Source organism: Micromonospora cabrerizensis (assembly GCF_022230955.1).
Classification (GTDB): domain Bacteria; phylum Actinomycetota; class Actinomycetes; order Mycobacteriales; family Micromonosporaceae; genus Micromonospora; species Micromonospora cabrerizensis.
Genome location: NZ_JAKKFI010000049.1, coordinates 57,672 through 171,224, shown reverse-complemented (window position 1 = coordinate 171,224; position 113,553 = coordinate 57,672). Strand labels below are relative to the sequence as shown.

General features: G+C 71.9%; 106 protein-coding genes, 1 tRNA gene and 1 other RNA gene (2 of these 108 running past the window's edge). 27 read left to right on the top strand and 81 right to left on the bottom strand.

What is annotated here, in order from left to right:
• The 7 genes from LADH09A_RS08390 to LADH09A_RS08360 form a co-directional block, all read right to left on the bottom strand.
• On the bottom strand, nt 1-1,181 hold the 5' portion of the coding sequence (locus tag LADH09A_RS08390; RefSeq protein WP_238644296.1) for a putative bifunctional diguanylate cyclase/phosphodiesterase. Its footprint begins 1,075 nt before the window's first position; 1,181 of the gene's 2,256 nt are visible here — the first part of the coding sequence; it begins with the start codon at nt 1,179-1,181; its stop codon lies off the left edge, out of view.
• Between the two features lie 338 nt (nt 1,182-1,519).
• On the bottom strand, nt 1,520-1,696 hold the full coding sequence (locus LADH09A_RS08385) for a hypothetical protein (protein WP_238644295.1): 177 nt from the start codon (nt 1,694-1,696) through the stop codon (nt 1,520-1,522).
• 7 nt (nt 1,697-1,703) lie between these two features.
• The gene (locus LADH09A_RS08380) at nt 1,704-1,937 is read right to left on the bottom strand and encodes a zinc-ribbon domain-containing protein (RefSeq protein ID WP_238644294.1); all 234 of its coding nucleotides are present in this window, start codon (nt 1,935-1,937) and stop codon (nt 1,704-1,706) included.
• Nucleotides 1,938-2,117: 180 nt separating this feature from the next.
• Nucleotides 2,118-2,987, bottom strand: coding sequence for an SRPBCC family protein (locus LADH09A_RS08375; protein WP_238644293.1), 870 nt, complete (start codon nt 2,985-2,987; stop codon nt 2,118-2,120).
• A complete protein-coding gene (locus LADH09A_RS08370; protein ID WP_238644292.1) occupies nt 2,980-3,537 on the bottom strand; it encodes a winged helix-turn-helix domain-containing protein in 558 nt (185 codons plus the stop codon). The genes LADH09A_RS08375 and LADH09A_RS08370 overlap by 8 nt, the downstream gene beginning before the upstream one ends.
• Nucleotides 3,538-3,637: 100 nt before the next feature.
• On the bottom strand, nt 3,638-4,981 hold the full coding sequence (locus tag LADH09A_RS08365; protein WP_238644291.1) for a class I SAM-dependent methyltransferase: 1,344 nt from the start codon (nt 4,979-4,981) through the stop codon (nt 3,638-3,640).
• Nucleotides 4,978-6,375, bottom strand: a complete 1,398-nt coding sequence (locus tag LADH09A_RS08360) for an FAD-binding oxidoreductase (RefSeq protein ID WP_238644290.1) — start codon at nt 6,373-6,375, stop codon at nt 4,978-4,980. Before LADH09A_RS08360 ends, LADH09A_RS08365 begins: the two co-directional genes overlap by 4 nt.
• 93 nt (nt 6,376-6,468) lie before the next feature.
• Here LADH09A_RS08360 and LADH09A_RS08355 point away from each other — a divergent pair, with 93 nt between their 5' ends.
• The 3 genes from LADH09A_RS08355 to LADH09A_RS08345 are packed head-to-tail and all read left to right on the top strand — an operon-like array spanning nt 6,469 to nt 8,014.
• Complete coding sequence (locus tag LADH09A_RS08355) at nt 6,469-6,939, top strand: aminoacyl-tRNA deacylase (RefSeq protein WP_238644289.1); 471 nt, start codon at nt 6,469-6,471, stop codon at nt 6,937-6,939.
• A 39-nt stretch (nt 6,940-6,978) separates the two neighbouring features.
• The gene (locus LADH09A_RS08350) at nt 6,979-7,263 is read left to right on the top strand and encodes a DUF427 domain-containing protein (protein WP_074317101.1); all 285 of its coding nucleotides are present in this window, start codon (nt 6,979-6,981) and stop codon (nt 7,261-7,263) included.
• Nucleotides 7,264-7,309: 46 nt separating this feature from the next.
• A complete protein-coding gene (locus LADH09A_RS08345; RefSeq protein WP_238644288.1) occupies nt 7,310-8,014 on the top strand; it encodes an RICIN domain-containing protein in 705 nt (234 codons plus the stop codon).
• 22 nt (nt 8,015-8,036) lie between these two features.
• Here LADH09A_RS08345 and LADH09A_RS08340 read toward each other — a convergent pair whose 3' ends face one another.
• A complete protein-coding gene (locus LADH09A_RS08340) occupies nt 8,037-9,392 on the bottom strand; it encodes an MFS transporter (RefSeq protein ID WP_274529172.1) in 1,356 nt (451 codons plus the stop codon).
• 1 nt (nt 9,393) lies between these two features.
• Between LADH09A_RS08340 and LADH09A_RS08335 the strand changes: the two genes are divergently transcribed.
• Entirely contained in the window at nt 9,394-10,401 is a 1,008-nt protein-coding gene (locus LADH09A_RS08335) for a GlxA family transcriptional regulator (protein WP_238644286.1), read from the top strand.
• Nucleotides 10,402-10,570: 169 nt separating this feature from the next.
• On the opposite strand, the gene LADH09A_RS08330 is transcribed toward LADH09A_RS08335, so the two are convergent.
• The 8 genes from LADH09A_RS08330 to LADH09A_RS08295 all read right to left on the bottom strand — a co-directional run bounded on the left by LADH09A_RS08330 (nt 10,571) and on the right by LADH09A_RS08295 (nt 19,117).
• The gene (locus LADH09A_RS08330) at nt 10,571-11,035 is read right to left on the bottom strand and encodes a hypothetical protein (RefSeq protein ID WP_238644285.1); all 465 of its coding nucleotides are present in this window, start codon (nt 11,033-11,035) and stop codon (nt 10,571-10,573) included.
• 28 nt (nt 11,036-11,063) lie between these two features.
• Nucleotides 11,064-13,016, bottom strand: a complete 1,953-nt coding sequence (locus LADH09A_RS08325; RefSeq protein ID WP_238644284.1) for a VWA domain-containing protein — start codon at nt 13,014-13,016, stop codon at nt 11,064-11,066.
• Nucleotides 13,017-13,018: 2 nt separating this feature from the next.
• Nucleotides 13,019-14,479, bottom strand: a complete 1,461-nt coding sequence (locus LADH09A_RS08320; RefSeq protein ID WP_238644283.1) for a magnesium chelatase ATPase subunit I — start codon at nt 14,477-14,479, stop codon at nt 13,019-13,021.
• A gap of 54 nt (nt 14,480-14,533) precedes the next feature.
• Nucleotides 14,534-15,610, bottom strand: a complete 1,077-nt coding sequence (locus LADH09A_RS08315; RefSeq protein ID WP_238644282.1) for a hypothetical protein — start codon at nt 15,608-15,610, stop codon at nt 14,534-14,536.
• Nucleotides 15,611-15,686: 76 nt separating this feature from the next.
• Nucleotides 15,687-16,337 carry a response regulator transcription factor gene (locus LADH09A_RS08310; RefSeq protein ID WP_238644281.1) on the bottom strand — a complete coding sequence of 217 codons (651 nt, stop codon included), beginning with the start codon at nt 16,335-16,337 and terminating at the stop codon, nt 15,687-15,689.
• Complete coding sequence (locus LADH09A_RS08305; RefSeq protein ID WP_238644280.1) at nt 16,334-17,578, bottom strand: sensor histidine kinase; 1,245 nt, start codon at nt 17,576-17,578, stop codon at nt 16,334-16,336. Before LADH09A_RS08305 ends, LADH09A_RS08310 begins: the two co-directional genes overlap by 4 nt.
• A gap of 55 nt (nt 17,579-17,633) precedes the next feature.
• Entirely contained in the window at nt 17,634-18,131 is a 498-nt protein-coding gene (locus LADH09A_RS08300; protein WP_238644279.1) for a hemerythrin domain-containing protein, read from the bottom strand.
• 5 nt (nt 18,132-18,136) lie between these two features.
• Nucleotides 18,137-19,117 carry an aldo/keto reductase gene (locus tag LADH09A_RS08295; protein WP_238644278.1) on the bottom strand — a complete coding sequence of 327 codons (981 nt, stop codon included), beginning with the start codon at nt 19,115-19,117 and terminating at the stop codon, nt 18,137-18,139.
• A 70-nt stretch (nt 19,118-19,187) separates the two neighbouring features.
• On the opposite strand from LADH09A_RS08295, the gene mgrA reads away from it, so the two are divergent.
• Nucleotides 19,188-20,183 carry an L-glyceraldehyde 3-phosphate reductase gene (gene mgrA, locus LADH09A_RS08290; RefSeq protein WP_238644277.1) on the top strand — a complete coding sequence of 332 codons (996 nt, stop codon included), beginning with the start codon at nt 19,188-19,190 and terminating at the stop codon, nt 20,181-20,183.
• A 27-nt stretch (nt 20,184-20,210) separates the two neighbouring features.
• Here the strand turns inward: mgrA and LADH09A_RS08285 are convergent, their stop codons facing one another.
• Nucleotides 20,211-21,119 (bottom strand): lytic polysaccharide monooxygenase, encoded by a 909-nt coding sequence (locus LADH09A_RS08285; protein WP_238644276.1) that lies wholly within the window; start codon nt 21,117-21,119, stop codon nt 20,211-20,213.
• Nucleotides 21,120-21,243: 124 nt separating this feature from the next.
• On the opposite strand from LADH09A_RS08285, the gene LADH09A_RS08280 reads away from it, so the two are divergent.
• Nucleotides 21,244-21,366 carry a 50S ribosomal protein L36 gene (locus tag LADH09A_RS08280; RefSeq protein ID WP_030490864.1) on the top strand — a complete coding sequence of 41 codons (123 nt, stop codon included), beginning with the start codon at nt 21,244-21,246 and terminating at the stop codon, nt 21,364-21,366.
• A gap of 161 nt (nt 21,367-21,527) precedes the next feature.
• Here the strand turns inward: LADH09A_RS08280 and LADH09A_RS08275 are convergent, their stop codons facing one another.
• The 3 genes from LADH09A_RS08275 to LADH09A_RS08265 all read right to left on the bottom strand — a co-directional run bounded on the left by LADH09A_RS08275 (nt 21,528) and on the right by LADH09A_RS08265 (nt 22,776).
• Nucleotides 21,528-21,908, bottom strand: a complete 381-nt coding sequence (locus LADH09A_RS08275) for an SdpI family protein (RefSeq protein ID WP_238644275.1) — start codon at nt 21,906-21,908, stop codon at nt 21,528-21,530.
• A gap of 116 nt (nt 21,909-22,024) precedes the next feature.
• Nucleotides 22,025-22,097, bottom strand: a tRNA-Ala gene (locus LADH09A_RS08270).
• A gap of 88 nt (nt 22,098-22,185) precedes the next feature.
• Nucleotides 22,186-22,776 carry a YqgE/AlgH family protein gene (locus LADH09A_RS08265; RefSeq protein WP_088946335.1) on the bottom strand — a complete coding sequence of 197 codons (591 nt, stop codon included), beginning with the start codon at nt 22,774-22,776 and terminating at the stop codon, nt 22,186-22,188.
• A gap of 322 nt (nt 22,777-23,098) precedes the next feature.
• Here LADH09A_RS08265 and mdlC point away from each other — a divergent pair, with 322 nt between their 5' ends.
• Complete coding sequence (gene mdlC, locus LADH09A_RS08260) at nt 23,099-24,694, top strand: benzoylformate decarboxylase (protein WP_238644274.1); 1,596 nt, start codon at nt 23,099-23,101, stop codon at nt 24,692-24,694.
• 37 nt (nt 24,695-24,731) lie between these two features.
• Here the strand turns inward: mdlC and LADH09A_RS08255 are convergent, their stop codons facing one another.
• From LADH09A_RS08255 to pruA, 10 genes are all read right to left on the bottom strand, one after another.
• Nucleotides 24,732-25,688 (bottom strand): hypothetical protein, encoded by a 957-nt coding sequence (locus LADH09A_RS08255; RefSeq protein WP_238644273.1) that lies wholly within the window; start codon nt 25,686-25,688, stop codon nt 24,732-24,734.
• A 39-nt stretch (nt 25,689-25,727) separates the two neighbouring features.
• On the bottom strand, nt 25,728-26,279 hold the full coding sequence (locus tag LADH09A_RS08250) for a hypothetical protein (RefSeq protein ID WP_238644272.1): 552 nt from the start codon (nt 26,277-26,279) through the stop codon (nt 25,728-25,730).
• A 153-nt stretch (nt 26,280-26,432) separates the two neighbouring features.
• Nucleotides 26,433-27,110 (bottom strand): hypothetical protein, encoded by a 678-nt coding sequence (locus LADH09A_RS08245; RefSeq protein ID WP_238644271.1) that lies wholly within the window; start codon nt 27,108-27,110, stop codon nt 26,433-26,435.
• A 72-nt stretch (nt 27,111-27,182) separates the two neighbouring features.
• Nucleotides 27,183-27,558: a transfer-messenger RNA gene (ssrA, locus tag LADH09A_RS08240) on the bottom strand.
• 104 nt (nt 27,559-27,662) lie between these two features.
• On the bottom strand, nt 27,663-28,142 hold the full coding sequence (gene smpB / locus LADH09A_RS08235; RefSeq protein ID WP_007455863.1) for an SsrA-binding protein SmpB: 480 nt from the start codon (nt 28,140-28,142) through the stop codon (nt 27,663-27,665).
• Between the two features lie 151 nt (nt 28,143-28,293).
• On the bottom strand, nt 28,294-29,169 hold the full coding sequence (gene ftsX, locus LADH09A_RS08230; protein WP_238644270.1) for a permease-like cell division protein FtsX: 876 nt from the start codon (nt 29,167-29,169) through the stop codon (nt 28,294-28,296).
• Nucleotides 29,170-29,236: 67 nt separating this feature from the next.
• Nucleotides 29,237-29,917 (bottom strand): cell division ATP-binding protein FtsE, encoded by a 681-nt coding sequence (ftsE, locus tag LADH09A_RS08225; RefSeq protein WP_030331491.1) that lies wholly within the window; start codon nt 29,915-29,917, stop codon nt 29,237-29,239.
• 118 nt (nt 29,918-30,035) lie between these two features.
• A complete protein-coding gene (prfB, locus tag LADH09A_RS08220) occupies nt 30,036-31,157 on the bottom strand; it encodes a peptide chain release factor 2 (RefSeq protein ID WP_238644269.1) in 1,122 nt (373 codons plus the stop codon).
• A gap of 121 nt (nt 31,158-31,278) precedes the next feature.
• On the bottom strand, nt 31,279-31,794 hold the full coding sequence (locus LADH09A_RS08215; RefSeq protein ID WP_099850731.1) for a PadR family transcriptional regulator: 516 nt from the start codon (nt 31,792-31,794) through the stop codon (nt 31,279-31,281).
• Nucleotides 31,795-31,971: 177 nt separating this feature from the next.
• Nucleotides 31,972-33,600 (bottom strand): L-glutamate gamma-semialdehyde dehydrogenase, encoded by a 1,629-nt coding sequence (gene pruA, locus LADH09A_RS08210; RefSeq protein ID WP_238644268.1) that lies wholly within the window; start codon nt 33,598-33,600, stop codon nt 31,972-31,974.
• 360 nt (nt 33,601-33,960) lie between these two features.
• On the opposite strand from pruA, the gene LADH09A_RS08205 reads away from it, so the two are divergent.
• Complete coding sequence (locus LADH09A_RS08205; RefSeq protein WP_238644267.1) at nt 33,961-35,052, top strand: hypothetical protein; 1,092 nt, start codon at nt 33,961-33,963, stop codon at nt 35,050-35,052.
• A gap of 123 nt (nt 35,053-35,175) precedes the next feature.
• Here the strand turns inward: LADH09A_RS08205 and LADH09A_RS08200 are convergent, their stop codons facing one another.
• A complete protein-coding gene (locus tag LADH09A_RS08200; RefSeq protein WP_238644266.1) occupies nt 35,176-35,685 on the bottom strand; it encodes a DUF6912 family protein in 510 nt (169 codons plus the stop codon).
• Nucleotides 35,686-35,902: 217 nt separating this feature from the next.
• Between LADH09A_RS08200 and LADH09A_RS08195 the strand changes: the two genes are divergently transcribed.
• Both LADH09A_RS08195 and LADH09A_RS08190 read left to right on the top strand, forming a co-directional pair.
• Entirely contained in the window at nt 35,903-36,130 is a 228-nt protein-coding gene (locus LADH09A_RS08195; RefSeq protein WP_099850727.1) for a helix-turn-helix domain-containing protein, read from the top strand.
• 235 nt (nt 36,131-36,365) lie between these two features.
• Entirely contained in the window at nt 36,366-36,956 is a 591-nt protein-coding gene (locus tag LADH09A_RS08190) for an Rv3235 family protein (RefSeq protein WP_238644265.1), read from the top strand.
• Nucleotides 36,957-37,850: 894 nt separating this feature from the next.
• Here the strand turns inward: LADH09A_RS08190 and secA are convergent.
• On the bottom strand, nt 37,851-40,778 hold the full coding sequence (gene secA, locus LADH09A_RS08185; RefSeq protein ID WP_238644264.1) for a preprotein translocase subunit SecA: 2,928 nt from the start codon (nt 40,776-40,778) through the stop codon (nt 37,851-37,853).
• Between the two features lie 168 nt (nt 40,779-40,946).
• On the opposite strand from secA, the gene LADH09A_RS08180 reads away from it, so the two are divergent.
• Together LADH09A_RS08180 and LADH09A_RS08175 are read left to right on the top strand one after the other, a co-directional pair.
• Nucleotides 40,947-42,098, top strand: a complete 1,152-nt coding sequence (locus LADH09A_RS08180) for a GNAT family N-acetyltransferase (protein WP_238644263.1) — start codon at nt 40,947-40,949, stop codon at nt 42,096-42,098.
• On the top strand, nt 42,095-43,207 hold the full coding sequence (locus LADH09A_RS08175) for a GNAT family N-acetyltransferase (protein ID WP_238644262.1): 1,113 nt from the start codon (nt 42,095-42,097) through the stop codon (nt 43,205-43,207). Before LADH09A_RS08180 ends, LADH09A_RS08175 begins: the two co-directional genes overlap by 4 nt.
• Nucleotides 43,208-43,265: 58 nt before the next feature.
• Here LADH09A_RS08175 and hpf read toward each other — a convergent pair whose 3' ends face one another.
• The 8 genes from hpf to efeU all read right to left on the bottom strand — a co-directional run bounded on the left by hpf (nt 43,266) and on the right by efeU (nt 52,726).
• Complete coding sequence (gene hpf, locus LADH09A_RS08170; protein WP_238644261.1) at nt 43,266-43,910, bottom strand: ribosome hibernation-promoting factor, HPF/YfiA family; 645 nt, start codon at nt 43,908-43,910, stop codon at nt 43,266-43,268.
• A gap of 245 nt (nt 43,911-44,155) precedes the next feature.
• Entirely contained in the window at nt 44,156-44,863 is a 708-nt protein-coding gene (locus LADH09A_RS08165) for a ComF family protein (protein ID WP_238644260.1), read from the bottom strand.
• Between the two features lie 4 nt (nt 44,864-44,867).
• Nucleotides 44,868-46,685: an LpqB family beta-propeller domain-containing protein gene (locus tag LADH09A_RS08160; RefSeq protein ID WP_238644259.1), complete on the bottom strand. Its 1,818-nt coding sequence runs from the start codon at nt 46,683-46,685 to the stop codon at nt 44,868-44,870.
• Nucleotides 46,682-48,436 (bottom strand): MtrAB system histidine kinase MtrB, encoded by a 1,755-nt coding sequence (gene mtrB, locus LADH09A_RS08155; protein ID WP_238644258.1) that lies wholly within the window; start codon nt 48,434-48,436, stop codon nt 46,682-46,684. Before mtrB ends, LADH09A_RS08160 begins: the two co-directional genes overlap by 4 nt.
• Before the next feature lie 12 nt (nt 48,437-48,448).
• Nucleotides 48,449-49,138, bottom strand: coding sequence for an MtrAB system response regulator MtrA (gene mtrA / locus LADH09A_RS08150; RefSeq protein ID WP_030331519.1), 690 nt, complete (start codon nt 49,136-49,138; stop codon nt 48,449-48,451).
• Nucleotides 49,139-49,363: 225 nt separating this feature from the next.
• A complete protein-coding gene (gene efeB / locus LADH09A_RS08145; protein WP_238644257.1) occupies nt 49,364-50,641 on the bottom strand; it encodes an iron uptake transporter deferrochelatase/peroxidase subunit in 1,278 nt (425 codons plus the stop codon).
• A 25-nt stretch (nt 50,642-50,666) separates the two neighbouring features.
• A complete protein-coding gene (gene efeO / locus LADH09A_RS08140) occupies nt 50,667-51,800 on the bottom strand; it encodes an iron uptake system protein EfeO (protein ID WP_238644256.1) in 1,134 nt (377 codons plus the stop codon).
• 23 nt (nt 51,801-51,823) lie between these two features.
• Nucleotides 51,824-52,726: an iron uptake transporter permease EfeU gene (gene efeU / locus LADH09A_RS08135; RefSeq protein ID WP_238644255.1), complete on the bottom strand. Its 903-nt coding sequence runs from the start codon at nt 52,724-52,726 to the stop codon at nt 51,824-51,826.
• 214 nt (nt 52,727-52,940) lie between these two features.
• Here efeU and LADH09A_RS08130 point away from each other — a divergent pair, with 214 nt between their 5' ends.
• Nucleotides 52,941-53,099: a hypothetical protein gene (locus LADH09A_RS08130; RefSeq protein WP_238644254.1), complete on the top strand. Its 159-nt coding sequence runs from the start codon at nt 52,941-52,943 to the stop codon at nt 53,097-53,099.
• Nucleotides 53,100-53,268: 169 nt separating this feature from the next.
• Here LADH09A_RS08130 and ahcY read toward each other — a convergent pair whose 3' ends face one another.
• The 13 genes from ahcY to LADH09A_RS08065 form a co-directional block, all read right to left on the bottom strand.
• Nucleotides 53,269-54,768 carry an adenosylhomocysteinase gene (gene ahcY, locus LADH09A_RS08125; RefSeq protein WP_238644253.1) on the bottom strand — a complete coding sequence of 500 codons (1,500 nt, stop codon included), beginning with the start codon at nt 54,766-54,768 and terminating at the stop codon, nt 53,269-53,271.
• 279 nt (nt 54,769-55,047) lie between these two features.
• Nucleotides 55,048-56,211, bottom strand: a complete 1,164-nt coding sequence (gene manA / locus LADH09A_RS08120) for a mannose-6-phosphate isomerase, class I (RefSeq protein WP_238644252.1) — start codon at nt 56,209-56,211, stop codon at nt 55,048-55,050.
• Between the two features lie 3 nt (nt 56,212-56,214).
• Nucleotides 56,215-57,222, bottom strand: coding sequence for a cation diffusion facilitator family transporter (locus LADH09A_RS08115; protein ID WP_238644251.1), 1,008 nt, complete (start codon nt 57,220-57,222; stop codon nt 56,215-56,217).
• A gap of 67 nt (nt 57,223-57,289) precedes the next feature.
• Nucleotides 57,290-58,486 (bottom strand): SIS domain-containing protein, encoded by a 1,197-nt coding sequence (locus tag LADH09A_RS08110; protein WP_238644250.1) that lies wholly within the window; start codon nt 58,484-58,486, stop codon nt 57,290-57,292.
• Nucleotides 58,483-58,668 carry a Trm112 family protein gene (locus tag LADH09A_RS08105; RefSeq protein ID WP_030490836.1) on the bottom strand — a complete coding sequence of 62 codons (186 nt, stop codon included), beginning with the start codon at nt 58,666-58,668 and terminating at the stop codon, nt 58,483-58,485. Before LADH09A_RS08105 ends, LADH09A_RS08110 begins: the two co-directional genes overlap by 4 nt.
• Before the next feature lie 61 nt (nt 58,669-58,729).
• Nucleotides 58,730-60,115: a phosphomannomutase/phosphoglucomutase gene (locus LADH09A_RS08100; protein WP_238644249.1), complete on the bottom strand. Its 1,386-nt coding sequence runs from the start codon at nt 60,113-60,115 to the stop codon at nt 58,730-58,732.
• A 70-nt stretch (nt 60,116-60,185) separates the two neighbouring features.
• Entirely contained in the window at nt 60,186-61,244 is a 1,059-nt protein-coding gene (locus LADH09A_RS08095; RefSeq protein WP_238644248.1) for a hypothetical protein, read from the bottom strand.
• Between the two features lie 386 nt (nt 61,245-61,630).
• Nucleotides 61,631-62,296: an endonuclease V gene (locus LADH09A_RS08090; RefSeq protein ID WP_372492249.1), complete on the bottom strand. Its 666-nt coding sequence runs from the start codon at nt 62,294-62,296 to the stop codon at nt 61,631-61,633.
• 676 nt (nt 62,297-62,972) lie between these two features.
• Complete coding sequence (locus LADH09A_RS08085; protein ID WP_238644246.1) at nt 62,973-63,263, bottom strand: hypothetical protein; 291 nt, start codon at nt 63,261-63,263, stop codon at nt 62,973-62,975.
• Between the two features lie 62 nt (nt 63,264-63,325).
• Nucleotides 63,326-63,760, bottom strand: coding sequence for a hypothetical protein (locus LADH09A_RS08080; protein WP_238644245.1), 435 nt, complete (start codon nt 63,758-63,760; stop codon nt 63,326-63,328).
• Entirely contained in the window at nt 63,760-68,181 is a 4,422-nt protein-coding gene (locus LADH09A_RS08075; RefSeq protein WP_238644244.1) for a toxin glutamine deamidase domain-containing protein, read from the bottom strand. The genes LADH09A_RS08080 and LADH09A_RS08075 overlap by 1 nt, the downstream gene beginning before the upstream one ends.
• A 15-nt stretch (nt 68,182-68,196) precedes the next feature.
• Entirely contained in the window at nt 68,197-68,529 is a 333-nt protein-coding gene (locus LADH09A_RS08070) for a hypothetical protein (protein WP_238644243.1), read from the bottom strand.
• On the bottom strand, nt 68,526-68,948 hold the full coding sequence (locus LADH09A_RS08065) for a YbaB/EbfC family nucleoid-associated protein (RefSeq protein ID WP_238644242.1): 423 nt from the start codon (nt 68,946-68,948) through the stop codon (nt 68,526-68,528). Before LADH09A_RS08065 ends, LADH09A_RS08070 begins: the two co-directional genes overlap by 4 nt.
• Before the next feature lie 79 nt (nt 68,949-69,027).
• Here LADH09A_RS08065 and LADH09A_RS08060 point away from each other — a divergent pair, with 79 nt between their 5' ends.
• On the top strand, nt 69,028-70,269 hold the full coding sequence (locus tag LADH09A_RS08060) for an SUKH-3 domain-containing protein (protein WP_238644241.1): 1,242 nt from the start codon (nt 69,028-69,030) through the stop codon (nt 70,267-70,269).
• A gap of 10 nt (nt 70,270-70,279) precedes the next feature.
• On the opposite strand, the gene LADH09A_RS08055 is transcribed toward LADH09A_RS08060, so the two are convergent.
• The 14 genes from LADH09A_RS08055 to LADH09A_RS07990 form a co-directional block, all read right to left on the bottom strand.
• Nucleotides 70,280-70,951 (bottom strand): RlpA-like double-psi beta-barrel domain-containing protein, encoded by a 672-nt coding sequence (locus tag LADH09A_RS08055; RefSeq protein WP_238644240.1) that lies wholly within the window; start codon nt 70,949-70,951, stop codon nt 70,280-70,282.
• Between the two features lie 57 nt (nt 70,952-71,008).
• On the bottom strand, nt 71,009-71,686 hold the full coding sequence (locus LADH09A_RS08050) for a M15 family metallopeptidase (RefSeq protein ID WP_238644239.1): 678 nt from the start codon (nt 71,684-71,686) through the stop codon (nt 71,009-71,011).
• Nucleotides 71,683-72,813, bottom strand: a complete 1,131-nt coding sequence (locus LADH09A_RS08045) for a D-alanine--D-alanine ligase family protein (protein ID WP_238644238.1) — start codon at nt 72,811-72,813, stop codon at nt 71,683-71,685. Before LADH09A_RS08045 ends, LADH09A_RS08050 begins: the two co-directional genes overlap by 4 nt.
• A complete protein-coding gene (locus LADH09A_RS08040; protein WP_238644237.1) occupies nt 72,810-73,835 on the bottom strand; it encodes a threonine ammonia-lyase in 1,026 nt (341 codons plus the stop codon). Before LADH09A_RS08040 ends, LADH09A_RS08045 begins: the two co-directional genes overlap by 4 nt.
• Nucleotides 73,836-73,907: 72 nt before the next feature.
• A complete protein-coding gene (locus tag LADH09A_RS08035) occupies nt 73,908-74,972 on the bottom strand; it encodes a sensor histidine kinase (RefSeq protein ID WP_238644236.1) in 1,065 nt (354 codons plus the stop codon).
• On the bottom strand, nt 74,969-75,634 hold the full coding sequence (locus tag LADH09A_RS08030) for a response regulator transcription factor (protein ID WP_238644235.1): 666 nt from the start codon (nt 75,632-75,634) through the stop codon (nt 74,969-74,971). The genes LADH09A_RS08035 and LADH09A_RS08030 overlap by 4 nt, the downstream gene beginning before the upstream one ends.
• A 445-nt stretch (nt 75,635-76,079) precedes the next feature.
• Complete coding sequence (locus LADH09A_RS08025) at nt 76,080-76,865, bottom strand: G5 domain-containing protein (RefSeq protein ID WP_238644329.1); 786 nt, start codon at nt 76,863-76,865, stop codon at nt 76,080-76,082.
• A 255-nt stretch (nt 76,866-77,120) separates the two neighbouring features.
• A complete protein-coding gene (locus tag LADH09A_RS08020; protein WP_238644234.1) occupies nt 77,121-77,963 on the bottom strand; it encodes an ABC transporter permease in 843 nt (280 codons plus the stop codon).
• Entirely contained in the window at nt 77,960-78,868 is a 909-nt protein-coding gene (locus LADH09A_RS08015; RefSeq protein WP_238644233.1) for an ABC transporter permease, read from the bottom strand. Before LADH09A_RS08015 ends, LADH09A_RS08020 begins: the two co-directional genes overlap by 4 nt.
• Nucleotides 78,865-80,016, bottom strand: a complete 1,152-nt coding sequence (locus LADH09A_RS08010; protein ID WP_238644232.1) for an ABC transporter ATP-binding protein — start codon at nt 80,014-80,016, stop codon at nt 78,865-78,867. Before LADH09A_RS08010 ends, LADH09A_RS08015 begins: the two co-directional genes overlap by 4 nt.
• Before the next feature lie 5 nt (nt 80,017-80,021).
• The gene (locus LADH09A_RS08005; RefSeq protein ID WP_238644231.1) at nt 80,022-81,206 is read right to left on the bottom strand and encodes a polyamine ABC transporter substrate-binding protein; all 1,185 of its coding nucleotides are present in this window, start codon (nt 81,204-81,206) and stop codon (nt 80,022-80,024) included.
• A 299-nt stretch (nt 81,207-81,505) separates the two neighbouring features.
• Nucleotides 81,506-81,700, bottom strand: coding sequence for a DUF397 domain-containing protein (locus LADH09A_RS08000; protein WP_238644230.1), 195 nt, complete (start codon nt 81,698-81,700; stop codon nt 81,506-81,508).
• Nucleotides 81,691-82,434: a Scr1 family TA system antitoxin-like transcriptional regulator gene (locus LADH09A_RS07995; RefSeq protein ID WP_238644328.1), complete on the bottom strand. Its 744-nt coding sequence runs from the start codon at nt 82,432-82,434 to the stop codon at nt 81,691-81,693. Before LADH09A_RS07995 ends, LADH09A_RS08000 begins: the two co-directional genes overlap by 10 nt.
• Nucleotides 82,435-82,744: 310 nt before the next feature.
• On the bottom strand, nt 82,745-83,116 hold the full coding sequence (locus LADH09A_RS07990) for a DUF3499 domain-containing protein (protein WP_238644229.1): 372 nt from the start codon (nt 83,114-83,116) through the stop codon (nt 82,745-82,747).
• A 153-nt stretch (nt 83,117-83,269) separates the two neighbouring features.
• Here LADH09A_RS07990 and LADH09A_RS07985 point away from each other — a divergent pair, with 153 nt between their 5' ends.
• Complete coding sequence (locus LADH09A_RS07985) at nt 83,270-83,719, top strand: metallopeptidase family protein (RefSeq protein WP_074316962.1); 450 nt, start codon at nt 83,270-83,272, stop codon at nt 83,717-83,719.
• A 133-nt stretch (nt 83,720-83,852) separates the two neighbouring features.
• Here the strand turns inward: LADH09A_RS07985 and LADH09A_RS07980 are convergent, their stop codons facing one another.
• From LADH09A_RS07980 to LADH09A_RS07955, 6 genes are all read right to left on the bottom strand, one after another.
• Nucleotides 83,853-84,110, bottom strand: a complete 258-nt coding sequence (locus LADH09A_RS07980) for a WhiB family transcriptional regulator (protein ID WP_007455784.1) — start codon at nt 84,108-84,110, stop codon at nt 83,853-83,855.
• A gap of 458 nt (nt 84,111-84,568) precedes the next feature.
• Entirely contained in the window at nt 84,569-84,898 is a 330-nt protein-coding gene (locus LADH09A_RS07975) for a phospholipase (RefSeq protein ID WP_238644228.1), read from the bottom strand.
• 20 nt (nt 84,899-84,918) lie between these two features.
• Nucleotides 84,919-86,316, bottom strand: coding sequence for a DUF4331 domain-containing protein (locus tag LADH09A_RS07970; protein WP_238644227.1), 1,398 nt, complete (start codon nt 86,314-86,316; stop codon nt 84,919-84,921).
• A gap of 51 nt (nt 86,317-86,367) precedes the next feature.
• Nucleotides 86,368-86,646 (bottom strand): hypothetical protein, encoded by a 279-nt coding sequence (locus tag LADH09A_RS07965; RefSeq protein ID WP_088946293.1) that lies wholly within the window; start codon nt 86,644-86,646, stop codon nt 86,368-86,370.
• 158 nt (nt 86,647-86,804) lie between these two features.
• Nucleotides 86,805-89,348: a bifunctional FO biosynthesis protein CofGH gene (locus LADH09A_RS07960; RefSeq protein ID WP_238644226.1), complete on the bottom strand. Its 2,544-nt coding sequence runs from the start codon at nt 89,346-89,348 to the stop codon at nt 86,805-86,807.
• 375 nt (nt 89,349-89,723) lie between these two features.
• Nucleotides 89,724-90,767 (bottom strand): hypothetical protein, encoded by a 1,044-nt coding sequence (locus tag LADH09A_RS07955; RefSeq protein ID WP_238644225.1) that lies wholly within the window; start codon nt 90,765-90,767, stop codon nt 89,724-89,726.
• 98 nt (nt 90,768-90,865) lie between these two features.
• Between LADH09A_RS07955 and cofD the strand changes: the two genes are divergently transcribed.
• Entirely contained in the window at nt 90,866-91,813 is a 948-nt protein-coding gene (gene cofD / locus LADH09A_RS07950; protein ID WP_238644224.1) for a 2-phospho-L-lactate transferase, read from the top strand.
• Entirely contained in the window at nt 91,810-92,895 is a 1,086-nt protein-coding gene (locus LADH09A_RS07945; protein WP_238644223.1) for a coenzyme F420-0:L-glutamate ligase, read from the top strand. Before cofD ends, LADH09A_RS07945 begins: the two co-directional genes overlap by 4 nt.
• A 56-nt stretch (nt 92,896-92,951) precedes the next feature.
• Here the strand turns inward: LADH09A_RS07945 and LADH09A_RS07940 are convergent, their stop codons facing one another.
• Nucleotides 92,952-93,950: a winged helix-turn-helix domain-containing protein gene (locus LADH09A_RS07940; protein ID WP_238644222.1), complete on the bottom strand. Its 999-nt coding sequence runs from the start codon at nt 93,948-93,950 to the stop codon at nt 92,952-92,954.
• Between the two features lie 286 nt (nt 93,951-94,236).
• Nucleotides 94,237-95,283: a DUF4185 domain-containing protein gene (locus LADH09A_RS07935; RefSeq protein ID WP_238644221.1), complete on the bottom strand. Its 1,047-nt coding sequence runs from the start codon at nt 95,281-95,283 to the stop codon at nt 94,237-94,239.
• 54 nt (nt 95,284-95,337) lie between these two features.
• Here LADH09A_RS07935 and LADH09A_RS07930 point away from each other — a divergent pair, with 54 nt between their 5' ends.
• Complete coding sequence (locus tag LADH09A_RS07930) at nt 95,338-95,940, top strand: NUDIX hydrolase (RefSeq protein WP_238644327.1); 603 nt, start codon at nt 95,338-95,340, stop codon at nt 95,938-95,940.
• Here the strand turns inward: LADH09A_RS07930 and LADH09A_RS07925 are convergent.
• Together LADH09A_RS07925 and LADH09A_RS07920 are read right to left on the bottom strand one after the other, a co-directional pair.
• Nucleotides 95,909-97,000: a mannose-1-phosphate guanylyltransferase gene (locus tag LADH09A_RS07925; RefSeq protein ID WP_238644220.1), complete on the bottom strand. Its 1,092-nt coding sequence runs from the start codon at nt 96,998-97,000 to the stop codon at nt 95,909-95,911. The genes LADH09A_RS07930 and LADH09A_RS07925 overlap by 32 nt on opposite strands.
• Before the next feature lie 63 nt (nt 97,001-97,063).
• Nucleotides 97,064-98,209, bottom strand: coding sequence for a glycosyltransferase family 4 protein (locus tag LADH09A_RS07920; RefSeq protein ID WP_238644219.1), 1,146 nt, complete (start codon nt 98,207-98,209; stop codon nt 97,064-97,066).
• Nucleotides 98,210-98,361: 152 nt separating this feature from the next.
• Between LADH09A_RS07920 and LADH09A_RS07915 the strand changes: the two genes are divergently transcribed.
• The gene (locus LADH09A_RS07915) at nt 98,362-99,051 is read left to right on the top strand and encodes a TIGR03089 family protein (protein WP_238644218.1); all 690 of its coding nucleotides are present in this window, start codon (nt 98,362-98,364) and stop codon (nt 99,049-99,051) included.
• Between the two features lie 197 nt (nt 99,052-99,248).
• On the opposite strand, the gene LADH09A_RS07910 is transcribed toward LADH09A_RS07915, so the two are convergent.
• Nucleotides 99,249-101,258, bottom strand: a complete 2,010-nt coding sequence (locus LADH09A_RS07910) for an acetoacetate--CoA ligase (protein WP_238644217.1) — start codon at nt 101,256-101,258, stop codon at nt 99,249-99,251.
• Nucleotides 101,259-101,400: 142 nt separating this feature from the next.
• Nucleotides 101,401-101,919, bottom strand: a complete 519-nt coding sequence (locus LADH09A_RS07905) for an acyl-CoA thioesterase (protein WP_238644216.1) — start codon at nt 101,917-101,919, stop codon at nt 101,401-101,403.
• Between the two features lie 23 nt (nt 101,920-101,942).
• Here LADH09A_RS07905 and LADH09A_RS07900 point away from each other — a divergent pair, with 23 nt between their 5' ends.
• Nucleotides 101,943-102,614: a hypothetical protein gene (locus tag LADH09A_RS07900; RefSeq protein ID WP_238644215.1), complete on the top strand. Its 672-nt coding sequence runs from the start codon at nt 101,943-101,945 to the stop codon at nt 102,612-102,614.
• A 174-nt stretch (nt 102,615-102,788) separates the two neighbouring features.
• On the opposite strand, the gene LADH09A_RS07895 is transcribed toward LADH09A_RS07900, so the two are convergent.
• Nucleotides 102,789-104,090: a multidrug effflux MFS transporter gene (locus LADH09A_RS07895; RefSeq protein WP_372492244.1), complete on the bottom strand. Its 1,302-nt coding sequence runs from the start codon at nt 104,088-104,090 to the stop codon at nt 102,789-102,791.
• Between the two features lie 319 nt (nt 104,091-104,409).
• Here LADH09A_RS07895 and LADH09A_RS07890 point away from each other — a divergent pair, with 319 nt between their 5' ends.
• From LADH09A_RS07890 to LADH09A_RS07870, 5 genes are read left to right on the top strand one after another with little or no spacing between them, the layout of a single operon-like run.
• Complete coding sequence (locus LADH09A_RS07890) at nt 104,410-104,964, top strand: RNA polymerase sigma factor (RefSeq protein ID WP_238644214.1); 555 nt, start codon at nt 104,410-104,412, stop codon at nt 104,962-104,964.
• Nucleotides 104,961-105,758 (top strand): cupin domain-containing protein, encoded by a 798-nt coding sequence (locus LADH09A_RS07885; RefSeq protein ID WP_238644213.1) that lies wholly within the window; start codon nt 104,961-104,963, stop codon nt 105,756-105,758. The genes LADH09A_RS07890 and LADH09A_RS07885 overlap by 4 nt, the downstream gene beginning before the upstream one ends.
• A gap of 34 nt (nt 105,759-105,792) precedes the next feature.
• Nucleotides 105,793-106,593: an ABC transporter ATP-binding protein gene (locus LADH09A_RS07880; protein ID WP_238644325.1), complete on the top strand. Its 801-nt coding sequence runs from the start codon at nt 105,793-105,795 to the stop codon at nt 106,591-106,593.
• Entirely contained in the window at nt 106,590-107,975 is a 1,386-nt protein-coding gene (locus LADH09A_RS07875) for a hypothetical protein (RefSeq protein ID WP_238644212.1), read from the top strand. Before LADH09A_RS07880 ends, LADH09A_RS07875 begins: the two co-directional genes overlap by 4 nt.
• A complete protein-coding gene (locus tag LADH09A_RS07870) occupies nt 107,972-108,586 on the top strand; it encodes a hypothetical protein (protein WP_238644211.1) in 615 nt (204 codons plus the stop codon). Before LADH09A_RS07875 ends, LADH09A_RS07870 begins: the two co-directional genes overlap by 4 nt.
• A gap of 64 nt (nt 108,587-108,650) precedes the next feature.
• Here the strand turns inward: LADH09A_RS07870 and LADH09A_RS07865 are convergent, their stop codons facing one another.
• On the bottom strand, nt 108,651-109,820 hold the full coding sequence (locus LADH09A_RS07865) for an acyl-CoA dehydrogenase family protein (protein ID WP_238644210.1): 1,170 nt from the start codon (nt 109,818-109,820) through the stop codon (nt 108,651-108,653).
• A 251-nt stretch (nt 109,821-110,071) separates the two neighbouring features.
• Here LADH09A_RS07865 and LADH09A_RS07860 point away from each other — a divergent pair, with 251 nt between their 5' ends.
• Nucleotides 110,072-111,499 (top strand): UDP-glucose dehydrogenase family protein, encoded by a 1,428-nt coding sequence (locus tag LADH09A_RS07860; protein WP_238644209.1) that lies wholly within the window; start codon nt 110,072-110,074, stop codon nt 111,497-111,499.
• A 148-nt stretch (nt 111,500-111,647) separates the two neighbouring features.
• Nucleotides 111,648-113,553, top strand: the beginning of a protein-coding gene (locus LADH09A_RS07855) for an SCO7613 C-terminal domain-containing membrane protein (RefSeq protein WP_238644208.1). 2,996 nt of this gene lie beyond the right edge of the window; the window shows 1,906 of its 4,902 coding nt (coding positions 1-1,906); its start codon is at nt 111,648-111,650; its stop codon lies beyond the right edge, outside the window.

The window sequence follows — 113,553 nt, the reverse complement described above, 5'->3', positions numbered from 1 at the left end:
CGCGCCGCCAGCCCGGTCAGCAGGGTGTCGCCGGTGGCGTGCCCGAACCGGTCGTTGACCTGCTTGAACCCGTCCAGGTCGAGCAGCAGCACCGCCACCGGTCGCCCGTCGCGCAGGGCCAGGCGCAGCCGCCGGTTGAACAACAGCCGGTTGGGCAGCCCGGTGAGCTGGTCGCCGTACGCGAGCCGGCGCAGCCGGGCCACCAGCCGCAGGTTCTCGTTGGCGGCCAACCCCTGCCGTACGGCGAGGGCCGCCAGCAACGCCATCATGGTGATGAAGACCAGCTGCGGGGTCTGCCCGGTGGGCCGACGGGCCAGCACCACCGCGATGATCGCCCCACCCACCGGCAGGTACGGCAGCGCCACCCGCCACCAGGGCGGCAGCGGCGACTCGGCGGTGTCGTCGGTGCCGTCGCAGTCCGGTGGCGGCGGGTTCCGGGCGGCCAGGCCGATCAGCAGGTAGCTCAGCGGCCAGCACAGGTCGATCAGGTGACCGGCGGCGTAGTCGGCACGGGCGACCAGCGACACGTAGACGACGTCGGCGACGACCCGCAGGGTGAGGCTCGCCGCGAGCATGCTCATCGGCCGCCACATCGGCCGCACCGGGCCGGCGACCGCAACCAGGATGGTGAGCTGCATCAGGTCGAACATCGGGTAGAGCAGCCCCAGCGTGCGTGCCGGGTCGGCCAGCTCGGCGGCGGCCACCCCGCGGAAGACCAGCACCCAGCCGATCGGCACCAGGGCCAGGGCGACGATGACCCCGTCCAGCAACGTACGGGCCCGCCCCACCCCCGATCGGGGCGCCGACGGCGAGCTGAGCAGCGCCGCCGTGCCGGTGAGGATGCCGGCGGTGAACACCACCCCGACCAGCGGTGTGTGCGGCAGGTCCCCGCCGACGAGCCGCTGCGTCGTCCAGATCGCCCGGCCGAGCGCGGCGAGCGCCATGGTGACGGCGAGCAGCGACCAGAACCGGCGCAGCGGTGCCGGATGCCGGCGGGCCACCCCGACGCACGCGAGCGTCGCCCAAGCGGCCACCAGCATCCCGCCGAGGTCACTGACCAGCGCGGCACCGGGCAGTGCGGCGACCAGCCACAACGCCTCCAGCAGGATGACCGCGGCCGCGACGGCAGCGCCGACGGGGCTGAGCTGCCCCGCAGCCTGCTTTCCGTCCTGTCGGGACACGGTCGCTCCGGCTCTGCGTCGTACGTGCACCCTCGGATGACCGGTCCACGGCAAACCCCGAAAGCCTAACCAGCGCTCAAGTACGCCGCCAGGGCCGAACGTGCGCGTCGGTCCAATCAGGATCGGCCGTCCAGTGTCGGTAAAGGCCCCTGGTGAGGGCCCTGTAGACCTGCCCCGGGAGTGGGGCGGACGTGCCCCGGGCCACAGTGCCCACATTCCGACTCTGCGTGCCCGCCCGCTCGCGGTGACCCACGGTGTGGTCGTGGCGGAGCAGGCGATCGGCCGACGGTGGCAACGAACTCCGGCAGGCGGGCCGCCCACCCGAGCACCGGGAGGGGTCAGCGGCCGGCGGAGCGGTTCCAGGGAGAGCGGGGCAGGGCGGTGCCGGCCAGTGGGCGGCGTGCGCGGCGGCGTCTGCGCCGGCCGGGAGTGCAGGGCGGGCGGGCAACGGTGTGCACCGCCACGTCGACCGGCCGCGTCGGTCGGCCGATCAGCCAGCAGAGGAAACGTTCCATCGGGAGATCAGCCGACCGGGAGGCGCTCAGCGTCGGACCTGGAGATGTCGTACTGCGCCCCGCAGAACGTGCACTGCTGCGCGTAGCGGGTGCGGATCGGAATGAGGGGTATGAAGAACAGGGTGAATTTGGTCGAGCGGCGGGTGATCACCTGGGCGGCCTGGTTGCCGCAGTGACGGCAGACCTGCTGCACGACGCCGGACCGGTTGACCTTGGTACGCAGACCAAAGATGAAGAACATCGCCCGCCAGTACCCACTTCACCCCAAGAAGTCACCAGATCCGACCAGCGAATCACGACAACCACCACGTGCGGGGCCACAAGATCTGCGCACTTTCAGGGAAACTGCTGCCTCCGAGTGGCCTGAGGCAGCAGTTTCCCTGATGTTGCTCGGATCTTGGAGTAAGACGAGGCGAGACGGTCAGTTGGCCGGTTGGGGCTCCAGGCCGGGGATCTCCTCGGAGAGCCAGATCGGCTGCCAGGCCGGCACCTCGTGGAAGCGGCGCAGCTCGGCCAGCCCGGCAACCGACCCGCTCCAGGCCGCGTACGGCGGGTTGGCCTCGTCGAAGCCGCTCTGCACGAACGTCAGCGTGGTCCGGCCACCGGACTCGGCCAGCTCCCAGCTGGTGACGCCGACCGGGCCCCAGTCGACGGACATCCTGCGGCCCGGCTCCAGGTCGACCACCTTGGCCGCGTAACCGGCGTCGAACCCGCCCATCGCGTACCGGCCACCGACCCAGGGCTCGATGCCGATCGGGTAGCCGAACCAGGCGCTGGCCTGGTCGGAATCGGTCAGCGACTCCCACACCTTGTCGGCCGGGGCCGCGATGACCAGCTCACCGCGCAGGTCGGCGGAGGTGAAGTCGGTGCGGGGCAGCAACGGCCGGCCCTCCAGGTGGGCGGCCAGGTTGGCGATGGCCAGCGACCAGTACGTCTGGAGCACGCCCCGGATGCTGGAACCGCTCATCGCCTCGGCGAAGTCGAAGTGGCTCTGGGTCAGCGTCAGCACGGTGCTGTCGGTGCCCTCGGCGGTCAACTGGAACTCGGAGGTGGTCTCCACCCCGTCGAGCAGCCAGCTGAAGCGCAGCGTGTCGTCGTCGGCGTGCAGCAGCCGCTGGTGCGGGGCGTCACCCTCGGGCGTGTGGCGGCCCCAGAACTCGTACCGCTGGGGCAGCTCGACCTCGGCGTGCTCGGCGAGCCAGAGACGCAGCTCGGCCGGGTCGGTCAGGGCTTCGCGGACGCGCCCGACGGGCGCGGAGAGACGGGCCCGGACCTTCATGGGTTCACTCATTGTCGTTTCCTTTCGGATAGCAGGCGACGGCGAGCTTGAAGGCGTCTCCTTCACTGCCGCCGTAGCGGGCGAACAGGTCCTGAAGTGCGGTTTGCAGGTCGTGCAGGAACTGCGAGCGAAGCTCTGCCGGCACCCGGATCTCGCCGGAGACGCCGATGGAGGGCAGCTCGGGCGCGGCCCGGTCCAGGGCCGCGACGTCGGCCTGGACCTCTTCCATCAGGTCGAGCAGGTAGCCCAGGCTCAGCTCGTCACGGGCCCGGCGCAGCCCGATGCGGCCGACGAGCCGGGGCGACAGCCAGTAGGACCGGGCGGCGGCCTGGTAGATGCCCTCGGTGATCCCGCGGACCTTGCGCTCGTTGACCAGCTCGACCAGGCCGGCCGCGACGAGTTGCTTGACGTGGTAGTAGACGCGCTGGGGCGTCTGGTCGAGTCGGGCCGCGACCTCGGTGCAGGTGCGCGGTTCGGCCAGTTGCCGCAGCACCTCGACGCGCTGCGGCTTGAGCAGGACTTCGGCCTGCTCGATCTGCTCCAGGTACAGGACGTCTCTCATGGCAAAATCAGTTTGTACGTACAAAACTTGTTTGTCAATCGGTTCGCGAGAAGCCGCGCCGACATTTTCGACGCGGCTTCAGGCGGCGGTCAGCAGGTGATCAGGGCAACCAGTCCGGTCGCAGCGGGTAGCCGTTCACACCCTCCGGGCCGTTGTGCGTGGCCAGCACCTGGTGCAACTGGATGCCGTTGCGCTCGAACGCCATCCGCGACCCGGCCATGTACAGCCCCCACACCCGGGCGGTGCCCGCACCCACCTCGGACACGCAGAAGTCCCAGTGCTCGACCAGATTGCGACACCAGGCGGCCAACGTCAGCGCGTAGTGCTGACGAAGGTTCTCCTCGTGGTGCACCTCGAACCCGGCGTCGTGCACCTCGCTGATCAGCCGACCCGGACCGGCCAACTCGCCATCCGGGAAGACGTACCGGTCGATGAACGCGCCGGAGCGGTGCGGCGCCCGATTGTCCGCGCGGGTGATGCAGTGGTTGAGCAGACGCCCGCCCTGCCGCAACCGACTGCGCAACGCCCCGAAGTAGGCCGGGTAGTTGCGCACCCCGATGTGCTCGGTCAGCCCGATCGAGGAGATGGCGTCGAACTGCTCCGCCGGCGCGTCCCGGTAGTCCAGGTAGCGCACCTCGGCCAACCCGGTCAGCCCCTCCCGCTCGATCGCGGCCTGCGCCCACTGTGCCTGCGCCTGCGACAGGGTCACCCCGAGCGCCTTGACGCCGTACTCACGCGCGGCGTGCCGCACCATGCCACCCCAGCCGCAGCCCACATCCAGCAGCCGCATGCCCTTCCTGAGCGCCAGCTTGCCGGCGACCAGGTCGTACTTCGCGGCCTGGGCCTGCTCCAGCGTGTCGTCCGGAGACCGGTAGACCGCGCAGGTGTACGTCATCGACGGGCCGAGCACCTTCTCGTAGAAGGCGTTGGAGACGTCGTAGTGGTGCGAGATCGCCGTGCTGTCCCGCACCCGGGAGTGCCGCAGCCCGTTCACCACCCGCTTCCACCGCGGCAACGCCTCCTGCGGTGGTGCCGGCGGCGGCATCAGCCGCTCCCAGCCCAGCCCACGGACCAGCGCCAACCCCTCGGCCAGCGACGGTGGGCGCAACCGCAGCTCGTCCTTGAGCACCCGCAACGCCTCGTACGGGTCACCCGGGTGCACCCCCTGCAACGCCAGGTCGCCACTGACGTAGGCCCGGGCCATGCCCAGGTCACCGGGAGCGGTGAGCAGATAGGACAAACCCCGCTCGGATTGGATCGCCAGGGTGATGCCCGCGTCGGAGGGGCCGACGGAGCTGCCGTCGTACCCGGTGATCCGCACCGGCAACGGCCCCGTGGTGACCGCGCGGATGACATCCGCCACGGTCGGACCCGTGGGCCGGCCCCCCGCCGGTGGGGTGGCGGGGACGCTCGCCGCCCCCTGATCTCTGTCGGTCAGGCTCATGCTCGTGCTACCGCCTTTTCGTACAGTCCCGTCAGCCGGTGGTCCGGGTCGTAGCGGTCTTTCACCGCGCGCCACGTGTCGCCGCCGTAGAGGCGATCGAAGGCGTCCCGGTCGTAGTACGCGTCGGAGTAGAGCGACTTGTGCCCGCCCGACTCCGACACCCTGCGTTCGATCGTGCGGTTGACGTCGCCGTCGGCGGCGCCCGGCGCGATCGGCACGCTCCCCCAGAACCCGATGTTGACGTAGTCCTGCCCCGGCCGGAGTGGATACAGCGGCCAGGACCGCGCCGAGCCGGGCCCCGCCGGCTCACGCAGTCGCAACGGACACAGCCACACCGGGTTCATCCCCACCGCGCTGGCGAACCAGCGCAGGAAGTCAGCCGTCTCGTCCAGCGGAATCTCCACGTCCTGCACGACCCGCTCCCGGGCCGGCTGCCCGCGCAGCCGGTCGATCCGGGCCGCCACCTGGTGCCGGTGCTCGAGACGGACCAGCCGGTGGTAGAAGTCGCTGCGCCGGTAACGCGCCGGCCAGAACCTGCGCATGACCGGGTGCTGCGCACCGAACGCCGCCGAGCACCAGAACCAGTCGGTGTCCCAGCGCCAGAGATAGTCGTACGCGGTGAGCACGTCGCGGGTGCGCTGGCGCAGCGACCGGTAGTAGATCGCCTGGCCGGTGTAGTCGCTGGGCGGGTCGGCCGCGTCGGTGAACGTGGCGAGGACCAGGTACGCCTCACCGGGGCTGAACATCACCCCGTCCATCGCGTCGACCGGCTCGCCGGCCCAGGAGCGGGTCGCGGTCACCTCCGCGATCGCGTCGGTGAGCGCCTCCAGCTGCGTGAACCGGACGTTGCGCAACGCCACGTACCGGCCGACCGGTTGCAGCTCGATGCGCAGCCGGGTGGCGTAACCGAGGCTGCCCAGCGAGTTGGGGAACGCGGCGAACAGGTCGGCGTGCTCCCCGTCGGGCCGGGCGGTGACGATCTCGCCGGAGCCGGTGAGCACGTCCAGCTCCCGGACCGACTCGTGCGGCAGGCCGTTGCGGAACGAGGTCGACTCGATCCCGAGGCCGGTCACCGCACCGCCCAACGTGATGGTGCGCAACTGCGGCACCACCAGCGGCATCAGCCCGTGCGGCAGGGTCGCGTCGACCAGGTCCTCGTAGGTGCACATGCCCTGCACGTCGGCCGTGCGGCCGGTTGGGTCGACCGACAGCACACCGTTGAGGCCGCTCACGTCGAGCCCCGGAGTCCGGGGAGCGGACCGGGGACGGAACAGGTTGGAGGTGCGTTTGGCCAGCCGGACAGGCTCGCCCGTGGGCACCGCGGCGTACGACCGTCGCAGCGTGTCCACCGCTTGATCATGGTCAATGGGGTGATCCACACGCTCAGCGCGCATGTGATCACCTTACGCTCGCGTTCCAGAAACCGTGGGATGTCGACGATGGCAGTTTCCCGTCCGCCGACCGGCTCGGCGGTTACCGTGGCGGGCATGCCATCGCCCGCGATCGCCGCCCTGGACGCCGCCGGACTGCCATATCGGCTGGTCAGCCGCGGTGAGGTGGGCAGCCTCGCGGAGGCCGCCGCAGCCCAGGGCATGGCCGTCGCCGATGTGGTCAAGACGATCGTGGTCCGCCGGAGCGCGGACGATCACCTGTTCGTGCTGACCCCCGGCGACCGGGTCGTCTCCTGGCCCAAGTTACGCGCCCTGCTCGGGGTGCAGCGGCTGTCCATGCCCGACGCGGCGGCCGCACGGGCCGCCACCGGCTACGAGCGCGGGACCATCACCCCGTTCGGCGCGAGCACGGCCTGGCCGGTGATCGCCGACGAGCGACTGCGCGGCCGGGAGATCAGCCTGGGCGCCGGTGAACGCGGCCTTGCCATCGCCGCCGACGCCGATGCCGTGATCGCGGCCCTCGACGCCACCGTGGCCGACGTCACCGACCCGCAGCCCACCCGCTGAGCGCTGCCGGCGTCGCTGCCACGGCCTAGTGTGGAAAACATGCCGAAAGCCGTGTGGAACGACCTGGTCGTCGCCGAGAGCGACGACACCGTGCTGGTGGAGGGCAACCACTACTTCCCCCGCTCCGCCCTGCGCGACGATCTGATCCGGGAGTCCGCGACGCACACCGTCTGCCCGTGGAAGGGCACCGCCTCGTACTACACCCTTGAGCACGAGGGCAGCACCAGCGCGGACGCCGTGTGGTACTACCCGGAGCCCAAACCGGACGCCGAGATGGTGCGTGACCGGGTGGCGTTCTGGAAGGACGTCCGGGTCGTCGACTGACCGCCGGGCTGGCTCCGGCGCGCCACCGTGGGCGAGGATGGCGCCTATGTCCGCGCCCCACGAACGCCCCGACCCCGCCGGCACCGTCTACGGCGGTCGACAGGCACCCCGCCCCGGGCCGCTGGCCGACCCGCTGCTGCGGGTCGCGGTCGCGGTCGGGGTCGTCGGCGCGCTCCTCGGGGTGGTCTTCGCCACCGGGCTGCTCGACGGGCAGGACGAGCAGCCCGTCCCGGCGACGGTCGGGGCGTCCTCCGGCGGCGCGACGCCGACCGACCCGGCGGCCGAGCCGAGCGCACCGGCCGAGCCGTCACCGACCCCGTCGGCGACCCCGGCCGGGCCGCCCACCGGGCCCCGGGTGCTGCGCAGCGCCGCCGGGCTCTGCCTCGGGCTCGACGGCGACGGCGAGAAGGCCGGCGCCCGGTTGGCCGCGTGCAGCGGCGGCCCCGAGCAGCAGTGGGTGGTCAACCCGGCCGGCGCGGACGTGCTGACGGTGACCAACGCGGCCCACGGGCAGTGCCTCGACGTCGAGGGCGCCAGTCGGGACGACGGCGCACGGGTGATGCAGTACCCCTGCCACGGCCAGGTCAACCAGCAGTGGCGGCTCGCCGCCACCGGCACCGGCCCGGTGCTGCTGGTCGCGGCGCACAGCGGCAAGTGCGCGCAGGCCGACGACGACGGCGACGAGCCGGGCGACAAGGTCCGGCAGCGGCCCTGCGACGGCCGGCCGGCCCAGCAGTGGACGCTGAGCTGACCGACCAGCCGCCGGCCCGGCGTCAGCCCCGGAAACTCCACGCCCGGGGCGCGGTCGCGGCGGCCAGAACGGCCTCCGGCACCGGCCGGCCCGGTCGCCGACGCAGCAGCATCGACAGCCCGGCCGCGCCGATCGACAGCGCGCCCGCCGCGTACCAGGCCATCGCGTAGTCGCCGAGCTGGTCCCGGACCAGACCCGCACCGGTCGCGGCGATGGCGGCTCCGAACTGGTGCGCGGCGAACACCCAGCCGAACACGACCGCTCCGGCCGCGCCGAAGTACTCCCGGCACAACGCCACGGTCGGCGGCACGGTGGCCACCCAGTCCAGGCCGTAGAAGATGATGAACACCAACATGCTCGGCTCGGCGGTGCCGGAGAACAGGCTCGGCAGCACCAGCAGGGACAGACCCCGCAGCGCGTAGTACATGCCGAGCAGCAACCGACTGTCGACCCGGTCGGTGAGCCAGCCGGAGGCGATCGTGCCGACGATGTCGAAGAGCCCGACCAGGGCGAGCAGCCCGGCCGCCGTGGTCTCGGCCATGCCGTGGTCGTGTGCCGCCGGCACGAAGTGCGTACCGACCAGGCCGTTGGTCGTCGCCCCGCAGATCGCGAACCCGCCGGCCAGCAGCCAGAACGGGCGGGTCCGGGCCGCGGTCGCCAGGGCTCCCAGCGCGCGGGTCGCCGCGCCGCCGGTGGCCGGCGGCGGCGCGACGACCTCGGCCGCCCCGTAGGCGGGCAGACCGAGATCCGCCGGGTGCTCGCGCAGGAACCACACCACCAGGGGTACGACCGCCAGCGCGGCTCCGGCCACGACGAGTGCCGCCGTACGCCAGCCGTGGTCGCGGACCAGGATGGCGATCAGCGGCAGGAACACCAGTTGTCCGGCCGCCCCGCCGGCGGTGAGCACCCCGGTGACCAGGCCCCGTCGTTGGACGAACCAGCGCCCGGTGATGGTGGCCACGAACGCCAGCGCCATCGAGCCGGTGCCCAGCCCGACCAGGACGCCCCAGCAGAGCAGGAGCTGCCAGCTGGCGCTCATGAAGACCGTCAACCCGCTGCCCGCGGCGACGAGCAGCAGCGCCACCGAGACCACCCGGCGGATGCCGAACCGGTCCATCAGGGCGGCGGCGAACGGTGCGGTCAGCCCGTAGAGCAGCAGGTTGACCGAGACGGCCGCGGAGATCGTGGCCAGTGGCCAGCCGAACTCCTCGTGCAGCGGGTGCAGCAGCACCGACGGGGTGGCGCGGAAGCCGGCCGCGCCGACCAGCGCCACGAAGGCGACGGCGGCGACCAGCCAGGCGGGATGCAGGCGGCGGTTCTTGGTCACGGCACCAGTCTGGGTGGGGCCGATCGACGCGACGAGTGGCCGGAAAGCCATCATGCGCAATAATCGGGCCATGACCGTTCGCCCGCACCGGATCGCCGTCCTCGCCCTGGACCACGTCGTCGGCCTGGACCTCGGCACCCCGTCCCAGGTCTTCAGCACCGCCCGGGCCGCCGACCAGACGCTGTTCTATGACGTCCGGGTCTGCACGCCGGGCGGACGACCGGTGCGCAGCACCGCCGGTTTCCAGGTGGTCCCCGACCACGGTCTGGAACTCCTCGACACGGCCGACACGGTGATCGTCCCGGGCATCCACGACGGCACCCCGTTGACCTCGGGCACCGTCGAGCCGCAGGTCGCCGAGGCACTGCGCGGGGCGTACGAGCGGGGTGCCCGGATCATGTCGATCTGCACCGGGGCGTTCGTGTTGGCCGCCGCAGGGCTGCTCGACGGGCGTCGGGCAACGACCCACTGGGCGTACGCCGAGCGGTTCCGCAGCCTGCACCCCCGGGTGGACCTCGACCCGGGCGTGCTCTTCATCGCCGACGACCAGGTGCTCACCTCGGCCGGGGTCGCCGCCGGCATCGACCTCTGCCTGCACGTCATCCGTCTCGACCACGGCAGTGAGGTGGCCAACCGGGCGGCCCGGCGCTGTGTGATGCCGCCCTGGCGCGACGGTGGCCAGGCGCAGTACATCGAGCAGCCGGTGCCGAAGGCCACCGACACCAGCACCGCGAGCGCCCGGGAGTGGGCGCGGCAGCGGCTGCACGAGCCGATCGCCCTGCGTGACCTGGCCGAGCAGGCGCGGATGAGCGTGCGCACCTTCACCCGGCGCTTCCGGTCGGAGACCGGCCTCAGCCCGGCCCAGTGGTTGCTGCAACAGCGCACCGACCACGCGCGACTGCTGCTGGAGACGACCGACCTCACCGTCGACCAGATCGCCCACCGCTCGGGTTTCGGCACCACCGCCGCCCTGCGCCAGCAACTCCACCAGCGCATCGGCGTGGCGCCCTCGACCTACCGCCGCACCTTCCACCCGCGAAGCGAGCTGGTCAGCGGCTGATCCCGCCGCCGGGGGTCCTGCCGCCGGGGCCTGAGGTCACCGCCCAGGGCATCACTACTTTGAGCGCGATGACTGTGAGGCATATTTATGACTCACAGGTATAACGCTCGACAGAGCGCCATGCCCGACGCCCGCACCCGTCGACCGGCCAACGCGTGCTCGCGCCGCCTCAGGAGCGGAGCAGGTGCAGTTGGGCCTGGTGTTTGGGCAGGTGGACCCGGGTGTGCAGGTCGAGGGTGCGAGACCAGGGCAGCGGCTCGTCGACGACGAGGTCGAAGCCCTCACGCAGGTGAGTCTCGACCGGGGTGTCCGCCGCCAGGCCGAGCCGGTCGACCAGCCCGCACAACCGCTCGCTGGTGCCGTGCAGCAGAGCGGCCAGACCCCGCAGACCGCCCTGCTCGGCGGCCAGCGCGTCGAGCTGCGGACGGTGGATGTCCTCCTCCACCTCGTAGTACGCGAACGGCGACCCGGCCAGCAGCGCCTCGGTGGCCTGGATCATCAGCTCGTCGTTGGCGACCAGATGCGCGACGATCTGCTCGGCGCTGAGCTGCCCCTCCGGAGCCGGGCCGAACCCGCCGGCGTCGACCTCCACGAACACGGCGTCGTAGGCCCGCCGCAATCCCCCGCTCTCCATTCCCCCAGTCAACCCGCCCCGCCGGTTGTTAGCGGCGGGATTGGCGGGAGCGGAGGTAGTCGGAGACCACGTACTCGCCGAGGTCGTCGGTGTCCGGCGTGAACATCCGGCCCCGGCTGCGGCGGGCCACCGCGTCCACGAAACGCCGCAGACCCGGGTCGTCGCCGAGCATGAACAGGTTGAGCGTGGCACCGTAACGACTCAGCCGGTCCACCTCGCGGACCGTCGCCTCGATCGTCTCCGGCAGCGGCGGCCAGTGGAACAGCGCCTCCCCGTCGTCCGGGTCGAGGTGGGCGGTCGGCTCGCCGTCGGTGACCACCAGGACCACCGGCTCGGCGTCCGGGTGTCGGCGCAGGTGCCGACCGGCCAACCGCAGCGCGTGCTGGAGGTTGGTGCCCTGTTCGCCGTCCGGCTCCACGGCGGCCAGCTCCTGCTGGGTCAGCGTCGTCGCCTCCCGGCCGAAGCCCACGATCTGCAGGGCGTCCTGCGGGAAACGCGTCTCCATGAGGTGCGCCAGCGCCAGCGCCGTCTGCTTCATCGGCCCCCAACGACCCTGGGAGATCATCGAGTACGACAGGTCGACGCAGAGCACCACCGCAGCCGAGGCCCGCTTCTCGGTCTCCACCACCTCGAAGTCGTCCACCGAGAGCTGCACCGGCACCGTCGGCCCGGCCCGGCTGACCGCCCTGGTCAACGTCCGGACCACGTCCAACGGCTGCTCGTCGCCGTACTCCCAGGGGCGAGACGCACCGCTGACCTCGCCGGCCGCACCCGCCGAGCGCAGGTCGTGCTGGCCGCGCGGCCCGGCGGTCAGGTCGGAGAAGACCCGTCGCAGCGCGGTCCCGCCGAGCCGGCGCAGCGCCTTCGGGCTCAGCGTGAGCCCTTCGGCGTCCCGGCTCACCCAGCCCTGCCGGCGAAGCTCCCGCTCCAGGTCGCGCAGCCGGCGGACGTCGTCGGCGGCGTCGCGCCCCAACGCCCGGGCCACCGCGTCGACGTCCACGTCGTCCAGGGTCGCCCCGGGGTGTTCCTGGTCGAGCTGGTCCAGCAGGTCGTCCAGCTCACCGATCTCACCCAACGCGCCCGCCGCGTCGGCGTAGTCCAGTGGCTGGTCGCCCCGGACCCGTTCGCCACGCCCCCAGCGCAGGTCGGGGCGCAGTGCCCGCAGGTTCGCGTCGAGCGCCGACAACTCCCCGGCGAGGCGGTCGCCGAGCGACTGCTGCATCAGACCGGCCAGCTCGGCGCGCTGCCGGTCGGAGAGCGAGTTCATCAGCCGCTCACCGGCCGCCGAGCGGCGCGCCAACACGTCGATCAGCTCGTCGACGGTCTCCGGCTTCTCCGGGAAGAAGTCGCCGTGCCTGCGCATGAACTCGGCGAACGCGTCGGTGGTGTCCTCCGCGCGACCGTGCCGGGCCAGCAGGTCGTTCAGGTCGCCCATCATCTCGGCGAGCCGCTGCTGGGCGGCCGGGTCGGCGGACGCGCGTACGGCGTCGCGCAGCCCGGCGAACCGCTGACCGAGCACGTCGTCACGAAGTTGGTCGAGGATCTGCTGGTACGAGCGGCGGGCGTCGTCGCTGGCCCACTGGTAGCCGGACAGCTCCTCCACCGCCCGCGCGGTGGAGCGGGGCAGGTTATCCAGCACCGACTCGGCGAACCGCGCCGCGTCGTCGTCGCGGCCCCGCAACTCGTCCCGCTCGGCGGCGAGAGCCTGGTCGAGCAGAGCCTGCGCCCGGGTGACCGCGCCGTCCAGGTCACCGCGACGCAGCGCCTCCCGGCGCAGCCGCCGAGCCCGGGCGGCGAGGTCGTCCAGGCCGCCCCGCCCCTGGGGGCCACGGCGCAGCAGGTCGCGCAACGCCTCCCGCAGGCTTCCGCCGGCCAGCACCTCGGCGCCGACCGCGTCCACCGCCTCACGCACGTCGTACGGGGGTGCGAGCGGGTCGGGCCCGCCGTTCCACTGCCCGTACCGGAACCGGTTGCCGGCCACGGTCAGCCCCGGCCGCCGTAGACGGTGCGCCCGGAGTCGGTGACGTCCTTGCCGAGCCGGCGGGTCAGGTGCAGCCCCTCCAGCACGAACTCGACGGCAGCCGCCGCTTCCTCCGGGGTGGGCGCGTCGCCCAGGTCGAGCCGGTCGAGGACCTTCGCCAGGCCGGGCACGGTGCCGACCTGACGCAGCAGCTCGGAGGCGCTGACCAGCTCGCCGGTCTCGATCGCCGCGCCGTCCTCGACGAGAGCTGTGAAACCGGACAGGTCCAGCCCGGCCAGGTGCGCCCGGAACGTCTCGGCGGTCGCGGTGCGCAGCAGGTGCGCCAGGACCTCGATCTCCCGCCCCTCCTCGCCGCTCTCGAACTCCACCTTGCCGCGCAGCGTGCTGGTCACCGACACGGCGTCGCCGACCCGGGCAACGGCCGCCTCGGGCCGCCCCTCCGGGGTGGCGGTGGCGGCGAGCAGGCCGGCGCGGCGCAGCGCGGCACCGGCGACCGTCTCGGCGGCGGCGATGGCGAACCGGGCGGAGACGCCGGAGCGCGGGTCCACCGACGGCGACTCCCGCACCGCGCGGGCGAAGCGGGCCAGCACCTCCAGGACGTGCTCCGGCACGGCGGCGACCAGGTCGGCCTCCTGCCGGATGAGGTCCAGTTCCAGGTGCAGATCCACCGGGTAGTGGGTGCGGATCTCCGCGCCGAACCGGTCCTTGAGCGGCGTGATGATCCGGCCCCGGTTGGTGTAGTCCTCCGGGTTGGCGCTGGCGACCAGGAGCAGGTCCAGCGGAAGCCGCAACTGGTAGCCGCGGACCTGGATGTCCCGCTCCTCCAGCACGTTGAGCAGCGCCACCTGGATCCGCTCGGCCAGGTCGGGCAGCTCGTTGACGGCGAAGATGCCGCGGTTGGTGCGCGGCACCAACCCGAAGTGGATGGTCTCCGGGTCGCCGAGGGTGCGGCCCTGCGCGATGCGGATCGGGTCGACGTCACCGATCAGGTCGCCGACGCTGGTGTCCGGGGTGGCGAGCTTCTCGCCGTAGCGCATCGAGCGGTGCAGCCAGCCGACCGGCTGCTCGTCGCCGGCCTCGGCGACCTGGGCGCGGGACGCCGGGGTGAGCGGGTGCAGGGGGTGCTCGTTGAGCACCGAACCAGGGATGACCGGGGTCCACTCGTCGAGCAGCGCGCCGAGTGAGCGGATCAGTCGGGTCTTGCCCTGGCCGCGCTCGCCGAGCAGCACCATGTCGTGCCCGGCCAGCAGCGCCCGCTCGACCTCGGGCAGCACGCTGTCGTCGTAGCCGACGATGCCGGGGAAACGGGGCTCGCCGGAGCGCATCCGGGCGAGGAGGTTGTCACGGAGTTCCTGCTTGACGGTGCGGTACTGGTGACCGGCCGCCCGAAGCGCGCCGAGCGTGCCGGGCAGGTCGGCCGGTGGAACCGGGATTACCGGGGTAGGCGCAGTCACCCGACCCACGCTAGCTCACATCCGCAGGGGTGCCCCGGCATCAGGGAGCACCCCCACTCCCGCTCAGCCCCGATCGCAGCGCCGGCAGGCTCCGCGGCGGCGCAGGTGGTACGCGTACGCGGCGACGCCGAGCGCCACGCCCCACAGCGGCCAGAGCAGCATCGGCGCCCCGGTCAGGCTGAGCCCGCCGGTGAGTTCCCAGAACTTCGGGTTGCTGAGCAGCCCGAACGACGCCGCGGTCACCGCGATGGCGACCAGGGTGGCCGGCACCACGGCCAGCTTCACCGGCACCCGGCGACCGGCGAGGCCGACCATCCAGCGCGGGAACCGCTCGCCCCAGCGCTGCACCAGCCCGAGGGTGAGGATCGCGCCAACGGTGGCGAACGCGCCCAGCCCGAACCCGGCCCACACCAGCCCGCTGTCCTGCATCTCGGTGAGGAACTCCCGGGAGATGCCGAGCGGGATGCCGGCCGCCCAGGCGAACCGGGTCAGGGCGTATGTGAACGGGATGACGGCGGCGATGCCGGCGGCCCACCGGCCCCAGCGCGCGGCGGCGGCCGGGGTGGTCCACCCTCGGTCGGTGTGGTCGCGGCCGCAGCCCACGCAGGCCGCGGCGGTGCGGCGCTGCCAGGCGAGCACCGCCCCGGCCAGCAGCAGCCCACCGGCCAGCGCGGCGAACCGACCGAACAGCGCCCAGTTGAAGATGTCGGCGTAGTCGACCGGCGGCCAGCCGAACGGCGCGCCGACGATCAGTATCGGCAGGTAGCCGAGGACGAGCAGCACCCGGACATCCGGCACGACCACGGCGAGGACGAACGCCACCGCCCAGCCGTAGCCGGCGAGCAGTGCCCGCAGCGGGCCGGCGGGGCGTACGGCGGGGCGGCTCATGGCCAGGGCGGCCACCGCGGCGGTGAGCAGTACGCCGGCGAAGAGCGGGGTGGCCACCTCCTCCGGCACCAGGCGCAGCAGGCTGACGTCGCCGCCGTTGGTGTCGTTCGGGCCGAACGGGTAGCCGGCGCCGGTGAGTGAGCCGACCAGGGCGAGCACGCCCCACAGGCCCAACCAGCCGGCGGCCAGTGGGGCGAGCCGGTCCGGCCAGCGGGAGTCGGAACGAGGCGGGGAGACAGTGATCGTCGTCATACTCACAGCCTCGACGGACGACCCCCGGATTCCCTCCCGGCCGGCGGTGAACCCGCTCCCCCGGCGGAGGGACCGTTCAGCCGGACGGGGTGACGAAGCCGGACTCGTAGGCGGCGATGACCGCCTGCGTGCGGTCCCGGACGCCCAGCTTGGCCAGCACGTTGCCGACGTGCGTCTTGACCGTCTCCACGCCGACCACCAGGTGCGCGGCGATCTCCGGGTTGGACCGGCCGGTGGTCATCAACCGCAGCACCTCGGCCTCCCGGTCGGTGAGCCGGGCGGCGCGCAGCTGGTCCCCGCCGGTCGGCCCGTACGCCCCGACGAGCTGGCGGATGGCGGCCGGGAAGAGCAGCGACTCCCCCGCCGCGACCACCCGGACGGCCTCCACCACCTCGGCGGGCCGGGCCCGTTTGAGCAGGAAGCCGGAGGCGCCCGCGCGCAGCGCCTCGTAGACGTACTCGTCGTTGGCGAAGGTGGTGACCACCAGCACCCGCGGCGGGTCGGCGGAGGTGGCCAGCAGGTGCCGGGTGGCCTGGATGCCGTCGATGCCGGGCATCCGCACGTCCATCAGCACCACGTCGGGTCGGTGCCGGGCGACCAGCGGTGGCACCTCGGCGCCGTCGGCGGCCTCGGCGAGCACGCACAGGTCGGGTTGGGCGTCGATGATGGCCCGCAGCCCGATCCGGATCAGCTCGTCATCGTCGACGATGAGCACGCCGGTGGTCATCTCGTCTCCTCGTAGGGCAGGCGGGCCCGGATCAGCCACCGGTCACCGTCCGGCCCGACGGTGATCCCACCGCCGAGCAGCAGCACCCGCTCCCGAATGCCGTCCAGGCCTCGACCGCCGCGCCCCGGATTGGCCCGGCCGGGCCGACGCACCCCGTTGACCAGTTCCAACTCCAGTGCTCCCGGGTGCAGATCCAGCCGCAGCGTCACCGGCCCCTCACCGTAGCGGGCGGCGTTGGTCAGGCCTTCCTGGACGATCCGGTAGCCCTCCCGGGAGACCGCCGCGGGCACCCGCGCCGGGTCGCCGACGCGGTGCGCGTGCACCGCCAGCCCGGCCGCGCGGGCGTCGGTGACCAACCGGTCCAGGTCGGCGAGGGTACGCTGCGGCGCCACCACGGGCCGGCCGCCGCCGCCCTCCCGGAGCAGCCCGAGCACGTGGTCCAGCTCGTCCATCGCGGTCCGCCCGGTCTCCTCGATGGCGGTGAGCGCCCGCCGGACGAACTCCGGGTCGGTGTCGAGGACCTCGCGGGCGGCCCCGGCCTGGAGGGTGGCCACGGTCAGCGCGTGACCTATCGAGTCGTGCAGCTCCCGGGCCAGTCGGTTGCGCTCGGCGAGCCGGACGCCCTGCGCCTCCAGGGCGGCGATCCGCTCCGCCTGCGCGGGGCCGAGCAGCACCGGCGCCATCAGGCTGGCGAGCGCGCCGAGCCCGGCGACGGCGTAACCGAGGCCGACCAGCAGGGCCACCCCGCTCAGGGTCAGCCAGCCGCTGTCGCGCCCGTCCAGCGGCCCGAACTGCTCTCCGCTGAGCAGTTCGTTGCCGACGCCGAACTGCTGGGCGATGAAGGCCAACGCCATCGGCAGGGCGGCGAACAGCGCGACCATCACCAGCGCACCGACGATGAGGTGGGTGGCGATCCAGAGCGCGCTGCGCAGCCGGGTCTCCCGGTCGGCGGTGTGCCCGACCGCGGGTTCGGGCAGGTCGACGCCGAGCAACGCCCGCACGGCGGCGATCTCCAGGGCCCGGCTGCCGTCCAGCAGCAGCGGCACCACACCGATCAGCACCGCGATGACCAGGAGGGCGTAGACCAGTGGGCGGGGGATCGCCGAGTCGGCGAACAGTTGGGCGAAGGTCACCACGAGGACCCCGTACGGCAGGGCCAGCACGCCGCCGAGCAGCAGGAACACGCCGCGTCGCCAGGTGGTGCCGGCGACCAGCGGGGTCAGCGCCGCTCGGAGGGTCACCTCGTCATTCTCGTGCCCGAACCCGGCTCGGCGACTCCCCCGTGCCGGGGAGATCTCAGCGGTGGTCGGCCACGTACTGCTGGGGGTCCTTGTCGCGGAACGGCAGGTTGCGGCCATTCTTGTGCTCGCCGTAGAAGGTCAGCCAGCGTTGGCCCAGCTCGGCGCGGAGTTCGGTGCTGGCGTGCCGGCGGAAGTCGGGCAGCGCCTCGTCCTCCTCCTCGGCGAGGTGCTCGCTGTTCTCCCGGCGGGCGGTGCCGACCGCCTCCCACCACTGTTCCGAACCGACCGGGTGCAGCTTCGCCTCGGCGATGGCGTCCCGGATCTTGTTGTGGTCGCCGATCGCGTCGGCGGTCTCGTCCTCGCCGTCGTCGCCGTGCTTGACCAGGTGCGGGTAGAGGATCGCCTCCTCCGCCTCGGCGTGGATGTCCAGGTGCAGGGCTAGGGCGTCCCAGATGGCGAGCATCTCGTGCTCGTCGCGGGCGTCGTCGAGGCGGGCGAAGCCGCGCCGGAAGGCGGCGTGGTCGTCCAGGATCAGCGCGGTGATGTCGTCCACTGTGCTCACTTCTCCGTTGGGCTGGCGAACCGGGCGCGCACCATCGCCGGCATCGCGGCGAGGCCGGTGACCGGGCGGAAGCGTTTCGCGGTCTCGGCCAGGGCGGCGTACTCGTCGTCGGCGAGGTCGATGTCCGCGGCGGCGGCGTTGCGTTCCATCTGTTCCACCCCGGAGGCCCCGGGGATGGCGAGCACGTTCGGGTGGCGCAGCAGGTAGGCCAGCGCGATCTGGCTGGGGGTGGCGTCGTGTGCGTCGGCCACCTGGCGCAGGGTGTCGATCAGGACCGCGCCGCGTTCCAGGTTTTCCGGCAGGAAGTACGGGTTGGCCCGCCGGACCGCGCCGCTCGGCGGGTTCTTCGCGTCGTAGCGGCCGGAGAGGAAGCCCTGCGCCAGCGGGCTGTAGGCGATGACCACCCGACCGGTCTGGCGCGCGTACGGCAGCAGGTCCTGCTCGGGTGCCCGGTCCAGCATGTTGTACCGGACCTGGTTGCTGAGCACCCGCCGGCCGAGCGCCGCCTCGGCGACCTGCCAGCGGCGCAGCCCGTAGTTGCTGACCCCGACCTCGCCGACCAGCCCGACGTCCTGCAGGGTCCGCATTCCGCGCATGGTGGTGTGGTCGGCGACCAGCGGGTTGGGCTGGTGCACCTGGTAGAGGTCGATGCTGGTGACGCCGAGCCGGGCCGCGGAGGCGACCGCCCGCTGCTGCACCACCGCGGCCACCGGCAGGACCGGCAGGATCTTGGTGGCGACCACCACCTTGGGCCGGTCGTCGCCGAGGGCTGCGCCGAGGATCCGTTCGCTGCGCCCGAAGCCGTAGATCTCCGCGCTGTCGAACACGGTCACGCCCAGTTCCACGGCCCGCCGGACGATCTGCGCCGCCTGCTTCTCGAAGGCCGGGCCGTAGCCCCACTCCCGGGAGCCGAACTGCCAGGTGCCCAGCCCGATCTTGGACAGCGGTTTGGGGGTGTCGAGCGCAATGAAACGCATGGCGTCGAAACTACCCCGATGTCCTGGTTCACACGCCCGATCCCCGCCAGCACGGGCCGGAGCTAGGCTCATGATCGTGACCTACCTCGCCGCGGATGACCGCTACGACTCCATGACCTACCGGCGCAGCGGGCGCAGTGGCCTGCGGCTGCCCGCCGTCTCCCTCGGGCTCTGGCACAACTTCGGTCCGGACCGCCCCTTCGAACGGCAGCGCGACATCGTCCGGCGTGCCTTCGACCTGGGTGTCACCCACTTCGACCTGGCCAACAACTACGGCCCACCGCCCGGTTCGGCGGAGGAGAACTTCGGCCGGATGCTCGCCACCGACCTGAGGGCGTACCGGGACGAGCTGGTCATCTCCAGCAAGGCCGGCTACCTCATGTGGCCCGGCCCGTACGGCGAGTGGGGTTCGCGCAAGAACCTGATCTCGTCGCTGGACCAGTCGCTGGCCCGGATGGGGCTGGACTACGTCGACATCTTCTACTCGCACCGGTTCGACCCGGACACCCCGCTGGAGGAGACGATGGGCGCGCTCGACGCGGCCGTCCGTTCCGGCAAGGCGCTCTACGTCGGCATCTCGAACTACAACTCCGAGCAGACCGCCCGTGCCGCCGCGATCCTGCGCGACCTGGGCACGCCGCTGCTGATCAACCAGCCGTCGTACTCGATGCTCAACCGCTGGACCGAGTCCGACGGCCTGCTCGACACGCTGGAGCAGGTCGGCGCGGGGTGCATCGCGTACAGCCCGCTGGCTCAGGGGCTGCTGACCGACCGCTACCTGGGTGGCATCCCGGCCGACTCCCGGGTGCGCACCAGCGTCTTCCTCAACGAGAGCGACCTCAGCGACGAGAAGATGGCCACCATCCGGGGTCTCGGCGCGGTCGCCGAGCGGCGCGGGCAGTCCCTCGCCCAGCTGGCGCTGGCCTGGGCGCTGCGCGACCCGCGGATGACCAGTCTGATCATCGGGGCGAGCAGCGTCGAGCAGTTGGAGACCAACATCGCCGCGCTCGACAACCTCGACTTCACCGCCGACGAGCTGGCCGAGATCGAGCAGCACCTGGGCTGAACACCGCCGGGCCTCGGGCGGGTCGGGTCACCAGATCCGACGCCGCCCGGCCCGGTGGTTGCGTACCTCGCACTGCCGCCCGACGGGTGCGGCGGCGCCCCGACGTCGCCGGCTCGCGCCGACCAGCAACAGCAGCAGCACCAGCGCGCCGGCGACGCCGGCCAGCATCGGCCACCGGCCGCGGAGGTCGGTCACCGACGCCACCGGCACGCCCGGGTCGGCCGCCGCCGCCACCGCCGACCCGGAGGCAGCCGGTGCACCAGCGGGGGTACGCGGCGCGCTCTTCGACGCGGTGGCCTTCGACGCGGTGGCCTTCGCGCCCCGGAACACCACGTCCGAGCAGGAGTAGTAGGTGTCCGGGGTGTTGGAGTTCTGCCAGATCGTGTAGATCAGGTGCCGACCGTCGCGACCCGCCGGCAGCCGACCCGCCAACTGGTACGCCCCGGCCCGCACCGGCGGGTCCTTGACCGTCAGAAACGGGCGCGCTTCCAGATCCGCCCAGGTCAACGGCTCACGGGGGTCGTAATCGGGCGTGGTGACGTAGAGCCGGAAGGTGCCCCGGTGCTCGATCGTGGTCCGGTACGTGAAGGTGAATTTCGCGCCGGTGGTCAGCTCGGTGCTCGGCCAGTCCGTGCGGGGCAGATCCAGCCCCCGGTACGCGGACAGCCCACCGCTGCACAACTCACCGTTCGGGATCCGTTCCCGGTCCCGACCGTTGATCGCCGCGACGCGCACGTTGTCCCATTCGCGTACCGCCGCGCCCGCCTGGACCGCCGCCTGGCAGGCGCTGGTGGCCGCGTACCGGCCCTCGGGCCCGCAGGCCGCCGCCCGACTGACCGGGTTGGTCGGTGCGCCGTGGGCGGCGGCGGGCGTGGCTGCCAGCGGCACGGTCGCGGCAGCGACCAGCACCATGGCGAAGAGCCGGCGTACGGACATGAGGATGACCTCCGCCCACTGGTACGGCCGGCGGGCGGCAAAGGTTCGACGGTTGGCTGGCGGGAATCCGGCGGGTGGGTGCAGCGTTTCGATACTCGGAACCGCTTGCACCGAGGAGGCAGAGATGAAGGTACGTAGCTCGTTGCGTGCGCTGAAGCAGAAGCCGGGTTCGGTGGTGGTCCGCCGTCGCGGCCGGGTGGTCGTGGTGAACCGCGCCAACCCGCAGTGGAAGAGCCGCCAGGGCTGATCCAGCCCGCACCGGACATACAGTCGACAAACGCCCTGACCGGGTCATCCGGTCAGGGCGTTTCGCGTGCGGCGGAACTGCCCGTCGGAGCGGCGGCGGTGGCGCGGCGCTTCGAAGGAGGAACCGGTGCGCCAGGCGCCCACTCACTGTGGGCACCCCGGTCAGGACCCGTCGTCCACGGCGAGGGCAGCCCGGTCGCCGACGTAGCCCAGGTAGAGCAGGTAGGGCACGACCAGCACGGCGAGCACCAGGACCGCCGCGATCACCGGCGGGTCGCCGAAGGCGGTGCCGAGGACGACCGGCAGCGGAGACACGACGGCCAACAGGATCCCGGTCCGGTACAACGGCCGCTCGACCCGGCGGTGCGCCGCGTACCAGTGCTCGGTCGATCTCATGGTCGCGGCGGTGCGCACCCCCGGGCTGCGATACCTGTCCACCGACGGCCGCAGCGAGGCTCTGGCGGTGAATGCGACGAGCCACCCGAGGAATGCGTAGACCACCGAGATGAACGCTCCGGCCAGCACGGCCACCTCCTGACGCATCGGCTGACGTCAGTCTAGATACCGGCCGAACGGGGGGCTGCTCGTGCGCGCGGCGGGCCCGGCCGCAACGGAAAACGCCCTGACCGGATCTTGCCGGTCAGGGCGTTTCACAAGGGTGGAGCCGAGGGGACTCGAACCCCTGACCCCCACACTGCCAGTGTGGTGCGCTACCAGCTGCGCCACGGCCCCTTGCTGTTGTCCCGGTCGCCCGGGCACTGGGAAACTATACACAGACCGGCCCGCATGGTCATCTCGCGGGGTCCCCCGCCGAGCCGGGTCAGTTGAGCGCCACGTCCGGCGGGAAGTGCGCGACCGCGGCCATCATCCCGCCCTGCCGGCGCAGCACCATCGGCCACAGGTCGTCGGGCCGGTCGACGAAGGCGTCACCGGGCAACGCGTCCAGCAGGAACCAGGAGCCGTCGGCGATCTCCTGCTCCAACTGGCCGCTGCCCCAGCCGGAGTAGCCGGCGAAGACACGGATGCCACCGATGCTCTCCCGCAGCCGCTCCGGGTCGACCGACAGGTCGATCGTGCCGACCGCCCCGGAGACCTGGTGGAAGCCCTTCAGCCGGCGCATCGGGTGCCGCATACGGGCCAGGCAGATGGCCGAGTCGGGCTGCACCGGGCCACCCTCGAAGAGCACCGCCGGGTGCCGGGCCAGGTCACTCCAGTCGCCGAGCACCTCGGCCACCGGCACCTCCGTGGCGCGGTTCAGCACCACGCCGAGCGCACCGCCCGGCTCGTGGGCGACCAGCAGCACCACCGTACGGTCGAAGTTCGGGTCCTTGAGCGCCGGAGTCGCGACCAGCAGCCGCCCGGTCATCGACTCCATGGCTCGTCCGCCGATCGCCTGGCCCTCTCCCTGCATCCCACACACCCGTCAACCGTGAGCCCGCGCCGGGGATCGGTCATCTGCCGGATCCGCCCGGTGCGCCGGGATCAGCCGCGCTGTCAACGCCATGCCTGGCACCATAGCCTGCGTCCCGGGTGCTGGCTAAGGTCTGAACGGCAGGTGATCGGACAGTTGAGACGGAGGGTCGACGACCCCGACCGCGAACCTCCTGGTGATCGAACGATCCGGACCACCGACGGCGGTGAAAAGCCCGAAAGGTCCGTCACATCCCGATAGATTCGGCTGATCGGGAGGACGACCGCGATCGTCCCTGCCCGCGACACGGAGGCGGGTGGCGATGACAACGGTCCGGGACGCGACATACGACGTGCTCCGCACCCTCGGCATGACCACTGTCTTCGGCAACCCCGGCTCCACCGAGGAGCCGTTCCTGCGGGACTTCCCCGCCGACTTCCACTACGTCCACGCGCTGCACGAGGCGACCGCCGTGGCGATGGCCGACGGGTACGCCCAGGCGACCGGACGACCCGCCCACGTCAACCTGCACACCGCCCCGGGCACCGGCAACGGCATGGGCAACCTGGTCACCGCCTGGCACAACAAGACCCCGCTGATCGTCAGCGCCGGCCAGCAGACCCGGGAGATGCTGCTGCTCGAACCCCGGTTGGCCAACCGCCGACCCACCGAGCTGCCCCAGCCGTACGTCAAGTGGGCCTACGAGCCGGCCCGGGCGCAGGACATCCCCGCGGCGGTGCTGCGGGCGTACGCGACGGCGGTGCAGCCACCCGCCGGGCCGGTCTACCTCTCCCTGCCGATGGACGACTGGGCCCAGACCGCCGACCCGCCGCCCGCGACGCGCTCGGTGGCCACCCGGTTCGCGCCGGACCCCGAGCGGTTGGACGAGTTCGCCCGGATCCTCGCCGGCAGTCAGAATCCCGTTCTGGTGTACGGGCCGGGGGTGGACCGCTCCGGGAGTTGGCCGACGGCGGTCGCACTGGCCGAACTGCTGGCCGCACCGGTCTGGTCGGCCCCGGCCACCGAGCGGGCCGTGTTCCCCGAGGACCACCCCCACTTTCGCGGGGTGCTGCCGTACGCGATCGGTCCCCTGGCCGAGGCGCTGCGCGGGCACGACACCGTGCTGGTCGTCGGCGCCCCGGTGTTCCGCTACTACCCGTACGTGCCGGGCGGGCACCTGCCCGACGGCACCCGGCTGCTGCACGTCACGGACGACGCCGACGAGGCCGCCCGCGCCCCGGTCGGGGACAGCCTGCTCGGCGACCCGGGGCTGACCCTGGCCGCGCTGGTCGAACGCGTGCCGACGGCCGGCCGGCAGCCGCCCACCCGGCGGGACGCACCGGCACCACCCGAGGTCACCACCCCACTGAGCGCCGACGCCCTGTTCGCCGCGCTGGCCGCGCACTGGCCGGAGGACGCCGTGCTGGTCCAGGAGTCACCATCCAATCTGGCCGCGCTGCGCCGTCAGCTCAAGATCAGACGCCCGGCGTCGTACTTCACGATGGCCAGCGGAGGCCTCGGCTACGGCCTGCCGGCCGCGATCGGGGTGGCACTCGCCGAGCGGGACACCGGGCGCGACCGACCGGTGGTGGCGGTGATCGGCGACGGCTCGTTCCACTACTCGGTGCAGGCGCTGTGGACCGCCGCGCGCCTCGCCCTGCCGGTGGTGGTCGTCGTCCCAGTCAACCAGCAGTACGCGATCCTCAAGGCGTTCGCGGAGCTGAAGGACACCCCCGGGGTGCCCGGCCTGGACCTGCCGGGGTTGGACATCGTCGCGATCGCGGCCGGCTACGGCTGCGCCACCGAGGTCGTGGAGACCCCGGACCAGCTCGGCGCGGCACTCGCCACCGGGCTGCGCGCCGACGGACCCACCGTGCTGCCCGTGCCGATCAGCACCGACGTGCCCAGCATCCTCTGAGCCGTGCTGGCCCTGCTGCCGTCCGGCGAGCGGCCGGTCAGCGCGAGGCGATCGACAGCGCGCCGCCGGTGGACACGTCCAGCACCGGCCGGGCGCCCAGCGGCGCCGCGAGGGTGACGGTGACCGGTTCCATCTTGAGGATGGCGGGGCAGACGTCGGCGCTCCGGGTGACGCTGCCGCCGACCACCACGACGTCCGGCCGTTCCCACACCAGCGGCGTGATCGCGCTGTCGCAGGCGCCGACGCCGAGCCGCACGGTCAACCGGGCACCGTCGACCGCCGCGAGGTCCTGAGCGGACACCAACCCGTCCGGCATCGGCCCGGCCGGCGCGGTGGGCTCGGGCACCCGGTTGACCGCCGTGGGTGCGACGGCGAGCCGGGCCACCGGCGTGGCCAGCTCCTCGACGGTGAACAGCCAGGCCGGGACCTGCGCCTCACCCCGGCTCGTCCGCACCGGCACGGTGCCCAGGGTGACCCCGGTGACGGTGAGCGGGAGGCAGGCGGTCTGGGCGGCCGTGCTGGTGGTCCAACCATCCGGCCCCGGCTCGACGGTGGGGCCGCCGGGGGTGGGCAGGCCGGGCCGCTTCGGTCGACCCGGGCAGGGCAGCGGGTCACCCTGGTCGAGCTGCCGGTACGCCTCGGCGGCGCTGACCAACGGCAGCGTCAGCCGGCCGTCCGGGAACCGGATCTCACCGCCGACCCGCATCGGCGGAATCGGGACCTTCGCGCGGTACCACCCGGCTCGGAAGGCCGTCTCGGTGTCCGGGGTGAAGCGCGGGTCACCGGTGAGCACGGTCGGCCCCTCCAGGGGGACGTACCCGGAGCGCCAGTCGGGGCCGGGCTGCCACGCCTCGGCGACCCGGGCGGCCCGCTGGTCGAAGGCCTCGGCACGGCGCGTCGGGTCACCGGGCCCGTCAGCGGGGCCGACGCTGGTCCGGGCGCAGCCCGCCGCCAGCAACAACGGGAGTACGAGCAGCAGGGTCGGTCGACGCATACCCGGTTCGACGCGTCCGTGGACCCTCCGGTTCCCGGCTCAGGTCTCGCCACCCAGATCCGTCTGGTACGCCTCCCACAGCAGATTGGTGCCCCGTCGCCGGTGCCGGGCCAGCCTCCGCAGCAGGTGCCCGGCCCAGTGCCGCAGCTCGTCCGGGTGCGTCTCGGGCTGTTCGGCGCTGCGCTGGACCGCCAGGATCGCGGCGACGATCGCCGCGTGTTCCCGGGTCAGCAGCCGTACCCCGTGGTGAAGCCGCGGCGACTGGGTGAGCAACTCCCGGTACAGCCCCGCCGGGCCTTCGGTGATCCGGACGTGCTCGGCGAAACCCTGCCCCACCGGACGCAGCCGCAGCAGGACCTCGTCGCGCCAGCGCGGCGCGGTGGTCACGGCGGCAAGGGCTCGACCGAGCGCGTGCACGTCTCCGGCGAGCCCGGCCGGGCGCGGCTCACCGGGCAACCCGACGGGAGGTGGCTCGGCGGGCTGACCGACGGGGTCCGGCTGGGCGGGATGACCGGCGGGATCCGGCTCGGCGGGGTGACCGGCGCGCGGCCGGACGACGAGTGACGGCTGCTGGACCGGACCGGTGACCATGGCACCTCCCGCGCGGCGCGCTGCTATCCCATACCGCGATGGTGAGCCTGCCCGGCCCACCGTGTCCAGGGCCGCACAACGGCTCATCTGCCCCTTTCGCCGCAGGCGCCTCATGGGCACCACTGATGAGGGCTCCAGGACGCCACAGAGGTCCTAGTCGGCCGGTGGGTGCGCGGCCAGGCGGCGCAGTTGGTCGGCGACGGCGTACGCGTCGTCGCGCCCGTCGACCGGTCGGCCCGTCGTGATCGCGTCCGCCAACGCCCGCAGCTCGGCCGGGGGCAGGCTGCCCAGGCCCATGCCGCGCAGCGGGATGGCGACCCGCCGCGTGCTCGCCCGGTCGGTGGCGATGACGGCCCGCAGCCGCTGCCCGACCATCGGGGCGTCGTCCCCCGTCCCGCGATACGACAGCTTCGCGGTGTCGATCCTTGCGGTGGCGAGGTCGACGGTGCGGGTGGTGAACGCCCCCCGCACCCGGGCCCGGCTGCCGTCCAGCCAGGCGGCCGTGCGGAGCACCCGCAGCACGAGGTAGACACCGAGCAGCAGGAACGGCAGGCCGCACAACCCGATGACCGGTACGGGGTTGGACTGGTCCGCGCCGGCACCGGAATCCCGCAACGCGGGTGGCAGCATTCCCGGCGGGAGATCGCGGGCCTCCTCGTAGGACGCGAACGCGTCCCCCGGGCCGGCCAGCCGACGCAGCAGCCCGCCCGCGATCAGGGGCAACGCCACGAAGGCCGCACCGACCGTCGCGACGAAGACGCCGGACAGCACCGCCACGGTGCGCTGACCGGGTGACGCGCCGACCGACAGGCGCAACTCCTGGTTGGTCACAGGAGGCAGCGTAGGACCACCTCGACACAACGAAGCGCCCCGGCCGGTGGGCCGGGGCGCTTCGCTTCGAGGTGGTGGAGGTGCCGGGAATCGAACCCGGGTCCTTCGCCGGTTTGTCAGGGCTTCTCCGAGCGCAGCTCGCTGTGCCTCTACTCGGCCCCACCGCTCACGCGAGCAAGTTGGTGTGACGGGCCCAGTCGCTGATTAATCTCGCCGCACGGACCCCGCGACCGGGTCCGATTGGCCAGCCTCCTAGCTGATGCCGGCTACTGGGACGAAGGCGTTCCCAGACCGACAGACTTAGCTACTCGCCTCAGGCGGCGAGAGCGAAGTCAGCGCGTTGGTTCTTGGCGCTTATAAGTTTCCGACGACCGATTCTCGAGACGACGTCGGCTTCCTCGGCTCGCTTCCCCTGTCGCTGCGTACGAAGTCGAAACCAGTCACCCCCTCGACAGGCCGCCGATGTGGCGGCACTGACAAGACTAACGCCTGCCGCAACCGCTTTCATCCCGAGCCCCGGGCCAACGCGCCAGCCCGGACAAACAGGATGAATCAGTCGTCCATGCCCTTGCCGCGCCGGCCGGACACCCGGGCGATCTCCCGGTCCGCGTCCCGCTTGGCGAGGTCCTGCCGCTTGTCGTACGACTTCTTGCCCTTGGCCAGCGCGATCTCGACCTTGGCCCAGCCGTCGGAGAAGTAGACCTGCAACGGGACGATCGTCAGACCGCCCTCGCGGGTCTTGCCGAGAAGCTTGTCGAGCTCGCCCCGGTTGAGCAGCAGCTTGCGCGTACGCCGGGGCTCGTGGTTGGTCCACGTGCCCTGGGTGTACTCCGGGATGTGCATGGAGTGCAGGAACAACTCGTTGTCGCGCTCCTGGGCGAAGGCGTCGACCAGCGACGCGCGCCCGGCCCGCAGCGACTTGACCTCGGTGCCGGTCAGCGCCATGCCCGCCTCGTACGTGTCGAGGATCGCGTAGTCGTGGCGCGCCTTCTTGTTGGAGGCGACCACCTTGCGCCCCTTCTCCCGTGGCATCGGTGCCACCCCCTCTCCTGGATCGCCCGTGGCCGGGCTCACCCCGGCCGGACAACCGATCATGCTACCCGAATCACAAGGACCCCCCCGCGCCGTTTATTTCCGGCTGCGGGAGGGTCCTCGCAAGACGACGGGACGACCCGTCCGGTGCCTAGACCCGCAGGTAGAAGCGCAGGGTGATCCAGGCGGTGCCCGCGCTGACCAGACCACCGACGCCGGCCATCAGCGGGAAGATGAACAGGATGTCACCCCAGCTGATCGGCGAGAGCAGACCCTGCAACGCGCTCAACGACCCGTCGAAGAGCAGATACTTCGCCGCGACCAGGGCGACCAGACCCAGCAGCGAGCCGATCAGGCCGGCCACCACCGCCTCCAGCACGAACGGCGCCTGGATGAACCAGTTGGACGCACCCACCAGTTTCATGACCGCGACCTCACGTCGCTTGCTGTACGCGGCCACCTGAATGGTGTTCGCGACGAGCAGCAGGGCGGCGATCGCCATCACGATGGCGGCGGCCAGCGCGATGTTCTGGATCGAGGTGAGGATGTTGAAGATCTTGTCGAGGAGTTTGCTCTGGTCGACGATCTCGTCGACGCCGTCGGTCTCCTTGTACTGGTCGTAGATGTTGCGGTATTCCTCCGGGTTGTTCAGCGTGATCCGGAAGGACTCGGGCAGCTGGTCCGGCTTGACGGCGTTGACCAGGTCCGGCGCGTCCTGGTACATCGTCTTGAAGCGCTCGTACGCCTGGGCCTTGTCGACGTAGATGACCTCCTTGACCAGGGGGTCACTCTCCAACTTGCCCTTCAGCTCGGTGCGCTGCGGCTCGCTCACCTCCTGGTTCAGGAAGATCGCGACCTGGATGTTCTTGAAGTAGAGGTCCTTCATGTCGTCGACCTGGCGGTACATCAGACCGCTGGCGCCGAGCATGGTCAGCGAGACCGCCATCGTGATGATCATCGCGATGGACATGGTCACGTTGCGCCACAGTCCGACCAATACCTCGGACAGGACGTATTTCACGCGCATCGGGATTTCCTCCGGGTCTCCGGCATGAGGTGTTCGTCGTCAGGCTGCGCAGGGGTGGAGCGCCGGCTCACCCGTAAACGCCGCGGGCCTGGTCACGCACGATGCGACCGCTCTCGATCTCAACGACGCGGCGGCGCATCTGGTTCACGATGTTGGAGTCGTGGGTGACCATCACGACGGTCGTGCCGGTGCGGTTGATCCGGTCCAGCAGACGCATGATCTCGATCGAGGTGTCCGGGTCCAGGTTTCCGGTGGGCTCGTCCGCCAGCAGGATCAGCGGACGGTTCACGAACGCCCGGGCGACGGCGACCCGCTGCTGCTCACCACCGGAGAGCTCGTGCGGGTAGCGGTGCTCCTTGCCACCCAGCCCGACCAGCTCCAGCACCTCCGGCACGACCCGGCGGGCAACCGCCTTGGTCTTGCCGATCACCTCGAGGGCGAACGCCACGTTCTCGTACGCGGTGCGGTTCGGCAGCAGCCGGAAGTCCTGGAAGACACAGCCGATCGAGCGCCGGAAGTGGGGTCGCTTCCACGAACGCATCGACGTGACGTCCTTGCCGTTGACCACGACGCGGCCCTTGTTGGGGGCCACCTCGTGCAGCAGCATCTTGATGATTGTGGACTTGCCGGAGCCGGATGGACCGATGAAGAAGACGAACTCGCCCTTCTCGATCGAGACGGACACGTTGTCGAGCGAAGGCCGGGACGCCTTCGGGTACGTCTTCGTCACTTGCTCAAGCTGAATCACGGGTGGTGAGTCTACGCGGTGTAACAACTGAGCCAAGCCCCACGCCCCGCCGATCCGCCACGAGTCGTCGAATCAGGCCTCTACCTGGAGATCGATGACGCGCAGCGCCTGCGCCTCGTTACGCACCGTCGCCGGCAAGCTGCTGCTGCTTGCGCCAGCGGATGCCCGCCTCGATGAAACTGTCCAACTCGCCGTCGAAGACCGCGCTCGGATTGCCGGTCTCCTGCTCAGTTCGGAGATCCTTCACCATCTGATACGGGTGCAGGACGTAGGAACGCATCTGGTCGCCCCACGAGCTGGTGCCGCCGCTCTTGAGGCCGGCCATCTTCTCTTCCTCCTCCTGGCGCTTGCGCTCCAGCAGCCGCGCCTGGAGCACCCGCAACGCGGAGGCCTTGTTCTGCAGCTGGGACTTCTCGTTCTGGCAGGTCACCACGATGCCGGTCGGGATGTGGGTCAGCCGGACCGCCGAGTCGGTGGTGTTGACGCTCTGCCCACCGGGGCCGGAGGAGCGGTAGACGTCGACGCGTACCTCGTTCTCCGGGATGTCGATGTGGTCGGTCTGCTCGGTGACCGGCAGGACCTCGACGCCCGCGAAGCTGGTCTGCCGACGGCCCTGGTTGTCGAACGGGCTGATCCGGACCAGCCGGTGGGTGCCCGACTCGACGCTGAGCGTGCCGTAGGCGTACGGCACCTTGACCGCGAAGGTGGCCGACTTCAGGCCCGCCTCCTCGGCGTACGAGGTCTCGTAGACCTCGGTCGGGTAGCCGTGCCGCTCCGCCCAGCGCAGGTACATCCGCAGCAGCATCTCGGCGAAGTCCGCGGCGTCCACGCCACCGGCGCCGGCCCGGATGGCGACCAGCGCCTCCCGGGAGTCGTACTCACCGGAGAGCAGGGTGCGGACCTCCATCTCCTGGATGGCCTTGGTCAACCCGACGATCTCCGACTCGACCTCGGTCAGCACACCCGGGTCCGCCTCGGCCTCCGCCAGCTCCAGCAGCACCTGGGCGTCGTCGAGGCCGGAACGGAGGCTGCCCAGCTTGCTGATCTCGCCGTTGACGTACGACAGCTGCGAGGTCACCTGCTGAGCCTTGGCCTGGTCGTCCCAGAGGTCGGGGGCGGAAGCCTCCTGCTCAAGGCGGGCCTTGTCCTCGTGGAGTCGGTCGAGGTTGAGGACGGCCTCGATGTTTCGCAGGGTCGCGTCGAGTTCCTTGAGCTGTTCGGCGTAATCGGCAGCGGTCACGACAGATAAGCGTACTGCGCGGACCCGGAGCGAGCTTGCGAGCCCCGCAGGCCGACGCCAAATTGCCGCTGCGCCATCGCCGGCTGCTCAGCTCGTTGCCGGTGCGCGAACTGCCCGGTGGTCACCCGACGGGGGCGGTCTTCAACCACGACAGGGCGGCCCGGTGGTAGGCGACGGCGAACTCCAGCGCGCTGGCATCGTACGTCTCGCCGTCGCGTTTGGCGTTCTTGACCTGTTCGCGAACCTGTGCCAGGGCCTCGGTGTGGTACTCGTTGGCCGAGGCGTACAGGCCCTTGAGCTGGCTGGCCGAGTGCAGGTTGCCGAAGGCCATCCGCAGCGCGATCGGGTTGCGGATGGTGTCCCGCCCCGGGTTCTCCGCCAGCCAGCGGGAGAACGTCCGTTTCCCACTCGCGGTGAGAGCGTACGGCTGGCTCATCCGCGGCCCCGGCTTACCGAGACGCACGAAACCCCGCTCGGCCAGCACCGGCAACTCGCGGTAGACCTGGCTGCGGGTCATCGACCAGTACGGCGCCAGACGGCGCTCAGCGGCGGCCATCAACTGACCGCCTGTCATCGGGCCCTCGTGGAGGAGGCCGAGCAGGGCCGCCGCCGTAGGGTTGACTCCGGAATCCGCCATGCCCACTACGCTGCCACTTTGCGCACCCGGCGTCCAGGATTTGCCAGTTTGCCACCCGACAGGACTTCCTAAGTGCACTGTCGGCGGCAGACTGTCCGTTCAGGACTTTCGATGGATCACGACCCTCGGCCGACCCGCCGGCGGCCTCGCGCACCGCCGGCGGGTCGTCGCCGCAGGTCAGCCCATGTGGGGGTACGTGTGGTCGGTCGGCGGCACGAAGGTCTCCTTGATCGTGCGCGGCGACACCCAGCGCACCAGGTTGAGCCAGGAGCCCGCCTTGTCGTTGGTGCCGCTGGCCCGGGCGCCGCCGAAGGGCTGCTGCCCGACCACCGCGCCGGTCGGCTTGTCGTTGATGTAGAAGTTGCCGGCCGCGTACCGCATCCGCTCGGCGACCGCGTCGACCACCCGACGGTCGGTGGCGAAGACGGAGCCGGTCAGCGCGTACGGGGCGATCGACTCGGCCTGCGCCACCACGTCGTCGAAGCGGGCGTCGTCGAACACGTGCACGCCCAGGATCGGCCCGAAGTACTCGGTGGTGAAGGTCTCGTGGGCGGCGTCGCCGCACTCGAAGAGCGTCGGCCGGACGAAGTAGCCGACCGAGTCGTCGGCGGTGCCACCGGCCAGCACCCGGCAGGAGTCGTCACCGGCGATCAGCTCCAGCGCCGCGGTGTGCCGGGCGAACGCCTTGTCGTCGATCACCGCGCCGCCGAAGTTGCCGAAGTCGGTCACGTCGCCGTAGGTCAGCGAGTCGGCGGTGGCGGCCAGCCGGTCGCGCAGCCCACCCTCCCAGATCGAGCGCGGCACGTACGCCCGCGAGGCCGCCGAGCACTTCTGACCCTGGTACTCGTACGCGCCGCGGATCAGGGCGGTGTGCAGGGCGTCCACGTCGGCGCTGGTGTGCGCGACCACGAAGTCCTTGCCGCCGGTCTCGCCGACGAGGCGCGGGTAGCCGCGGTAACGGGCGATGTTGTCGCCGACGGTCCGCCACAACTGCTGGAAGACCTTGGTCGAGCCGGTGAAGTGGATGCCGGCCAGGTCCGGGTCGGCGAGCACGACGTCGGAGACCTCCTCGCCCCGGCCGGTGACCATGTTGATCACGCCGGGCGGCAGGCCGGCGGCCTCGAACAGCCGCATGGTGAAGTGCGCGGCGAACTGCTGCGTCGGGCCCGGCTTCCAGACCACCGTGTTGCCCAGCAGGGCGGGCGCCGACGGCAGGTTGCCGGCGATGGCGGTGAAGTTGAACGGGGTGACCGCGTAGACGAAGCCCTCCAGCGGGCGGTGGTCGAACCGGTTCCAGACCCCCGGCGAGGACGCCGGCTGCTCTTCCAGCAGGCGACGGGCGAAGTGCACGTTGAACCGCAGGAAGTCGATGAACTCACACGCCGCGTCGATCTCCGCCTGGATCGCGGTCTTCGACTGACCCAGCATGGTGGCGGCGTTGAGAGTGTCGCGCCACGGGCCCGCGAGCAGCTCGGCGGCGCGCAGGAAGATCGCGGCGCGCTCCTCGAACGGCAGTGCCCGCCACATCGGGGCGGCGTCCTTGGCCGCCCTGATCGCGGCGCGGGCGTCGTCGTGGGTGGCGTGCCCGGTCACACCCAGCACGTGCGCGTGCTTGTGCGGCTGCACCACGTCGATCGGGTCACCGGCGGCCATCCGCTGCTCACCGCCGATGGTCATCGGCAGGTCGATGCGCTCGGCGGCGAGCTCGGTCAGCCGCCGCTGGAGCCGGTCCCGGTCGGGGCTGCCCGGCTCGTAGTTGCGAACCGGCTCGTTGCGCGGCTCGGGAACGGAGAACACGGCATCCATCAAGGCTCCTGGCGATCTCGACAGCAGTGGCGAAACCGGACCCGCAGGCACCGACCGGACGGCCGGACACCGGACGCTACCCGGGAGGGCCGAGCAGCGGCGGGACCTCCCGTGATTCTCCCACGAAGGGCTGCACGCCCCACTTCCGCCACCGCCCTCCCCGAAGGACCGACCCACCCCTCCTCCCCTTACCGATCGGGCTCGATCCGCCGACCCTCGCGTACCGCCGGGCAGTCCCTCGCCCGCACGGCGGGGAGTCGGGCCCGGCTCGTACCCCCGCGGTCGTCCCGGGGCGGCGGGTGACCCAGCGGGCCCGCGTACCCTGAATGGTCGGTGACCTGCCGCCTCGAAGGGGAGACGATGACCAAGCAGCCCGGCCGCGTCCCGGCCGCGGAGTCGGACGACCCGGCGGCCGACACGGCCAGCCCCAGCAGCCGACCGCTGCCCGCCCCCGGCGCGGCGATCCTCGCGCTGCTGGCGCTCGGGTGGCTGACCGCCATGCTCTGGTCCACCCGGGAGGCCATCACCTCGGCGGCCGCCGGGATCACCGCGATCAGCCTCTCCGCGTTCGCCCTGCCCGGCGTGATCTCGGCCGCGCTGGTGGCCGGCGCGGGCGTCGCGCTGGCCGCGGGCAACCTGCTGGCCCGCCGGTACGGCGACTGGGCCACCCTGCGCTTCGCCGGAGCCATCGGCGGCGGGATGCTGGTCGGCCTGGGCGCCGCGCTGGCGATCAACCTCACCTACTTCGACACCTCGACCACCAACGTGATCGCCGGCACCACGGCGGCTGCGGCGATCATCGGTGGCGCGGTGGCCGGAGCGCGGACCGCCCCGGCCGTCGGCGCGGTGGTGACCGCCGCGCTGGGCACCCTGATCTTCGTGGTCGCGTTCAGCAACGCCCGCGACCCGCTGTTCGACCTGTTCGGGGCCGGTGACAGCCAGGAGTCGCTGGTCAACGCCGCCAAGTGGGTGTCCCGCACCGAGTCACTCGTCGCCGGGCTGCTTGCCGGGCTGCTCGCCTTCGGCTACCTGACCTGGGCGCGGCGTCGGGCCCTCCGCCGCGATCCCGCGGCCCCGGCGCTGCGCTGGCCGGCGTACCTGCTCGCCGGCGCAGGCCCCGGGCTGCTCCTGCTGCTCGCCGAGCTGATCATCCGGGTCGGTGGGCGGTCGCTGCTCGATCTGGCCAGCGCGCTCAGCGAGGCTGACGCGGTGGCGCAGACCTCGCTGGGCACCTCGCGGGTGGACAACGGCATCTGGGTGCTGTTCGTGGGGGCGCTGACGGCGCTCATCGCGTTCGGCCGCACCCTCGGCCCGGCCCACACCGACGACGACCCTGACGAGAGCCCTGAGCCCGTCGCGGACCGGGTCGACCCCGAGGACGACGAGACCAGCCCGGCCGAGACGTTCGGCGAGTACGACGCGGACCCGGCCAAGGCCGACCCGTCCCGCTGACGTCGGCCGACGTCCGGCTGGTCGGCCGACGTCCGGCTGGTCGGCCGACGTCCGGCTCGTCCGCTGGTCGGCTGACGTCCGGCCCGTCCGCTGGTCGCTGACCGCGCAGCGCTCGTCGGCTGTTCAGCCGACCGCGCGCAGCAGCAGGTCCAACTCCGTCACGTCGTACCACTCCAGCTCATGGTCCTCAGCGCCGTCGACGGCGAACTGAGCATCCGGGTCGCCGGCGTCGGCCTCGGCCACCACGTCGGCCGCCGCCGTGACGTCCTCGACCGCGTCCGCTCCGTCCACGTGGATGGCGGCGATGGCACCAACCGGCACCGCGGCGGCCAACGTCACGATGCTGGAACCCAGCTCACCGTCGCCCCGCCCGACCGCGCCGGCCGGCAGGTCGACCGAGACGACGACGCGGCGGCGGGGCGCGGCCGGGTCCGCCCGGAGCAGGTGCAGTGCGTCCTGGGCGGCCCGGGTGAACGCGACGTACTCCAACTCCTCCTCGTCGCCCTCGGCGTACCACTCGCGCAGCGCCGGGGTCACGGCGTGCGCCTCGTCGGCAGCGAGCCCCTCGTCCCCCAGCCGGGTCAGCATCGGTACGGTCGCCGGCACGTACACCCGGACAAACTCTTCGGTCACCGGTCGTCTCCCCCGCTTCGTCCACCACCGGCGGCCGCCGGCACGGGCGCAGATCATGCCGCACGCCGTGACCGTCATACACCCCGCCTCCGGTCGGTGGAAGTTCCCGGCCGGTGTGTCCTTTAGGGTCGGCCTGACCTCCGTGACGGCCCGGCGTTGGGCGGTGCGGTCTGTCGGTGGCAAACTGAGCCAAACGACATCAACCCCGGGAGTTCCTGTGGAGCCGAGGTTCCTGCTGCTCTCCGACGTGGCCACCGAGCTGAACGTGTCGGACTCGCAGGTCTACCACATGGTGCGCAGCGGTGAACTGCCCGCGATCAAGATCGGTGGACGGGGCCAGTGGCGCGTCGAACGCGCGCGCCTGGAGGAGTACATCGCGCGCAAGTACGACGAGACCGCGGAATGGGTCCAGAGCAATCCTTTGATCGATCGCGACCCGGAGTAGCAGCGGCTGGCGCCCCGTCTTAGCGCCCCGACTCACTCCACGCGCTTGATCCACTCCGTTTCAAGGAAAGCGCGGTGTCCAGGCCGTGCGGATACCGCGACTTCGGCAAACCCGAGTGGATCAAGCTGGGCACTCGGCAGGATCGTCACTCAACCATTGACCGAGGCCTCTTTATCCCTGAGAATTGGCGTAGTCGTAGGCAAACGAATGCAAACGTAAGATCAAGGGGGCCAAGATGAGCCAGGCGCAACCCGGCCCTTACCGACCACCCGTCCGGCTGCGCCCAGTCCCGCCCATCGACCCCCCGTACGCCGACGAGGCCGACGGGTCGTACTGGCCGGCACCCGTCCACGGCCAACTCGCCCTTGACCTGTTCGCCTCGACCCGGCCGGACCCGGTCCGACCACCCGAGCGCCGGGGCGCACTCCGCCCGGTGCCGAGCCGGAACACCACCCACCCGGTAACGCCGCTGCCACCGGCGACCGCCCCGGAAGCCACCGGAGCCGCGCATCGCTTCGTCGGCACCTGCCTGGAGGTCATCAACGGCTACCGGTCCCCGGCGCAGGTGCGGGCACTGCTCGACCCACCCCGCGCGAGTGACCTGCTGACCGAGCTGGCCCGCGCGTCCGGGCGGGCCGGCGCACCTCGCCGTCGCACCAACCGACCGGTCGTCCGACTGCTGCGCCTACGCCTCTGCGAACCCCGGGAAGCCGCAGTGGAGGCGGCTGCCGTCCTGACCGGCGCGGGCGGCCGAAGCTGGGCGATGGCGCTCCGCCTGGAGCATCGTCGGGGCCGCTGGCTCTGCACCGCCCTGCACGTCCTCTGACCACACCCTGCCGGAGTTCGATCAACCCAACCTGGCCCGGCCAGGAGGGCCCGGCCAGGCAGGCCAAGCCAGGCGGCCCGGCCAGGCAGGCCAAGCCAGACGGGCCAAGCCAGACGGGCCAACCCAACCTGACCCGGGCCAGACGGGCCCGGCCAGGCGGGCCAAGCCAGACGGGCCAAGCCAGGCCCGCCGAGCCAGACGGGCCCGGCCAGGCGGACCAAGCCAGGCCCGCCGAGCCAGACGGGCCAAGCCAGACGGGCCAACCCAACCTGACCCGGGCCAGACGGGCCCGGCCGGGCGGGCCAAGCCAGACGGGCCAAGCCAGGCGGGCCGAGCCAGGCAGGCCAAGCCAGGCAGGCCAAGCCAGGCAGGCCAAGCCAGGCGGGCCAAGCCAGGCCCGCCGAGCCAGGCGGGCCAAGCCAGGCCCGCCGAGCCAGGCGGGCCGGACCAGGCCCGCCGAGCCAGGCGGGCCGGACCAGGCCCGCCGGGCCAGGCGGGCCGGACCAGGCGGGCCGGGCCAGGCGGGCCGGGCCAGGCGGGCCGGGCCAGGCGGGCCAAGCCAGGCGGGCCGAGCGGGCAGGCCATGTCGGACCGCGCCGGACACCATCGGACCGCACCCCGCAAAGCCAAACCAGGCCAAGCCGGGCAAAACCAGGCTGGATCGGCTTGATCGACTCGGGTTTCAGGAAACCGGGGCATCAACCTGGCGCTGACACCCCGACTTCCTGAAAACCGAGTCGATCATGGACCTGCGGGGTGCACGGTGACGCCGCCAGCTTTGGTTGGCCCTGCCTGCGACGCCGCAGCGTGCGGTTTGACCGGGGGCATGAGGGCCTGGAGACGACGAACGGGTCCCGGCCTGATGGCCGGGACCCGAACGCCTTGTGCTGTCGGTCAGTTGCCGCCGTTGGGGGCGCCGTGGCAGCGCTTGTACTTGCGGCCCGAGCCACACGGGCACGGCGCGTTGCGGGACGGACCGTTGCTCGCCTCGGCCTGGTTCGGTGCCGGCCGGCGGGAAGCTGCCGACGGAACCGCCGGGCCGCGAAGCCCGGAGGCGGGCCGCTGCGGGGCGGACGGCGCGGTCTGTCCCGGTGCCGCCGGAGCACCCGGGGCCGGTCGGCCCACGCCGAGAGCCGGAGCCTGCTGGTCGGCCTGCTCGACGGCGACCGCGCCGGGGCTGGCCTCACCGTCGATGGTGGGAGCGGAGTATTGCAGGCCCTGCCGCCGCGGCGCCTGGTTGAGGCCCTTGGCCCGGATCTCCACCGGCTTGTCGAGCAGCGCGACCTGTTCGGAGCCCTCGTCCGGCTCCGGTTCGGTCACCTGGACGTCGACGTTGTAGAGGAAACCGACCGTCTCCTCCTTGATGCCTTCCATCATGGTGGCGAACATGTCGAAGCCCTCGCGCTGGTATTCCACCACCGGGTCGCGCTGGGCGTACGCCCGGAGGTTGATGCCCTCCTGGAGGTAGTCCATCTCGTAGAGGTGCTCGCGCCACTTGCGGTCGATGACCTGGAGCAGCACCATCCGCTCGAGCTGGCGCACCCCCTCGGTGCCGACCTGCTCCTCGCGCCGGTCGTACGCGGCGTTCGCGTCTTCCTTGAGGCGGGAGACCAGGAAGTCGGCGTCCATGCCGGCGCGCGAGCCGCCGGCCTCCTCTTCCAGCTCCTCGATCGTCAGGCCGACCGGGTAGAGCTGCTTCAGGCTGGACCAGAGCTGCTCAAGGTCCCAGTCCTCGCCGTAGCCCTCGGAGGTGGCACCCCGCACGTACGCCTCGACGGTGTCGTCGATCATGTTGCGGACCTGGTCGGAGAGGTCTTCACCGTTGAGCACCCGGAGCCGCTCGGCGTAGACGACCTGGCGCTGCTTGTTGAGCACCTCGTCGTACTTGAGCACGTTCTTGCGGATCTCGGCGTTCTGACCCTCGATCTGGGCCTGGGCGCTCTTGATCTGCCGGGTGACCATCTTCGACTCGATGGGCACGTCCTCCGGGATGTTGAAGCGCTCCATCACGGCCTCGACCGCCCCGGCCCGGAAGCGTCGCATCAGCTCGTCCTGAAGGGACAGGTAGAACCGGGACTCGCCCGGGTCACCCTGTCGGCCGGCGCGACCGCGCAGCTGGTTGTCGATCCGCCGGGACTCGTGCCGCTCGGTGCCCAGCACGTAGAGGCCACCGGCGGCGGAGACCTCTTCCGCCTCGGCGTCGCAGGCCTGCTTCCACGTGGGAAGGACCTCCTCCATCGCCTTGGCGTACTCTTCCTCGTTTTCCAGCGGGTCGAGGCCGCGCTGGCGCAGCTCGTTCGCCGCGAGGAACTCGGGGTTGCCGCCGAGGAGGATGTCGGTGCCGCGGCCGGCCATGTTGGTGGCCACGGTGACCGCGCCCTTACGCCCGGCCTGGGCGACGATCTCGGCCTCCCGGGCGTGGAACTTGGCGTTCAGCACGTTGTGCGGGATGCCCCGTCGGCGCAGGAGCTGGGAGAGGATCTCGGAGTTTTCCACCGAGACGGTGCCGACGAGCACCGGCTGGCCCATCTGGTGCCGCTCGGCGATGTCCTCGATGACGGCGTTGAACTTGGCCTTTTCCGTCTTGTAGATGACGTCCGGCCGGTCCTCGCGAACCATCGGGCGGTGGGTCGGGATCGTCACGACGCCGACCTTGTAGACCTTGTTGAACTCGCTCGCCTCGGTCTGCGCCGTACCGGTCATCCCGGACAGCTTCTCGTAGAGGCGGAAGTAGTTCTGGAGGGTGATCGTGGCCAGGGTCTGGTTCTCCTGCTTGATCTCCACCCCCTCCTTGGCCTCGATCGCCTGGTGCATACCCTCGTTGTAGCGACGGCCGTGCAGGATGCGACCGGTGAACTCGTCGACGATCAGGACCTCACCGTCGCTGACGATGTAGTCCTTGTCGCGCTTGTAGAGCTCCTTGGCCTTGATGGCGTTGTTGAGGTAGCCGACCAGCGGGGTGTTCACCGACTCGTACAGGTTGTCGATGCCGAGCCGGTCCTCGACCTTGGCGACGCCCCGCTCGGTCACGGCGATGGTGCGCTTGGAGTGGTCGACCTCGTAGTCACCCTCGCCGTCGGTGCCGGGCTGGAGCCGGGCCACCACGCCGGCGAACTCGCCGTACCAGCGGGCCGAGTGCTCGGCCGGGCCGGAGATGATCAGCGGGGTGCGGGCCTCGTCGATCAGGATGGAGTCGACCTCGTCGACCACGGCGAAGTTGTGGCCGCGCTGGACCAGCTCTTCCTTCGACCAGGCCATGTTGTCGCGCAGGTAGTCGAAGCCGAACTCGTTGTTGGTGCCGTAGGTGATGTCGCACTCGTAGGCGGCCTTGTGCTCGGTGGCCGGCCGGTTGGGCAGCACCACGCCGACGGTCAGCCCGAGGAACTCGTGCACCCGACCCATCCACGCCGCGTCGCGCTGGGCGAGGTAGTCGTTGACCGTGATCACGTGCACGCCCTTGCCGGACAGCGCGTTGAGGTAGACGGCCATGACCGAGGTCAGCGTCTTGCCCTCACCGGTCTTCATCTCGGCGATGTTGCCGAAGTGCAGCGCCGCGCCGCCCATCACCTGGACGTCGTACGGGCGTTGGCCGAGCACCCTGGCGGCCGCCTCGCGGGCCACCGCGAACGCCTCCGGCAGCAGGTCGTCGAGGGTCTCCCCCTCGTCGAGCCGCTCCCGGAACTGTTCGGTCATGCCGGCCAGTTCCTCGTCGGTGAGGTTGACGTAGTCGTCCTCGATCGAGCTGACGGCATTGGCGATGGCCTTGAGCCGCCGCACCATGCGGCCCTCGCCCGCGTTAAGGACCTTTTCCAGAATCGACACGGATCAACGCTCCCCTAGACAGTCTCGAACCATCGTAGGCGCTGCATCGGCCCGATGGTCACTGGTGGCGGTGCTCGACCCCGCCGAACCCGACATAACTCGCGTCCTGCGCACGCTCCAAACGTTATCCGGTTACGCCGTCGGCGAACGCTACGGCAGGATGCACGAGTGGAGCCTGTGGAGATCATCGAGGACGGCGTCCTGCTGCGGCCCTGGCAGGAGGCGGACGCCGAGGCCGTGCACCGAGCCTGTCAGGACCCGGACATTCAGCGTTGGACAACCGTACCCCGCCCATACCGCCCGGAACACGCTCACGGCTTTGTCACCGAGATCAGCGGGCGGGCCTGGGCGGACGGCACCGGCGCCCTCTTCGCGGTGTGCGACCCGGCCACCGGTGACCTGCTCGGCTCGTGCGGGTTGATCTCGATCGACCCGGCCGGCACCGGCGAGGTGGGCTACTGGACCGCCCCCTGGGCGCGCGGCCGGGGAGTGATGGTCCGGGCCACCCGGGCGGTGGCCCGCTGGTCCTTCGACAGCCTCGGGCTACGCCGGTTGATCTGGCAGGCCGAGGTGGGCAACCACGCCTCCCGCCTGGTGGCACTCCGGGCCGGCTTCCGGATCGACGGCCGGCTGCGGCTGGCCCACCGGACGCCGCACGGTGGCGCGGACGGCTGGATCGGCTCGCTGCTGCCCGGGGAGGTCCCTGCGCCCGGGTCGACCGGGCCGGCCGGCCCGGGCACCCTCGCCGCCCGGCGGGCCGCCGTCTTCGGCCGCCCGCAGCCCGTTCTGTTCGCCGAATCCAAGGCCGGCGAGCTTCGTCTGCGGCCCATGGAGGAGCAGGACCTGGACGCCGTGGTGCAGACCTGCCAGGACCCGGAGAGCATCCGCTGGACGACGGTGCCGGACCCGTACGAGCGCACCGACGCGGAGGGTTACCGGATCCACGGCCAGGACGCCTGGTCCCGGGGGGACGCCGCCCACTTCGTGATCGCCGACGCGGACGACCGGTACGCGGGCTCGCTCGACCTGCGGCTCTCCCCCGCCGACGCGCTGCTGGCCGACGTGGGCTTCATGACCGCCCCGGCGGCCCGTGGTCGCGGGTACATGTCGGCCGCGCTGGTCGCGCTCAGCGCCTGGGGTTTCACCACGCTGGGCCTGGCCCGGGTCGAGTGGAAGGCGAACGTGGGCAACACCGCCTCCCGCCGAGTAGCCGAGAAGGCGGGCTTCACGTTCGAGGGCACGGCCCGGGCCGGGGTGCAGCACCGCGGCGAGCGGGTCGACGTCTGGGTGGCCGCGCTGCTCGGCAAGGACCTGACATGAGCCTCGGGCAGGTCGTCGAGTCGCACGGGGTGCGGCTTCGGCCGTTCCGCGCCGAGGACGTCGCCGACGTGGTCGACGGTCTGGCCGACCCGGTCAGCCAACGGTTCATGGCGGGCCTGCCAGCGCCGTACACCGAGATCGACGCCCGCTGGTGGATCGACGTCGGCGCCCCGGCGGTCTGGACCGGCGGCGGCGCGGCGTACGCCGTCGCGGACCCCGCCACGGACCGGTTGCTCGGCGCGGTGGGACTGAACAACTCGGCGCCCGCCCGGGGCGAGGCCATGATCGGCTACTGGTCGCGGCCGGCGGCGCGGGGTCGAGGCGTGGCCTCGGCGGCCACCAGAGCGTTGAGCGAGCACGCGTTCGCCACCGGGACGGCCCGCCTGGAGTTGCTGACCTACCCGGAGAACGGTCCGAGTCAGCGGGTCGCGCTGGCCGCCGGCTTCCGCTACGAGGGTCAGCGCCGGTCGGCCGGCGCGGCCCGCGACGGGGGCCGGCACGACCTGCTGGCCTGGGTACGCGTCGGGGGCGACCCGCCCGGCCCGGTCGCCCGACTGCTGCCGGACCTGCCCGACGGGGTGCTCACCGATCAGGTGGTGGCGCTGCGCCCACTCGCGCCCGGCGACGCAGAGCTGATGTACCGGCTGCACAGCCGGCCCGAGGTGGTGGCGAACCAGGCGCCGCCGGTGCCGCCGACGCGGGAGGCGATCGAACGGCGCTGCCGTCTCGCGGAGAGCGGATGGCTGACCGGTGAGATCGCCCGACTGCTGATCACGGACGTGGCCAGTGGCGAGCCGGCGGGCAGTTGCGGGCTGTCGTACACCGACGTGGCCGGCGGCGAGGCGTCGGTCGGCTACGCCCTGCTGCCGGACTGGCGCGGCCGGGGGTACGCGACGCGGGCGGTCCGACTGCTCGCCGGCTGGGCGTTCGGCCCGGCCGGGATGGCCCGGCTGACCGCCGGCACGGTGCCGGACAACACCGCGTCGCACCGGGTGCTGGAGCGGGTCGGGTTCGAGCGCGAGGCCCTGCAACGGGGCCGTCTGCCCGGGCTGGCCGGCACCCGCCTGGACGACCTGACCTTCGCGCTGCTGCCCACCGACCTCCGTTGACGGATCACGGAGTTGTGGCGGGGGCTGCCCGCCACAACTCCGTGACCAACGCGTCTCGTTACCGGTCGGTGGCGAGGGAGATGATGCCGTAGTCGTACGCGTGGCGCCGGTAGACGACGCTCGGGCGGCCGGACTCCTTGTCCTGGAACAGGTAGAAGTCGTGGCCGACCAGTTCCATCTCGAACAGCGCGTCGTCGATCGTCATCGGCTCCGCCGGGTGCACCTTCTCCCGGGCGATGTGCCACGGCTGCTGGTCGTCGTACTCCTCCTCGACCCGCTCCGCGACGGCGGTGCCGGCGCGGGCGCCGTCAGCCGGCGCGCTCAGCACGGGGGCCACCAGGTCCGCGACCGGCAGGCCCGCGGTGGCCTCGGCGACGGAGATCGGCGTCTGCCGACCCCGGTGTACGCGGCGACGGTCGGCCGCGCGGCGCAGCCGGGTGTCGAGCTTCGCGATGGCCGCGTCGAGCGCGCTGTAGAAGTCGTTGGTGCACGCCTCGGCCCGCATCACGGGGCCCCGGGAAATGCAGGTGATCTCCACCCGCTGGCAGTGGTCGGCTTGGCGCGGATTGCGCTCGTGAAACAGCTCGACATCGACACGGATTAGTTTGTGGTCGTAGCGTTCGATCTTTGCGAGTTTCTCGGCTACGTGCACCCGGTAATGGTCCGGCACTTCGACGTTTCGGCCCTTGACCACGATGTCCACGTGACCTCCCTTGTTCGGACGGTCTTCGATCCGGTTACCCGGTCGCGCGCCGTGGGGAGACCCGCTGGCGTCGACCGGTTGGTACGGCTACGCCTCCTCTCACCGCCGGGGGTGGGTGGAACGAACCTCCTACCCCCGACAGCGAAACGCTAACTCCTGTTTGCTCGACAGTCACCCCATGTTGCCGAGACGGCCAGGATTTTTCGCGGCTCATACACCAACGGGTGAAACGGAAACACGATCGGTTACGACTGGTGTCTTTTCTCGGTCGCCGCGAGCACCACGGCCGCGCTCGGTGCCCACCCGGTCGCGGTCAGCACCCTGGCCGCGGCGGCCAGGGTGACGCCGGTGGTGACGATGTCGTCGAGCAGCACCACGACCGGGGCCTCGCCGGCGGCCCGGGGCCAGCCTGGCGCGGCGGAGCGCGGCCGGAACGCCGCCTCGGCCGCGGCCGCCCGCCCGGCGCTGTCCAGGGTCACCGAGTCGGGCCGGGGCAACGCCCGCAGCGGACGATGCACCTGGGCCGCCCAGCCGCCCCGGTTGAGCCGGGCCGCGCAGTGCCGGGCGAGCCGGTCCAGGTGATCCCCGTACCGGGAGCGGGCTGCCGCCGCCGTGTCCGGGACCGGGACCAGCGCCAGCGGACGGGCCGCGCCGACCGCCGCCGCGACGACCTCGGCGAGCAGGGCTCCGAGCGGGCGGGCCAGGCCGTGCCGGCCGTGTTCCTTGTACGCCAGCAGCGCCTCACGCAGCGGGCCCGCGTACGGGCCGAGGGCGACGCAGGACGGCAGGCCCGGCGGGGCGGGTGTGGGGCGGACCGACCGTGGACGCAGCGCGCCCAGCGCCGCGACGCAGGCCGGGCAGACGCCGTGCCGCAGAGCGGGCCGGCGCTCCCGACAACCCGCACAGGTGGTGGGCAGCACCAGGTCGGCGAGGTCCGCCCAGAGCCCGCTCACCGTGTCAGTAGAGGAAGAACGGTGCCGAAGGGTTGCTCGGTCGGACGCCGGCCGGCACCGGGGCGATGTCCCGTACGCGGTCCGGCTCGATCCGTTCGAACGGGCTGCTGCGGTAGGCCACCCCGTTCGCCTCGTACATGTAGGCCCCGCTGGGCACCCGCACGACGCGGTTGGTCGGGTACGCCGTCAGGTGGTTGACCTTGGCGCCCACGTCGGTCCGCAGGGGCGTCTCCACGGCACCGTCCACGCTGATCTCGTAGATCGCCTGCTGGCGCGCGGACCCCGCCACCACCAGCCGGTCCTCCCGGCCCCAGTCGACCGCCGTGAGGCCGGTCAGCGAGGTGGCCAGTTGCCTCGGCGGGCCGATGGAGACCCCGCCGCCGTCCAGGTTGACCACGGCGACGTAGAGCTTTCCACCGGCGATCAGCGCGACCCGCTGGCCGTCCAGCGCGGCGGCGACCGCGGTGACGTCAGAGGTGGGCAGGTTCAGCGGCACCGGGTACATCCGTGCCGCCTCGTCGAACCGGTAGAGCTGCCCGTCGGCCACGACCAGGCCGCGACCGGCACGGGCGTCGGCCGTACGCAGCCAGACCGGCCGACTCATCGAGGAGTATTCGGTGCCGCTGCGACTGATGACCGAGACCGGCGCGACAGCCGTGCCCACCGCGAGACGGTACCGGCCGTTGCTGCTGCCGTTGACCACCATCGCGGCGAGGACCCGCTGGTCCCGGGCCAACGCCAGGTCGGCGGAAATGATGTTGCGGTTGGCCTCCGGCGCCAGCGGCACCGTCCCGCTGGGCTCGCCGTCGAAGTCGAGCGGGTGGATGGCGCCGTCGTACACGCCGAACCGCTGTGGGCTCTGGGCGTTCGGGTAGAGCTGCTGGGGGTTTCGCCGCTCGTTGAGGTCCTGCACGGGCTGCGAGTTGTTGCGGATCTTCAACTCCAGCTCGCCCGTCAGGTCGCCGAGTGACCAGGCAAGCTGGGTGATCAGCTGGTCGATGCTGTTCTGGTCGTCACCGGACATGTCCAGGTTGACCTCCCACCGGTTGTTCGCGCCGGTGGCATTGTTGATCAGCTCGGTGCGGTCGGGCAGCCCGACGACACCCGGGCGCAGCCAGTCGGAAGGGCCGCCGACCAGCCACTTCACCACCTCGTTGACCCGGCGCTCGTTGGGCACCGCGACCGGCCGGTAGCGCTGGTCGGGCACCAGCCGGCTGCGGTCGGAACTCCAGAAGTAGATCGTCTCCTCCTGGTAGTACTGCTTGAGCGCCACGTCGCTGAGCAGCAGCACGTTCGGCGGGTCGAGGATGTAGAAGCCGGCACGCTCGTCGTTGGTGCCGCCGTCCAGCGCCGCGCCGCGCAGCCCGAACTCGTACTCCGTCTCGGTCGCCACGGGCGGGGCGAGGGTGCCGTTGGCCCGCAGCACACCGATCTGCTGCACCGTGATCTTCACGGTGGTGGTGGAGTCGCTGTTGAGGGTGTAGACCGCCTCGCGCAGCCGGACCACGTTCAGCGCGACCTCGCTGCCCTTCTTGTCCTGTAGGCGGGGCTTGTCCTCCGGGGCGACGAACGCCTTGACCCGCTCGTACGCCCGGTCCGGCTCGCCGGCGGCGGCGGACAGGAAGTTGCGCAGGAACGCCTCCTTGTCGCTGCCGCCAGCCGTCCGCGTCGGCGGCTCACTACGCCGGACGTCGAAGCCGCCGGCCCCCGTCACCGCCCCGCCCTTGCCGTCCACCCGCACGTCGGAGACGGCCGGGATGCCACAACCGGCACCCAGCAGCACCATCACACCGAGTGCCCCGAGCAGAGAAGGTCGTCTCATGAGCGCACCTCCGCCCGTTGCCCGTCCCCGGTCGGGGCCGGGCCGATCGCCAACGCCCCACCGGTGCCCGGGCCGATGGCCAGTGGGCCGCCGTCGCGAGGGCCGCCGAAGGGCAGCGCGGCGTCGGCCGGCACCAGCCGCAGCGGCGAGGTGGTCAGCCGGTCGCCGGCACGGGCCGGCAGGGTGAGCCGGAACTGCGCACCCTGCCCGGGAGCACCCCACGCCTCCAGCCAACCGCCGTGCAGCCGGGCGTCCTCCAGGCTGATCGACAGGCCCAGGCCGGTGCCACCGGTCTGCCGAGCCCGGGACGGGTCCGCCCGCCAGAACCGGTTGAACACCAGCTTCTCCTCGCCCGCCTTCAACCCCACACCCCGGTCGCGGACGGTGATCGCCACGGCGGTCTCGTCGACGCCGAGGGTGATCAGCACCGGACGGGCCTCACCGTGCTCGACGGCGTTGCCGACCAGGTTGCGCAGGACCCGCTCGACCCGGCGGGGGTCGACCTCGGCGATCACCGGCGCGCCCGGCAGGTCGAGCTCGATCGGGACGCCCACCCGCTCGGCAAGGCCGGCCAGCCGGTCGACCACCCGGTGCACCACCGGCACCAGGTCGGTCGGCTCGGAATCCAGCATGGCGAAGCCCGCGTCGAAGCGGCTGATCTCCAACAGGTCGGTGAGCAGCTCCTCGAACCGGTCCAGTTCGGCTTGGAGCAGCTCGGCGCTGCGGGCCACCGCCGGGTCGAACTCGTCGCGCTCGGCGAAGATCAGGTCGGCGGCCATCCGGACCGTGGTCAACGGGGTACGCAGTTCGTGCGAGACGTCGGAGGTGAAGCGGCGCTGCAACCGGGACATCTCCTCCAGGCGGAGGATCTGCCGTTGCAGGTTGGTGGCCATCTGGTTGAACGAGGCGGCCAGCAGGGCGAGGTCGTCCTCACCGTTGACCACCATCCGCTGGTCGAGCAGACCGGCGGAGAGCCGCTGGGCGGTGCGCGCGGCGACGCGGACCGGGTTGACCACCAGGCGGGTGACCAGCGCCGCAAGCAGCCCGAGCAGGATCACCAGGGCGACGCCGGTGGCCACCACGGTGGCTCGGGCGTCGGCGGCGGTGACGTCCTGCCGGGTCAGCGGCACCAGATAGTAGAGCTCGATCTGGCCGAAGCTGGTGGGCACGGGCGACCCGTACACCAGGTATTTGGTGGATTTCCCGGTGAGCCGGCCGGTGCGGATCTGGCTGGCGACCTTGCCGTCGGCGACCGCGGCCCGCAGCTCCGGGCTGATCAGCAGTTGGACGTTCGCGGAGGGCGCGGTGCGCGTCTGGATCTCGGTGGGATAGTCGTCGGCGGTGATCGCCACCACCACCCCGCTGGTCTGCTGGGGGTCGCCACCGGCGAGGTAGTTGACCGTGCCGTCGATGGTCTCCTGGAGCTGCGCCTCCTGCGGCTGACCGTAGAGCGAGACCTGCTTGGCCGCGTAGCTGGCACCGCTGGTCACCCGCTGCCGGACGTCGCTGCGGGCGCTGTCGAGCAGGATGGTGGTGATCTTGTCGGCGATCAGGAACGCGAAACCGCCGACCAGCAGGCTGGACGCGACCAGCGTGATGGTCACGACCCGCACCTGGAGTGAGCGACGCCAGGTCTGGTGCACCCGGGCCACCACGCGGGCGACCCGGCCGCTCACCGCGCGCCAGACCTCCCCGCCGGCGCTGGGCCGGCGGGCAGCCGTGCTGGGGGAGGGTGGGGGCGTGGTCGACACAGTGCGACCAGGCTATCCGGTCCCCGCCTTGTAGCCCACGCCCCGCACGGTGAGGATGATTTCCGGTCGCTCCGGGTCCGGCTCGATCTTGGCCCGCAGCCGCTGGACGTGCACGTTGACCAGACGGGTGTCGGCCGCGTGCCGGTAACCCCAGACCTGCTCCAGCAGCACCTCACGGGTGAAGACCTGACGTGGCTTGCGGGCGAGCGCGACCAGCAGGTCGAACTCCAGCGGAGTCAGCTTCACCTCCTCGTCGTTACGACTGACGGTGTGCGCGGGCACGTCGATGGTGATCTGGTTGTCGGGCGGCCCGATGGTCAGCATCTCGGGGGCCACGTCCTCGCCCCGGCGCAGTCGGGCCCGCATCCGGGCGACCAGCTCCTTGGGCTTGAACGGCTTGACCACGTAGTCGTCGGCGCCGGACTCCAGACCGAGCACGACATCCACGGTGTCGCTCTTGGCGGTCAGCATGACAATCGGCACGCCGGACTCCGCCCGGATCGACCGGGCGACGTCGATACCACTCATCCCGGGAAGCATCAGGTCGAGCAGCACGATATCGGGACGACTGTCACGAAATGCGGCCAACGCCCGCTCGCCGTCCGCAACGAACGAGGGCAGGAAACCCTCACTACGCAGCACGATGCCGAGCATCTCGGCGAGCGCGGGGTCGTCGTCGACCACCAGTACGCGGGCTCTCATGGGATTAATATTGCATCCTCATTCAGTTCGGTGGGACCGGCGTCTGCCGGTGAGGGGAAAGCATCGCCGACGGACCTGTCACCGCGACCGGCGGCGGCGTCACGTGCTGCGGCGCCGGGCGCACGGAACGAACTCCCGGGCCTGGCTGCCACCATGATCCCCCTTCGGCGCCGCCCGGCGCCACCGCAGCCCGGACAGATTCCGTTGTCGCCATCCAGACGACGGTCAACCGAAGAGGGCACGCCCCCAGTGGTCACCGCCGTCGCGTACCCCGGCTGGGCAGGCGAACACACCGCTGGAGACGTGCCGCAGATATTCGTTCATCACGTCGTGCCGGGCCAGCTGGGTCTGGATCGGCACGAACTGGCGGCGCGGATCGCGCTGGTAGGCGATGAAGAAGAGGCCCGCGTCGAGCCGTCCGAGGCCGTCCGAGCCGTCGACGAAGTTGTAGCCCCGACGCAGCAAGCGGGCACCGCTGTTCCGGCTCGGGTGGGCCAGCGTGACGTGGGCATACTCGGCGATCGCCGGCTTGCCGTCCGTGCCGCGTGCCGCGAAGTCCGGCTCGTCGAACTCGTCGGCCCGACCGAGCGGCGCACCGCTGCCCTTGCTCCGGCCGACGATCTCCTCCTGCTCGGCGAGGGAGGTGCGGTCCCAGGTCTCCACGAGCATCCGGATCTTGCGGGTGACCAGGTACGAACCCCCGGCCATCCAGTCCGGCCCGTCGCCCGGCTGCACCCACAACTGGTCGCGCAGCAGGTCGGTGTCCTCGGCCTTCAGGTTGGCCGTGCCGTCCTTGAAGCCGAACAGGTTGCGCGGGGTGGCCTGGTCGCGGGAGGTCGACGAGGTACGCCCGAAGCCGAGCTGCGACCAGCGGACGCTCACCACACCCATGCCCAGCCGAGCCAGGTTACGGATCGCGTGCACCGCCACCTGCGGATCGTTGGCGCACGCCTGCACGCAGAGGTCGCCGCCGGAGAGCTGCGGCTGCAACGCGTCACCCGGGAACTTCGGCAGCTCGGCCAGGGCTGCGGGCCGCCGGTCGGCGATGCCGAAGCGGTCCCGTCCGTCGGCGTCGCGGAACAGCGTCGGCCCGAAGCCGATCGTCAGGGTGAGCTGCGCGGGTGGCAGACCGAGCGCCTCGCCGGTGTCGTCCGGTGGGGCCTCCGGCATCCCGCCGACCGCGCCGAGGATCCCGGCGTCCCGTCCCGCGGTCATCCGGGCGGCGGCGGCGGACCACTCTTCGAGCAGCTCGACCAGCCGGGCCCGGTCCTTGGTGATCACGTCGAAGGCGACGAAGTGCAACCGGTCCTGAGCGGGGGTGACGATGCCGGCCTGGTGCTCACCGTAGAAGGGCACCGCCCCGGCCGGGTGATCGCTCGCCGCGGCCGGGCCGTGGGAGCCGTTCCGTAGCGCCCCCGCGCCGGCCGCCACTCCGGCGACCCCGGCCACCCCGGCGCCGGCCAGGGTGATGGCCCGGCGCCGGGTCAACCTGCTTCCGCTCATCGACTCGACTCTTTCTGCCAGAAGGTCACTTCGCGACGGCCGCGGCGACCTTGCTGATCGGCTCGGCGAGCGCGTTGATCCCGTCGGAGAGCTCCTTGAGCTCGGCCTTGCTCAACGCGGTGTGCAGCTTCCACCCGTCGCCGTCGCGGTGCTTGCCGAGCAGCGTCTCCACGTTGGCGAACTCGGTGTCCAGCTGCGTGACCAGCTCCGGTGCGCGCTGTTGCAGCGCCGGGCGGAGGGCGGACACGGCGGCCTTCGAACCCTCCAGGTTGGCGGCGAAGTCCCACAGGTCGGTGTGCGAGTAGCGGTCCTCCTCGCCGGTGATCTTGCCGCTGGCCACCTCGTCGAGCAGCTCCTTCGCGCCGTTGGCGAGCTGGAGCGGGGAGAGCTTCTCGGCGTTGGCCTTGGCCACGATCTCCTTGACGTCGACCAGCAGCCGGTCGGCGATCGGGCCGTCCTTGCTGATGTCGCCGGACTCCCAGAGGTCCTTCTCGATCCGGTGGAAGCCGGTGAACTCCATCCCCTCCTCGATGACCTCCTCGCGGCCGTCGATCTTGGGGTCGAGGTCACCGAAGATCTCGGCCACCGGCTCGATCCGCTCCCAGTAGGTGCGGGCGACCGGGTAGAGCGCCTTGGCCTTGGCGACGTCGCCGGCCTTGACCGCGCCGACGAACTCCTCGGTCTTGTCGAGCAGCGCGGTGGTCTGGCTCTTGACGTAGCGCTGGTAGTTGTCGGTGGCGTCACCGAGCGCGGCGTCGGCGGTGAGCGGCTGCGCCGACCCGCTGACCTTGAGCGCACCCCGGATGCCCTTGCCGCTCATCCCGGGCTTGCAGGCCGTCTGGTACGTGCCGGCCGGCAGCTCCACGTGCAGCTCACGGCTGAGCCCGGGGGCGATGTTCTCCACCTCGCCGAGCACGCGGTCGCCCTCGGCGTACACGTAGAACTCGGTCACCTTCGCACCCGAGTTGGTGATCTTGAAGGTGGCGGTGCCGGCGCCCAGGTCGGTCGTGCCGACCTCGCAGGCGGTGTCGCTGGCCTTGACCACGATCGGTCCGCCGGTCGCGGCCGAGTCACCCTTGCCGGAGTCGGAGCAGGCGGCCAGACCGGCCGTCGCCAGCACGCCGGCGGCGGCCAGCGCGAAGAACTGGGTGGTACGCATCTGAGCTGTCTCTCCTCGTGGAGTCAGGCACGCTGCGGCGTGGACGCCGCCTCGGCCTCGGTGCCGGTGCCGGTGTCGGCCCCGCGCTCGGTGACGGTGGTGGTCGCGGTGGGTGCCGGCGTACGCCGGGCCGGTCGCAGGAACAGCAGGAGCACGGGTACGGCGTACCCGATCCAGGCGATGGTCTCCAGCACGGTGGGCGCGGGAGTCACGTTGAACATGCCGGCGAGCAGGGCGGCGTACCAGGTGGTCGGGTCGAGCGTGCTGGTGATGTCGAAGGCCAGGTGGTTCAGGCCGGGCAGGACGCCGGCCTCCTGGAAGTCGTGTACGCCGTACTTGAGGATGCCGGCGGCGACCAGGATCAGCAGCGCGCCGGTCCAGGTGAAGAACGTGCTGAGGTTGATCCGCAGGGCGCTGGCGTAGAGCAGCACGCCGAGCACCACGGCGGTGACGATGCCGCCGATCAACGCGAGCAGCGGCCCACTGTCGCCGGCCGCGCCCTGGGCGGCCGAGTAGAAGATCAGGGCAGTCTCCAGGCCCTCGCGGATCACCGCGAGGAAGGCCATGCCGGCGACGGCGAGCGACCCGACGGCCAGCGCCTCGGTGAGCTTGCCCCGCAGCTCACCGGCGATGGTCCGGGCGGCCCGGCGCATCCAGAAGATCATCCAGGTGACGAAGACCACGGCGGCGACGGAGGTGATCGCCTCGAACAGCTCGCGGTCCTCGGAACGGGCCAGCACCGAGGTCGACGTGTACTCGATCAGCCAGCCGACGAGCACCGAGAGCACGACGGCCAGACCGACGCCGGCCCAGACCTGGGGCAACCGGTCCCGGCGCTGCGACTTCACCAGGAAGGCGACCAGGATGCTGACCACCAGGGTGGCCTCCAGGCCTTCCCGCAGACCGATCAGGTAGGTGGCGAACATCCGGGGCTCCGAGTTGATTAGGCACGCCTCAACTGACTTAGGGCAGGCATACCTTCCTCCCGCTCGGGGCTGGCGTCAAGTCGATCGCGACAAGCTCACGTGCCCAGTGACCAGGCTCTTCGGCCTCCAGCCGCCGACGCCGTGACGCCCAGCGGGCGTGGTCCTCCCGCTCGGAAGGCGGAGCACCCCGTTCGACTGTGGCAGGATCCCCGCCGTGAAGGCATTCCTGCCGTGGCTTGCGGTGCTGGCCGTCGTGCTGCTGCTCAGCGCGCTGCACATGCGGGCACTGGCCACCCTCGTGTCGGTCGGCTGGCTGATCTGGTGCGCCTGGACGTGGTTCCGCCCCACCCGGCGCGGCCCCCGGGCGGGCTGAGCGCGCCGCGCCTTGAGGCCGCCCCGCCTTGAGGCCGCCGCGCCTTGAGGCCGCCGCGCCTTGAGGCCGCCGCGCCTTGAGGCCGCCGCGCCTTGAGCCTCCGGTCCTGATGTCGGAAACGACGAGACCGGGCCGGCTGCGAACAGCCGACCCGGTCCCTTATCGTCGATCAGTAGCGGTAGTGATCCGGCTTGAACGGACCCTCCGTGGAGACACCCAGGTACGCGGCCTGCTCCTTGGTCAGCGTGCTCAGCTTGGCGCCGAGCGCGCCCAGGTGCAGCCGGGCGACCTTCTCGTCCAGGTGCTTGGGCAGCACGTAGACGCCGATCGGGTATTCCTCGGTCTTGGTGAACAGCTCGATCTGGGCGATCGTCTGGTTGGCGAACGAGTTCGACATCACGAAGCTCGGGTGACCGGTGGCGTTGCCCAGGTTCAGCAGGCGGCCCTCGGAGAGCACGATGATGGCGTGCCCGTCGGCGAAGCGCCACAGGTCGACCTGCGGCTTGATGTTGATCCGCTCGACGTCGGAACGCTTGGCCAGACCGGCCATGTCGATCTCGTTGTCGAAGTGGCCGATGTTGCCGACGATGGCCTGGTGCTTCATCCGGGCCATGTGCTCGTTGGTGATGACGTCGAAGCAGCCGGTCGCGGTGATGAAGATGTCCGCCTGCTCGACCACGTCGTCCAGGGTGGCGACCTGGTAGCCGTCCATCGCGGCCTGCAACGCGCAGATCGGGTCGACCTCGGTCACCACGACCCGGGCGCCCTGGCCGCGCAGCGACTCGGCACATCCCTTGCCCACGTCGCCGTAGCCCATCACCACGGCCATCTTGCCGCCGATCAGCACGTCGGTGGCCCGGTTGATGCCGTCGATCAGCGAGTGCCGGCAGCCGTACTTGTTGTCGAACTTGCTCTTGGTCACCGAGTCGTTGACGTTGATGGCCGGGAAGAGCAGGGTGCCCGCGCGGTGCATCTCGTAGAGCCGGTGCACGCCGGTGGTGGTCTCCTCGGTCACGCCCTTGATGCCGGCGGAGATCCGGGTCCAGCGCTGGCCGTCCTCGGCGATCGAGCGGTGCAGCAGCTCGAGGATGACGCCGTACTCCTCGGAGTCGGCGGACTCGACCGGCGGGACGGCTCCGGCCTTCTCGAACTCGGCACCCTTGTGCACGAGCAGGGTGGCGTCGCCGCCGTCGTCGAGGATCATGTTCGGGCCCTGCCCGTCCGGCCAGGCGAGCACCTGCTCGGTGCACCACCAGTACTCCGGGAGGGTCTCGCCCTTCCACGCGTACACCGGCACGCCGGCCGGGGCCTCGGGGGTGCCGTCCGGGCCGACGACGATCGCCGCGGCGGCGTGGTCCTGGGTGGAGAAGATGTTGCAGGACGCCCAGCGCACCTGCGCGCCGAGCGCGACCAGCGTCTCGATCAGGACGGCGGTCTGGATGGTCATGTGCAGCGAGCCGGTGATCCGCGCGCCGGCGAGCGGCTGCGCGTCGGCGAACTCCCGGCGAATCGCCATCAGGCCGGGCATCTCGTGCTCGGCGAGCTGGATCTCTTTACGCCCGAACTCAGCGAGCGACAGATCCGCCACCTTGAAGTCGCCTTCGGCGAGCGTGCTCGGCCGGGCCTCGGACGGCGTACCGCTGGCGGTCGCCGGGAGGGTGCTGGTCATGAAAGCTCCTGTCGAACGATGTCTGCGCCGACCCTCCACCATACGCGCGCTGGCGATGGGCACCCGGGGACGGGCCGCGGACAGCGCACGGGGCGGTCGGTGATGGACGGACTTACCCGCCCACGTCCCGCCCGCCCCGTGCATCCCCCCGGTTTGGTTCCCCGCACGTTCTCGGACCGTCGTCGCGATAACGCTGCGTACTCATAGAGTCACACTCAGGCAGGGTGACGTCAAGCTATTCCGGGAAAGTCGGACTTGTGTCGTTGCTGGGCGTGCGCGTCAGCGCAGACCCGACGTCGCCACGTACGCCTCACCGGCGCCGCTGACCCGCAACGGCTCACCAGCCGCCGTGCCGATCGCCGCCTCGCCGGACACGAGCGTCACCGCACCGGCGCCATCGTCCACGGTGATCGAACCGCTACCGCAGAGCACCACCCGGGGACCGGGCAGCGGCAGCGTGACCGAGGGCACCTCGCCGCCGACCCGCACCCGGTGCAGCGCGAAGTCGTCCACCGGCACGGGCCACCAGTCCACACCCGGACCCACCGGCTGCGCGGCCCGCACCGGGTCGTCGAGCACCTCGAAGCGCAGCACCCGCAGCAACTCGTCGACGTCCACCCGCTTCGGGGTCAGACCACCGCGCAGCACGTTGTCACTGGCCGCCATGATCTCCACCCCGCAGCCGCTCAGGTAGGCGTGCAGGTTGCCGGCCGGCATCCAGATCCCCTCGCCCGCGACCAGTCGCACGTGGTGCAGCAGCAGCGCCACCAGCGCGCCCGGATCGGCCGGGTAGGCCTTGGCCAGCCGGCGGACCAGCTCCGCGTCCGGGCCGTCGGCCGACGACGCCAGCACCGCGCCCAACAACTCGTCGCGCTGCGGCACCGGCCAGCCGAGCAACGTCCGTACCGCCGACCGCAGCCCCTCCGGCCCGGACCGCAACGCGGCGACCACCGGCGCCAACGCCGGTACGCCGAACGCGGCGAGCGCCTCCGCCGACTCCGCCGGGTCCCGGAAGCCGCACAGCGCCTCGAACGGCGTGAGTGCGACCAGCAACTCCGGCTTGTGGTGCGGGTCGGAGTAGTTGCGCTCCCCCTCGGGACGCCCGGCCTGTGCCGCGAAGCCGGCCCGGGCCTGCTCGGCGTCCGGATGAGCCTGGAGGCTCAGCGGAGCGTCGGCCGCGAGGACCTTGAGCAGGAACGGCAGACGATCGCCGAACCGCTCGGACACCCGCTGCCCGAGCCACTGCCCGGGCTCGTCCCGCACCAGGTCACAGAGGCTCACCCGCAGACCGGCACGCGCCACGCTCGCCGGGGCGCCCGGGTGGGCGCCCAACCACAGCTCCGCCTCCGGCCCCTCGCTGGGCACCGACCGCCCCTGGAGGAGAGCGATGGCCGAACGAGACCCCCAGGCGTAGTCGCGGATCGGTCCGTACAGTGGCTCCACCCGTCAACCCCCGGGCCGCGCGGCCGCCTCGCCCGACCCGTCCTGCGGCTGGGGCACGGCGGTGTCGGCGGCGGCGCCGGTGCCGGCCTCGGCCGCGGCGGCGCTGTAGATGTCCGGCTCCAGGTAGATCACCCGGGCGGTCGGCACCGCAGCGCGGATCCGCGCCTCCACGGCGTTGATGCCCCGGGCCAGGTCCTGGGCGCTCTCGCAGCTCGGCACGCCGATCTTCGCGGCCACCATCAGCTCTTCCGGCCCCAGGTAGAGCGTCTTCATGTGGATGATCCGCTCCACCTCGGGGCCGTCGGTGACAGCCCGCTCGATGGCGGCAAGGTCGGACGCCTCGGCGCCCTCACCGAGCAGCAGGCTCTTCGTCTCGATGGCCAGCACGACGGCGATGACCACGAGCAGCACGCCGATCATCGCGGTGCCGGCGGCGTCCCACCGGCCGTTGCCGGTGATCAGGGTCATGCTGACGCCGAAGAGCGCGAACACCAGACCGACCAGGGCACCGAAGTCCTCCAGCAGCACCACCGGCAGCTCGGGCGCCTTGGCCCGGCGGATGAAGCGCACCCAGGACTGGTTGCCCCGGACGTGGTTGGACTCCTTGATGGCGGTCCGGAAGGAAAACGACTCCAAGATGATCGCCGTCACCAGCACCACCACCGGCAACCAGTGCCAGGACTCGATGCCGCCCTTGTGGCCCCACTTGTGGTACGCCTCGTACAGCGCGAACAGGCCGCCGATGCTGAACAGCACGATGGACACGATGAACGCGTAGATGTAGCGCTCCCGGCCGTACCCGAACGGGTGTTCCGGGGTAGCCGCCCGCTTGGCCCGCTTACCGCCGAGCAGCAGCAGGCCCTGGTTGCCGGAGTCGGCGACCGAGTGGACCGCCTCGGCCAACATCGACGACGAGCCGGAGAGCAGGAACGCAATGAACTTGGTGACGGCGATGCCGATGTTGGCCAGCAGGGCGGCGACAATCGCCTTCGTCCCACCGTTGGCGCTCATGCCACCGCTCCGCTTCGCCGTGCGAAGCCGACCGGTCCGCGCATGACGCGCCGCCCCCTGCGTGCGTTCACTGGTTCGAAAGCTCCTTCATCTCGGTGATGGCCGGCACGGCCATCGGGTCAAGTCCATGGGCCAGAGCAAGGTAGACCGAGGCGAAATCCGGGACCGCGATCAGCGAGGCCAGGCGCTCCAACGCGGAGCCACCCTCGGCGGTCACCACGTCGCACCGCACACCACGGCGCTCGGCGAGGGTCTGCACCGCGTCCGCGCGGCGCTCCTCGACGGCGAGGGGCTCGTCGGTGTCGTCCTCGGCGTTGAGCCCGCCGTCGCGCAGCAGCACCAACCGCAGCCGGGTGCCCTCGCCGTCGTCCTCGGCCGGGTCGGCGAAGATGTCCCGCTCGCCCTCGGCCAGGCCGCCGAAGACACCGTCGAGCAGACCGACCCGACCCCGACCGGCCTCACCGAGCGCTCCGGTGACCACCGGGTAGCGGGCGTTGGCCGACAGGGTGTCGCCGAACCGGCGGGCGGCCACGGTGGCCAGCGGGGACGAGCCCCAGACAATCGGAATCGAGCCGGCCAGGCCCAGGGCCAGCGACTTCGCCGGGTTGACGAACGACTCGGCGGCCGACCGGCAGCGGTCGGCGTCGGCGTCGAGCCGGGCCGCCGTCTCCGCCAGGTCCGCCTCGTTGACCTTCACGAGCCCGAGGGAACGGGCCGCGAGCAGCACCGGCACGGTGAGCGCCCAGAGGCTGGCCCGGGCCGGAGCACGCCGGGGCACCGGGATGAACGGCGCCCGGGCCTGCTCGGCGATCGACTGCAACTGCGAGTCGGGGGCACCCACGGCGACCAGCCGGGCACCACGCCGGTGCGCCGCCTCGGCCGCGCCGAGCGCCTCCGGGCTACGACCGGACGCGCTCACCGCGATCACCACGTCGGCAGCGCCCACCCAGCCGGGCACCCCGGCGCTGCGGTGCCCGATGATCGGGACCGGGCAGCGCGGCCCCGCGACAGTGGCCAGCACGTCCCCGGTACGCCCCGCCGTGCCGATGCCGGCGATGACCACGGCACGGGGCCGCCCGTCGTCGGCGAGCACCGCCAGGTTCGCCTCGGCAGCCAGTGCGGCGCTCTCGCGGACCTGCGCACCGGCCGACGCCGTGTGCCGGAGCATGCCGCCCGGGTCACGCTCGGCCAGCGCCTCCGGGTTGTCGAGCAGGGCCTCGTCGGCATCGCGCCGTCCGCTGACCCCGGCCGTACCGTCGATCATGACGGCTGCCCGGGGCCGCCGCGCGCCTCGTCCAGCAACAGCACCGGTACGTCGTCGCGGACCTCGAAGATCCGCCCGCACTCCGTGCAGGTCAACGTCTGCGCCTCGGCGTCATAGGTGAGCGGGGCGTGGTGCGTGTCCGGACAGGCGAGAATCTCGAGCAACTGCGGATCCAGGGCCATGGCACGGCTCCTTCCACGTGTGCGGCTTCACCGGCGGCGGTGCCGACCGGCGCAGGCGATCTTATCGGCGAACGCGGCCCAGCACGTCGTCCCGGAGCGAGACCATCCGATCCCGGGTGGGCGCCTCGACGTTGAGCCGCAGCAGCGGCTCCGTGTTGGAGGCGCGCAGGTTGAACCACGCGCCGTCGGGGAATCGCAGGGTGAGGCCGTCCATCTCGTCGGCCACCGCGTCCGGGTACGCGGCCCGCACCTCGGCCACCGCCGCCGCCTGGTCGGCGACCGTCGAGTTGATCTCGCCCGAGGCGACGTAACGCTCGAACTCGCCGGCCATCACGGACAGCGGCAGCGACTGCTCGCCCAACGCGGCCAGCGTGTGCATCGCCGCGAGCATCCCGGTGTCGGCGAACCAGAAGTCGCGGAAGTAGTAGTGCGCGGAGTGCTCGCCGCCGAAGACGGCATTGGTGCGGGCCATCTCCGCCTTGATGAAGGAGTGCCCGACCCGGGCGACGACCGGCTGCCCGCCGTGCTCACGGATGATCTCCGCGACCGCGCTGGAGGTGATCAAGCCGTGGATCACGGTGGAGCCCGGGTGCTTGGCCAGCTCACGTGCGGCGACGAGGGCGGTGATCGCCGACGGCGAGACCGGCTCGCCGCGCTCGTCCACCACGAAGCACCGGTCGGCGTCACCGTCGAAGGCCAGCCCGATGTCGGCACCGTGCTCGACCACCGCGCGCTGGAGGTCCACCAGGTTGGCCGGGTCCAGGGGGTTGGCCTCGTGGTTGGGGAAGCTGCCGTCCAGCTCGAAGTAGAGCGGCACGATCTCCAGTGGCAACGGCGACAGGGCGGCGTCACCCAGCACGGTGGGGACCGTGAAGCCACCCATCCCGTTACCGGCGTCGACGACGACCTTCAGCGGCCGGATGCCCGAGAGGTCGACCAGCTTGCGCAGGTAGCCGGCGTAGTCGGGAAGCATGTCCCGTCGCTCGGCCGGCCGGGTCGGCTCACCGGCCGGACGGGTTTCGCCGGAGTCCAGAAGGGCCTGGGCCCGGTCCCGGATCTCCGTCAGACCGCTCTCCTGGCCGATCGGGCGCGCACCGGAGCGGCACATCTTGATGCCGTTGTACTGAGCGGGGTTGTGACTGGCGGTGAACATCGCGCCGGGCAGGTCGAGCGAGCCGGAGGCGAAGTAGAGCAGGTCGGTGGAGGCGAGCCCGATCTCGATCACCGAGCGCCCCTCGGCCCGTACGCCGGCGGCGAACGCGGCGGCCAGGCCGGGCGAGGTGGCCCGCATGTCGTACCCGACGACAACCGCGTCACCCGGCTCGTCGGTGGAGTTGAGCAGCTGGGTGAACGCGGCTCCCAGCGCCTCGGCGGTCCGCTCGTCCCACTGGTCCGGCACTGTCCCTCGGACGTCGTACGCCTTCACAATCTGGGACAGATCAGACACGTGTTCCACTCCTTGGCCGCAAGTTAGACACCGATCCTGAGCCTAACGGAGGGTCCGCGTCTCCCCCCGCTCAGCCCGGGAGCCGGGGAATGAAGACAGTGTGGCCGCCCTCGTCCGTCGGCGGGTCCCCGGGCAGCGGTCGGGTTCCGGGCGCACCCGGCATCGGCTGTGTCGCCTCCGGGACCGCATCGGCACCGCCGGGACGCGCACCGTAGACCCCACCGGTGGCAGGGCGCGGGGACGGCACGGCACCCCAGCCGGCGGCGGGCGGCTGCTGGCCGTACACCTGACCGGGGCGACCGGGCGCGGCCGGCGACCCACCGGCGGCGCGGTAGGTGGTGCCGCCGGGGTTGCCCGGCAGCGCGTCGGGCGACTGGTCGGACGGCTTGCGGTCCTGCCGCGAGCGACGCACCAGCAGCACGATGAGCAGCAGGCCGATCGCCACCATCGCGATGCCGAAGAACATCACCACCGAACCGCCGCCGGACGACTCCGCGGCAGTTGCCGTGGTGTTCGGGGCACTCGACACGCCGCCCAGGGCCGCCGGGGTGACCGCCTCGTCGACGGCCACGACCTCGGACGGGGTCGGGGTGGGCGTCGGCTTCTTCGACGGCGTCGGCGACGGGGTGACGCGCGCGCCGGTCACCTTGGCCGTGTCGCTGCCCTGGCCCAACTGCTGACCGGTGGCGCTGACGCCCGCGCCGCTGACGACGAGTTGACCACCCGGGACACCCGCGGCGAACGCCACCCGGTACCGCACCGTGATGCCCTTGCCCTTGCACAGGGTCGGCTTAGCCGGCGACGTCTGCGCGGTCGCCACCGTGCCGCCACCACCCGAGACGGCCACCGGGAACCAGCGCCCGCCAGCGTTGACCTCGACCTTCACCTGGTCCGGCTGAAGACCCTCCAGGCGCAGACCCAGCGCGGTACGCAGCAGGACGCACCCGTCGGTGCGCTTGCGCACCGCGACGTTCACCCCCTGCGGGGAGCCGCCCGCGGCGAAGCTGCTGGCCGCGCCCACCCGGACCGAGTCGTCGTCGGCCAGCGCCGGTGACGCACCGAGCATCACCAGGCCGCCCACCAGACCGCAGACCGCCGCGAGCTGTGCCGCGCGTCGACGCACCGTCATGATCACCTCGCCGTTCTCCCCGGGTGGGGTCCGCGGGTCAGGCTACTACCGGCCCACCTACCCCGTCGGTCATAGAGCGGCCCGGATGTGTGCGGCGTTACGGTTTACGGCCCGGCCCGCCGACCTGCGAAGAGGGTCGGCATCAGTCCGGCTGGACCGTGTTTCCGGCGGGTCTGTCGGGCTCGGTCCGGCGGGGTTCGGGGTGCCGTCCGGCGGGGTGCTCGGTGCGGCCGGGTGGGCGTTTTCGGGGCGGCCGGCGCGCGGTGCTCGCGGTCGGGGTGGCGTGCGCGGTGCGGTCGGGGTGGCGTGTTCGGGGCGGCCGGATCGGAGCGGTTGCGGTGCTCGCGGTCGGGGTGCTTACGGCGGGGCGGCGTGCTCCGGTGCGGTCAGTCGGTCTGTTCGGCGCTGGCGAGGGCGCCGCGGCTGAGTCGATCGGCGGTGCGGGTGGTCTCCGGCAGCCGGTAGCGCGGGGTCAGCGCAAGCACCTGCGCGGTCGCGTTCGCCAGGCTCATCCGATGCCCGACGCTGACGAAGACCGGCTTCACCCCGTCCTGGGTCCGCAGCACCCGGCCGACGACGTCACCGCCGTCGCGCAGCGGCGACCAGGCGCCCCGCCCGGCGGCCGGCGGGTCCCACGTCCCGACCAGCGGCGTCTTCCCCACCCCGATCGCGGGCAACCCGGTGACCACGCCGAGGTGGCAGGCCAGCCCGAACCGTCGCGGATGGGCCAGACCGTGCCCGTCGCAGACCAGCAGGTCCGGCAGGACGCTCAGGCGGTTCAGTGCGCCGAGCAGCGCGGGCAACTCACGGAAGGCGAACAGCCCCGGCACGTAGTCGAAAGCCGGCTCTCCCAAGCTCACCGCGGAATCCACCACCTCCAACGTCCTGGCGTCCAGCACCGTCACGGCCGCCGCCAGAAGGTCACCACCCTGGGCGTACGCGACGTCCAGGCCGGCCACCGTCGCGGGCGCGCCCGGCCCCGGCCCGACCAGGTCGACCAACGGCCGCAACTCCTCCTGTACGGCCACGGCCTGCGCGACACTGCCCGGCACCGCCGCCGCCCGACCCGACACCGCCGCCGCCCGGCCCGACACCGCCGCCGCCTGGCTTGATCCACTCGTGTTCATGAAAATCGGGCTATCCCACTGACCTTGATGCCCCGATTTCACGAAACCCGAGTCGATCACTCTCGGCGTGAGCCGTCGGCGCGATCCCCGGCGGCATCGCCCGTCGAGGTGCTGTCCGGACCCGCGTCCGTGGAGCTGACGTCTCTCTCCGCCGCCCTGTTCTCCGCCGCCCCGTTGACGGGGTCACCGCCGGGCCGACCCCCGGTCGCGCCGAAGGCGACCGCGAAGGCAATCCCGAGTGCGACTCCGAAGGCCACCCCGCCTGTCGAACCAAAGACGGGAATGCCCACAGCCAGACCGATCAAGATGCCGACCGGCCATACCCAGAGGTTGGGCTTGGTGCTCTCCGTACCAAGTCTCGCCATGCGTCGATGTTATTCGGCTCCATGACGGCGGTGATCGACGGTCGGGCGGGCGGCAAGGCGCAACTCGTCGTGAGCCTCGACCCACCGGCCGACTGTGTGGACACCACGCCAGGCTGCGAGCCGCTGCCTGCCCTCGTCGCATCTCGAACGTCCACTGCCGTGTCCGTCGATGAGGGCGGGTGCGGGCCGCCGCCGACTCAGTTGCCGCGTCGCCCCGCGATCTCAGCGACTGGACGTCACCCATCGCCGCAGCCAGTCTTGAACATGGCACGGATCGATCTCTCGTCCGGCAATTTCTCACCACCAGTGACTGCCCCGGCCACTGCCTCGGCGGCGCCGCGGTCGACATTCTTGTAGCGGTCCACATTCCGGTAGTCGTTAAGAAAACGCACAACGAGATCGGGGTCGTAAGCCCAAGCCCGAGCGCGATGATCCCAAAGAATGGCCTGACCGGGCCCCGCATCCATGACAAAAACCCCCGCCGGGCCGTCCTGCCCATCGGTCCGGTAGATCAGGTAGTAGCTCAACAATCTCCCGCTCCAACTTTTCGGCGGTCTGCGGCGCTACCGGGGGAGTCGCCGAGCAACGCCTATTTCGCCCTCGCTATGTCGGGGTCCGCGCCAGGATCACCGGCCGCGCGAAGCTGCTCCTCGAACATCACGAAGGTTCGCTGCCGGATCCCGTAAATGAGGGCTCGCTCCCTCGACGTCAGGTGGCGATCTTCGGCCTTCGCCACATCCCTGACCGCCTGTATCGTCTCGTAGAGAGCGAAAATCGGGCCGTCGCCCTCAAGATGGTGAGCCCGAAAGCGCTCCACCTCCTGCACGAATTCCTCAGGCGTACGACGGAAGATATCTCCCCCCACACCGAGGGTGATCTCCGTAAAGATCTCGTTCTTCTCGTGCCAGCCACCCGTATCAATGGAGACGCGCCACACTCTGGCACCTCCGTCTGGCGTTTCCACGATCTTGACCGGGGACTGGTAATAGAGGTAGTAGGAGGGAAGCAACAGACCATCGACCATCAGGCATTCCCCTCGAATGTTGACTGCAGTGCTTGCCAGAACAGTTGTCGCTCCCGGCGTCGGATACCCCCTGTGATCGCTCGCTCGCGTACCGTCAAGGGCCGGCCGTCTAACTGGGCGAGGGCTTCCACGTCGCGGCGAACCTCGTACAGAACATGCTCCCAAACCGCGATCGCGTCGAGGGCCGCGAGGTGCAGCCGGAACTCGGCCAGATGCCCGTCGCCCATCTGAAGCACGAGCTGCACGTCCCGGTAGCCACTGTCCATGGGTGAGATGAAGCGATCGTCATAGCGGACGATCACGACGTCCGGGTGGTCTCGTACTCGTTCGAGCGCCGCGTAGAGGTCATTGAGGTTACGGAACTCGACTTTCGCACCCGCCAGGTCGAGCAACGTGGACGCGTCGCCCTGGTGCTTGTCCACCTTGTCCTCGGCACGGCGACGATCCTTGGGCTGTGAACGCCAGCCCGGCTCGCCGACCCGTCGCTCACCGACCTGGGCCAGGGAGATCGCCAACTGATTCAGCTCGGTCTGGGCGACCGCTGCCGCCGCGTAGAGGCTGTCCAGGTAGTGCCGTCGGTATGAGGGGTCAGCCTGACGGCGCTTGTCGAACCCCGGTTGGTTCGCCGGATCATCCGGCAGTCGAATACTCGCGCTGATCCGGCGCTGGTCGTCCGTGAGCGGCGTCGGCTGCGGTTGGTCCGCAAACCGGTCGGTCGCCACCTCCAACCCCACGGCCTCCGGTTGGGCGATGTCATCGAGCACCTCGGCAAGAACGTCGATGGCCTGCTGATGACCGGCCAGGTGATAGAGAGTCAGCGGGCGTGCGGTCAGCGAGTTCGCGAGTTCGGGTGCTGACATGACCAGGCGCGCCAGGTCGGGATGTCGCACCAACCGGCGGGTCAGGCGCTCGGCCAGTTCCGGCTCGTTGTCGGGCGGCTCCCTGCGTGCGTGATCGAGCATGTCGCGGACCCGACCGTCGGCGAACAGCCGTGCCACATCCCGGGCCGACGCCTCGTCCAGCTCCGGTACCAGACGACGGAGCACAGGTGGGTCGACCGCCGCCGCGAAGTCGGCGGGACTCACTCCGGCCGCGAAGATCTCGTCCAGGCTGCCGGCCATCGAGACGACACGGGCCGGGCTGTTCGTCGAGGGTTGGCCCCAAACAGCGCCGGACGAGGTGTCGACGGGCTCAACGTCACCCACATCTGCCGAGCCAGGGCCGTCCAGTAGGAGGTACATCCGGTTCATGTACGGGTCACCGTGGCCGTCGTCGTCGTCCGTCGACGGATGGTCCGGCAGGTCGGGCCGCTCGCTGAACCGGCCCCGGGGCAGCCCACCGAGCGGCATCGGTCGGCCGTCCCCGCTCAGCACCAGCGCGTCGATGCCGACGGCATCGGGATACAGGGGATGGTCCCGGACCACCCCGTTCTGCGGGTCGACGTAGAGCACCGTGCCGTTCTGGTTGAGCGCCACCCAGGCGTGGGAACCGCCGTGTGGCCACTCGGTGACCAGGAACGCGTAGCTGCCGTGACCTCCCAGCAGCAGTTGGTCGCGCAGGTTGCGGTAGCCCCGGTCGGCGGCGTGCCGCGCCTGCTCGTCGTACGGACGTTGGCCGGCCGGCGGGGCGAGGAGTTGCTGGAAGCGCCCGCCGGTGACGTCCTCCACCCGGCCTGGGCCGCCTGCCTCGCCGCGGATCGGACGCCGGATGTCACCGTCGAGGTAGCCGTCGAAGGTACGCGGCGCCGACACCCGTGGCCGCCCGTGCACCCAGGTCTCGAACAACGACAGGGTGCAGTCCAGGCAGTTGATGCCCCGGGTGGCATCGGCTGCGGGACCTCCGTCGTTCAGGAGCCGGAACCAGCCGCCCCGTCGGGGGTCGGCAGTGCGGGTGATGGTGCCGTCCGACTCGCGGGGCATCTGCCGTTCGACGTCGACCTGGTGCAGGGCGAGCGGTGGGCGTAGTCCTCCGGGCCGCCCGTACGGCCGGGAGTCGTCGATCGGCGGGGGCACGTCGTCGCCGGTGAGCCGGGACGGCCCGGCAGTCTCCACCGCACCGAGCGCGAGCGCGCCGACGTCCCTGTTCGCGTGCTCGAAGGCAGCGAGGTCCACGACCGGTGGCGCCGTGGTGCCGGCCAGCACCGCGTCCGCCAGGTCACGCCACTGGGCGTACGCGCGCGTCTCGTCGTTCGCGGCCCGCTGCCAGCCGTCGGCCCACTGCCGGTGACCTGCTCGGTGCAACTGTCGGGCGTAGGTGGCGTACTCGACCGCCCGGCGATCGTGCTCCGCTGCCCGGGCGCGCAGTCGGGTGGCCTCCGCCTGCCGGCGGTTGGTCTCGAAGCCGGTGCGTTGCGACTCGTAGTGACCCTGGTAGCGCCGCCGCTCGGCGGCTTCCGCCTCGGCGGCCCACTGCGCCGCGTACCAGTCGTCGGGCCCGGTCGCCGGTACGACCGGATCGCCGAACACCACCTCGACGGGGATGGAGGCCCTGCCTCGGGCGGGATGCTCGGGTGGGCGCGCCTCGCGTGTCGGGGCGGGCGATGGCACGGCGGATCGGCCCACCACCGTCGGGCTGACCGGCGGGCGATTGGTCGTGCTCGGGACGGCGAAGGTGACCGGCGCTGTCGGGCCGAGGGTGGTCGTCGGTGCTGGCCCGGTCGACGGAGGCCAGCCAGTTGGGCCAGCGGCCGGAGCGTGTGGCGAACCGCCGGGGTGGCCGGGCGCGACACCGGTGGCCGGTCCGCTGCTCGGCTCGAACGTCCCGGCCACGGGCGCGGCCACCGAGGACAGCCTCGGATCGGCGGGCACCGACGAGAGCGTCGGATCAGCCGCGACCGCCGACAGCCGCGAGTCAGCAGGCACCGACGAGAGCGTCGGATCAGCCGCCACCGGACGCGGTCCGTCCGTCGACGGCATCGGCTCGGACGGGCGCAGCGAGCGGTCGACGGCGTCCATGTCGGACACCGCGCCGACTGCCGGTGGTGACGCCACGTGCAGGTCGACGGCAACCGCGTGCCCGTCGGAGGCGGCCACGGGCGGCACGTCGGTTGCCCGTGACGGATGGATGCCCGGATCCGTCGGCATCTCGACGCGTAGCGACGCCAGGTGGTCCGGCGCTGACGTGGCGGTGGCTGGCGTGGCCTGCACCGGAACCCCCGGCGACGAGCCCTCCCCGCTCACCCCAGCCGAAGACACCCCACCAGCCGAAGGCACCGCACCCGCACCCGAAGACGACGCCGCCCCCACGGAAGACGCCGCCGCCGAAGAAGACGCCGCACCCGAAGACGAGGCCGTACCTGAAGACGAGGCCGCATCCGAAGAAGATGCCGCACCCGGAAGGGCCGGATCCCCCGACACCGCCGCCACGGACGGGAGCGACGGGCTGGCGAGTGACGCCCCGGCGAGGGCGTTGGCCTGCGCGTCGAGTCGTGCCCGTAACGCGTGGTCGGTCTGGCCGGTCGCCGAACCGGTGGCGCCGGACGCGGCAGCGCGGGCCACGTCCTCCATTGAGGTGAGGCCCTGGCCGGTGGCCAGGCTGGCGGCGCTGTCGGCGAGCACCTCGCCGGTCATCTCCCGTCCCAGGTGCTCCCCGATGCGGGCCGCCCGCCCGGTGGCGTGCCGGCCCAGGCCGGCAAGCGGGGCCACCGCGCCGCCAGCGAGCCCGCCGACCGCCGACGCGCCGAGGTCGGTCATGTCCAGGCCGTGCGCCCGCCCGGTGGAATTTTGGTACGCCTGGGTGGCCAGGGTGACGCCGCTCTCCTCGGCGGCCTCCTCCAGCCCTCCGCGAGCGGCCCGCTTGGCGAGCCCTCGCACGCCACCCTGGGCGACCTCCTTGGCGGCCCGTTCGCCGGCCTCCTTGAGCCCGTGCCGGAGGGACTTGCTGGCCAGTTGACCCATCAGCCGCTTGAAGATCTGTTGGACCAGCAGCCGGGTCGCGGTGATCGCCGCGCCGGCGACCGGGGTTGCGGCACCTGCGGTCAGCACCGCCGCGACCGCCACCGAGAGCAACTCGATGACCAGGATGCCCAGCTCGATCCAGACTTCCAGCTTGGCGCCCTCGATGTCGCAGCCGCACTCCTCGACCAGCCGGCCCAGGTCGGCGGTGATCGCGAGCAGCACGGGCAACGGGGCGTCGGCACCCTCGGCGATCCCCCGCCAGGCCGCCACGAACGCCGCGTCGACGGCACCGACCCCGCCGTAGGCGTTGTGCACCTCGGCAGCGGCCGTGGCGGCGTCGGTGTGGGGGCCGGCGAGCACGGAGGCGACCTCGTACCACTGGTCGGCGACGTCCCAGACGGCCCGCTCGTTGCCGTCGGGCCACTGCACCCCGACCACCCAGTCGAGGGCCTCGTAGATCCAGCCTGGAACGTCCCAGGGTGCGTGGTCGAGGGGGTGCGGGATCGGGCTCGGCAGCACGCTCATCGGGATCGCCGGCCGTCAGCGCTGGTCGGTGACCCGACCGAACCGGGCGGCGCTGGCCCCGTCGGTCTGCACGCTCGCGTCGACCGCGCGGACCACGTCGCCGCCCAACTCGGTGAGCTGGTGCCCGACGCCCGCCCAGGCCCGCAGCACGGTCTGCTCGATCGTGCGGTAGTTGCGCTCGAACGCGGCGCCGATGTCGTCACGACCCCATGGCCGGGCACCGCTGGCGGCCTCGATCGCACCGCCTTCCGTTGCTCGACGGGCCGTGACCGCCTCGCCGGCGAGCGCCAGGTCGGCGCCGCCGCGACGCGCCCGGGACGGATCGAGCCAGAGCTGCCCGTCGGTCATGCCGTCCCCTCACGCCTGCCGAGCACCGCGTCGGCCCGGCCGAGCAGGGCCGCGTAGTCGCCGGTGCGCAGGAAGTCCGTCGACCCACTACCGGCCGGCATGGCCTCGGCGACGAGGTCACGGGTGGCGTCGGTGGCGGCGGTCGCGGCGGCCCGGACCGTTTCGGTGATTTTCCGGCCGAGCGCCCCGGCGTCCCGCTCGCGGTAGACGGCGGGCGTCAGCTCGACCTGGATGACCTCGCCGCGGGCGCCCACGGTGGCGGTGACCTGCCCGTCGGCGGACCGGCGGGTCACCCGCAGCTCGGCGAGCCTCGTCTGCAGGGTGTCCAAACCGGACCTGAGCTGCTGATATTGCCCGTACACGTCGTCGAAGCGGGCCCGTAAATCGCGGTTGGCGTGCCGGTCCACGTGTTCGCTCACGACCGCCCCTCCCGTCACCGTCGGTAGAGCAGCACCATACCGGCTGCCATCGATCCGTGTAGTCCGGTAGTTTCAGTGCGTGATCGACCGTCAACAGGCCGAGCAGCTCGCGGCCACCTGGGCCCGCCGCGACTCGCAGCGCCTCGGGCACGAGTGCACAGCGATGGTCGACGAGTTCGACCTCGGCTTCGTCATCACGTCCGTCGTGCCCACCGAGGTGCGTACGGTCCCCGGGGACCTGCCGACGACGGTCATCGACAAGCAGACCGGCAATGTCACCACCTGGCCGCGGGTGCCGAGCGATGTGGTGGCGGACCTGTACCGACGCAGCCGTCCCACCGGGCCGGCCGCTCCCCGCACCGTCGACCCGTCGAGTCTGCTGGCCCATGAGATCCATCGGGCCGCCACCCCGAACACCGCCGCCCACCTGGCGCTCGACGGCCGGATCTGGACCGCCCAGGGCACCAGGGCCGACGTCCCGCTGAACCATCACCCGCTGGTCCGCAGCTACCTGGACGAGCTACCCGCGGGCGACCTGGTCCGGGGCGGGGAGGCGCACGCCGAGCTGATCGTCGTCTCCGACGTCCTGCACGAGTACGACCACCGCCGGGCCGCCGAGGGCATCGCGCCGATGGGTCGGGCCGAGGCGGCGGCGCTGCTGGAGGGCGCCCGGTTCGAGATCTTCCGGATCCGGGAGCCGGGTGACCCGGCCGGTGGAGCCGCCGAGCTGCCCTGCGACTCGTGCATCACCTTCCTGGTGCGCGCCAACGTCCTGCCGGAGTCGGCTCGGGCGTACACCGAGCCCTGGCGTGCTCCGGCGGCCACCGACCCCGATCCGGGGCGGTTTCCGGCGGAGGTCGCCAACGCGCTGGTCGCGGCCGGGTGGCGACCGCACATCGGGGACCAGATCATGGCCGCCGCAGCCGTGCGGGACGTCACCGCCGTGTCAGGGCTGACCCACCAGCACACGGTCTTTCCCGCCGCCGTGGAGGCGTTGACCGCGTTCCCGAGCCTGGTCGGCGCGCGGCGCGGGCGGGGCGAACAGGTGTGGGTCTCCCGTTTCGACATCCGCCCGCACACCGTCGCCCACACCGCCGACACCCTCGCGGACTTCGGGGCGGTCCTCGGCGTACGCCTCTTCCCGATCGGCACCGAGCAACAGGACAGCATCCTCGCGGTGGACGAGCGTGGCCGGGTCTTCGCGCTCGATCAGGCCGGCGAGTGGTTCCTCGGCGACTCCATCGACAGCGCGCTGACGACTCTGCTGCTGGGCCGCGCGCCGGCCCGGGTCCGCGACGACGGCACCTGGCCGGCCGACTGAGGCGCAGGCATCAGCGGACCACCTCGACCGTGTTACGGCGGACGAGGTTCTTGCCCGGCTCACGGATCTGCGCCATCGCGGCGTCGTTGAGCAGCACACAACTGCCTGACGGGCCGGTCACCGTCACCGTCGTCGCCCGGTTGTTGTCCAGGTTGGTCACCTTCAGTCGGGTGCCCACCGGGAACTGCCCACTGGTCGCCGCCGGCGCCCCCACCTCGGCGAAGAAGGTGATCGGCCCCGAGCAGACCGAGCTGGGTGCCGGACCCGGCGCGCCGGGAGACGCGACGCCCGGACGCATCGTGCCGGCGGGGGGCTGCCCGACCGGTGCCGCCCCGTCCAGCCGCTCCACCACGTTGCGACGGATCACGTTCTTACCCGGCTCCCGGACCAGCTCCATGGCGGAGGCGTTGAGCAGCACACAACTGCCCGACGGGCCGGTCACGGTCACCGTGGCAGCCCGGTTGTTGTCCAGGTTGGTCACGCGCAACCGGGTACCCACCGGGAAACGGTCGCTGGTGGCGGCCGGTGCACCGCCCTCCGCCGAGAACGTGACCGAACCGGAGCAGACGGACGACCGTGCCGGGGTGGTGCCGGCGAACCCGAAGCTGGTCCCCACCGCCACACCCGCCGCGGCGACGACCGCCACGGTCGCCGCCAGCACGTGCCTGCGCTGCACCCTCATCGCCGTCACTCCCGTCCTCGGTGGTGTCCTTCCTCCCCTGGTACGGGCGGGAGCGCCCTACCGTTCAGCCGGGACGGGTATCGATCGTGCGACGGCCAGGTCGACCGGCCCGTACCGGGTGCGCGGCGCTCCGGTGATCAGCGCCCAGTAACGGTCCCCGTACGACCAGTGCCACCACTCGGTCGGGTAGTTCACCATGCCCGCACCGCCGAGGGCCTCCGCCAGGAGCTGCCGGTGTCGGCGGGCGGCGCGACCGATCGTGGGCGCGTCGGTGAAGCAGGCGTCGGCACTGTCCTCCGGGGTCGCGTCGATGGCCGTGCCCAGGTCCAGCTCCACGCCGTCGTCGGTGCACAGTGTCAGGTCCACGGCCCCGCCGGTGCTGTGCGGGGCCACGTCGACCGGCGAGACGAACTTGGTGGTCTCCCGGTGCAGTCGCTGCGGCGACCAGTCCGGGTGGCGTCGGCTCAGCTCGTCCCGGTAGCCCGTGAAGATTGCCAACTGCGCCTGGTACGGGCGGTAACCCTCGACGACCAGCAGGCGCAGGCCGGCGGGCAGGTCACGCTGCGCGGCCAGCAGGCGGTCCACGACTCCGGCGCGCAGCCTGGCGTACGCCCCGGCGGGGTCGGCCGCGCGGCCGTCGAGGCGCAGCTCCGGCAGGTCACGCAGGTCCACCAGCGGGTCGCCGTCGTCGGTGCTGGGCACGGCGGCCACCCGGGGATCGGAGAGCAGGATCATCGGGTGCTGCCCACCGTCGTGGCTGGCCGTTCGGCGTGCCGGACGCGGGCCAGCTCGACGAGGCGGTCCACCACCTCCCGGTAGCCGACGCCGACGGCCTCCCACACCTTCGGGTACATCGAGTGCGCGGTGAAGCCGGGCATGGTGTTCAGCTCGTTGACGTACACCTCACCGGTCGTCTCGTCGTAGAAGAAGTCCACCCGGGCCAGGCCCCAGCCGCCGATCGCGGCGAACGCCCGCAGGGACAGCTCCCGAACCCGGTCGGTCACCTCGTCCGGCAGAACGGCGGGGACGATCATCGGATCGCTGTCGCCGAAGTACTTCTGCTGGTAGTCGAACCATCCGCCGGCGACCTGCACCTCGCCCACCGCCGACGCCTCGGGGCGCCAGCCACCCAGAACCGCGCACTCCAACTCGCGCCCGGTGACCCCCTGCTCGACCAGGACGAGCTGGTCGTGGCGCAGCGCCTCCTCCACGGCGGCGGCCAGGTCGTCGCCCTCGCCGACGCGGGAGATGCCGATCGAGGAACCCATGCTGGCCGGCTTCACGAAGAGCGGCCGGCGCAGCCCGACGACCAGCTTCTCCGGGTCGTCGGCCGCCCGGTAGGTGTGCGCGTCGAAAGAGACGTACGGGGTGACCGGGATGCCCTCGGCGCGCAGCGCCCGCTTCATCGCCACCTTGTTCATGCCGACCGCCGAGGCGAGGATGCCGCAGCCCACGTACGGCACGTTCAACGACTCCAACAGCCCCTGCACCACACCGTCCTCACCGAACGGGCCGTGCAGCACGGGGAAGACCACGTCCAGCTCGGCGTGCACCGCGCCGGGGGCGTTTCCGGCGGACACCTGCACCACGCCGGGACGCGGTCCGGCCCGCAGCTCGACGGACGGCCCGGACACCACCAGGCGGTCGTCGATGGCCCGCGCACCGGCCGGCCGGTCGCGCAACTCGGTCAGCAGCGCGTCGGGCAGCAGCCGGAAACCACCGCTGCGGGTGACACCGATGGCGACCGTTCGGTACCCGCCGCCGGCGAGCGCACGGGCCACCCCGAGCGCGGACGCGCAGGACACCTCGTGCTCCGCCGACGGTCCACCGAACAGGATTCCGATCCGAACGGGCGCGCTCACGCCGCCATCCCCTCGACAGTCGTCACCGTGGCGGGCCGCTGGTTGGACAACCTGGCCACCAGGGACGCCTCCACGTTTCCACCGGTCAGCACCACGCCGACCGTCCGCCGCCGGCCGGGGCCGACGTGCTCCTCACCGGCGAGCCGGAGCGCGCCGGCCAGACCGGCCGCACCGGAGGGCTCAGCGAGCACCCTGAGCTCCATCAGGATCAGCCGGAACGCCGCCCCGATCTCGTCGTCGTCGACCCGGACGACCCCGCGCAACACGTCACGCACGATGGCGAACGGCAGCTCACCCACACAGGACGGCCGCAGCCCGTCCGCGATCGTGGGCGCCGGCGTGACCGGGACGCGGACACCCGCCGCCAGGCTGCGGGCGAGCGAGTCACAACCGACCGGTTCCACGCCGTACACCTCGATGCCCCTGCCGGCGGCGGCCAGGCACGCGCCGGCCACCCCGCCACCACCACCGACCGGTACGACCAGCGCGTCCAGCGGTGTGCCCGCGCGTTCCGCCTCCTCGATCAGCTCCAGGCTCGCCGTGCCCTGCCCGGCGATGACGTCCGGGTGGTCGTACGCGTCGACGACCGGCTGACCGCTCTCGTCGTGGAGTGCGTCGACCACCGCCACCCGCTCCGCGACGTCGGTGCCGGCGAGCACCACCCGCGCCCCCGCCGCGCGGGCCCGCTCGACCTTCGTCGACGCCGCGTCGACCGGCAGCACCACGGTGGCCGCCAGGCCGTGCTCCCGGGCCGCCAACGCCACCGCGATGGCGTGGTTGCCGGTACTCTGCGCGATCACCCCGGTGTGGCCGGCCGCGGCGAGCCGGCCGACCGCCCGCAGCGCGCCCCGCATCTTGTACGAGCCGCCGTTCTGGAGGTTCTCGGCCTTGAGCAGGATGCGAGCCCCGGCCAGACCGTCGATCACCGGGGACCGCAGCACGGGTGTACGGACGACCCGGCCGGCCAGCCAGCGGGCGGCCTCCTCGACATCGGCCCGAACCTGGCCAACGGTGTGTGACATCGTCTTTCTCCTTTCGGGCACACCACAGGCGGGATCCAGCGGTACGCGGGACCCCGGGAGGTGGGTGGAGCGCTAGGTCACATTGGGTAGTTGGACGTCGACCCGCAGACCGCCGTACTCGGCGGGCCGGGCCGCGATGATGCCGTCGTGCGCCTGGGTGATCGAGCGGGCGATGGCCAGCCCCAGGCCGGCGCCCCCGCCCTGCGAGGTGCGGTCCCGGGCGAGCCGGCGGAACGGCTCGAAGAGACCGGCCACCGCCTCGGCCGGCACGGGCTGACCGGTGTTGACCACGGACAGCGCGGGCGCGCCGCCCACCGTGACGGTCAGCGAGCCGCCGCGCCGGTTGTACTTGATCCCGTTCTCCACCAGGTTGGTGACCAGGCGTTCCAGCAGCACCCGCTCGCCGACGACGACCCGGGGCGCGAGATGGGTGTCGATGGCGACGCCGGCCTCCCGGGCCCGGTCCTGGTACCCGGCGAGCACCGCCTCGACGAGCGTGTCCAGCCGCTGCGGGATCCGCGAGCGCAGGCCCTGGTCGCTCTCGCTGAGCGCGAGCAGGCCCTCGATCAGCCGCTCGTTGCGTTCGTTGGTCTCCAGCAGCTGACCGGTCAACAGCTCCAACTGCTCACCGGTGAGCGCCTGGGCCATGCCGACTTCGATGAGCGTCCGCTGCACCGCCAGCGGCGTCCGCAGCTCGTGCGAGGCGTTCGCGGCGAACCGCCGCTGCCCCTCGTACCCGGCGGAGACGCGTTCCATCATCTCGTCGATAGCGCGCGAGAGCTGGGCCAGCTCGTCCGCGCCGCGCGGCCGGATCCGGTGACCGAGGTTCTGCGGGCCGAGGTGCCCGATCGGTCCGACGAGGTCACGGACCGGGCGCATACACCAGACCGCGCCGAACCAGAGCGCCGCCAGGGCGGCCAGGGTCACGAGCAGCACGGACAGCAGGGGCAGCACGAACGCCCCCGGGCGCACGTCGGCGCAGGTCGAGAGCACACCGGGCAGCGGCAGGTCGCAGAACCGCTGCCCCCAGGTCCAGGTCGCCCCCGCCACCCACCTGCCGACGCTCGGCAGCAGCGGCCCGGCCAGCAACGCCAGCAGGCCCACGAGCAGCACCCGACGTCGGGGCGTCCAGGTCACGCCGTCCCGCCGATGCGGTAGCCGGCCTTCGGCACGGTGTGGATGACCGCCGGGTCGCCGAGCTTCTTGCGCAACGTCATCACGGTGACCCGTACGGCGTTGGTGAACGGGTCGGCGAACTCGTCCCAGGCCTGCTCCAACAACTCCTCGGCGCTGACCACCTGCCCGTCCGCGCGCAGCAGCACGTGCAGCACCGCGAACTCCTTCGGGCTCAGCGCGAGCGGGCGGCCGTCTCGGGTGGCCACGTGTCGGCCCACGTCCAGCACCAGGCCGTCCTGGGCGAGCACCGGTGGCAGCGCCGGCGCGGACCGTCGACCGAGGGCCTGCACCCGCGCGACCAGCTCGGCGAAGGCGAACGGCTTGGTCAGGTAGTCGTCCGCGCCGAGGCCGAGACCCTCCACCCGGTCGCGGATGCCGGCCGCGGCGGTGAGCAGCAGCACCCGGGTGCCGACCTGCGAGTCGGTGATGCTGCGGCAGACCTCGTCACCGGTGTGCCCCGGCATGTCCCGGTCCAGCACCGCGACGTCGTACCGGTTGACCCCGATCCGCTCCAGCGCGCCGTCACCGTCGTAGCAGACGTCGACGGCCATGGAGAGGCGGCGCAGCCCGTGGGCCACCGTGTCCGCCAACAACCGCTCGTCGTCCGCCACCAGCACCCGCACGTTGTCGCTCCCCCGATTCCGCTTGCCCGGCATACCGTCGCAGGCCCGGGTTAAGGGTTCCGTAAGCACCCGCAGAAGCCATCCTCCACGGCAGCGACCAGCGGACAAGCCGTCGCGACCCCGGCCCTGCCGGCTTCGTCCCGCACCGCGCCGTCTGCGCCTCACGGGCGCGGTGGCCACGGCGGTTGGCGATCGAGGGTGAGCTGCGTCACGGTGGGGCCGAGGAGGCCTTCCTCACGGCCGGGGCGGCGCCACACCGGGTCCGGGAGGCGGTCCGCCGCTCCTCTGACCTGAGCGCCGATCCCGGACGGGCCGGGCTTCGGGGGTCGCCCGCACTGGAGAGCGTGATACCTGTGAGGCATCAAGATGACTCACAGGCATCATGCTCTCCACCGCGTCCCGGTCGGGCGAGATGACAGTGCGTGATCGCAGGCCGTGCGCGGGATCAGTCGCAGGCCGTGCCGTCGCCGTCTCGGTCAAGGTCGTAGATGTCGCTGCCGGTCACCCTGATGGGTCCGCGCACGTAGGCGGGTCCGTTACCGCCGCCGCCCGCGCAGTCGACGTCGCTGGCGACCGGGACGCAGCCGCTGTAGTTCGGGTCGCACTTCGACTGCGGCTTCTTGGTGCCGACGGCGACGACCTGGGTGACCGGCTGCTTCGTCACGGTGGACGTGACCAGCTTCCGGGCCGTACGCACCCCGTTGGTGGTGGTCACCTGGTACGTCAGGGTCCGTACGCCGTTCACGCCCTTGGTCCGGACGACGCGCTTGCCCTCGGCGAGGGTCGCGTCCTTGACGGTCCGCTCGGTGTAGCGCACGGCGGCTCGCTCCGTCTCCGTCGTCACCCGCACGACCGGCGTGGACGCGGCGCCGGACGGGGATGCGGTGTCGGCCGGCGTCGGCGAGGCCGGCACCGTGTCACCGGAGTCCGGGGTGCCGTTTGGCGTGGCGTCCGGCGACTCGGCCTGGGCGTCAGCGCCCTCGGCGGGCGCTGCCACGATGGGCTGTTGTGCCTGCTCGGCGGCCGTGCCGGTCTTGGACGGCTCCGGCTCGTCGGCCAGCGCGCCGATGATGGCGGTGCCGGTGCAGCAGAGCAGCAGGATCGACAGGGTCACCGAGCCGACGATCACGGCGACCCGACGGGCGGGACTGGCCCGGCGGAACCAGTTCGGTTGGGGCCCCGGACCGGACGACGGCGCGTACGGCGGGCCAGGATTCGGCGGTGGTTGCATCGTCACGGCGATGAGTGTCGTCGCAAACACTGCGCGCAATATCAACCGTCGCGTTGGTCACCTGCGACGTTCGCCGCGCACCGGTGATCCATGGGCGTTTCCTCGTGCGACGAGACGGCACCTGGGCAACCCTCCAGGTCGGCCGGTCGGGGCCGATCGTGCGGCGGCAGGTGCCAACAAACGTCGCAAATACCCACCCATCGTGTTGTCCCGCGATCGATCACGGCGAGCGGCGGCGGATGTGTCGTCAAGCCGTCAGCGGGTGCCCGCGTCGCGACCGAACTCGACCTGCCCGACGGGTGCAGCGGTGCGCCGGGCCCGTCGACCGCGCAGCGAGCTGAGCCCGACCAGCAGCAGCGCGACCGCGAACATCGCGGTACCGATGACGTTGACCTGCGGTGGGATGCCCCGCTGGGCGGCGCCCCACACGTACATCGGGAACGTGACTGTGGTGCCGGCGTTGAAGTTCGTGACGATGAAGTCGTCGAAGCTCAGCGAGAACGCCAACAGCGCGGCGGCCACGATGCCGGGCAGCACCAGCGGCAGGGTGATCCGCCGGAAGGTCTGCCACTCGCTGGCGTAGAGGTCCATGGCGGCCTCCTCCAACCGCCGGTCCATCCCGGCCAGCCGTGCCTTCACGGTGACCACCACGAACGACACGCAGAACACGACGTGTGAGATGACGACGGTCCAGAAGCCCTGCGGCACCCCGGCGGACACGAAGAGGGCGAGCAGCGACGTGCCCATCACCAACTCCGGGGTGGCCATCGACAGGAAGACCAGCACGTTGATCGCGGACCGCCCACGGAAGCGGTGCCGCACCAGCGCGAACGCCATCAGGGTGCCGAGCACCGTGGCGACCACGGTGGCGAGGAAACCGATCTGCACACTGCGGACCACCGCGTCGCACATGTCGGAGGTGGCGCAGGGCCGACGCCAGTTGTCCACTGTGAACTCGTTGAAGTCGTACGACAGCCGGCTCGACGGGCGGTTGAACGACAGGGCGGCGACCACCAGGATCGGCAGGGCCAGGTAACCGAGCACCAGCAGCGCCACGATCATCACCCAGCGGTCGGCCAGCCAGCGCCAGAGTCTCACCGCACCGCCTCGGTGCCGGCCCCGCGCAGCCACCCGAAGACCATCGCGAGGATCGCCACCATCAGCAGGACCGACAGCGCCGCGCCCTGCGGGTAGTCCAATCGGACCAGGAAAGCCGAGTCGACGACGTTGCCGACCATGTACTCGTTCGGGGTGCCGAGCAGCTCAGCGTTGATGTAGTCCCCGCTGGCCGGGATGAAGAACAGCAGCGCGCCAGCGACCAGGCCGGGCATGGACAGCGGCAGGGTCACCCGACGGAATGCCCGCACCGGGCTCGCGTACAGGTCGCTGGCCGCCTCCAGCAGCCGGCGGTCCAGCCGCTCCAGGCTCGCGTACAGCGGCAACACCAAAAACGGCAGAAAGGTGTACGTCAGGCCGAGCACCACCGCGAACGGGGTCGCCAGCAGCCGGCCGTCCGGGGCGAGCAGGTGCACGTCGCGCAGCAGGCCGACGAGCACCCCGTTGTCGGACAGGATCGTCTTCCACGCCAGCGTGCGGACCAGGAAGCTGGTGAACATCGGCGCGACCACGCACACCAGCAGCAGGTTCTTCCAGCGACCGGCCTTCTGCGCGATCGCGTACGCCAGCGGGTAGCCCAGCAGCAGCGCCAGCAGCAACGCCAGCGCGGCGTAGCCGAACGAGCGCAGGAACTGCGGCCAGTACGCCTGCAACACGTCCGCGTAGTTGCCGACCGCCCAGGTCATCGCGTACCCGGTGGAGAGCGAGCCGCTTGGGTCGTAGAGGCTGGCCGCGGCGAGCTGCCCCAGCGGCACACCGAAGAAGACCAGCAGCCAGGCCACGCCGGGCAGCACCAGCAGGTACGGCAGGAGCCGGCGCGACCCGGACCGGGCTGCCGGTGGCGCGGGCGGCGGCTGCCCCGGCCCGGTGGGGGCCAGCAGGGTCACGACGACGCGCCCACCGGCTCGTTCGGCGCCGAAGCCGTCGGGTCGGTGTCGACGGCGTCGCGGGGCAGCAGGAACGCGTGCCGTGGATCCCAGTACGCGACGGCCTCGCTGCCGACTGCCACCCGCGCCGACGTGCCCGTGTTGGCCGCGAACACCGACAGCTCGGTGCCCCAGCCGGTGCGCAGCAGGTACTGGGTGCTGACCCCCAGGTAGGAGGCGTCGGTGACCACACCGGTGACGTGCTGATGCCCCACGGGCACCTGGTCGGCGGAGCCGACCAGATTCAGTTTCTCCGGGCGTACCCCCAGGTGGACCGGGCCGTGGTCGGCCCGGGACCGGCCGGCGGGCACGGAGAAGCGCGTGCCGTGCGCCGTCACCGCGACGTCGCCGCCGCTGGTGCCGCCGGCCTCGGCGGCCAGCAGGTTGGACCGGCCGAGGAAGTTCGCGACGAACGCGGTGGCGGGAAACTCGTAGATGTCGGCGGGTGCGCCGAGCTGCTCGATCCCCCCGGCGTTCATCACCGCGACGGTGTCCGCCATGGTCATGGCCTCCTCCTGGTCGTGCGTGACATGCACGAAGGTGATGCCGACCTCGGTCTGGATGCGCTTCAGCTCGATCTGCATCTGCCGGCGCAGCGTCAGGTCGAGCGCACCCAGCGGCTCGTCGAGCAGCAGCACCTGCGGCCGGTTGACCAGCGCACGGATCAGCGCGACCCGTTGCTGCTGACCGCCCGAGAGCTGGGCCGGGCGGCGGGGGCCGTAGCCGTCGAGCTGCACCAGCGACAGCATCCGGTTGACCTCGGCGTCAACCGGGCGGATGCCGCGTCGACGCAGCCCGAACGCCACGTTCTCGAAGACGGTGAGGTGCGGGAACAGCGCGTAGCTCTGGAAGACGGTGTTGACCGGCCGTTGGTACGGCCGCAGCCGGCCGATGTCCCGGTCACCGAGGAGCACCTGACCGCTGGTCGGCTCGTCCAGACCGGCGATCATCCTCAGGGTGGTCGTCTTGCCGCAGCCGGACGCGCCGAGCAACGCGAAGAACGAGCCCTGGGCAATCGTCAGGCTGAGGTCGTCGACCGCGGTGAGCGTGCCGAACCGTCTGGTCAGGTTGGCCAGGCGCAAATCGCCTGTGGGTGTGTCGCGCGCCATCCCCGTCACGCCCCGATGACCTGCTGGAACTTGCCCTCGTACTCCTTCTCCTGCTTCTCGTCCAGGGCCATGAACATGGTGGACTTCGACAGCAGTGCCTCGTCGGGGAAGATCAGCGGGTTGGCCGCCAGCTCGGGGTCGATCTTCTCCATCTCGGCCTGGGCGCCCTTGACCGGGCAGATGTAGTTGACGTACGCGGCGAGCCTCGCGGCGACCGCCGGCTCGTAGTAGTAGTTGATGAGCTGCTCGACGTTCGCCTTGTGGGTGGCCTTGTTGGGCACCATCATGTTGTCGCTGTAGAGCATCACCCCGGAGTCGGGCGCGACGAACCTGATCTTCTCGTCCGCGCCGGCGAGCTGGACGACATCGCCGGACCAGCCGATACAGGCGGCGATGTCGCCCTTGGCCAGGTCGGGTGCGTAGTCGTTGCCGGTGAACCTGCGGATCTGCCCGGAGTCGACGGCCCTCCTGAGCGTGGTGAGCGCGTCATCGAACTGCGCGCTCGTGAAGTTGGCCGGGTCGTGCCCCGCCGCACCGAGCAGCAGGCCCATCGTGTCGCGCATCTCGCTGAGCGCGGTCACCCGGCCCTTGAGGTCCGGGCGGGTGAGCAGTTCGTCAACCGTCCGCAGCTCCCTGGTGACGTTGCCGTTGTAGGCCAACCCGGCGAGGCCGGACTGCCACGGGATGGAGAGCCGGTTCTCGGTGTCGAAGGACCGGTCGAGCAGCGACGACAGCAGGTTGGCCCGCACGTTCGGGATCTTCGCCGGGTCGAGCTTCTGGACCCAGCCGAGCCGGATCATCCGGGCCGACATCCAGTCGCTCAGCACGATGATGTCCCGGTCGGTGCTCTGGCAGGCGGCGAGCTGGTGTTGCACCTTGCCGAAGAACTCGTTGTTGTCGTTGATGTCCTCGGTGTAGGTGACCGCGATGCCGGTCTTCCGGATGAACTCGTCCAGGCTGGGCCGCTTGGACTCGTCCTTCTCGTCCACGTCCAGGTACTGCGGCCAGTTGGAGAAGACCAGCTTCCGCTCGCTCTCGGAGCGGTCCTCGCTGACGCAACCGGCCTCGGTCTGCTGGGCGCCCTTGGTGCCACAGCCGGCAAGGCTGCCGCCCAGGGCGAGCAGGGCAGCCGAACCGAGAGTGCCGCTGAGTAGTCCACGCCGGGAGAGGGGCCGGAGGGGAGTACGCATCACTGTTCCTCAGGGGTCGGTGCGTGCCGTGGACGAGTGACACGATGACAAACCGGCAGCACCGGAAGAGCATCGGGGCCGATGCGTCACTGCCCGTGCAACCGTCGACCACGCTCAGCTTGATCCACTCGCGTTGCAGGAAGTCGGGGTGTCTGCACGCCCAGGACACCGCGCCTTCCACGAACCCGAGTGGATCAGCGGCCGGGGGTCGGTGGCCGGGGGTCGGTGGCCGGGGTTAGCGGCCCGGTTCGGCGGCCCGGGTCGGCGTTAGCGGCCGGCGTTAGCGGCCGGGGTCGGCGTCAGCGGCCGGATCGACGGACACCGTCGAGGAAGGACGACCAGGCGGACGGCGCGAAGGCCAGGGTGCCGCCGGCGCGGTCCTTGCTGTCGCGCACCAGCACCCGACCGGGCAGGTTGTCGGCCACCTCGACGCAGGCACCGCCGTTGTTGCTGCTGCGGGTCGCGGTGCGCCAGCGGGCGTCGGTCATGTCCATGTCGTGGCCACTTCCCTGATCAGCTCGATCGACCGGCGTTGGGGTAACGCCTCACCGGTGACGCTCTCCCACCTCCGTCCCAGGCTAGCGATGTCGACGGGATCGGTCACGACCTGACCGCGGAGCTGGTTGTCGAGATACGCCAATTCCGTCCCGTCGGGCAGGCGGCCCAGCACGAACGGACCCGCCAGACCGGTGTGCCACGGGCTCTCGGCAGGGATGACCCGGACCTGCACGTGCTCCCACTCGGCGACCGCCGCCAGGTGGGTCAACTGCCCGGACATCACGGCACGGTCGCCGACCAGCCGGCGCAGCACCACCTCGTCGATCACCGTCACGAGCTGCGGCGGGGCATCGCGGCCGAGGACCGCCTGCCGTTCGAGGCGGCTGGCGACGATCAGATCCACCTCGGACGGTGGGAGCAGCCCACCGGTGCCCAGCACCGCGCGGGCGTACCCCTCGGTCTGGAGCAGGCCCGGCACGAGCAGCGGCTCGTACCACCGGATGCCGGTGGCGTCCTGTTCAAGCTCGGCCCACGGCCGGAACCACGGCAGGTCACGGCGGCGGAACGGCTCCGGCCAGAGGTCGGCCGCGTCCCGACGCAGCACCTGGGCCACCGCCACCCGGGTACGCGAGTGCGGGATGCGCCCCGCGGCAAGCCACCGAGCGGCGGTCTTGGGGTCGACGCGAACCTTCTCCGCCAGCGATTCGACCGTCTCCCCCGCCTCGGCCATCGCCACCCGCAACGCCTCCTTCGCCACCGGACCCTCCTGCCCGCCAGGCGTACACGGTGACTTGGCTCGGTGCACGCTGCGGCGCATGTTAACCACGCTGAGTGCCGATGTCTGCGGACTACCGGCGTGTGGCGGTCGAACGTATTGGAACGCTCCGAAGGCGCCCCCCGAACGCCCCCAAGGCGTCCCGCCTCGCCCCGTTGATCATGAAGTTATAGCCACGACACGCCGCAGCGGGAGGCAATAACTTCATGATCAACACGGAAGGGCCGGGGCCGGAGGCCCCGGCGGGCGGGGCGGGGCGGGGCGGTTAGTGGTTGGGGGGGATTACGCGGAGGTGGCCTCGCCGGCCGGTCTGGTTCGGGTTCTCGTGGCGCTGGTCCGGGTCCGGGGGGCGAGGGGCGGGGGCCGGGCGGGCGGCTTCGCGGACCGCCTCGGCAAGCGCGACCAGGTCGTCCGTGGTGGGCGGCGGCGGCTCGAACTCACCCTCGTGCCGGACCACGTCCCAGCCACGCGGAGCGGTCAGGCTGCGGGCGTGCGGCTCGCACAGGTCGTACGTGTGCGGCTCGGCGAACGCCGCCAGCGGCCCCACCACCGCTGTCGACTCGTTGTAGACATAGGTCAATGTGGCGACCGCTTGCCGGGGGCAGCCGTTACGGGAGCAGCGCCGTGGTGACCTCACAGGCGGCAGGGTATCTCCATTACCGGGTCCGGCGCATCGCTTCGCGTTGCGACACGCCCGTCGTGGTGATCACAGTTGCCCGTCCTGGGCGCGCCGCGCCATGCGAGCGGCGCTGCCGCTGGCCGGCCCGGCACGGGCGCTACCCTTTGCCTCATGACGAGCCCGGAACACCGCCGCCCCGGCTCCGGCCGGCGTGCGCACCGTGACCGGCACGGGCGTGGCCTGCGCGGACGGCTGGTGCCGGCCACCGTGCCGCTGGCGCGGACCAAGGCCGAGGTCTTCGACGACCTGGTTCTGGACACCGTGGAGACGCTGGAGCGTCGGTTCGCCAAGGAGCTGGCCGGGGTCGAGTTCGCCGTCGAGGACGTCCCGCCGGACCTGAACGTGTACGACTCCGACGTGTTGGAGGACGGCGAGGTCCCGTTGGCCCGGCTGCTGCCCGGCCGGCCGGGCCGGCAGGAGGTGCCGCCGCGGATCGTGCTGTACCGACGGCCCCTGGAGTTCCGGGCGATGGACCGTGAGGACCTCGCCGATCTCGTGCATGACGTGATCATCGAACAGGTGGCGAACCTCCTCGGGGTCGACCCCGACGAGCTGGCCTGAGCGGTCCCCCCGCGAGCTGGCCCCAGCGCACCCCCGCGCGCCAGCTTCAACGCGCCCCCGCGCGCCGGACCGTGACCGGGTCAGACAGCCGTACGAGTGAGTCGGGCGGCCCCCACCGCCCTGACCTCACCGCTCAGGCGGCCCGCCGCTTCAACTTGCGCCGCTCCCGCTCGGAGAGCCCACCCCAGATGCCGAACCGCTCGTCGTGACCCAGAGCGTATTCGAGGCATTCGGTCTTGACCTCGCAGCGCGAACAGATCCTCTTCGCCTCGCGGGTCGAGCCGCCCTTCTCGGGAAAGAACGCCTCGGGGTCGGTCTGCGAGCACAGCGCTCGCTCCTGCCACTCCGGCGCGTTTCCGAGCAGGTCGGCCACCTCAAGCTGGCCGTCCATCAAATGCCTCCTTGTCGCGCACCGGCGTCATCGCCGCTGCAACCCCCCACGCGAAAGGCGTGCTTGTCCGTCCGGTCCCGTTTTGTTGCGTTCCGTGCGAACAACCCCATTCAAATTACACGCGTGTAATGCGTGCGCCGTCAAGCCAAACTTGATAATGGAGTCGCCCTCCCGACACCCCCGGACGACCACTCAAGCCGTCCAGCCTCGCAACCTGCCCTATCGATTCAGACCCCGGCCGAGTAACGCCCTCTCCGGCGAGTTGCCCGACTTTTCTGCCGTGGCGCTCCCCTGACGACTCGCCGCCAGGACGGCGCCAACCACCGTCACCGCCAAGCTGATCTTGGTGGGGGACAGGTTAACGCGGCACGGCGCAGACTGCCCGCCAAGCTGCGGGCAGCACGTGCGCCCCGTCCACAATGTGGACGGGGCGCGGTGGAGAAATCGGTGCGAGGGGGTCAGCTGGCGACCCCGAAACCGCTGCTGGGCCACACGAACTCGGCTATCCCTCCACCATGGACAGAAACTGTGCCGACGGACGTCTCGTCGTCCCACCAGACGGTATAAATTCCGGATGGCAGGTCGGGATAGACCGCACTGTGGAACGAGCCGTCCCGCACCCGACGCTCACGCACCGCCGAGTGGACCCGCCGCTCGTCCTCGCGGCTGATCTCGATCTCCCGACCGTGCAGATCGCGGCTCGTGTAGACGATCAGGGCACCGGTGTCACCGCCCAGATCGAGGACGACGCTCCCGGTCTCCGACGGCCCGTACGCGTGCTCGTGCATGCTCCGCTCCCCCACGCCGGTCAACCCGCCGCCGGCGGCGGGTTGTTGAACCCGTCGTACGGCGTACCCAGGTAGGGGAAGTTTCCGAGGAACGGCGCGGTCACATCGGCGGCGCTCAGCCCCGGGGTGACGGCGGCGGCCGCCGCGTCCGGGCGGAACGTCCTGTCCACCAGCGGGACGGTCACCCCGGCGATCGCCCGCAACGCGATGCTCACCACGTCGTCACCGACGCGCCGACCGTTCGGGAAGCCCGCCAGGTCGCCGCCGAGCACCCCGAACCGGTCCGGGCGGCGGGTCGGCGGGATCGCCGTGTTCAGCCGCAGCATGTCGGCCTGCACCTCACCGGTGGTGTTGGTGAAGCCGTCGATCAACCCGGCCGGCACGCCGGTGAGCAGGATCGCCACCAGGTCGGCGCGTGGCTTCTTGGCCTTGGTGAGCTTGTCCAGGTTGGGAAAGACGTCCGGATAGAGGGCCGGCAGCAACGCGGCCAGCTCCGGTTGCTCGACGAACTGGGCGAACCGCTTGTCCTCCGACGGCGGCAGCGAGTTCCACAGGTCCTTCTTGGACATCGGCACGATGACCTCGTTGAACAACGGGTTGCCCAAACGCGAGACCTGGGTGAACGGGCCGGTGGCGGTGTCCGCCGCACCCCGGTCGCCGAGCACCCGCACCTGCCGGCGCGACGCCGAGGTCCACACCCCGATCACCGATGCCCGGTCGCCGGCGCCGTAACGGTTGGCGCTGCGGCGGACCCGGTTCAGCGGCACCTGGACGGCGATGCTGTGCACGTTCATCCGGTCGGTGGCGTTGACCGGCTCACCCTCGGCCTTGAAGATCTTCTTGCCGGCGACGTGCAACTGCTGGAACGGCCGCAGCGTGCCGAGGTCGAAGATCGCCCCCAGGTCGACGAAGAAGCCGTCCGCGCGCTGCCCGGCGAAGACCCGCTCCCCGGTGGAGAGCGAGTAGGTGGCCTGCCGCACCAGGTCGGCGTACTTCGGTGTGGACAGCGGGCCGACATTGCACGGCGGGCAGGGCAGCTTGTGGGCCAGCCGGTGCTCCCGGCCGTCGGCCACCCGGGTCAGGCTGTAGAACTGCCGCCGGTTCCAGTTTTTGCTGTCCAGCGAATCGATCGGGCCCGTGTTGTAGAGAAAACTGTTCGGATTGGTGATCTCGGTGGTGAATTCGAACCGGTAGGTGACATCCGGGCGGCCGTCGCCGTCGTTGTCGATATGGATCTCGTAGCGCACGTCGTCGCCGAACTCGAAGAAGTTCGGGCCCCCGGAGGGGAGCTGCAACGGTACGTAGTTGGCGATCAGCGTGACCGTGTCGGGCTTGTCGGGGCTGACGAACGCGTACAGGTCGGAGCTGTCGGCGACCGGATCCTTGGCTATCTCCGGGGCCTCGCGGTGGGAAGACATGGCGGACCAACCTCACTGGGCGGGAACAGGGTGGCAGGACGGGGTGCCGGGTCAGCGCCGGGCGGCGCGCCGCAGCCGATCCGCCAGGCTGCGGTCGCGTACCTCGACCCGGGCCTCGCCGACGAAGATGTCCATCGTTCCGGAGTCGGCGTCCCGCAGGTGCACGACGATCGGTTCGTCGGCTCGTCCAGCCGCGCCGGGGGCGTTCTGCGCGGCCGACAGGCCCGGCACGGTGAGCGCGGCGGCGCCGAGGGTGGCGCTGGCCGCAGCGGTCAACGTCTGCCGGCGGGTCAGTCGCGGCCACTGCCGCTTCCGCTGGTCACTGGTCATGGGCAACCTTCCCGGCGGCGCGGACGCGCCAGCTCAGACGGTCGGGTCCGGTGCCGTCAACGGACGCCGCCGGGCCCCGAGGGGACACCGGCGGCGGTCCTCGCCGCGACCGCCGCCGGCACCGCGTGGTACGGCCGGGGGCGGGGAAAGGTTCGACGTCAGGGCCGGGCGTGACCGTACGCAGTCGACCGCTTGCGCGCCGGCCGCCCGGCAGCCGTCGCGATGGCCCGCAACTGCTCCTCGGTACGCGCCGACCCGTTGCCGGAACCGGCCATCCGGGAGATGGTCTCCTCCATCAGCGTGCCGCCCAGGTCGTTGCAGCCACCCTGGAGCATCGCCACCGTGCCCTCGTCGCCCAGCTTCACCCAGGAGCACTGGATGTTGTCGATCCGGCCGTGCAGCAGCAGCCGGGACATGGCATGCACCACCCGGTTCTCCCGCCACGTCGGCCCCGGTCGGGCGATCCCGGCCAGGTAGATCGGGGCGTTGGTGTGCACGAACGGCAACGCCACGAACTCGGTGAAGCCACCGGTGCGGTCCTGCACCCCGGCCAGCACCCGGAAGTGCGCCAGCCACTGCCCCGGGTGGTCGACGTGGCCGTACATCATGGTGGAGCTGGACCGGATGCCCAGCTCGTGAGCAGTGCTGACCACGTCGACCCAGGCGGCGGCCGGGAGTTTGCCCTTGGTCAACACCCAGCGCACGTCGTCGTCGAGGATCTCCGCGGCGGTGCCCGGGATGGTGTCCAGCCCGGCCTCGCGCAGCTGGGTCAACCAGTCGCGGACCGGCACCCCGGCCTTCGCGGCGGCGGTGACGATCTCCATGGGCGAGAACGCGTGCACGTGCATCCCGGGCACCCGCGCCTTGATCGCGCGCACGATGTCGGCGTACCCGGTGACCGGCATCTTCGGGTCGATGCCGCCCTGGAGGCAGACCTCGCTGGCACCCAGGGTCCACGCCTCCTCGGCCCGGTCGGCGACCTGGTCGACGGAGAGGCGGTACGCGTCGGCGTCGCGTTCACGCTGAGCGAAGGCGCAGAAGCGGCAACCCACGTAGCAGACGTTGCTGAAGTTGATGTTGCGGTTGACCACGTAGGTGACGTCGTCGCCGACCGCGTCCCGGCGCACGTCGTCGGCGAGCCGGCACAACTCGTCGAGCGCCGCACCGTCCGCGCCGAACAGCGCCAGCGCGGCGTCGGTGTGCGCGGGCTCCAGCAACGCGGCGGGGTCGTCGGCGGCGAGCCGCAGCCCGGTAGCCAGGTCACGGTCCGCGCCACTGCCGGCCGGCGTCGGGGGTACGCCCGCCCGGCGCGCGGTCGCCTCCGGGGTGACCTTGCCAGCGACCTCGGACCAGTCGCCGTAGACGCTGTCGAAGTCACCCCGCCGGTCGTCGGTCCGACCGGTGGTGTCGATGGTGGTGTGCAGGTCGACCCGCCCGCCGAACACCTCCTCCGGCTCCTGCCAGGGGTGACCCTGCGGCAGGGCCGACTCGACCGCCATGCCGGACGTCGGATCGGCCAGCGCGTTGACGTGCGGCAGCAGCCGAGGGTCGAGCCACGGGTCGCCGGCGAGCACGTACTCCGGGTAGATGGTCAGCCGCTCGCGCAGCGTGAACCCGGCCAGCTCGGTGTGCCGGGCCAGCTCCTCGATCTGCGGCCACGGGCGTTCCGGGTTGACGTGGTCCGGGGTGAGCGGGGAGACGCCACCCCAGTCGTCGATGCCGGCGCGCAGCAGCAGGTCGTACTCGCCGGCGATGAGGTTCGGCGGGGCCTGGATCCGGGCCTTCGGGCCGAGCAGCAGCCGGGCCACCGCCACGGTGGCGGCCAGGTCGTGCAGCTCCGCGTCCGGCATACCGCGCATCGCCGTGTCCGGCTTGGCGCGGAAGTTCTGCACGATCACCTCCTGGAGGTGGCCGTACTCCCGGTGGGCGCGGCGGATCGCGAAGATCGCGTCGACCCGCTCCGCCGGGGTCTCCCCGATGCCGATCAGGATGCCGGTGGTGAACGGCACGCCGACCCGACCGGCGTCATCGAGCACCCGCAGCCGGACGGCGGGCTCCTTGTCGGGCGAGCCGAAGTGCGGGCCGCCCGGCTCGGACCAGAGCCGGGTCGCGGTCGTCTCCAACATCATGCCCATGCTCGGCGCGACCGGCTTGAGCCGTTGCAGCTCCGACCAGGACAGCACCCCGGGGTTGAGGTGCGGCAGCAGGCCGGTCTCCTCCAGCACCGCGACCGCGCAGGCACGCAGGTAGTCCAGGGTGGAGTCGTAACCGCGCTCGTCCAACCAGCTCCGGGCCGCCGGCCAGCGCTCCTCCGGCCGGTCACCCAGGGTGAACAGGGCCTCCTTGCAGCCCTGCGCGGCACCCGCCCGCGCGATGGCGAGGACCTCGTCGCGGTCCAGGAACGGCGCCGGCAGGCGGTGCGGCACGGTCGCGAACGTGCAGTAGTGGCAGCGGTCCCGGCAGAGCCGGGTCAACGGGATGAAGACCTTCTTGGAGTACGTGACCACGCCCGGCCGCCCGGCCTCACGCAGCCCGGCATCGCGGATCCCTCCGGCCACCCGGAGCAGCTCGTCGAGCGCGTCACCACGAGCGGACAGCAGCGCGGTCGCCTCGTCGACGTCCAGCGCCCGCCCGGTCGCGGCCCGGCCCAGGGCCCGCCGCACGCTCGCGTCGCTCGGGCCGGAGTGGGTGCGATCAACCATCCGCTCAGCCTATGCGCAGCGCGAGCCCGGCCTACCAGTCCCAGCCCGCAGCGTGGGAAACGGCACCCACCCCGCCCCCGACGGGAAGCGGCTCAACCCCTGTCCGAGGAAGCGGCCGTCCCGGCCCAGGCCGCTGACACCCCCGCAGCTGGCGATCTTGGACACTTTCCGTCAGCGCGGAACGGAAAGTGTCCAAGATCTACCCCGTCGGTGCCCTCCCGGCATCGCCGGGAGGGGCAGGGCCAGCAGAGGTACGCGCCGAAGGGCCGCATCCGGGCGGACCAGGCAGGAGGCCTTCGCCCACCATGATCCTGGGCGGGCCAAGGCAGGAGGCCTTCGCCCACCGAGCCCTTCGGGCTGCGGATCGTGGCGGACTCAGCGGGGCTGGTCCGGGTGGTCGTTGGGCTTGATGTGCTGGGTGCGGTCGTTGTCCGTGTCGCCGGGGCGGGAGATGGCCTCGGTCGGGTCGGCGGACTGGCGCGGGATGGTCTGGGTGGGGTCGGCCGACGGCGGCTGCCCGAACGGCGGCGCGGCCGGGGACGGCGGCGCCGACTGGGGGGCGGGGTTCGCTGGGGGCCCGGACTGCGGAAACGGCGGGGCCGACTGCGGTGCCTGGAACGGCGGCGCGGACTGCGGGTGCGACGGGGCCGACTGCGGGTGCGACGGTCCCGACTGCGGGAACGGCGGGGCCGACTGCGGGGCTTGGAACGGCGGCGACGGCTGACCGTACTGGCCGGCCTGCGGGTAACCACCGGGCTGACCCGGCTGCGGGTAACCACCCGGCTGACCCGCCTGCGGGTAACCACCCGGCTGGCCGGGGGCGGGCCATCCGCCCTGCGGCTGACCACCGGGCTGCCCCGGGGCCGGCCAACCACCCTGCTGCTGCGGCCAACCAGGCTGCGGCTGGCCGTAGACGCCCGGCTGGGGCTTGGCCCTCGGCACGTAGTAGTGGGCGCGCCACACGGTGTAGACGACCCAGGCGGCGACCGCGAAGATCACCATCCAGGCGAACCGGGTCAGCACACCGAGGAGCGCGTCGAGGACCTCGGCCTCGGCCAGACGCCCGACCGTCCAGATCAGCATGGTCAGCGTGCCGAAGATCGCGCTGACCGCGTACTCGACGAGGGCCACCTGCGTGATCAGCTTCGCCTTCGGCAGCACCGGTGAGACGTGCGTGGCCAACAGCACGGCCAGCAGCGGGAGGACCACTGCCTCCACCCCGATGAAGGCGTAGAAGGCGCTGCCCGCGCGGTCGGTGAAGGAGCTGTAGTCGTTCGGGGCGATCAGCCGGAGCAGGCCCACGAAGAGGAACACCGCGTTGGCGCCGAGCAACGCGAGCGCAGCGAGTTCGCGTAGTGGCTTGGTCAGCTGACGGGCCTTCGTCGCGTCGGTCGACGCGGGCTCGGCGGGGCTGGTCACGAGGTCCCCCTCGGGGCATGAACGGACAGGGCGCACGTGAGCCTAGTCTCCCCGGCCACCGGCGGACCGGAGGCGTCACGTGCGCGAGGATGGTCGACATGCGCATCGTGGTTCTGGCCGGCGGCATCGGCGGCGCCCGGTTCCTGCTCGGCGTCCGGGCGTACGCCCGTGAGGTCGGCGCGGAGGTGACCGCCGTGGTCAACGTCGGCGACGACCTGTGGCTGCACGGGTTGAAGATCTGTCCCGACCTGGACAGCGTCATGTACACCCTCGGCGGCGGCGCCGACCCGGAACGGGGCTGGGGTCGGGTCGGCGAGAGTTGGACGGTCAAGGAGGAGCTGGCCGCGTACGGGGCGGAGCCGACGTGGTTCGGCCTCGGCGACAAGGACATCGCCACCCACCTGGTGCGGTCCACCATGATCAACGGCGGCTACCCGTTGAGCGCGGTCACCGAGGCGTTGGCCACCCGCTGGCAGCCGGGCGTACGCCTGTTGCCGGCGACCGACGACCGTCTGGAGACCCACGCGGTGGTCGAGGACGAACAGGGCCAACGGGCGATCCACTTCCAGGAGTGGTGGGTGCGGTATCGCGCCAACATTGCCACCCATCGTTTCGTGTTCGTCGGCGCGGAGACGGCGAAGCCGGCACCCGGCGTCCTGGAGGCGATCGGCTCGGCCGACCTGGTGCTGGTCGCGCCCAGCAACCCGGTGGTGAGCATCGCGCCGGTGCTGGCCGTACCGGGCCTGCGAGCGGCGGTCGCCGACAGCCCGGCGCCGGTGGTGGGTGTCTCACCGATCATCGGCGGCGCTCCGGTGCGGGGCATGGCCGACCGCTGCCTTGCCGTGCTCGGTGTCGAGTGCAGCGCCGCCGGGGTGGGCCGCCTGTACGGGGGCCGGCCGGACGGCGGTCTGCTGGACGGGTGGCTGGTGGCCGAGGAGGACGCTGGCGCGGTGGTGCCCGGGGTGACGGTCCGCGCGGTGCCGCTGCGGATGACCGACGAGGCGGCGACTGCGGCCATGGTCCGCGCCGCGGTGGAGTTGACGTGAGGCTGGAGATCCTGCCGGTGCTCGGCATCGGCCACGTGACCGAGGGTGACGACCTCGCGGCGATGATCGCGACGGCGGCGCCGTGGCTGCGCAACGGCGACGTCCTGGTGGTGACCAGCAAGATCGTCTCCAAGGCGGAGGGGCGGCTGGTCGACGTCCCGGCGGACGGCCCGGAGCGGCTGACCGCCCGGGACGAGGTCCTGGCCGCCGAGACCGCCCGGGTGGTCGCCAGCCGAGGGCCGACCCGGATCGTGCAGACCCATCACGGCTTCGTGATGGCCTCCGCGGGGATCGACGCGTCGAACGTGGACAAGACCCAGTTGGTGCTGCTGCCGGTCGATCCGGACGCCTCGGCGCGGGCTCTGCGCGAGGCGCTGCGGGAGCGCTACGACCTGGATGTCGCAGTGATCGTCACCGACACCATGGGACGGCCCTGGCGCAACGGCCTCACCGACGTGGCGCTCGGCGTGGCCGGGATGCCGGCCATCCGGGACCACCGGGGCGAGGTGGATCCGTACGGCAACGAGTTGCAGTTGACCCAGATGGCCGTGGTGGACGAGCTGGCGGGCGCCGGCGAGCTGATCAAGGGCAAGTGTGATCAGGTACCGGTCGCGGTGGTCCGCGGCTACCTCTCCGCGACCAGACCGGATGACGCCGGAGGTGCGCGGGCACTGATCCGCGACGCCGCGCAGGACCTCTTCTCGCTCGGTACCGCCGAGGCCCGTACCGCCGGGCTCGCCGACGCCGCCACCCTGGCCGACGCTCTCGGCCCGACGCCGGCCGACCTGACCGCCGTGCGGCGGGCGATCGACGCGATCGCCGAGGTCGTCGCCCCCGGCACGGTCTTCACCCTGGTCGACGAGGCTGAGGTACGCGCCGGCCTGGTCGCCGAGATGCCGGGGTGGCCGGAGGGCGCCACCCTGGTGCTGGGCTCGGCCCCGACGCCCGTCGAGCCGCTCGGTCTGGTCCGCTTCGGCGCCGACCTGCACCGACTGCGCGCCGCCCTGGCCGCCGAGGGTGTCGGGTCGACCCTGTTGCCGCCACCGCCGGGCAGCCCGGCGAGCGCCGCGCTCGCGCTGTGAGAGGCGGCCGGGTCACCCCGGCGAGCGCCGCGCTCGCGTTGTAGGAGACGGCCGGGTCAGGCGTTCAGCATGGCCCGGCCGAGCGGCGTCAACGTGTGCAGCACACTGTTGCGCTCCCGGTGGCTGACCAGCAGACCGGCGTTACGCAGCACCGTGGCGTGCTGGCTGGCCGCCGCCGGTGAGATGTTGAGCTGACGGGCGACCTCGCCGGTGGTGCAGCCGTCGTCGGTGGCCTGCAACACCGCCGCCCTGGTGCGGCCGAGCAGCGCGGCGAGTGAGTCGCGGGGAGCATCCGACGGGGCCGCCGCGATGCGGTCGGCCGGCGCCAGCCCGCCCAGCCGGTCGACCGGGTAGACCAGCACCGGCGGCAGCGCCGGGTCGAGCAGGGCGACCGGTGTGCTCGCGCAGAAGAACGACGGCACCAGCAGCAACCCGCGGCCGTCCAGGTGCATCTCCCGGCTGTGCGGATAGTGGCGGACCTCCAGCACCCCGTCCTCCCAGCGCATCGCTGGCCGGAGGCTGGTGAGCAGACCCTCGACGCCGCCGTCGAGCAGCGCCCGGGCTCGGCGGGCCCGGTCCGCCGCCACCGCGGCCTGGATCCTGCTCCAGTACGGGCTGATCGCCAACGATCGGTACTGCTCCATCGACTCGGCGAGGTGGTGCAGCACCGCCACCTCGCCCCGGGCCAGCGCGGCAGCCGAGGAGGGCAGTTGCGTCTCGGCGGCCAGCACGCTCAGGTCCCGGTGCAGCAGCTCGATGGGGGTGCGGCGGAGCGCGTCCAGCCCAGCCTCGAAACCGTCGACGCTGTCGTACGGGGTGAGGAAGTCCGGGAAGTAGCCGCGCGGCGGGTTCAGCGCGAACAGCAACCGCAGCTGCTCGGAGGCGGCGTCCTGACGCAGCCCTCGGGACACGCTGCGCCGCCAGTTGGCCGTCAACGGATCACGGTTGCGGCCCTGCAGCACGTGCAGGCTGAGGACCAGCTCCCAGATCGGGTCCGCAGCCGGCGCCACCCGGGTCCGGAGGATGTCCTCCCCAGAAAAGTGGATCTTCAGCATGGAGCGCTCCTGAGTCGCCGGCAGGGGGATACCGGGTGACCGTTCGACTCTACCTGGACGGCACTAATCTCCATCTTTAAGCCTGGGCTGAAAAACCTCGACGTCCACGGGGCAGGTTCGGCATGCTCTCAGTGCCCGAACAGGTGCCGGCGCGTCCTCGACGCCCCGGCGCCAGGGCACCGGGCCCGGGGAGGCCCCGGTGATCGGGCGGCACCACGAGGGTCTGCGGCCCTTGCTCCGCAGAGGTGCCGTCCGGTCATCCCGCCCCCGCATTCTCCCGCCCGGCTCAGCCGACCCACAGCGCGACCCGGTGGTCCTCGTCCGTGACGTAGAACGGCCGCCCGTCCACCTCGGCCACCCCCTCCACGTGGTGGAACGGCGCCAGGTCCGCCACCAGCTGCCCGCCGATCCGGCACGCGTCGTCCGACCCGCCGTCCGGGAGACGGAACCGCACGTGCCGGGAGGTGACGTCACCACCGCCGGGGTGGTCGTCCAGCAGCACCGATCCCTTGCCCAGCGCGTCGATCGAGCCGACCACGGCCGCGTACCCGCCGTCCGCCGTCGGGGTGATCGCCCGGAAGCCGGTCAGCCGCCCGGGCGGGGTGACCCCGCTCAACACGTACGTGCGCAGCGCCTGCGGCCAGACCGGCTCCGCCGCGAACATGCCCGGCACGTCGGCCACCTCGACCAGGATCGGCTCACCGGCCTCGGTGACCGGGAAACGCAGCCCGAGCAGCACTGTCCCGGCGGGGGTGAAGGCCGCGGCCTCCACGTTCAACGGCAGGTCGTCCGGGGAGAGGCGACTCACCCAGCTCTTCTCCCGGGCGGTGCCCCTGGCCAGGGTTTCCACGATGAACCGGGCCCGCACCCGTTCGCCCGGAGGCAACAGGACCAGCGGCGACCCGGCCAGGGCGTCGTTCACCGCCCGGTGCAGCCGGAACGAGTTGCGCACCACGTGCACCGGGAGCGGCCCGGCCGCCGCGGCGTCCTCCCGGAACCGCGCCACGAAGGCACGTCGGGGGCGCAGCGGGCCGCCCTTCGAACCGAAGTGGGAGCCGAAGACGTACACCCAGCCGTCGTGGTGGGCGAGCGCCTCACCGTCCTCGGTCCGCCCGTTCTCCGCACCGGCGTCCGCCAGCACGTGCCGGGCCGTCCACTCGCCGTCGTCCAGCTCCAGCAGCAAGGCGAGGCAGCGCTCCACCGGCCCCTCGTCCAGCACGGTCCAGAAACCCCGCCGGGCACCGTACGCGCGCAGCAGCGCCGCCGACCGTACCGGCAGCAGGTCACTGGCCTCGTTGCCGGCCACGACGAATTCGACGAGTCGCAGGGTCACCGGGCCAGCGTACGAAGCACCCGCTCGTACAGTGACGGGGTGCCCGACACCGCGATCACCGGACCGACCGCCCACCCCACCGACCCCGAGACGTACGCGCCGTTGCACGCCGACGCCACGGCGCTGCTCGAAGGCTGGCAGCCCACCAGCCCGAACGGGGCGCTCGCGCGGGACCGGACCCTCCGCCTGCTCGGTGCCGGCCCGATCGCGATGAGTCGACAGCACCGACCTGGGCACCTCACCGCGAGCGCGCTGGTGCTGGACTCCACCGGCTCGCGGGTGCTGCTCTGCCTGCACGTCAAGCTCGGGTGGTGGGTGCAGCTCGGCGGGCACTGCGAGCCGACCGATCAGGCCCTGGTCGGCGCCGCGCTGCGCGAGGCCACCGAGGAGTCCGGCATCGCCGGTCTGCGCATCGACCCCGTGCCGATCGACGTGGACGTGCACCCGGTGCGGTGTCAGGGCGGGTCACTGCACCACGACGTCCGCTTCGCCGTGCTGGCCCCGCCCGAGGCCGTGGAGCAGGTCAGCGACGAGGCGGAGGAGCTGGGCTGGTTCACACCGGACCAGCTGCCCGAGCCACTGGCCGGCGGGACCGTGCAACTGGTCGCGCCGGCCCTCGCAGCCCTCAGACGTAGCCCTCTTCGCCTCGCGCCTTGAGCTCGTCGACCAGGGCCTTCACGTCCTGGGCCCGGTCGCGGGGGCAGACCATCACCGCGTCGGGAGTGTCCACCACGATGAGGTCGCGCAACCCGAGGACGGCCACCAGCCGCCCCGACTGCGGCACGACCACCATGTTCGCGCTGTCGCGCAGCAGCACACCCGGCTTGGCGTCGGTGCCGAGCACCACGTTGCCCGCGTCGTCGGTCGGCAACACGTCGCCGAGGGTGTGGAAGTCGCCGACGTCGTTCCAGCCGAAGTCGCCCGGCACGGTAGCGACGCGACCCGCGGTGGCCGCGCCCTCCATCACCGCGTAGTCCACGGAGATCTTCGGCAGGGTCGGCCAGATCGCACCGAGGACCTCGTCCTGCTCCGGGGTGCCCCAGGCGGCGGCGATCGCGGCCACACCGGCGTGCAGCGCCGGCTGCTGGCGGGCCAGCTCGGCGAGGAAGACGTCCACCCGCCACACGAACATGCTCGCGTTCCACAGGTAGCGGCCCGAACGGACGTACGCCTCGGCGACCTCGGCGCCCGGCTTCTCCTTGAACTCGGCCACCGGCCGCCACGGCGTGCCCTCGGTCGGATCGCCGGTCTCCAGGTAGCCGTAGCCGGTCTCCGCCCGCGTGGGGGTGATCCCGACGGTCATCAGCATGCCCTGCTCGGCCCCGCGAACCGCCTCCTGGACCGTGCGGACCCAGCTCTCCGGGTCGCGGATCAGGTGGTCGGCCGCGAAGCTGCCCATCACCGCGTCCGGGTCCCGTGTCGCGATCACCGCCGCGGCCAACGCGATCGCCGCACAGGAATCCCGAGGGGAGGGCTCGACCAGGATGTTCTCCTCTGGCAGACCGGTCAGCTGCCGAGCCACCGCCGCGACGTGCGCGGCACCGGTGACCACAAGGGTCCGGTCCGGTGTGGTCAGCGGGGCGAGCCGTTCCACGGTCGCCTGGAGCAGCGAGGCGCTGGTGCCGGTGAGCGGATGGAGGAACTTGGGATGGCCGGCGCGGGACAACGGCCACAACCGCGTGCCGCTGCCACCTGCCGGGATGACCGCATAAAGCATCCGCACATCATGCCCGACGTACCTGCTGGAAGTGGCACGGGTCACCGCCCGCGCCCCGGAGGGTCAGGAACTGGCGCGACTCCAGGCGGCGATGTGCACCTCGGCGCTGGACTCCCAGGTGAACTCCTTCGCCCGGTCGAACCCCGCCTTCGCCAGCGACAACCGCCGCTGCTCGTCGTCGAGGAGGGCAGCCAGGTCGGTGCCGATCTGCTCCGGGTCCTCGGAGGTGTACGCGACCGCGTCGCCGCCCACCTCGGGCAGTGACAGCCGCGGAGTGGTCAGCACCGGGGCGGCGCACGCCATCGCCTCCAGGATCGGCAGCCCGAACCCCTCGCCGTAGGACGGGTAGGCGGCGACCAGCGCGCCACCGAGGAAGCCGGGCAGGTCGCCGTAGCGCAGGTAGCCGGGACGCAGCAGGCGCAGGTGCGACGGGACCTCGGCGACCGCGCGGTCGATGTCGTCGTCGTGCCCCTGACCACCGGCGATCACCAGAGCCGGCGGGTCGGCGCGGTCGGCCACCGCCCGCGCCCAACCACGGATCAGGTTGGGGACGTTCTTGCGGGGCTCCTTGGCCCCGAGAAAGGCGACGTAGCTGCTGTTGCCCAGCCCCAGCCGGGCCCGCACGCGGGCCTTCTCCTCCTCCGTGGGCGCGTGGAAGGCGGACTGGTCGACGCCGTGGTAGGCCACGTCGATCCGTGTCGGGTCGGCGTCGAGCAGCCGGATCAGCTCGTCCCGGGTGGCCTTGCTGGGCACGATCACCCGGTTGGCGCGGCGCAGCGAGGTCTTGATGGCACTGCGGAAGAACGTGCGGCGGGACTTGTCGTAATGCTCCGGCTCGGTGAAGAACGTCGCGTCGTGCACGGTGACCGTGACCGGGCACCCGGCCCGCAGCGGGCAGGTGTAGAAGGGCGAGTGCAGGACGTGCGCGCCCACCTGCTGCGCGAGCAACGGCAGGCCGGTCTGCTCCCACGCGAGCCGGGCCGGGCGGTGCGCCACGGCGGCCGGAGCGGGAATGATCTCCGCCCCGGGCAGCATCCGGGTGTAACGCTCCAGGTCGGTGCGAAGGCTGACCACGGCCAGCTCCACCCCCGACCCGCACACCTTGCCGAGGGCTCCGAGCAGCCCGTCAACGTATCGACCGACACCACCACGGTCGGCGGGGACACTCGTGGCGTCGATGAGCACGCGGGGCGGGCGACCGGCGGTCACGGGGCGACTCCTTGCACTGCGGTCTGTGGGGAACAACACTCCGGGGGTCAAGCCTACGCCGGAGCGCGCCAGCGGCGCTGACTGCGACCCGACGGTACGCCGACTTGTCATCGTCATCGAGTACGGCCGGCGGGGGCGTATCGTTCGCGCCGATGGCCGACAACATTGCTTGGGTCTTCGCCGATGCGATCGCGACCGACCCGACCAGACCGCTGCTCACCTGGTACGACGACGCCAGCGGTGACCGCACCGAACTTTCCGGCGTCACCCTGGCGAACTGGGTGGCGAAGACCGCCAATCTCCTCGTCGACGAGGTAGGTCTGGCTGCGGGCACCCCGGCCGGCGTGCTGCTGCCGCCACACTGGCAGACCGCGGCGGTGCTGCTGGGCTGCTGGTCGGCCAAGTTGAGCGTCGTGGACACACCGGGCGACGTGGACGTGCTCTTCGCCGCCGCCGACCAACTCGACGAGGCACAGTCCTGGTCCGCCGACGAGCGGTACGCCCTCGGGCTGGCCCCACTCGCCGCCCCGCTGCGGCAGGTGCCGCCCGGGTTCGCCGACTACGTGGTGGAGGTACGCCGACACGGCGACCACTTCACCCCGCAGCCCGGTCCGGGCCCCGCCGACGCGCGCCTGCTCACCCGCGCCGAGGCCCGCGCCACCGAGTTGGGCATCGAGCCCGGCGCGCGGGTCCTCATCGACGCCACCCGCCACCCCGACCCGGTCGACTGGCTGCTGGCCCCGCTGACCCGGGCCGCCACCATCGTCCTCTGCGCCAACCTCGACCCAACAAAGGTGGCCAACCGCCAAGCCACCGAAAAGGTCACCCAGACCCTCCCCTAACCCACCCCCGCGCCCCACCCGCACCGCACCCGCACCCCGCCCCGCCCCGCCCCCGGGAGGGTCGATCATGGAGTTGTGGTGGGCGATTGGTACGCCGATGCCCGTTCTGTGGGGCACCACAATTCCATGATCGACGCGAGTGGACGCGCGGGGAGGGCGGGGCGGGGGCCGAGGGGCCGGGACGCGCGGGGCGCGGGTCAGGCGGGCGTGTTGTTCGTGGCTCGGCGTTGGGCGAGGGTGGCGAAAGCTGTCAGGGACTCGGGGTTGGCGAGGGCGCCCTTGGCCGCGGCCTGGTCGACCGGGATGCCGGTGAGGATCTTCTTGACCGGCACCTCCAGCTTCTTCGCCGACAGGGTGCGGGGCACCGAGCGCACCTGGTGGATCTCGTCGGGCACGTGCCGGGGTGACAGCGCGGTGCGCAGTTCGCGGCAGATCTTCGCGCGCATCGGATCGTCCAGCTCCAGGCCTTCGGCCAGCACCACGAAGAGCAGCAGCTCACCGGCGCCGCCCTCGTCGTCCTCCAGGTGGACGACGACCGAGTCGAGCACCTCGTCCAGCCCCTCGACCACCGAGTAGAACTCGGCGGTGCCCAGCCGCACCCCACCGCGGTTGAGCGTGGCGTCGGAGCGGCCGGTGATCACGCAACCGCCCCGCTCGTTGATGGTGATCCAGTCGCCGTGCCGCCAGACGCCCGGGTAGACGTCGAAGTACGCCTCGCGGTAGCGGGTGCCGTCCGGGTCGTTCCAGAAGCCCACCGGCATGCTCGGCATCGGCTCGGTGATGACCAGCTCGCCCAGCTCACCGATGACCGGGGTGCCGTTGGCGGAGCGGGCCTCCACCTTGGCGCCCAGCGCACGGCAGGCGATCTCACCGGCGTACACCGGAAGTAGCGGCACCCCGCCGACGAACCCGGTGCAGACGTCGGTGCCGCCGGAGAGCGACTGGAGCTGGAGGCGGTCGCCGACCGTCTCGTACACCCATTCGAAGCCCTCGGCGGGCAGCGGCGCACCGGTGGAGCCCACCCCGCGCAGCGCCGACAGGTCGGCGACGTCCCGGGGCACCAGCCCGGCCTTGCGGCAGGCCAGCAGGAACGGCGCGGAGGTGCCGAAGTACGTGGTGCCGGTCTCCGCCGCCAGCCGCCACAGCTCACCGAGGTCGGGCTCGGCCGGCCGGCCGGGCTCCGCCCGGACCGCCGGGTTGCCGTCGAAGAGCACGATGGTCGCGCCCACCGCCGGCCCGGAGACCAGGAAGTTCCACATCATCCAGCCGGTGGTGGTGAACCAGAAGAACCGGTCGGCCGGGCCCAGGTCGTGGTGCAGGGCGAGCATCTTCAGGTGTTCCAGCAGGATGCCGCCGTGGCCGTGCACGATCGGCTTGGGCAGCCCGGTGGTGCCCGAGGAGTAGAGCACGTACAGCGGGTGGTCGAACGGCACCGGCGTGAACGTCGACGGCTCGTCGGTGGGCGCGGCCAGCTCCGCCCAGCCCAGCACGCCCTCGGGTACGGGGCCCGTCGGGTCGAGGTAGCCGATGTTGACGGTGTGCCGCAGCGACGGCAGTGCGGCCCGGATCGCGGCCACCTCGGCGCGGCGGTCGACCGGCTTGTCGCCGTAGCGGTAGCCGTCCACGGCGACCAGCACCGTCGGCTCGATCTGCTGCCACCGGTCGGTGACACTGCGGGTGCCGAACTCGGGCGCGCAGGACGAGAAGATCGCGCCCAGGCTGGCGGTGGCCAGCAGCAGGACGTACGTCTCAGGGATGTTCGGGGCGTACGCCGCCACGCGGTCACCGGCGGTGACGCCGAGCCGACGCAGCCCGGCCGACACCCGGCGGACCTGCTCGCGCAACTCCCCGGCGGTCAGCGTGACGAGCGGTCGGGTCTGCCCGTGCGCGATCACCACCGGGTCGTCGTCACCCCGCCCCGGCATCCGCAACACGTTCTCGGCGTAGTTGAGCGTGGCCCCCGGGAACCAGCGGGCGCCGGGCATCCCCCGCTCGGCCAGGGTCGCGGTCGGCGGGGTGTGCGCGACCACCTCGAAGTGGTCCCAGATCGAACGCCAGAACCCGTCCAGATCGGTGGTCGACCAGCGCCACAACGCGTCGTAGTCGGCGAAGTCCAGCCCGCGGTGCTCCCGAAGCCAGCGCAGGTAGGCGCCGATCCGGGACTGCTCGCGTACGTCCGCCGGCGGCGCCCACAGCATGTCACCCACTGCTTCACCCTCCCCTGGCCCGGCACGACATTGTGAATGGGCCGTGGCGCCATCTTGCCCTACCTCGAAGCGCCATTCTGCGCACCGGGTGCGCCAACCGACGCGTGCCCGCCCCACACTCCACCCACCCACCTCATGTGGGTCAGCCCTCGCGGTGTGCCTGGATGGCGCGACGGCGGGCGAGGCGGTGGGCCCGGCGGATCTCCGCCTCCTTGTACCGGCGCTCGTCCTCCGCCGTCTCCGGCAGCACCGGGCGGACCACCCGCGGCGCCCCACCCACGTCCACCCCCACGAACACCAGGTAGGCGGTGGCCACCCGGACCGCCGCGTCCTCGGCCGAGTCCCACCGTTCGGCGACCACCCGTACGCCCACCTCCATCGAGGTCTGGCCGGTCCAGTTCACCTGTGCGTGGGCGTGCACGAGGTCACCGACCCGGACCGCCTCGGAGAAGACGATCTCGTCGATCGCCGCGGTGACCGCCGTTCCGCCGCTGTGTCGGGCCGCGGCGGCACCCGCCACGTCATCGACGAACTTCATCAGAACCCCGCCGTGCACGGTGCCGTACAGGTTCACGTCCACGGCAGTCATGATCTTGCTTAGCGTGACGCGCGAGTACGACGTCGGCTTGCCGATCGGAGCGGCGGAGAGGTGCTCAGTCATGTCGAAAACGGTACGGTGCGCGGATGCGACATCTCTGGAGCTTCCTCGCCGGGCTGGTGGTGGCGCCCATCACCTGGGTGCTGGTCACACTGGGGCAGGACGGGTCGAGCCGGACAGTCGACCGCTGGGTGGAGACCGGCACGTTCAACACCGCCAACCTGATCGAGCCGGCCGTGTACCTCGGTGTCGGCGGAGTCCTGCTGGGCCTGGTCGGCACGCTGCGCTTCTCGCCGCTGGGCCCGCTGGTGGCCGGGTTGCTGCTGGTCACGCCGTACGTCGGGATGTTCGTGGCGCCCTTCACGGTGCGGGACGCGATCCCGCACGAGTGGAAGATGCTCGGCGACCCGTTGCCGCTGCGGCTGCCGGTGGAGAACGGCACGCTGTTCGTGATCGGTCTGCTGCTGCTGATGGCGACCTTCAGCGGGCAGCGGTGGCGGCAGTGGCCGCGCGCGGCTGCCGAGCCGGCCGCTACGCCGGCCCCGGTGCCGGACGCAGGCCCCCGCAACGACGACTTCACCCTGACCGACTGGCCGTCGCCGACGCCCGCGGAGCGCGACACCGCGCCCCTCACTCTCGGTTACCCGGCCGATTCGACACCGACCGAGCCGCTGCCGCGCCGGGTGGGTGGCGAGTCGCCCTGGTCCGCCCCGCCGCGCGGGCAGTCGCGCCCCGAGGACACCACCGAGATCCGCTGAAACCGTCGGGCGGGCCGGGTGACCGGCCCGCCCACTGTCTGCTGCGCGGAGGCCCTGGCGCAGCGCTGCTGCGCAGAGGCCCTGGCGCAGCCCTGTTGCGCAGAGGCCCTGGCGCAGCCCTGTTGCAAAGAGGCCCTGGCGCAGCCCTACCGCCAGGTCCGCTGACCAGAGGCCCTAGTGCAGCGCGACCGCCAGATCCGGGTCGACCGTGCCGAGGCTGGCGCGGGGCACGACGAGGAGCATGACCAGCAGCGAGGCGGCCATGCCGCCCGCGATGACGATCGCCATCGGCACACTCCCGGTGCCGAACAGGCCCGCCAGTGGCGCCGACAACGCGCCGATGCCGAACTGCACGGCGCCGAGCAGCGCCGCGGCGGTGCCCGCCGCCTCGCTGTGCCGGCTCATGGCCAGCGCCGGAGCGTTCGGCAGGGCCAGGCCGGTGGCGGCCAGGACGAGCCACAGCGACGCGAGCAGGGTGCCCAGACCACCGAAGCCGGTCGCGGCGAACATGACCAGCAGCAGCCCGGCCGCCGTGCCGGCGATCAGGGCGCTGACCAGGATCTGCTGCGGGGTGTAGCGGCGCAGCAGCCGGACGTTGAACTGGGTGGCCGCGATCAGGCCCACCGCGCCGGCCCCGAAGGCCAGGCCGAACTCCTGCTCGTCGAGGCCGTACTCGCGTTGGAGAACGAACGACGACCCGGAGACGTACGCGAACAGGGCCGCCATCGCCAGCCCGGCGACCAGCACCAGGCCGACGAACGCCCGGTCGTTGAGCAGCCCCCGGTAGTCGCGCAGGGTGGCGCCGATCCCCCCGTGTCGCCGACGCGCCACCGGAAGGGTCTCCGGGAGCCGGAGCGCGGCCACGACGATCAGCAACGCGCCCAGCACCGCCAGCGCCGCGAAGACACCCCGCCAGTCGGTCCAGCTCAGCAGGCCACTGCCCAGGGTCGGCGCGAGAATGGGCGCCAGGCCCATGACGAGCATCAGCCGGGAGAAGATCCGGGCGAAGGAGGCGCCGCTGAACAGGTCGCGGACGACGGCCGTGGCGACCACGGTGGCGGCCGCCACACCAAGCCCCTGGAGTACGCGCAGCGCGCCGAGCACGGCGATGTTGGGCGCGAAGACGCACAGCACGGAGGCCACGATGTGCGCGACCAGCCCGGCCAGCAACGGCATCCGTCGTCCGACCACATCGGAGAGCGGCCCGATCAGCAACTGGCCCAACGCGAGGCCGACCAGCGTGCCGGTCAGGGTCAACTGCACCGCGGTCTCGGTGGTCTGCAACCCGGTGGTGATGGCGGGCAGCGCGGGCAGGTACATGTCGATGGTCAACGGCCCGATCGCGATCAACGCGCCGAGCACGAGGACGAGCTGTGCCCGTTGACGGTTGGTCATCAGGTCGCCGGGCAGGACGTCCCCGGTGGGGTCTTCCACCCGGGTGCCGGGCCCGGTCTTGTCCACCAACTGCTTCATCATCTCGGTCTCTCTGCGGAAGCGGATGCGTCGTCACGTGCGGTGCCGGGGCGTCACCGCGTCCACAGGTCTCGGCGGGCGCGGTGCGGGGTGCCCGCCAGCGGAGGCGAGCAGGTGACGAGGCTGGGGTCGTGGTGGGGGTGGCCGGGTGCGGCGATCACGCAAGGGTGATCCTCTCGCTCGCCAACGTCCCATCGGCGTACGACGTTCCCGATGTGTGGGGTGTCACGCCACGCGGGGGCCGACGCGGACGCGGCCATGGAGTGACGACAGTCACAGCCGGGACAGAACCCGGACCGGGGTACGCGTCGTCTTGCCTGACGTGAGACGAAGTCTGGACGGACTCGACGAGGGCGAACTGCTTCGCCGCGTCGCCCGGGGCGACCGGCGCGCGTTCGACGCGCTGTACCGGCGTACCGCCCCCTGGCTGACCACCCGACTGCGTCGGCGCTGCGCCGACGAGGACGTGGTGGCCGAGGTGTTGCAGGAGACGTACCTGGCGGTCTGGCGGTCGGCCGGCAGTCAGGCGCAGTCCCCCTCCACCTCGGGCAGCGCCGTGGGCTGGCTGTGGACGATCGCCGCCCACCGGCTGATCGACGCGTTCCGCCACCGGGCTCGGCGCGAGCGGATCCCGTCGGTGCAGACCTTCGAGACCGTGGCCCCGGCCGCCGAGGACGAGGCACTGGCCGGCGGTCTGGACGCCAACCTCGAACGGGCCCTGCACGCGCTACCCCCGGAGCTACGCCAGGTGCTCCGCGCGATGGTCCTCGACGGGTTGACCACCCGGGAGACGTCGCTGCTGCTCGGTATGCCCGAGGGGACCGTGAAGACCCGCGCGCGACGAGCCCGCATCGCACTCCGGGAGGCGCTGTCATGACCACTCATCCCACACCCGCAGTCATCTCCCACTACGCCTCGGGCGGCGCGGACGTCGACGACGCGACCGTCTGGGCGGTGGAGGCACACCTGGAGGTCTGCGCCGAATGCCGGGCGCTGCTGTCCGGTGCTGTCGACCCGGGCACCCGGGAACTGCTGGACCGGGTGGCCGCCGGGATCACCGCCGGGATCACCGCCGGCCCCGGCCCGGTACGCCGTCGGCGGCTACCGCGCACCGGGGTCGCCGCACGGGTCCTGCCCTGGCTCGCCACCGCCGCCGGGCTGATGCTCGCCGCGGTGCTGTTCGAGAAGACCTTCGCCAGCCTGCCGTCGCTGGTGCTGCTGATCGCGCCGGTCGCGCCGCTGCTGCCGGTGGCCGCCGTCTGGAGCCGGCGACTCGATCCGGCCTGGGAGCTGACGGCAACCATGCCCCGCACCGGCCTGCCGCTGCTGATGCGCCGCACGTTGGGGGTGCTGATCACGGTCGTACCGGTGCTGGCGGTGGCCGGCTGGGGCACCGGGCACTCCCCCGGCCTCTGGCTGCTGCCGGCTCTGGGCTTCACCGCCGGGGCGTTGGCGCTGGGCACGTTGGTGGGCGTCGACCGGGCCGCCCTCGCGCTGGCGGTCGCCTGGTCCGCGGGTGTGGTGGCGCCGAGCCTGGCCGACGGGCAGCTCCCGATCGTCCTCACGGGCAGCAGCCTGCCCGGGTGGGCGCTCACCACCGTGGTGCTGACGGCCGTGCTGCTCGTACGTGCCCGACGACGGCCGCGGCACCTCACCAGGACCTTCCGATGACCACACCGAGCCAGGACCGAATGGAGACCTCATGATGCGTACGGTCAGCGTGGCGGAGACCAGGCCGTCGACCCATCCGTGGGCGGTGCACGCCGAGAAGTTGCAGGTCAAGGCCGGACGACACCTGGCGGTCAACGAGCTGGACCTGACCCTGGGCACCGGTGTGCACGGGCTGCTCGGCCCCAACGGTGCCGGCAAGACGACGTTGATGCGAGCACTGGCCACGGTGGTCAAGCCGTCCGCCGGTCGACTGACCCTGCTCGGCGAGGACGTCACCGCCGGCGCGGACCTGCGCCGGGTACGACGTGGCCTGGGCTACCTGCCGCAGCACTTCGGCTTCTACCCGCGCTTCACGGTCCGGGAGTTCGTCGAGTATCTGGCCTGGCTCAAGGAGATGCCGAAGACGGTCATCCCCGCCGCGGTGCAGCGGGCCATCGAACGGGTCGGCCTGGCGGACCGCGCCGACTCCCGGATGAAGACGCTGTCCGGCGGGATGCTGCGCCGCGCCGGCATCGCCCAGGCGATCGTCAACGACCCGGAGGTGCTGCTGCTCGACGAGCCGACGGTGGGCCTGGACCCGGAGCAGCGCTTCGACTTCCGTGAGCTGTTGCGCGACATCGGTCTGGACAGCTGCGTACTCGTCTCCACCCACCTGGTCGAGGACGTCGCGGTGGCCTGCACCGACGTGGTGCTGATCAACGACGGTCGGCTGGTGTGGCAGGGCAGCGCCGACGAACTGGCCCAGCAGGGCGGCACCGACGACGCCGGTGACAGCGCCACCGAACGCGGTTACTCGGCGCTGCTGCGCGCCCACCGTGGCCGGGTGTCGGCATGACCGGACGAATCCTCCGCATCGAGCTGCGCCGTTCGGCGGCGCTGAGCGTCGCCCTGCTGTCGCTGGTGACCGGCACGGTGTTGCTGCTCACGTCCACCCAGTTCTTCGCCGGGCGGTGGATGCAACTGGCGATCTCCTCGCGGTCGCTGCTCATGGTGTTGCTGCCCTTCGCGCTGGCCGGCGGGGCGTGGCTGGGTCAACGCGACGCGCGTTACCGGGTCACCGAGTTGTTCGCCAGCACCGTCCGTCCGCGGTGGCAGCGCGTCGTCCCGACCGCCAGCGCGCTGGCGGTCGCGGTGGCGAGCGCGTACGTCCTGGTGTTCCTCGTCGCAGCTGGATGGGTGGTGCCGACGGCGGGCTACTTCCCGGCGAGCGCGCTCGTCGTCGCCGGGGTCGGCGTCCCGGCGCTGGTCGCCGCCGGCTGGCTCGGCATGGCCGCCGGTCGCGCCGTGCCCCGGGTGGTCACCGCACCCGTCCTCGCCGTGGTCGGCTTCGTCCTGGTGGGGCTGATCCCCGACCTCGTCATGATGGCCAACACCAACGCGGGTCTCGCCAGACTCGGGCCGGAACCGTCGGCGGTGCTGCTGGTGCCGACCTTCAACGGCCTGGACGACCTCCAGACGATCACGACGCGGGTCAGCCTGCTCCAGACGCTGTGGCTGGTGTCCCTCGCCGCGACCGGTCTGCTGCTGCTCGGCGCGGTCCGCCGCCGCGCCATCGCGTTGGCCGTGCTCCCGGCGGTGCTCGGCGGGGCGGTCGCCGTACCGCTCCTGCCGGTCGGCGGCACCCGCGGGGCGGCGGTCGTCGACCCGGTCGCCATCGAGCTGGTCTGCGACAACGACGGCCCGCAGGTCTGCGTGACACGGGCGCACACCGCGTTGCTGCCCGACGTCGTCGGCCCGGCCCGGCAGGCACTCGGCATGATGGCGACGAAGCTGCCCGACGCGCCCGTGCGGGCGGTGCAGACCCGACAGGCCGACTACTGGTCTCGGCGGGACCCGGGCACGGCACCGCCCCGGCACGCCGCCGACACGATCGTCTTCGACACTCCCACCATCGACCGCGCCGGCCGCGCCGACCTGTCCGGCGACTACTTCCTGCCGTCGCTGCTCGATGCCGCCTGGGGGCAGGACTGCGGCGACCGTTCGGAGCCCGACGAACCCCTGGCCCGGACAGTCGCCACGGCCTGGCTGAGCGGTCAGCCGCCAACCCCACAGCGCTGGTGGGACCCGGCGGACATCGAGCGGGCGCAGAGCGCGTACCAGGCGCTGGTGAGCCTGCCGGAGACCGAGCAGCGAGGTCGGATGGCGGCGGCCCGCGCGGCGGCGATGGACTGCCGTAGCGACGGCCTCCTGGCGATCCTGCCGGCGAAGAAGCCATGAGATGGCTCCGGCTCCACCTGCGGTCGCGCCGGGTTCCCCTCGCGCTCGGCAGCGCGGCGGCGCTGATCACGCTGGCCTGGGTGCTGACGGTGGTCTACACGGACTCGACCACCATCAACGCCCGCACGGCGAGCCTCACCATCATGCTGGCGGTGGTCGCGTTCGGCACCACCCTCGGCGGCGCGGACGACGCCCTCGACCACACCGCGGCGGTCAACTGGCCGCTGCGACGTGCCGGTCACCTGCTCCTTGTCCTCGCCGCGATCACCGCCCTGCTGTCACTCAGCACGCTCACCGACGCGCGCTACGAGCCGCTCGCACTCGTGCTGCGCAACACCGCCGGCCTGCTCGGGCTGACCGCCCTCGGCACCGCACTGGTCGGCGCCGCGCTGTCGTGGATCGCCCCGCTGACCTGGACCCTCATCGCGGTCCTGCCCATCATGGGCCCCAGCACGGACGTGCGGACGCAGGTCGCCAGTTGGCTGCTCCAGCCCCCCGGCACCACCGTCGCCACCGTCTGCGCCACCGTGCTGGCGGTGACGGGTCTGCTGGCGTACGCGCTGCGGGGCGGCCCGCTGCGGCCCGTCACCGAGACAGCCGCCGAGCGGTGACGAAACCGTCGATGGTCCGGCGTGCCGCTGTCGGCGTACCGGGCCATCGACGGAATCCGACGATCTAGACGACGCCGGCCAGCAGCTGCCGGGCCATGACGATGCGCTGCACCTGGTTGGTGCCCTCGTAGATCTGGGTGATCTTGGCGTCGCGCATCATCCGCTCGACCGGGTAGTCCCGCGTGTAGCCGTAGCCGCCGAGCAGTTGCACCGCGTCGGTGGTGATCTCCATGGCGGCGTCGGAGGCGAAGCACTTGGCCGCCGCGCCGAAGTAGGTGAGATCCGCGTCGCCACGCTCCGACTTGCCGGCCGCCGCGTACGTGAGCTGCCGGGCCGCCTCCAGCTTCATGCCCATGTCGGCGAGCATGAACTGGATGCCCTGGAACTCGGCGACGGCCTTGCCGAACTGCCGGCGCTCGGCCACGTACCCCTTGGCGTAGTCGAGCGCGCCCTGCGCGATCCCGACGGCCTGCGCGGCGATGGTGACCCGGGTGTGGTCCAGGGTCTTCATCGCGGTCGCGAAGCCGGTGCCCTCCGCGCCGATCATCCGGTCGGCGGGGATCCGCACGTTGTCCAGGTAGACCTCGCGGGTCGGCGAGCCCTTGATGCCGAGCTTCTTCTCCGGTGCGCCGAAGCTCACCCCGGCATCGGACTTCTCCACCACGAAGGCCGAGATGCCCCGGGACCGTGCGGACGGGTCGGTCACGGCGAAGACGGTGTAGAACTCCGACACGCCGGCGTTGGTGATCCAGCGCTTCACGCCGTTGAGCACCCAGTGATCCCCGTCACGTACCGCCCGGGTGGTCATCGACGCCGCGTCGCTGCCCGCCTCCGGCTCGGAGAGGCAGTACGAGAACATGGCCTCACCCGCCGCCACCGGCGTCAGGTAGCGGCGCTTGAGCTCCTCGGAACCGGACAACAACAGTGGCATCGTGCCGAGTTTGTTGACCGCCGGGATCAGCGAGGAGGACGCGCACGCCCGGGCGACCTCCTCGATCACGATGGCGGTGGCCAGTGCGTCCGCGCCCGCGCCGCCGTACTCCTCGGGGATGTGCGGTGCGTGGAAGTCGGCCGCCCGCAACGCGTCGTAGGACGCTTTGGGAAACTCCCCGGTCTCGTCGGCCTCGGCGGCGTGCGGCGCCACCTTCGCCGTGCAGACCTCCCGGACCGCGTCCCGGATCGCCAGATGCTCCTCCGGCAACCGGTAGACGTCGAACGACTCGCCTGCGGCCATGTCGGCCCCTCCCCTTCACCGCTATCATGCGCAGTCTGTGACGACTCCTGACCGCCGACCGCGCAGACTGAAGACTAGCGACTGCAGTTCAGGTGATGTTACCGGCGCGTAGGTATGGGCATGCGGGTGCACCCACGCCGCTGGGCAATGATGGAGGACGAGACAGTGAGCCAACCCTCCGGTGCCCCGCCCAGGCGCCGCAGCAGAATGCGACGCGACGACGCGCCGCCAGTGCGAGCGGAGAAACAGGCGTGACGATCCCCTACCCCACCATCCAGCCGACCCCCGCCATCGCCGCGGTGACACCGCCCTCGGGCGCGCCTCGGCCGCGGGTGACGTTCCTGGGGACTGGCTACCTCGGTGCGACGTACGCCATCTGCTACGCCGAGCTGGGCTACGACGTGCTCGGCTTCGACGTCGACGCGGACAAGATCGCGATGTTGAACGCCGGTCAGGTGCCCATCCACGAACCCGGCCTGGACGAGCTGCTGCGGCGCAACCTCGCCGCCGGACGCCTCCGGTTCAGCACCGACATCGCCGAGACCGCCGAGTTCGGTGACGTGCACTTCATCTGCGTCGGCACCCCGCAGCGGGCGGACGGCATGGGCGCCGACCTGTCGTACGTCGAGGCGTCGGTCACCAGCCTCGCGCAGCACCTGACCCGCAAGGCACTGATCGTCGGCAAGTCCACCGTGCCGGTCGGCACCGCGGACTGGGTGGAGCAGCTCGTCGGCAAGCACACCCCCGACGACCTCGGCGTCGAGGTGGCGTGGAGCCCCGAGTTCCTCCAGGAGGGCTTCGCCGTCGACGACGTCCTGCGCCCCAACCGCATCGTCGTCGGCGTGAAGAGCGAGTGGGCCAACGGCATGCTCTACGCCGCGCACAAGGGCGTGTTCGACCTGGCCGCCACGGAGGACCGCGAGGTGCCCCTGGTGGTCACCGACTTCGCCACCGCCGAGCTGGTCAAGGTCGCCGCGAACGCCTTCCTGGCCACCAAGATCTCCTTCATCAACGCGATGGCCGAGGTCTGCGAGGCGTCCGGTGGCGACGTCACCCAGCTGGCCCGCGCGATCGGGTACGACCCGCGGATCGGCAACCGGTTCCTCCAGGCCGGCCTCGGCTTCGGCGGCGCCTGCCTGCCCAAGGACATCCGCGCCTTCCAGGCCCGCGCCCAGGAGTTGGGCGCCGGCGAGGCGCTGCGCTTCCTGCACGAGGTCGACCTGATCAACCTTCGCCGCCGTACCCGGGTGCTCAACCTCGCCGCCGACCTGCTCGGCCGCCGCAGCGGGCCGGCCGGTCCGGACTTCTCCGGCACCCGGATCGCCGTGCTCGGTGCGACGTTCAAGCCCAACACCGACGACGTCCGCGACGCCCCGGCGCTCGCCGTCGCCGCGCTGTTGCACAAGGCCGGCGCCGAGGTGCACGTGTACGACCCGCAGGGCACCGAGAACGCCCGACGGGCCGTCCCCGAGCTGACCTACGAGGCCGGCATCAACGAGGCCGTCGCTGGCGCCGACCTGGTCTGCGTCCTCACCGAGTGGGCCGACTTCCGCAACGCCGACCCGGTCGCCCTCGGCGAGCTGGTCAACGGCCGCAAGGTGGTCGACGGCCGAAACTGTCTCGATTCGGCACTGTGGACCCAGGCTGGCTGGGAGTACCGGGGCATGGGCCGCCCCTGACCGGACGACCTCCAGCGGCCGGCCACCGAGCAATCGGTGGCCGGCCGCTGTCGTTGTTTGCCCCGGACCCGCCGACAAGAGTCGAAATCCGGGCCAGCTTTGGGCATGCTGCGACAGTGGGAGTCCACAGTGCGGGTGGAGGGGTGTCGTGGCGACCTTTCAATGCTCCTCGTGCGGCCGGGAGATCAAGCCGGCCGTCCGATGCCCGCACTGTGGGGCTGATCAGCCGCAGTGGGTCGAACACTTGGCGGACATCGAGCGCTCGATCGCGGAGATGAAGGCGCGCGACGCCGCCATCGCCCGCGAGCAACGGCAGATCGCCGCCAAGATGCAGGCTGCGCTCTTCCAGCGCGACATCCTCGCCCATGCCGGCGAGGAGCGCCTCAAGCAGGCCACCCGGCCACGGCGGGTGCTGCGCCGCCGTCCCGGCCGGCGGCCACCGAGCGCCACCGCCACCAACGGCGCGCCGCCCCGGGTGCCCCGGCAGAACACCCCACCCGCTTCGGAGGACCCGCCGCCGCCCCCGCCCCGGCCGAGCTGGCTGGACGCGGACGACCCGGAGCACCCGCCGGAGGCCTCGTCGCGCGAGGTGCAGAACATCCCCCTCGGGCTGGGCGCCCTGCTGCTCGGGGTTGCCGCGGTGGTCTTCGCCGCGGTGGCGACCAGCTCGATGGACGCGGTGGCCCGGCTCGGCATCCTGCTCCTGGCCACCGTGCTGATGCTGCTCGCCCCGCCGGTGCTGGCCCGGCGCGGGCTCACCTCGACCGCCGAGACCATCGCCGCGGTCGGCCTGCTGCTGGTGCCGCTCGCCGGCAACGCCCTCTGGGCGGTGGACCGGATCGGCACCGGCGGCGGCTCCGCCACGATCTTCAGCGGGGTCATCTTCGCGGTCACGGCAGCCGTCGCATTCGGCTACGCCCGCTGGACGGGTCTGCGCGCACCCCGCTTCGCCACCGTCCTCGCCGCGCAGCCGGTGCTGCCACTGCTGGCGTACGACCGGATCACCGGGCCGGGCGGCTGGGCGCTGGTGCTCGCTCTGGTCGCCCTCGTCGACCTCTGGCTGGCCCGCTCCGGTGTGGCCCTGGAACGCCCCGTCCGGCAGGACCTGCCGGTGCCGGGCACCCCGTCGACGCCCCGCCAGCGCGACGGTGAGAGCCGCCCGGAGGGCGACCCGGAGGAGGCCGGCGAGCTGATCGACGCCAGCGCGGGTTCCACCGACGCCGGGTCGCTCCGCCCGGTGCCCGGGCTGCGCGAGCTGACCTGGTTGCTGCACGCGGTGGCGGTCGCCGTCGCCCTGGCGTACGCGGTCACCGCCCTGCTGCGGGCGCAGACCGTGCCGACCGCGACCGGCGCCGGGATGGTGCTGCTGCTGGCCGCCGCGGTCGGGTTGGCCGGCGCGCTGGTGCTGCGTCGGCCACCGCTGCCCGACGTCGCGGCCGGCATCGTCACGCTGGCCGTGATCGGCGCGCTCAGCCGAATCGCCTCGGTGGCGCTGCCCGACCAGGCGTTGCTGCTGATCGCGGTGGTCATCACGGTGACCGGGCTGGCGGTACGCGCGGTCCCCGAGACCGCCCGACGTGGCCCACAGATCGCCTCGGCGGTGGCGCTGACCGTCAGCGGCGTGGTGGTCGCCGGAGGCGCGCTGCGCGCCGGGGTGGCGCCGGTCCGGGCGGCGCTGCCCGCCTGGGGCGCCGACCTCAGTCGGTACCCGGCCGAGCTGGCCGCCGCGGTCGGACCGACCACCTGGCAGCTCGCGGGCGCCGCGTTCCTGCTCACCATCGCGGCGGTGCTGGCGCTGCCCCCGGAGATCCGCCGTGAGTTCGCGGTCGCCGGCGCGGCGCTGACCGCGCTCGCCGTTCCGGCCTCGTTCGGTCTCGGCTGGGCGGCGGCACCCTGGCCGATGGTGATCACCTCGATCGGCATCGGCGTCATCGGGCTCTCCGCCCGCACCGACCGGGCCGCGGTGGCGCACGCCATCGGGGCGGCCGTGGTGGGCCTGTTCGGCGCCGGCGCCAGCCTCGCCAGCCCCACCCTCACCGCCGCGGTCCTGGTCA

Coding starts and splice junctions, on each gene's coding strand:
- LADH09A_RS08385 (WP_238644295.1), bottom strand. CDS start 1,696: ATGGAACGTTTCCTCTGCTGGCTGATCGGCCGACCGACGCGGCCGGTC.
- LADH09A_RS08380 (WP_238644294.1), bottom strand. CDS start 1,937: ATGTTCTTCATCTTTGGTCTGCGTACCAAGGTCAACCGGTCCGGCGTC.
- LADH09A_RS08375 (WP_238644293.1), bottom strand. CDS start 2,987: ATGAGTGAACCCATGAAGGTCCGGGCCCGTCTCTCCGCGCCCGTCGGG.
- LADH09A_RS08370 (WP_238644292.1), bottom strand. CDS start 3,537: ATGAGAGACGTCCTGTACCTGGAGCAGATCGAGCAGGCCGAAGTCCTG.
- LADH09A_RS08365 (WP_238644291.1), bottom strand. CDS start 4,981: ATGAGCCTGACCGACAGAGATCAGGGGGCGGCGAGCGTCCCCGCCACC.
- LADH09A_RS08360 (WP_238644290.1), bottom strand. CDS start 6,375: ATGCGCGCTGAGCGTGTGGATCACCCCATTGACCATGATCAAGCGGTG.
- LADH09A_RS08355 (WP_238644289.1), top strand. CDS start 6,469: ATGCCATCGCCCGCGATCGCCGCCCTGGACGCCGCCGGACTGCCATAT.
- LADH09A_RS08350 (WP_074317101.1), top strand. CDS start 6,979: ATGCCGAAAGCCGTGTGGAACGACCTGGTCGTCGCCGAGAGCGACGAC.
- LADH09A_RS08345 (WP_238644288.1), top strand. CDS start 7,310: ATGTCCGCGCCCCACGAACGCCCCGACCCCGCCGGCACCGTCTACGGC.
- LADH09A_RS08340 (WP_274529172.1), bottom strand. CDS start 9,392: ATGGCTTTCCGGCCACTCGTCGCGTCGATCGGCCCCACCCAGACTGGT.
- LADH09A_RS08335 (WP_238644286.1), top strand. CDS start 9,394: ATGCGCAATAATCGGGCCATGACCGTTCGCCCGCACCGGATCGCCGTC.
- LADH09A_RS08330 (WP_238644285.1), bottom strand. CDS start 11,035: ATGGAGAGCGGGGGATTGCGGCGGGCCTACGACGCCGTGTTCGTGGAG.
- LADH09A_RS08315 (WP_238644282.1), bottom strand. CDS start 15,610: ATGACGACGATCACTGTCTCCCCGCCTCGTTCCGACTCCCGCTGGCCG.
- LADH09A_RS08310 (WP_238644281.1), bottom strand. CDS start 16,337: ATGACCACCGGCGTGCTCATCGTCGACGATGACGAGCTGATCCGGATC.
- LADH09A_RS08295 (WP_238644278.1), bottom strand. CDS start 19,117: ATGCGTTTCATTGCGCTCGACACCCCCAAACCGCTGTCCAAGATCGGG.
- mgrA (WP_238644277.1), top strand. CDS start 19,188: ATGATCGTGACCTACCTCGCCGCGGATGACCGCTACGACTCCATGACC.
- LADH09A_RS08285 (WP_238644276.1), bottom strand. CDS start 21,119: ATGTCCGTACGCCGGCTCTTCGCCATGGTGCTGGTCGCTGCCGCGACC.
- LADH09A_RS08280 (WP_030490864.1), top strand. CDS start 21,244: ATGAAGGTACGTAGCTCGTTGCGTGCGCTGAAGCAGAAGCCGGGTTCG.
- LADH09A_RS08275 (WP_238644275.1), bottom strand. CDS start 21,908: ATGCGTCAGGAGGTGGCCGTGCTGGCCGGAGCGTTCATCTCGGTGGTC.
- LADH09A_RS08265 (WP_088946335.1), bottom strand. CDS start 22,776: ATGCAGGGAGAGGGCCAGGCGATCGGCGGACGAGCCATGGAGTCGATG.
- mdlC (WP_238644274.1), top strand. CDS start 23,099: ATGACAACGGTCCGGGACGCGACATACGACGTGCTCCGCACCCTCGGC.
- LADH09A_RS08255 (WP_238644273.1), bottom strand. CDS start 25,688: ATGCGTCGACCGACCCTGCTGCTCGTACTCCCGTTGTTGCTGGCGGCG.
- LADH09A_RS08250 (WP_238644272.1), bottom strand. CDS start 26,279: ATGGTCACCGGTCCGGTCCAGCAGCCGTCACTCGTCGTCCGGCCGCGC.
- smpB (WP_007455863.1), bottom strand. CDS start 28,142: ATGCCACGGGAGAAGGGGCGCAAGGTGGTCGCCTCCAACAAGAAGGCG.
- ftsX (WP_238644270.1), bottom strand. CDS start 29,169: ATGCGCGTGAAATACGTCCTGTCCGAGGTATTGGTCGGACTGTGGCGC.
- LADH09A_RS08215 (WP_099850731.1), bottom strand. CDS start 31,794: ATGGCGGATTCCGGAGTCAACCCTACGGCGGCGGCCCTGCTCGGCCTC.
- pruA (WP_238644268.1), bottom strand. CDS start 33,600: ATGGATGCCGTGTTCTCCGTTCCCGAGCCGCGCAACGAGCCGGTTCGC.
- LADH09A_RS08205 (WP_238644267.1), top strand. CDS start 33,961: ATGACCAAGCAGCCCGGCCGCGTCCCGGCCGCGGAGTCGGACGACCCG.
- LADH09A_RS08190 (WP_238644265.1), top strand. CDS start 36,366: ATGAGCCAGGCGCAACCCGGCCCTTACCGACCACCCGTCCGGCTGCGC.
- LADH09A_RS08175 (WP_238644262.1), top strand. CDS start 42,095: ATGAGCCTCGGGCAGGTCGTCGAGTCGCACGGGGTGCGGCTTCGGCCG.
- LADH09A_RS08160 (WP_238644259.1), bottom strand. CDS start 46,685: ATGAGACGACCTTCTCTGCTCGGGGCACTCGGTGTGATGGTGCTGCTG.
- mtrA (WP_030331519.1), bottom strand. CDS start 49,138: ATGAGAGCCCGCGTACTGGTGGTCGACGACGACCCCGCGCTCGCCGAG.
- efeB (WP_238644257.1), bottom strand. CDS start 50,641: ATGAGCGGAAGCAGGTTGACCCGGCGCCGGGCCATCACCCTGGCCGGC.
- efeO (WP_238644256.1), bottom strand. CDS start 51,800: ATGCGTACCACCCAGTTCTTCGCGCTGGCCGCCGCCGGCGTGCTGGCG.
- efeU (WP_238644255.1), bottom strand. CDS start 52,726: ATGTTCGCCACCTACCTGATCGGTCTGCGGGAAGGCCTGGAGGCCACC.
- ahcY (WP_238644253.1), bottom strand. CDS start 54,768: ATGACCAGCACCCTCCCGGCGACCGCCAGCGGTACGCCGTCCGAGGCC.
- LADH09A_RS08115 (WP_238644251.1), bottom strand. CDS start 57,222: ATGAGCGCCAACGGTGGGACGAAGGCGATTGTCGCCGCCCTGCTGGCC.
- LADH09A_RS08110 (WP_238644250.1), bottom strand. CDS start 58,486: ATGATCGACGGTACGGCCGGGGTCAGCGGACGGCGCGATGCCGACGAG.
- LADH09A_RS08105 (WP_030490836.1), bottom strand. CDS start 58,668: ATGGCCCTGGATCCGCAGTTGCTCGAGATTCTCGCCTGTCCGGACACG.
- LADH09A_RS08095 (WP_238644248.1), bottom strand. CDS start 61,244: ATGACGGTGCGTCGACGCGCGGCACAGCTCGCGGCGGTCTGCGGTCTG.
- LADH09A_RS08080 (WP_238644245.1), bottom strand. CDS start 63,760: ATGGTCGATGGTCTGTTGCTTCCCTCCTACTACCTCTATTACCAGTCC.
- LADH09A_RS08075 (WP_238644244.1), bottom strand. CDS start 68,181: ATGAGCGTGCTGCCGAGCCCGATCCCGCACCCCCTCGACCACGCACCC.
- LADH09A_RS08070 (WP_238644243.1), bottom strand. CDS start 68,529: ATGACCGACGGGCAGCTCTGGCTCGATCCGTCCCGGGCGCGTCGCGGC.
- LADH09A_RS08055 (WP_238644240.1), bottom strand. CDS start 70,951: ATGAGGGTGCAGCGCAGGCACGTGCTGGCGGCGACCGTGGCGGTCGTC.
- LADH09A_RS08050 (WP_238644239.1), bottom strand. CDS start 71,686: ATGATCCTGCTCTCCGATCCCCGGGTGGCCGCCGTGCCCAGCACCGAC.
- LADH09A_RS08040 (WP_238644237.1), bottom strand. CDS start 73,835: ATGTCACACACCGTTGGCCAGGTTCGGGCCGATGTCGAGGAGGCCGCC.
- LADH09A_RS08025 (WP_238644329.1), bottom strand. CDS start 76,865: ATGCAACCACCGCCGAATCCTGGCCCGCCGTACGCGCCGTCGTCCGGT.
- LADH09A_RS08010 (WP_238644232.1), bottom strand. CDS start 80,016: ATGGCGCGCGACACACCCACAGGCGATTTGCGCCTGGCCAACCTGACC.
- LADH09A_RS08005 (WP_238644231.1), bottom strand. CDS start 81,206: ATGCGTACTCCCCTCCGGCCCCTCTCCCGGCGTGGACTACTCAGCGGC.
- LADH09A_RS08000 (WP_238644230.1), bottom strand. CDS start 81,700: ATGGACATGACCGACGCCCGCTGGCGCACCGCGACCCGCAGCAGCAAC.
- LADH09A_RS07995 (WP_238644328.1), bottom strand. CDS start 82,434: ATGGCCGAGGCGGGGGAGACGGTCGAATCGCTGGCGGAGAAGGTTCGC.
- LADH09A_RS07985 (WP_074316962.1), top strand. CDS start 83,270: ATGACGAGCCCGGAACACCGCCGCCCCGGCTCCGGCCGGCGTGCGCAC.
- LADH09A_RS07980 (WP_007455784.1), bottom strand. CDS start 84,110: ATGGACGGCCAGCTTGAGGTGGCCGACCTGCTCGGAAACGCGCCGGAG.
- LADH09A_RS07975 (WP_238644228.1), bottom strand. CDS start 84,898: ATGCACGAGCACGCGTACGGGCCGTCGGAGACCGGGAGCGTCGTCCTC.
- LADH09A_RS07970 (WP_238644227.1), bottom strand. CDS start 86,316: ATGTCTTCCCACCGCGAGGCCCCGGAGATAGCCAAGGATCCGGTCGCC.
- LADH09A_RS07965 (WP_088946293.1), bottom strand. CDS start 86,646: ATGACCAGTGACCAGCGGAAGCGGCAGTGGCCGCGACTGACCCGCCGG.
- LADH09A_RS07960 (WP_238644226.1), bottom strand. CDS start 89,348: ATGGTTGATCGCACCCACTCCGGCCCGAGCGACGCGAGCGTGCGGCGG.
- cofD (WP_238644224.1), top strand. CDS start 90,866: ATGCGCATCGTGGTTCTGGCCGGCGGCATCGGCGGCGCCCGGTTCCTG.
- LADH09A_RS07940 (WP_238644222.1), bottom strand. CDS start 93,950: ATGCTGAAGATCCACTTTTCTGGGGAGGACATCCTCCGGACCCGGGTG.
- LADH09A_RS07925 (WP_238644220.1), bottom strand. CDS start 97,000: ATGCTTTATGCGGTCATCCCGGCAGGTGGCAGCGGCACGCGGTTGTGG.
- LADH09A_RS07915 (WP_238644218.1), top strand. CDS start 98,362: ATGGCCGACAACATTGCTTGGGTCTTCGCCGATGCGATCGCGACCGAC.
- LADH09A_RS07905 (WP_238644216.1), bottom strand. CDS start 101,919: ATGACTGAGCACCTCTCCGCCGCTCCGATCGGCAAGCCGACGTCGTAC.
- LADH09A_RS07900 (WP_238644215.1), top strand. CDS start 101,943: ATGCGACATCTCTGGAGCTTCCTCGCCGGGCTGGTGGTGGCGCCCATC.
- LADH09A_RS07895 (WP_372492244.1), bottom strand. CDS start 104,090: ATGATGAAGCAGTTGGTGGACAAGACCGGGCCCGGCACCCGGGTGGAA.
- LADH09A_RS07885 (WP_238644213.1), top strand. CDS start 104,961: ATGACCACTCATCCCACACCCGCAGTCATCTCCCACTACGCCTCGGGC.
- LADH09A_RS07880 (WP_238644325.1), top strand. CDS start 105,793: ATGCGTACGGTCAGCGTGGCGGAGACCAGGCCGTCGACCCATCCGTGG.
- LADH09A_RS07875 (WP_238644212.1), top strand. CDS start 106,590: ATGACCGGACGAATCCTCCGCATCGAGCTGCGCCGTTCGGCGGCGCTG.
- LADH09A_RS07870 (WP_238644211.1), top strand. CDS start 107,972: ATGAGATGGCTCCGGCTCCACCTGCGGTCGCGCCGGGTTCCCCTCGCG.
- LADH09A_RS07865 (WP_238644210.1), bottom strand. CDS start 109,820: ATGGCCGCAGGCGAGTCGTTCGACGTCTACCGGTTGCCGGAGGAGCAT.